The organism is Erythrobacter sp. (genome assembly GCF_024305245.1).
In the GTDB taxonomy this organism is placed as follows: domain Bacteria; phylum Pseudomonadota; class Alphaproteobacteria; order Sphingomonadales; family Sphingomonadaceae; genus Erythrobacter.
On the sequence record NZ_JAMWYX010000011.1, the window covers coordinates 1 to 115343 of the forward strand.

Annotated in this window: 106 protein-coding genes, 2 tRNA genes, 1 other RNA gene and 2 pseudogenes (1 of these 111 running past the window's edge); 54 read left to right on the forward strand and 57 right to left on the reverse strand. The window is 61.7% G+C overall.

Translation table 11 applies throughout. The features are described 5' to 3' along the window. The 5 genes and pseudogenes from rnpB to Q0L48_RS13840 form a co-directional block, all read right to left on the reverse strand. An RNA gene (gene rnpB, locus Q0L48_RS13820) (RNase P RNA component class A) lies at positions 1–321 on the reverse strand; the annotation flags it as partial. 47 nt (positions 322–368) lie between these two features. Continuing rightward, positions 369–1100, reverse strand: a complete 732-nt coding sequence (locus Q0L48_RS13825) for an N-acetylmuramoyl-L-alanine amidase (RefSeq protein WP_296721910.1) — start codon at positions 1098–1100, stop codon at positions 369–371. A 10-nt stretch (positions 1101–1110) separates the two neighbouring features. After that, the gene (locus Q0L48_RS13830) at positions 1111–1764 is read right to left on the reverse strand and encodes a histidine phosphotransferase family protein (RefSeq protein ID WP_296721912.1); all 654 of its coding nucleotides are present in this window, start codon (positions 1762–1764) and stop codon (positions 1111–1113) included. A 146-nt stretch (positions 1765–1910) separates the two neighbouring features. After that, entirely contained in the window at positions 1911–2288 is a 378-nt protein-coding gene (locus Q0L48_RS13835) for a M67 family metallopeptidase (RefSeq protein WP_367274046.1), read from the reverse strand. Positions 2289–2393: 105 nt separating this feature from the next. Continuing rightward, a pseudogene (locus Q0L48_RS13840) lies at positions 2394–2603 on the reverse strand (GIY-YIG nuclease family protein); the annotation flags it as partial. A 63-nt stretch (positions 2604–2666) separates the two neighbouring features. On the opposite strand from Q0L48_RS13840, the gene Q0L48_RS13845 reads away from it, so the two are divergent. Next, positions 2667–3620 carry an RluA family pseudouridine synthase gene (locus Q0L48_RS13845; protein WP_296721914.1) on the forward strand — a complete coding sequence of 318 codons (954 nt, stop codon included), beginning with the start codon at positions 2667–2669 and terminating at the stop codon, positions 3618–3620. Positions 3621–3733: 113 nt separating this feature from the next. Next, positions 3734–4639, forward strand: a complete 906-nt coding sequence (gene rpoH, locus Q0L48_RS13850) for an RNA polymerase sigma factor RpoH (protein WP_296721915.1) — start codon at positions 3734–3736, stop codon at positions 4637–4639. Between the two features lie 262 nt (positions 4640–4901). Here rpoH and Q0L48_RS13855 read toward each other — a convergent pair whose 3' ends face one another. Continuing rightward, positions 4902–6239 (reverse strand): M20 family metallopeptidase, encoded by a 1338-nt coding sequence (locus Q0L48_RS13855; protein ID WP_296721917.1) that lies wholly within the window; start codon positions 6237–6239, stop codon positions 4902–4904. A 105-nt stretch (positions 6240–6344) separates the two neighbouring features. Between Q0L48_RS13855 and mtgA the strand changes: the two genes are divergently transcribed. The 5 genes from mtgA to Q0L48_RS13880 all read left to right on the forward strand — a co-directional run bounded on the left by mtgA (position 6345) and on the right by Q0L48_RS13880 (position 10060). Further along, the gene (gene mtgA, locus Q0L48_RS13860) at positions 6345–7016 is read left to right on the forward strand and encodes a monofunctional biosynthetic peptidoglycan transglycosylase (protein ID WP_296721919.1); all 672 of its coding nucleotides are present in this window, start codon (positions 6345–6347) and stop codon (positions 7014–7016) included. 7 nt (positions 7017–7023) lie between these two features. Next, a complete protein-coding gene (locus Q0L48_RS13865; RefSeq protein WP_296721921.1) occupies positions 7024–7977 on the forward strand; it encodes a cation diffusion facilitator family transporter in 954 nt (317 codons plus the stop codon). Then, a complete protein-coding gene (locus Q0L48_RS13870; protein ID WP_296721922.1) occupies positions 7977–8564 on the forward strand; it encodes a sigma-70 family RNA polymerase sigma factor in 588 nt (195 codons plus the stop codon). The genes Q0L48_RS13865 and Q0L48_RS13870 overlap by 1 nt, the downstream gene beginning before the upstream one ends. Then, positions 8561–9361, forward strand: coding sequence for an anti-sigma factor (locus Q0L48_RS13875; protein ID WP_296721924.1), 801 nt, complete (start codon positions 8561–8563; stop codon positions 9359–9361). Before Q0L48_RS13870 ends, Q0L48_RS13875 begins: the two co-directional genes overlap by 4 nt. 144 nt (positions 9362–9505) lie before the next feature. After that, a complete protein-coding gene (locus tag Q0L48_RS13880) occupies positions 9506–10060 on the forward strand; it encodes a fasciclin domain-containing protein (RefSeq protein ID WP_296721926.1) in 555 nt (184 codons plus the stop codon). A 115-nt stretch (positions 10061–10175) separates the two neighbouring features. Here Q0L48_RS13880 and Q0L48_RS13885 read toward each other — a convergent pair whose 3' ends face one another. The 4 genes from Q0L48_RS13885 to Q0L48_RS13900 form a co-directional block, all read right to left on the reverse strand. Then, on the reverse strand, positions 10176–10400 hold the full coding sequence (locus Q0L48_RS13885; protein WP_296721928.1) for a hypothetical protein: 225 nt from the start codon (positions 10398–10400) through the stop codon (positions 10176–10178). Between the two features lie 116 nt (positions 10401–10516). Beyond that, positions 10517–11782, reverse strand: coding sequence for an ATP-dependent Clp protease ATP-binding subunit ClpX (gene clpX, locus Q0L48_RS13890; RefSeq protein WP_296721930.1), 1266 nt, complete (start codon positions 11780–11782; stop codon positions 10517–10519). Continuing rightward, positions 11779–12012: a hypothetical protein gene (locus Q0L48_RS13895; RefSeq protein WP_296722107.1), complete on the reverse strand. Its 234-nt coding sequence runs from the start codon at positions 12010–12012 to the stop codon at positions 11779–11781. Before Q0L48_RS13895 ends, clpX begins: the two co-directional genes overlap by 4 nt. Beyond that, on the reverse strand, positions 11981–12685 hold the full coding sequence (locus tag Q0L48_RS13900) for an ATP-dependent Clp protease proteolytic subunit (RefSeq protein ID WP_296721932.1): 705 nt from the start codon (positions 12683–12685) through the stop codon (positions 11981–11983). Before Q0L48_RS13900 ends, Q0L48_RS13895 begins: the two co-directional genes overlap by 32 nt. Positions 12686–12861: 176 nt before the next feature. On the opposite strand from Q0L48_RS13900, the gene Q0L48_RS13905 reads away from it, so the two are divergent. Then, positions 12862–14394 (forward strand): amidase, encoded by a 1533-nt coding sequence (locus tag Q0L48_RS13905; protein WP_296721934.1) that lies wholly within the window; start codon positions 12862–12864, stop codon positions 14392–14394. Positions 14395–14412: 18 nt separating this feature from the next. Here Q0L48_RS13905 and tig read toward each other — a convergent pair whose 3' ends face one another. Next, positions 14413–16020, reverse strand: a complete 1608-nt coding sequence (tig, locus tag Q0L48_RS13910; protein ID WP_296721935.1) for a trigger factor — start codon at positions 16018–16020, stop codon at positions 14413–14415. Positions 16021–16099: 79 nt separating this feature from the next. Next, a tRNA-Leu gene (locus Q0L48_RS13915) sits at positions 16100–16184 on the reverse strand. 141 nt (positions 16185–16325) lie between these two features. On the opposite strand from Q0L48_RS13915, the gene Q0L48_RS13920 reads away from it, so the two are divergent. The 3 genes from Q0L48_RS13920 (at position 16326) to Q0L48_RS13930 (ending at position 18617) form a co-directional block, all read left to right on the forward strand. After that, the gene (locus tag Q0L48_RS13920; protein WP_296721937.1) at positions 16326–16637 is read left to right on the forward strand and encodes a DUF3297 family protein; all 312 of its coding nucleotides are present in this window, start codon (positions 16326–16328) and stop codon (positions 16635–16637) included. Positions 16638–16713: 76 nt separating this feature from the next. After that, positions 16714–18126, forward strand: coding sequence for a ribosome biogenesis GTPase Der (der, locus tag Q0L48_RS13925; RefSeq protein ID WP_296721938.1), 1413 nt, complete (start codon positions 16714–16716; stop codon positions 18124–18126). Further along, complete coding sequence (locus tag Q0L48_RS13930; RefSeq protein ID WP_296721939.1) at positions 18126–18617, forward strand: DUF2721 domain-containing protein; 492 nt, start codon at positions 18126–18128, stop codon at positions 18615–18617. Before der ends, Q0L48_RS13930 begins: the two co-directional genes overlap by 1 nt. An 80-nt stretch (positions 18618–18697) precedes the next feature. Here the strand turns inward: Q0L48_RS13930 and bfr are convergent, their stop codons facing one another. From bfr to Q0L48_RS13950, 4 genes are all read right to left on the reverse strand, one after another. Next, positions 18698–19180, reverse strand: coding sequence for a bacterioferritin (bfr, locus tag Q0L48_RS13935; protein ID WP_296721940.1), 483 nt, complete (start codon positions 19178–19180; stop codon positions 18698–18700). Between the two features lie 147 nt (positions 19181–19327). Next, complete coding sequence (locus Q0L48_RS13940) at positions 19328–19519, reverse strand: ferredoxin (RefSeq protein WP_296721942.1); 192 nt, start codon at positions 19517–19519, stop codon at positions 19328–19330. A 214-nt stretch (positions 19520–19733) separates the two neighbouring features. Then, positions 19734–21029, reverse strand: a complete 1296-nt coding sequence (locus tag Q0L48_RS13945; RefSeq protein WP_296721944.1) for a DUF418 domain-containing protein — start codon at positions 21027–21029, stop codon at positions 19734–19736. Between the two features lie 63 nt (positions 21030–21092). Then, positions 21093–22112 (reverse strand): SPOR domain-containing protein, encoded by a 1020-nt coding sequence (locus tag Q0L48_RS13950; protein WP_296721946.1) that lies wholly within the window; start codon positions 22110–22112, stop codon positions 21093–21095. A 285-nt stretch (positions 22113–22397) separates the two neighbouring features. Here Q0L48_RS13950 and Q0L48_RS13955 point away from each other — a divergent pair, with 285 nt between their 5' ends. From Q0L48_RS13955 to Q0L48_RS13965, 3 genes are read left to right on the forward strand one after another with little or no spacing between them, the layout of a single operon-like run. Next, complete coding sequence (locus tag Q0L48_RS13955) at positions 22398–23117, forward strand: ParA family protein (protein ID WP_072673181.1); 720 nt, start codon at positions 22398–22400, stop codon at positions 23115–23117. Positions 23118–23141: 24 nt separating this feature from the next. Then, positions 23142–23900, forward strand: coding sequence for a hypothetical protein (locus Q0L48_RS13960; protein ID WP_296721949.1), 759 nt, complete (start codon positions 23142–23144; stop codon positions 23898–23900). 46 nt (positions 23901–23946) lie between these two features. Further along, positions 23947–25299, forward strand: coding sequence for a tetratricopeptide repeat protein (locus Q0L48_RS13965; protein WP_296721952.1), 1353 nt, complete (start codon positions 23947–23949; stop codon positions 25297–25299). Positions 25300–25391: 92 nt separating this feature from the next. On the opposite strand, the gene Q0L48_RS13970 is transcribed toward Q0L48_RS13965, so the two are convergent. Both Q0L48_RS13970 and Q0L48_RS13975 read right to left on the reverse strand, forming a co-directional pair. Next, positions 25392–26627 (reverse strand): dihydroorotase family protein, encoded by a 1236-nt coding sequence (locus Q0L48_RS13970; RefSeq protein ID WP_296721954.1) that lies wholly within the window; start codon positions 26625–26627, stop codon positions 25392–25394. Further along, positions 26624–27640, reverse strand: a complete 1017-nt coding sequence (locus Q0L48_RS13975; protein ID WP_296721957.1) for an aspartate carbamoyltransferase catalytic subunit — start codon at positions 27638–27640, stop codon at positions 26624–26626. Before Q0L48_RS13975 ends, Q0L48_RS13970 begins: the two co-directional genes overlap by 4 nt. A gap of 118 nt (positions 27641–27758) precedes the next feature. Here Q0L48_RS13975 and sppA point away from each other — a divergent pair, with 118 nt between their 5' ends. The 3 genes from sppA (at position 27759) to Q0L48_RS13990 (ending at position 30698) form a co-directional block, all read left to right on the forward strand. Further along, positions 27759–29654 carry a signal peptide peptidase SppA gene (gene sppA, locus Q0L48_RS13980; protein WP_296721958.1) on the forward strand — a complete coding sequence of 632 codons (1896 nt, stop codon included), beginning with the start codon at positions 27759–27761 and terminating at the stop codon, positions 29652–29654. A 104-nt stretch (positions 29655–29758) separates the two neighbouring features. Then, a tRNA-Val gene (locus Q0L48_RS13985) sits at positions 29759–29833 on the forward strand. A 214-nt stretch (positions 29834–30047) separates the two neighbouring features. Then, the gene (locus Q0L48_RS13990) at positions 30048–30698 is read left to right on the forward strand and encodes a hypothetical protein (protein WP_296721960.1); all 651 of its coding nucleotides are present in this window, start codon (positions 30048–30050) and stop codon (positions 30696–30698) included. A gap of 374 nt (positions 30699–31072) precedes the next feature. Here Q0L48_RS13990 and Q0L48_RS13995 read toward each other — a convergent pair whose 3' ends face one another. Next, a complete protein-coding gene (locus Q0L48_RS13995; protein ID WP_296721962.1) occupies positions 31073–33007 on the reverse strand; it encodes an AAA family ATPase in 1935 nt (644 codons plus the stop codon). 553 nt (positions 33008–33560) lie between these two features. Next, a complete protein-coding gene (locus Q0L48_RS14000; protein ID WP_296721964.1) occupies positions 33561–33917 on the reverse strand; it encodes a hypothetical protein in 357 nt (118 codons plus the stop codon). 102 nt (positions 33918–34019) lie between these two features. On the opposite strand from Q0L48_RS14000, the gene Q0L48_RS14005 reads away from it, so the two are divergent. From Q0L48_RS14005 to Q0L48_RS14015, 3 genes are all read left to right on the forward strand, one after another. After that, a complete protein-coding gene (locus tag Q0L48_RS14005; RefSeq protein WP_296721965.1) occupies positions 34020–34637 on the forward strand; it encodes a TetR/AcrR family transcriptional regulator in 618 nt (205 codons plus the stop codon). Positions 34638–35281: 644 nt separating this feature from the next. Further along, entirely contained in the window at positions 35282–37459 is a 2178-nt protein-coding gene (locus Q0L48_RS14010) for a PAS domain-containing protein (protein WP_296721967.1), read from the forward strand. Between the two features lie 29 nt (positions 37460–37488). Beyond that, on the forward strand, positions 37489–37899 hold the full coding sequence (locus tag Q0L48_RS14015) for a response regulator (protein ID WP_296721969.1): 411 nt from the start codon (positions 37489–37491) through the stop codon (positions 37897–37899). Between the two features lie 16 nt (positions 37900–37915). Here Q0L48_RS14015 and Q0L48_RS14020 read toward each other — a convergent pair whose 3' ends face one another. Beyond that, positions 37916–38665, reverse strand: a complete 750-nt coding sequence (locus Q0L48_RS14020; RefSeq protein WP_296721971.1) for a Crp/Fnr family transcriptional regulator — start codon at positions 38663–38665, stop codon at positions 37916–37918. Between the two features lie 499 nt (positions 38666–39164). Between Q0L48_RS14020 and Q0L48_RS14025 the strand changes: the two genes are divergently transcribed. The 8 genes from Q0L48_RS14025 to Q0L48_RS14060 all read left to right on the forward strand — a co-directional run bounded on the left by Q0L48_RS14025 (position 39165) and on the right by Q0L48_RS14060 (position 44891). Continuing rightward, positions 39165–39869, forward strand: a complete 705-nt coding sequence (locus tag Q0L48_RS14025; protein WP_296721973.1) for a hypothetical protein — start codon at positions 39165–39167, stop codon at positions 39867–39869. A gap of 163 nt (positions 39870–40032) precedes the next feature. Further along, positions 40033–40260: a hypothetical protein gene (locus tag Q0L48_RS14030; protein WP_296721975.1), complete on the forward strand. Its 228-nt coding sequence runs from the start codon at positions 40033–40035 to the stop codon at positions 40258–40260. Beyond that, the gene (locus tag Q0L48_RS14035; protein WP_296721977.1) at positions 40257–40658 is read left to right on the forward strand and encodes a hypothetical protein; all 402 of its coding nucleotides are present in this window, start codon (positions 40257–40259) and stop codon (positions 40656–40658) included. The genes Q0L48_RS14030 and Q0L48_RS14035 overlap by 4 nt, the downstream gene beginning before the upstream one ends. Positions 40659–40681: 23 nt before the next feature. Beyond that, positions 40682–41704, forward strand: a complete 1023-nt coding sequence (locus tag Q0L48_RS14040; protein WP_296721979.1) for an ATP-binding protein — start codon at positions 40682–40684, stop codon at positions 41702–41704. A gap of 72 nt (positions 41705–41776) precedes the next feature. After that, complete coding sequence (locus Q0L48_RS14045; protein ID WP_296721981.1) at positions 41777–42199, forward strand: hypothetical protein; 423 nt, start codon at positions 41777–41779, stop codon at positions 42197–42199. Beyond that, the gene (locus tag Q0L48_RS14050; protein WP_296721983.1) at positions 42199–42516 is read left to right on the forward strand and encodes a hypothetical protein; all 318 of its coding nucleotides are present in this window, start codon (positions 42199–42201) and stop codon (positions 42514–42516) included. The genes Q0L48_RS14045 and Q0L48_RS14050 overlap by 1 nt, the downstream gene beginning before the upstream one ends. Further along, entirely contained in the window at positions 42513–44561 is a 2049-nt protein-coding gene (locus Q0L48_RS14055; protein WP_296721985.1) for a relaxase/mobilization nuclease domain-containing protein, read from the forward strand. The genes Q0L48_RS14050 and Q0L48_RS14055 overlap by 4 nt, the downstream gene beginning before the upstream one ends. Positions 44562–44603: 42 nt before the next feature. Beyond that, a complete protein-coding gene (locus Q0L48_RS14060; protein WP_296721987.1) occupies positions 44604–44891 on the forward strand; it encodes a hypothetical protein in 288 nt (95 codons plus the stop codon). A gap of 22 nt (positions 44892–44913) precedes the next feature. Here Q0L48_RS14060 and Q0L48_RS14065 read toward each other — a convergent pair whose 3' ends face one another. The 11 genes from Q0L48_RS14065 to Q0L48_RS14115 form a co-directional block, all read right to left on the reverse strand. After that, positions 44914–46095 (reverse strand): GIY-YIG nuclease family protein, encoded by a 1182-nt coding sequence (locus Q0L48_RS14065; RefSeq protein WP_296721989.1) that lies wholly within the window; start codon positions 46093–46095, stop codon positions 44914–44916. Beyond that, entirely contained in the window at positions 46088–48160 is a 2073-nt protein-coding gene (locus Q0L48_RS14070; protein WP_296721991.1) for a DEAD/DEAH box helicase, read from the reverse strand. Before Q0L48_RS14070 ends, Q0L48_RS14065 begins: the two co-directional genes overlap by 8 nt. Beyond that, a complete protein-coding gene (locus Q0L48_RS14075) occupies positions 48157–49866 on the reverse strand; it encodes a DUF262 domain-containing protein (protein WP_296721994.1) in 1710 nt (569 codons plus the stop codon). The genes Q0L48_RS14070 and Q0L48_RS14075 overlap by 4 nt, the downstream gene beginning before the upstream one ends. Positions 49867–49890: 24 nt before the next feature. Next, the gene (locus Q0L48_RS14080) at positions 49891–50085 is read right to left on the reverse strand and encodes a hypothetical protein (protein ID WP_296721995.1); all 195 of its coding nucleotides are present in this window, start codon (positions 50083–50085) and stop codon (positions 49891–49893) included. A gap of 40 nt (positions 50086–50125) precedes the next feature. After that, positions 50126–51028: an SHOCT domain-containing protein gene (locus Q0L48_RS14085; protein WP_296721997.1), complete on the reverse strand. Its 903-nt coding sequence runs from the start codon at positions 51026–51028 to the stop codon at positions 50126–50128. 236 nt (positions 51029–51264) lie between these two features. Continuing rightward, the gene (locus tag Q0L48_RS14090; RefSeq protein ID WP_296721999.1) at positions 51265–52098 is read right to left on the reverse strand and encodes a hypothetical protein; all 834 of its coding nucleotides are present in this window, start codon (positions 52096–52098) and stop codon (positions 51265–51267) included. 25 nt (positions 52099–52123) lie between these two features. Continuing rightward, entirely contained in the window at positions 52124–54862 is a 2739-nt protein-coding gene (locus tag Q0L48_RS14095; protein ID WP_296722000.1) for a DNA methyltransferase, read from the reverse strand. Between the two features lie 201 nt (positions 54863–55063). Beyond that, entirely contained in the window at positions 55064–55294 is a 231-nt protein-coding gene (locus Q0L48_RS14100; protein ID WP_296722002.1) for a hypothetical protein, read from the reverse strand. 172 nt (positions 55295–55466) lie between these two features. Further along, positions 55467–56264 (reverse strand): hypothetical protein, encoded by a 798-nt coding sequence (locus Q0L48_RS14105; protein WP_296722003.1) that lies wholly within the window; start codon positions 56262–56264, stop codon positions 55467–55469. Between the two features lie 44 nt (positions 56265–56308). Beyond that, complete coding sequence (locus Q0L48_RS14110; protein ID WP_296722005.1) at positions 56309–56644, reverse strand: lysozyme inhibitor LprI family protein; 336 nt, start codon at positions 56642–56644, stop codon at positions 56309–56311. 155 nt (positions 56645–56799) lie between these two features. Beyond that, positions 56800–59184: a S8 family serine peptidase gene (locus Q0L48_RS14115; RefSeq protein WP_296722008.1), complete on the reverse strand. Its 2385-nt coding sequence runs from the start codon at positions 59182–59184 to the stop codon at positions 56800–56802. A gap of 243 nt (positions 59185–59427) precedes the next feature. On the opposite strand from Q0L48_RS14115, the gene Q0L48_RS14120 reads away from it, so the two are divergent. Both Q0L48_RS14120 and Q0L48_RS14125 read left to right on the forward strand, forming a co-directional pair. Then, positions 59428–60381, forward strand: coding sequence for a 3'-5' exonuclease (locus Q0L48_RS14120; protein WP_296722009.1), 954 nt, complete (start codon positions 59428–59430; stop codon positions 60379–60381). Positions 60382–60463: 82 nt separating this feature from the next. Next, positions 60464–61006, forward strand: coding sequence for a hypothetical protein (locus Q0L48_RS14125; RefSeq protein ID WP_296722011.1), 543 nt, complete (start codon positions 60464–60466; stop codon positions 61004–61006). Positions 61007–61262: 256 nt separating this feature from the next. Here Q0L48_RS14125 and Q0L48_RS14130 read toward each other — a convergent pair whose 3' ends face one another. Then, positions 61263–62360, reverse strand: coding sequence for a helix-turn-helix transcriptional regulator (locus tag Q0L48_RS14130; RefSeq protein ID WP_296722012.1), 1098 nt, complete (start codon positions 62358–62360; stop codon positions 61263–61265). Between the two features lie 169 nt (positions 62361–62529). Between Q0L48_RS14130 and Q0L48_RS14135 the strand changes: the two genes are divergently transcribed. Both Q0L48_RS14135 and Q0L48_RS14140 read left to right on the forward strand, forming a co-directional pair. Continuing rightward, the gene (locus Q0L48_RS14135) at positions 62530–63009 is read left to right on the forward strand and encodes a hypothetical protein (RefSeq protein ID WP_296722013.1); all 480 of its coding nucleotides are present in this window, start codon (positions 62530–62532) and stop codon (positions 63007–63009) included. A gap of 303 nt (positions 63010–63312) precedes the next feature. Continuing rightward, positions 63313–63954 (forward strand): PEPxxWA-CTERM sorting domain-containing protein, encoded by a 642-nt coding sequence (locus Q0L48_RS14140; protein WP_296722015.1) that lies wholly within the window; start codon positions 63313–63315, stop codon positions 63952–63954. A 251-nt stretch (positions 63955–64205) separates the two neighbouring features. Here Q0L48_RS14140 and Q0L48_RS14145 read toward each other — a convergent pair. Beyond that, positions 64206–64433: pseudogene (locus tag Q0L48_RS14145) on the reverse strand (IS5/IS1182 family transposase); the annotation flags it as partial. Between the two features lie 339 nt (positions 64434–64772). Here Q0L48_RS14145 and Q0L48_RS14150 point away from each other — a divergent pair. Both Q0L48_RS14150 and Q0L48_RS14155 read left to right on the forward strand, forming a co-directional pair. Continuing rightward, a complete protein-coding gene (locus Q0L48_RS14150; RefSeq protein ID WP_296722016.1) occupies positions 64773–65357 on the forward strand; it encodes a hypothetical protein in 585 nt (194 codons plus the stop codon). A gap of 91 nt (positions 65358–65448) precedes the next feature. After that, the gene (locus Q0L48_RS14155) at positions 65449–66255 is read left to right on the forward strand and encodes a hypothetical protein (RefSeq protein ID WP_296722018.1); all 807 of its coding nucleotides are present in this window, start codon (positions 65449–65451) and stop codon (positions 66253–66255) included. A 6-nt stretch (positions 66256–66261) separates the two neighbouring features. Here Q0L48_RS14155 and Q0L48_RS14160 read toward each other — a convergent pair whose 3' ends face one another. The 6 genes from Q0L48_RS14160 to Q0L48_RS14185 form a co-directional block, all read right to left on the reverse strand. Continuing rightward, positions 66262–68157 (reverse strand): AAA family ATPase, encoded by a 1896-nt coding sequence (locus tag Q0L48_RS14160; RefSeq protein WP_296722019.1) that lies wholly within the window; start codon positions 68155–68157, stop codon positions 66262–66264. Position 68158: 1 nt separating this feature from the next. Next, the gene (locus Q0L48_RS14165; RefSeq protein ID WP_296722021.1) at positions 68159–68722 is read right to left on the reverse strand and encodes a hypothetical protein; all 564 of its coding nucleotides are present in this window, start codon (positions 68720–68722) and stop codon (positions 68159–68161) included. Between the two features lie 934 nt (positions 68723–69656). After that, positions 69657–71513 carry a hypothetical protein gene (locus Q0L48_RS14170; RefSeq protein WP_296722022.1) on the reverse strand — a complete coding sequence of 619 codons (1857 nt, stop codon included), beginning with the start codon at positions 71511–71513 and terminating at the stop codon, positions 69657–69659. Positions 71514–71896: 383 nt separating this feature from the next. Next, positions 71897–73069 (reverse strand): tyrosine-type recombinase/integrase, encoded by a 1173-nt coding sequence (locus tag Q0L48_RS14175; RefSeq protein ID WP_296722023.1) that lies wholly within the window; start codon positions 73067–73069, stop codon positions 71897–71899. Positions 73070–73708: 639 nt separating this feature from the next. Continuing rightward, positions 73709–73969, reverse strand: a complete 261-nt coding sequence (locus Q0L48_RS14180; RefSeq protein ID WP_296722025.1) for a class I SAM-dependent methyltransferase — start codon at positions 73967–73969, stop codon at positions 73709–73711. Between the two features lie 214 nt (positions 73970–74183). Beyond that, entirely contained in the window at positions 74184–74579 is a 396-nt protein-coding gene (locus Q0L48_RS14185) for a hypothetical protein (RefSeq protein ID WP_296722027.1), read from the reverse strand. A gap of 315 nt (positions 74580–74894) precedes the next feature. On the opposite strand from Q0L48_RS14185, the gene Q0L48_RS14190 reads away from it, so the two are divergent. After that, positions 74895–77522 carry a M14 family metallopeptidase gene (locus Q0L48_RS14190; RefSeq protein WP_296722029.1) on the forward strand — a complete coding sequence of 876 codons (2628 nt, stop codon included), beginning with the start codon at positions 74895–74897 and terminating at the stop codon, positions 77520–77522. A gap of 62 nt (positions 77523–77584) precedes the next feature. Beyond that, positions 77585–78319: a SemiSWEET family transporter gene (locus tag Q0L48_RS14195; protein WP_296722030.1), complete on the forward strand. Its 735-nt coding sequence runs from the start codon at positions 77585–77587 to the stop codon at positions 78317–78319. Here the strand turns inward: Q0L48_RS14195 and Q0L48_RS14200 are convergent. The 4 genes from Q0L48_RS14200 to Q0L48_RS14215 all read right to left on the reverse strand — a co-directional run bounded on the left by Q0L48_RS14200 (position 78293) and on the right by Q0L48_RS14215 (position 83180). Further along, the gene (locus tag Q0L48_RS14200; protein ID WP_296722032.1) at positions 78293–78970 is read right to left on the reverse strand and encodes a Fe2+-dependent dioxygenase; all 678 of its coding nucleotides are present in this window, start codon (positions 78968–78970) and stop codon (positions 78293–78295) included. The genes Q0L48_RS14195 and Q0L48_RS14200 overlap by 27 nt on opposite strands. Positions 78971–79082: 112 nt before the next feature. Then, positions 79083–80102: a DUF6607 family protein gene (locus Q0L48_RS14205; protein WP_296722035.1), complete on the reverse strand. Its 1020-nt coding sequence runs from the start codon at positions 80100–80102 to the stop codon at positions 79083–79085. A gap of 21 nt (positions 80103–80123) precedes the next feature. Beyond that, complete coding sequence (locus Q0L48_RS14210) at positions 80124–82376, reverse strand: TonB-dependent hemoglobin/transferrin/lactoferrin family receptor (RefSeq protein ID WP_296722036.1); 2253 nt, start codon at positions 82374–82376, stop codon at positions 80124–80126. Between the two features lie 186 nt (positions 82377–82562). Further along, on the reverse strand, positions 82563–83180 hold the full coding sequence (locus tag Q0L48_RS14215) for a TetR/AcrR family transcriptional regulator (protein ID WP_296722105.1): 618 nt from the start codon (positions 83178–83180) through the stop codon (positions 82563–82565). A gap of 145 nt (positions 83181–83325) precedes the next feature. On the opposite strand from Q0L48_RS14215, the gene Q0L48_RS14220 reads away from it, so the two are divergent. The 4 genes from Q0L48_RS14220 (at position 83326) to Q0L48_RS14235 (ending at position 88987) form a co-directional block, all read left to right on the forward strand. Beyond that, positions 83326–85647, forward strand: a complete 2322-nt coding sequence (locus Q0L48_RS14220; RefSeq protein WP_296722038.1) for a TonB-dependent receptor — start codon at positions 83326–83328, stop codon at positions 85645–85647. Positions 85648–85768: 121 nt separating this feature from the next. Next, a complete protein-coding gene (gene serS / locus Q0L48_RS14225; RefSeq protein WP_296722039.1) occupies positions 85769–87055 on the forward strand; it encodes a serine--tRNA ligase in 1287 nt (428 codons plus the stop codon). A gap of 97 nt (positions 87056–87152) precedes the next feature. Further along, entirely contained in the window at positions 87153–87917 is a 765-nt protein-coding gene (gene surE / locus Q0L48_RS14230) for a 5'/3'-nucleotidase SurE (protein ID WP_296722041.1), read from the forward strand. After that, a complete protein-coding gene (locus Q0L48_RS14235; protein ID WP_296722043.1) occupies positions 87917–88987 on the forward strand; it encodes a TrkA family potassium uptake protein in 1071 nt (356 codons plus the stop codon). Before surE ends, Q0L48_RS14235 begins: the two co-directional genes overlap by 1 nt. A gap of 7 nt (positions 88988–88994) precedes the next feature. Here the strand turns inward: Q0L48_RS14235 and Q0L48_RS14240 are convergent, their stop codons facing one another. Next, complete coding sequence (locus tag Q0L48_RS14240) at positions 88995–89396, reverse strand: DUF1761 domain-containing protein (protein ID WP_296722045.1); 402 nt, start codon at positions 89394–89396, stop codon at positions 88995–88997. 77 nt (positions 89397–89473) lie between these two features. Here Q0L48_RS14240 and rimO point away from each other — a divergent pair, with 77 nt between their 5' ends. From rimO to Q0L48_RS14255, 3 genes are all read left to right on the forward strand, one after another. After that, on the forward strand, positions 89474–90865 hold the full coding sequence (gene rimO, locus Q0L48_RS14245) for a 30S ribosomal protein S12 methylthiotransferase RimO (RefSeq protein ID WP_296722046.1): 1392 nt from the start codon (positions 89474–89476) through the stop codon (positions 90863–90865). A 189-nt stretch (positions 90866–91054) separates the two neighbouring features. Next, positions 91055–91414: a hypothetical protein gene (locus Q0L48_RS14250; RefSeq protein WP_296722048.1), complete on the forward strand. Its 360-nt coding sequence runs from the start codon at positions 91055–91057 to the stop codon at positions 91412–91414. A gap of 191 nt (positions 91415–91605) precedes the next feature. Further along, positions 91606–92475 carry a L,D-transpeptidase family protein gene (locus Q0L48_RS14255; protein ID WP_296722050.1) on the forward strand — a complete coding sequence of 290 codons (870 nt, stop codon included), beginning with the start codon at positions 91606–91608 and terminating at the stop codon, positions 92473–92475. A gap of 9 nt (positions 92476–92484) precedes the next feature. Here Q0L48_RS14255 and tilS read toward each other — a convergent pair whose 3' ends face one another. From tilS to Q0L48_RS14280, 5 genes are all read right to left on the reverse strand, one after another. Continuing rightward, a complete protein-coding gene (gene tilS, locus Q0L48_RS14260; protein WP_296722052.1) occupies positions 92485–93504 on the reverse strand; it encodes a tRNA lysidine(34) synthetase TilS in 1020 nt (339 codons plus the stop codon). Next, positions 93495–94460, reverse strand: coding sequence for a tetratricopeptide repeat protein (locus Q0L48_RS14265; protein ID WP_296722054.1), 966 nt, complete (start codon positions 94458–94460; stop codon positions 93495–93497). Before Q0L48_RS14265 ends, tilS begins: the two co-directional genes overlap by 10 nt. Before the next feature lie 142 nt (positions 94461–94602). Next, positions 94603–95454 (reverse strand): RodZ domain-containing protein, encoded by an 852-nt coding sequence (locus Q0L48_RS14270; protein WP_296722056.1) that lies wholly within the window; start codon positions 95452–95454, stop codon positions 94603–94605. A gap of 167 nt (positions 95455–95621) precedes the next feature. Beyond that, the gene (ptsP, locus tag Q0L48_RS14275; protein ID WP_296722058.1) at positions 95622–97907 is read right to left on the reverse strand and encodes a phosphoenolpyruvate--protein phosphotransferase; all 2286 of its coding nucleotides are present in this window, start codon (positions 97905–97907) and stop codon (positions 95622–95624) included. Positions 97908–97967: 60 nt separating this feature from the next. Continuing rightward, positions 97968–98135 carry a YdcH family protein gene (locus Q0L48_RS14280; RefSeq protein ID WP_296722060.1) on the reverse strand — a complete coding sequence of 56 codons (168 nt, stop codon included), beginning with the start codon at positions 98133–98135 and terminating at the stop codon, positions 97968–97970. 295 nt (positions 98136–98430) lie between these two features. On the opposite strand from Q0L48_RS14280, the gene Q0L48_RS14285 reads away from it, so the two are divergent. Both Q0L48_RS14285 and Q0L48_RS14290 read left to right on the forward strand, forming a co-directional pair. After that, positions 98431–98640, forward strand: coding sequence for a DUF465 domain-containing protein (locus Q0L48_RS14285; RefSeq protein ID WP_296722062.1), 210 nt, complete (start codon positions 98431–98433; stop codon positions 98638–98640). Positions 98641–98819: 179 nt separating this feature from the next. Next, positions 98820–99290 (forward strand): DUF1465 family protein, encoded by a 471-nt coding sequence (locus Q0L48_RS14290; RefSeq protein ID WP_296722063.1) that lies wholly within the window; start codon positions 98820–98822, stop codon positions 99288–99290. A 6-nt stretch (positions 99291–99296) separates the two neighbouring features. On the opposite strand, the gene glpK is transcribed toward Q0L48_RS14290, so the two are convergent. After that, complete coding sequence (gene glpK / locus Q0L48_RS14295; protein ID WP_296722065.1) at positions 99297–100769, reverse strand: glycerol kinase GlpK; 1473 nt, start codon at positions 100767–100769, stop codon at positions 99297–99299. Positions 100770–101012: 243 nt separating this feature from the next. Between glpK and Q0L48_RS14300 the strand changes: the two genes are divergently transcribed. The 3 genes from Q0L48_RS14300 (at position 101013) to Q0L48_RS14310 (ending at position 103191) form a co-directional block, all read left to right on the forward strand. Beyond that, positions 101013–101891 (forward strand): MBL fold metallo-hydrolase, encoded by an 879-nt coding sequence (locus Q0L48_RS14300; protein WP_296722066.1) that lies wholly within the window; start codon positions 101013–101015, stop codon positions 101889–101891. Between the two features lie 51 nt (positions 101892–101942). Next, positions 101943–102944, forward strand: a complete 1002-nt coding sequence (nadA, locus tag Q0L48_RS14305) for a quinolinate synthase NadA (RefSeq protein ID WP_296722068.1) — start codon at positions 101943–101945, stop codon at positions 102942–102944. A 61-nt stretch (positions 102945–103005) separates the two neighbouring features. Next, a complete protein-coding gene (locus Q0L48_RS14310; RefSeq protein ID WP_296722070.1) occupies positions 103006–103191 on the forward strand; it encodes a hypothetical protein in 186 nt (61 codons plus the stop codon). Between the two features lie 34 nt (positions 103192–103225). On the opposite strand, the gene Q0L48_RS14315 is transcribed toward Q0L48_RS14310, so the two are convergent. Beyond that, the gene (locus tag Q0L48_RS14315) at positions 103226–103495 is read right to left on the reverse strand and encodes a GIY-YIG nuclease family protein (RefSeq protein ID WP_296722072.1); all 270 of its coding nucleotides are present in this window, start codon (positions 103493–103495) and stop codon (positions 103226–103228) included. 123 nt (positions 103496–103618) lie between these two features. Between Q0L48_RS14315 and Q0L48_RS14320 the strand changes: the two genes are divergently transcribed. Then, positions 103619–104968 (forward strand): DUF2254 domain-containing protein, encoded by a 1350-nt coding sequence (locus Q0L48_RS14320; protein WP_296722073.1) that lies wholly within the window; start codon positions 103619–103621, stop codon positions 104966–104968. Here Q0L48_RS14320 and Q0L48_RS14325 read toward each other — a convergent pair. Further along, positions 104965–105879, reverse strand: a complete 915-nt coding sequence (locus Q0L48_RS14325; protein ID WP_296722075.1) for a DMT family transporter — start codon at positions 105877–105879, stop codon at positions 104965–104967. The two genes, Q0L48_RS14320 and Q0L48_RS14325, sit on opposite strands and share 4 nt — an antisense overlap. A gap of 70 nt (positions 105880–105949) precedes the next feature. On the opposite strand from Q0L48_RS14325, the gene Q0L48_RS14330 reads away from it, so the two are divergent. Beyond that, a complete protein-coding gene (locus tag Q0L48_RS14330; RefSeq protein WP_296722076.1) occupies positions 105950–107062 on the forward strand; it encodes an alkene reductase in 1113 nt (370 codons plus the stop codon). Here Q0L48_RS14330 and Q0L48_RS14335 read toward each other — a convergent pair whose 3' ends face one another. After that, positions 107063–107374 carry a hypothetical protein gene (locus Q0L48_RS14335; protein ID WP_296722078.1) on the reverse strand — a complete coding sequence of 104 codons (312 nt, stop codon included), beginning with the start codon at positions 107372–107374 and terminating at the stop codon, positions 107063–107065. Then, complete coding sequence (gene lipB / locus Q0L48_RS14340; protein ID WP_296722079.1) at positions 107371–108060, reverse strand: lipoyl(octanoyl) transferase LipB; 690 nt, start codon at positions 108058–108060, stop codon at positions 107371–107373. Before lipB ends, Q0L48_RS14335 begins: the two co-directional genes overlap by 4 nt. 84 nt (positions 108061–108144) lie before the next feature. Here lipB and Q0L48_RS14345 point away from each other — a divergent pair, with 84 nt between their 5' ends. From Q0L48_RS14345 to Q0L48_RS14355, 3 genes are all read left to right on the forward strand, one after another. Further along, positions 108145–108996, forward strand: coding sequence for a glycerophosphoryl diester phosphodiesterase membrane domain-containing protein (locus Q0L48_RS14345; RefSeq protein WP_296722081.1), 852 nt, complete (start codon positions 108145–108147; stop codon positions 108994–108996). Positions 108997–109017: 21 nt separating this feature from the next. Further along, a complete protein-coding gene (locus Q0L48_RS14350; RefSeq protein WP_296722082.1) occupies positions 109018–110400 on the forward strand; it encodes an MFS transporter in 1383 nt (460 codons plus the stop codon). A gap of 169 nt (positions 110401–110569) precedes the next feature. Continuing rightward, complete coding sequence (locus Q0L48_RS14355) at positions 110570–112738, forward strand: TonB-dependent receptor (protein WP_296722083.1); 2169 nt, start codon at positions 110570–110572, stop codon at positions 112736–112738. A gap of 6 nt (positions 112739–112744) precedes the next feature. Here Q0L48_RS14355 and Q0L48_RS14360 read toward each other — a convergent pair whose 3' ends face one another. After that, positions 112745–113302: a (2Fe-2S)-binding protein gene (locus tag Q0L48_RS14360; protein WP_296722085.1), complete on the reverse strand. Its 558-nt coding sequence runs from the start codon at positions 113300–113302 to the stop codon at positions 112745–112747. A 215-nt stretch (positions 113303–113517) separates the two neighbouring features. Next, positions 113518–114282, reverse strand: a complete 765-nt coding sequence (locus Q0L48_RS14365) for a class II aldolase/adducin family protein (protein ID WP_296722086.1) — start codon at positions 114280–114282, stop codon at positions 113518–113520. A 101-nt stretch (positions 114283–114383) separates the two neighbouring features. On the opposite strand from Q0L48_RS14365, the gene Q0L48_RS14370 reads away from it, so the two are divergent. Beyond that, positions 114384–115343, forward strand: partial view of an MATE family efflux transporter gene (locus Q0L48_RS14370; protein WP_296722088.1) — the 5' portion only. 426 nt of this gene lie beyond the right edge of the window; 960 of the gene's 1386 nt are visible here — the first part of the coding sequence; the start codon lies at positions 114384–114386; its stop codon lies beyond the right edge, outside the window.

Consider the following 115343-nt stretch of genomic DNA (forward strand, 5'->3'; position numbering starts at 1 on the left):
CAGCCAACCCGGGCCTGCTCGGGGCGAAACACCCCTGCCCGCCTTGCGGCGAGCGCGCGGCCCCTATTCGGCCTTGCTCCGGGTGGGGTTTGCCATGCGGTTGCTGTTGCCAGCCCCCCGGTGCGCTTTTACCGCACCCTTTCACCCTTGCCTGTGCGCCTCTTGCGAGGAGCCATCGGCGGTTTGCTCTCTGTGGCACTTTCCCTTGCCTCCCCGAAGGGAGACCGGCGGGCGTTACCCGCCACCCTTGTTTCGTGGAGCCCGGACTTTCCTCGCGCACCCCGCTCTCGCAAGGATACACGCGGCTGCCTCAGGCCCCCTGATGCACGGGGATATAGGCGCTGTTCAGGTCGTAGGAAAGCCCCGCTTTACCGCGTCCGTCCCTGATCGCGGTCGAGCAGCAATTGCCACAGGATCGCGGCGATCTCGCCGTCGACCACACCGGTGATGCATTCGGGCCGCCAGCGCCGCTCGAATGCTTCGACTGCCTTGCGCTGATCGGTGATGTCGTACCCGAACCGTTCGAGCGCGAGGAAGAACACGCGTTCGTTGTGGAACGGATCGCCCGCCGCCAGGCTGGTGGGGCGCGGCAGGCACAGCTTGTATTCGGCCAGCCGCTCCCACGGGAACAGTTCGCCCGGATCGATCTTGCGCATCGGCGCGACGCAGGAATGGCCGACCACATTGGCGCGCGGGATGTTGTATTGCCGCACGATTCGCGCCAGCAGCGGGATCAGCGCCGAGATTTGCGGTTCGGCAAACGAACGGTAGCCGAGCGCATGGCCGGGATGGTCCAGCTCGATCCCGATGCTGGCCGAGTTCACATCCGGCAGTCCGCGCCAGAACGATTGGCCCGCGTGCCAGGCGCGGCGCTCTTCGGGCACCAGCCGGATCACTTCGCCTTCTTCGGTAATGCAGTAATGCGCGCTGACCGAGGCTTCGGGATCGCACATCCGTTCCAGCGCGGTCTCGACCGGCTTCATCTCGGTGTAGTGCAGCACCACCATGCTGATCGGCGCAGCGCGTTCATTGTGGTTTGGCGAGGGAACCTCGCGGTGAACCAGCTCCTCGTCGCCTCCCGGTCCTATGCCCCCCAGCATCGACCCGGCCCTAGCCGATCAAGCCATCGGGCTCGGGTAATACTGCGCCAAGCACCAGTACCCCCTCCCCGAGCTTGTATTGCAATCCGCCGTCCAGTTCCTCGGCCACCAGCGCGATCATATGTGCGGCGGCGGTGCGGCTGGTGATCTCGGCCTGCGCCAGATCGCCCTGCAACGCGCGGCCGATGGTTTCATCGAAGGCAATCCGGTCACCGCGTGCGCGTGCGACGATCTCCACCGCACCGTCGCGCCGCTCGGCTCCGATATCCAGCGTGCCCCCGCGCACCAGCGCATCCAATGCAATTTGCGCGAGGTTGAGCAGCACCTTGACCGCAGGCTTGGGCAGGCTGGGATCGTTGATCGCCCAGTTGATCTCGACCCGCTTGCCCCCGGCGGCGAGCGCATCGATCACCGACTTGGCTTCCTCGATCGGGATCGCTTCGCCGAAACCGCCCGCCGCACCGAAGGCGAGGCGGAAGAACTTCAGCTTGTCGGTGCTGACCCGCGCCGATTGTTCGAGCAATTCCATGCAGCGCGCGCGCATTTCGGGGTCCTGCTCCTCGGCGAGCAGTTCCAGCCCGTTGGCCAGCGCCCCGACAGGCGAAAGCATGTCGTGGCACAGTCGCGAACACAGCAGCGCGGCAAGATCGGTCTGCGAAGTCATAGAAAGGGGATGGCCCAACCTTGTAGGAGACACATGAGACACTGTCTAAGGCCAAAAAACCCGCCTTGCCAACCGCTCACCTGCACTGGGCCGACAGAATGCGCGGAAAAGAAGAGAAGATGCATGGGCATCGGCACGATTTAGGGTCAGATGACGAGGTAGGAAAGCGCTGCAAAGCCTTCGCCCGTATCCCGCCAGAACATGACTTCGTCCGCAGCGATGATCGCCCACACCCGCCCGTCACCCGCTGCCATCGCGCGGTCGGTGCTGCTGGGAACGGGTTCGCCGGTGGGATGCGAGTGGAAATAGCCGATCACCTGCGGCCCACCCGCCCGCGCGGCCCGGTGCGCGTCGATCAGGGCCTGCGGATCGATCTCGAAATGGGTGCCGGGCGCGGGGTGGATATTGGCGGCGGCGCGAGCCTCGTCGATGCGCGCGTCCTCGCCCAATAGCAGCCCGCAGACCTCATTCGGGAATGCCGCACGGGCGGCGGCCAGCATCGCGGCATGGGCCTTCCCCACCACCTCCAGATCCGTTCGCCCTGAGCTTGTCGAAGGGCTGCTTTTCTTTTTGGCAAGCCGCGAGATCGCATCCCAATCGCCCCGGATCAACGCGAGCTTTTTGGCCCGTGACCAGCCCTTGATCTGCATTTCGGCTGAAATGGCCTCATACCGGGTCGGAAACTCCTGCGACCAGACCAACTCAACCGGCAAGCGGTCTCTGGTGAAGCCTGGCACTAAACCTGACGAATGCTGGCCAATCCGCCGTTCCAGATCATCGGTATGACCTGTGTAGAATTTGCCGCCCCGGCAATGGAGCATGTAAGCCCAGAACGACATAGAAGACAGCTAAGTGAAAGACGGCCCTTCGACAAGCTCAGGGCGAACGGTTAGGGGCGTGATGTGAGCGAACCACAGATCATCACCGGCACCATCCCGGCTCCCGCCCGCATCGACAAGGCGCTGGCCGAGGCGACGGGCTTTACCCGCTCGCGTGTGCAGGGGTTGATCGATCAGGGGCGGGTCGATGTTGCGGGGAAGACTGCCACGGCGGCTTCGATGAAGGTCGCAGCCGGCACGCCGTTTCGCATCATCGTTTCCGCCGCCATGCCGGCCGAGGCTGCGCCCGAAGACATTCCGCTGGTGGTCGCCTACGAAGACGAACACCTGATCGTGATCGACAAGCCGGCGGGCATGGTGGTCCACCCGGCGGTGGGCAATATCACCGGAACGCTGGTCAATGCACTGCTGCACCACTGCCGGGGGCGGCTCTCCGGGATCAACGGCGTCGCCCGCCCCGGCATCGTCCACCGCATCGACAAGGACACCTCCGGGCTGCTGGTGGTCGCCAAATCCGATGCCGCGCACGAAGGGCTCGCCGTGCAGTTCGCCGCACACACAGTTCACCGCCGCTACATCGCCGTGTGCGCCGGGCACCCCTCGCCCGCTGCAGGGACGATCGATGCGCGCGTCGGGCGGTCGGATGCCGACCGAAAGAAAATGACCGTGCTGCCAAACAATTCCTCACGCGGGAAAACCGCGATCACCCATTACAAGGTGACTCAACGGCTGGATGAGGCTTCGCTGATCGAATGCCGCCTGGAAACCGGGCGGACCCACCAGATCCGCGTTCACTTTGCGTCAATCGGTCATCCGCTATTGGGAGACCCTGTCTATGGACGCACCCCCAAACCGCTCCGCCCGCTGCTCGATACGCTCGGCTTCGCCCGTCAGGCGCTGCACGCAGCGGAATTGGGGTTCGTTCACCCGAAAAGCGGCGAAACGCTCCGATTAGCGGCCGATCTGCCCCCCGACATGGCGGAACTCATCGACCAACTGGGACGTTCTAATCGATGAAATGCGCATACATCGGCCCGGTTTTGGCGTATATGTAACCACGTGGCCCAGTTCGCCGGATGCCCATCAGGGGTCCGGTGCAAGCGGTCGACATCAGAAAGGTTAGGAAACAAGTGCCCAAAGCAAAAACCCCTTCGGTCCCGGCCCTCAGCGGCGAGCAGAGCCTCAACCGCTATCTGTCGGAAATCAGGAAGTTCCCGGTTCTCACCGCCGAGCAGGAATACATGCTCGCCAAACGCTATCAGGAACACGAGGATTCAGAGGCCGCCGCGCAGCTGGTGACGAGCCACCTCCGTCTCGTCGCTAAGATCGCGATGGGATATCGCGGCTATGGCCTGCCGGTCGCCGATCTCATTTCCGAAGGCAATGTCGGCCTGATGCAGGGCGTCAAGAAATTCGAACCCGATCGCGGCTTCCGCCTCGCGACCTACGCGATGTGGTGGATCAAGGCGTCGATCCAGGAATTCATCCTGCGGTCGTGGAGCCTCGTGAAGATGGGCACCACCGCCGCGCAGAAGAAGCTGTTCTTCAACCTGCGCCGGATGAAAAAGCAGCTCGAAGCCTACGAAGACACCGATCTCAGCCCCGCGGACTTGACCAAGATCGCGACCGATCTGGGCGTGCCGGAGCAGGAAGTCGTCAACATGAACCGCCGGATGATGATGGGCGGCGACGGCTCGCTCAACACGCCGATGCGCGGTGGCGAGGAAGGCTCGGGCGAATGGCAGGACTGGCTGACCGATGATCGCCCGCTGCAGGACGAAACGGTCGCCGACGCCGAGGAATCGCAGATGCGCCACCAGATGCTGACCGAAGCGATGGACAGCCTCAACGAACGCGAACGCCACATTCTCACCGAACGTCGCTTGACCGAAAAGCCGCAGACGCTGGAGGAATTGTCGCAGGTCTACGAAGTCAGCCGCGAACGCATCCGCCAGATCGAAGTGCGCGCTTTCGAAAAGCTGCAAAAGGCAATGCAGCGGATCGCGGGTGAGCGGCTGCTGCCGGGGATCGCGTAATTTGTTTGGAGCGAGAGCGCGTCCGCGCTCTCGCTTCCTCGCTCACGCGGCCTAGAGGCCACGTCGCTGCGGGCGGCCTTGCAGGTATACTTTGCACGTCTGCGCCTTCGGCTCCGACTCCGGCCTTGCGGTTCGCCTTTGACGAACCGGTGAGTTCTTCAACGAAGACGAAAGAGGGCGCTGCGGGTGATCGTAGCGCCCTTTTTCATGTTGTAGCGGCAATGTTTCACGTGAAAAATTTATGGAACATCGCCGTCGCGCATTAATCCGCCGGCGCCAGATCCAGCACCGCCGCCACCATCGCCCGCGTGCCCAGCGTCACGCTCTCCTTGGGCGCGATCTTGAACAGCGGGGAGTGGTGGCCCGCCACCGCCGCGCCGCCGTTCGCCGCCGCGTCGAACGCCGCCTGCGGGGTCCCGCCGACCGCGAAGTAATAGCCCGGAACGCCGGTTTCCTCGGACACGAAATAGGTGAAATCCTCTGCCCCCATGGTCTGCTGCACGAACGGCACCACCGCTGCTTCGCCCAGTTCGCGCTGCATCACCGCGTTGAGCCGCCGGGCAAGTTCGGGGTTGTTGTAGGTGACGGGCGTGCCGGAAACCTTGGTGACCTCGACCGGCATCGTGTCGGGCAGGCCGTGGGCCTTGCCGATATTGACGGCGAGCCGCTCGATCGCCGCAAAAGCAGCCGCGCGGACGGTCTCGTCATTGGCGCGCACCGTCACCTGCAGCTTGGCCTCGTCGGAGATGATGTTGTGCTTGGATCCGGCGTGGAACGAACCGACCGTCACCACCACCGGATCCAATGGACCGACTTCGCGGCTGTCGATCGATTGCAGCGCGGTGACGATCTGCGCGGCGATATAGACCGGGTCCTTGCCCAGATGCGGCGACGCGCCGTGGGTGCCGATCCCCGGCACGCGGATATCGACCGCGTCCGAGCTGGAATACTGGATGCCTTCCGCAGCCGAGACCTTGCCGGTCGCAAGATTGGCGGCAACGTGGAACGCGAGCGCATGGTCGGGCTTGCCGAACCGTTCGTACAGCCCGTCGGCCAGCATCGCCTTGGCCCCGCGCACGCCTTCTTCGGCGGGCTGGACCACGAACATCAGCGTGCCGCGCCACTGGTCCTTCATCGCCGCCAGCCGCCGCGCGGTGCCGACCATGGCGGTGATGTGCACATCATGCCCGCAGGCGTGCATCACCGGATATTCCTTGCCGTCCTCGCCGATCTGCAGCGCCTTGGAAGCATAGGCGAGCCCGGATTTCTCCTGCACCGGCAAGCCGTCCATATCGGCGCGCAGCAGGATCAGCGGGCCATCGCCGTTCTTCATGATGCCGACCACGCCGGTCTTGCCGACCCCTGTCGTCACGTCCATCCCGACGGCGCGCAGTTCGGCAGCCATCCGCGCCGCGGTGGCGTTTTCGAGGAACGAGAGTTCCGGGTTCTGATGGAAATGGGTAAATAGCGGCGCGAGATAGCTGTCGTAATCCGTTTCGACCGCGCGCGCGGTTTCGGCATCTTCGGCCCAGGCCGGGCTTGCGGACATAGCGGCGGCAAGCACGGCCGCGCTGGCGGCGGCGGCATGGAACAGGCGCATCGGATAGTCTCCCCTGGTTGCTTTGCGCACAGGTAGCCCTGCCCTTGCCCGCGGTGCAAGCAGCGATGCTTCCCCGCTGCCGACGACTTCGCTAAGGCTGCGCGCATGGCCCTTCGCATCGCCCGCATTTTCGGCAAGATCATCCTGTGGTTCGTCGGCATCACCGTGCTGCTGGTGGTCGCCTTCAAATGGCTGCCCGTCCCCGTCACCGCGACCATGGTGATGGATGAAAACGGCATCACCAAGGATTGGGAAAGCCTCGACAATATCGACCGCAATCTGGTGTCGGCAGTGATCGCGGCGGAGGATTCGCGGTTTTGCGAGCATTCCGGTTTCGACGCCGAAGCGATCGAGCAGGCGCTGGAGGAACGGCTGGCAGGAACGCGCCAACGCGGCGGATCGACGATCAGCCAGCAGACCGCCAAGAACGTGTTCCTGTGGCAAGGCGGCGGGTGGTTCCGCAAAGGGGTAGAGGCGTGGTTCACCTTCTGGATCGAAGCGCTGTGGAGCAAGCGGCGGATCATGGAGGTTTACCTCAACGTCGCCGAAACCGGCATCGGCACCTATGGCGCGGAGGCCGGAGCACAGCGGTATTTCAACCATTCCGCCGCGCGTCTGACCGCCGACGAAGCGAGCCGCATGGCCGCTGCCCTGCCCAGCCCCAAGAAACGCAGCGTCAAGAACCCCGGCGGGTGGCTGGCCCGCCACGGCAACAGCATCGAACGCCGGATCGGCATCGTCAGGCGTGACGGCCTCGATTCCTGCGTCTACAATTAGACCCAGCATGGCCCACGCGCACGCCCATCATCATCACGATCACGCCGGCAATGGCGGTCCCCACGGCCATCAGCACGGCCATCAGCACGGGCACCACCACGCGCCGGCCGATTTCGGGCGGGCCTTCGCGATCGGGATCACACTCAATCTCGTGTTTGTCGTGGTCGAGGCGGCAGCCGGGTTCATCTACGGTTCGATGGCGCTGGTCGCCGATGCCGGGCACAACCTGTCGGACGTGCTGGCGCTGGCGCTCGCATGGGTCGCCGCGATTGCCGCGCGCCGGCCACCTGCCGGCCGGTTCACCTATGGCTACAAAAGCTCCACCATCCTCGCCGCGCTGGCCAATGCGCTGCTGCTGGCGATCGCGATCGGGGCGATATTGTTCGAGACCGTAAACCGCCTGATGGAGCCCGCCGAACCGCAGGGCATGGCGATGATCGTGGTTGCCGGGATCGGGATCGCGATCAACGCGTTGACGGCCATGCTGTTCGTGCGTGGTCAACAGGATCTCAATATCCGCGGAGCCTATCTCCACATGGTGGCCGATGCGCTGGTGTCGCTTGGCGTGGTGCTGGCGGGCGTGGCGATCCTGCTGACCGGCCTTGCATGGATCGATGCGGCGGTCAGTCTGGTGATCGTTGCGGTGATCGCGTGGAGCACCTGGGGGCTGGCGCGCGACAGCGTGGCAATGGGGATGCTGGCTGTCCCGGCAGGCATCGACCTTGGCGAAGTGCGCCGCCACCTTGCCGGGCTGGACGGCGTGGCGGCCGTACACGATCTTCACGTCTGGCCGATGTCGACCACCGGAACCGCGCTCACCGCACATCTGGTGATGCCGGTGCGCCCGGCCTCGGACGGCTTCCTGCACGATGTCGCGGCGGGCCTGCGGGAACGGTTCGGGGTGGATCACGCCACGCTCCAGATCGAAAGCGACGAACACCTGTGCGAGCAGGGTTGCTGATGGCCGCGCGCCCCCGCCCTGCCAGCGCCGAAGCGCGCGATGCCCTGCGCGATGCCATGGCGCGCCTCGCCGCGGGCGATCAGGCGGCGCTCGAAGAAATCTATCGCATGACGCGGGTGAAGCTGTTCGGCATTACCTTGCGTATATTGGGCGACAGGAAGGAAGCCGAGGACGCCTTGCAAGACGTCTACATCAATCTCTGGCAGCGGGCCGACCGCTATGATCCCGCGCGGGCTAGCCCGATTTCGTGGTTGGCGACCTTTGCCCGCAATCGCGCGATTGATCGGTTGCGCACCGGCAAGGTGCGCGGCGGATCGGTCGGGATCGAGGAAGCCGCCCCGCTTCCCGACGAATCCCCGCTTGCCGACGCACTGCTGGTTGATGCGGAGCAGGCAGCGCAGATCCACAAATGCATCGCCGGGCTGGACGAACGCACGCAGACCCACATCCGGGCGGCGTTCTTCGACGGGCAGACCTATGCCCAACTGGCCGAACAGGCGGATGTGCCGCTGGGCACGATGAAAAGCTGGATTCGCCGCGGGCTGCAACGCCTGCGCGCCTGCCTCGAAGCGAGTGAGAAGGCATGAGCGGCGCCGACGAAACCATCCCCGAAAACGCGGGGCCAAACGACGTGCCGCGCGATGATCCGATGATCGCGGCGGAATGGGCGCTGGGCCTGCTGGAGGGCGAGGAGCTGCTCGCTGCGCGCGGCAAATATGCGACCGATCCCGACTTTGCATGGCGCAAGGAATGGTGGGACAACTGGTTCGCCCCCTGGACCGACGACATGGCCGGGGCGGCGGAACCGGGCGCGCATGTGTGGGATGGCATCGCCGCACGGGTCGGCGGGCAACAGGGCGCAGGCAGCGGCCCGGTGGCCAACCCATCGGCACTTGGCAGCGAAGTGATCGAACTCAAGGCGCGGCTGCATCGCTGGCGCTGGATCGCCGGGCTCAGCTCGGCGGCTGCAGCGGTCGCGCTGGCTCTGCTCGCCTTCGCCCCCGGCAATGCGCCGGGCGAAGCGCCCCCGCAGATCGCTGCCGCCGAGCCGATGATCGCGACCGTGCCGATCGGCGACACCGGGCTGCGGCTCGATGTGACCTATATTCCCGAAAGCGAACGGATGCTGGTCGCCGCCATCGGCCTGACGGCTGACGGCGTGCACGATCACGAATTGTGGCTGGTGTCCGATGATGGCAGCGCGGCAAGATCGCTCGGGGTGGTCGCGCCGGGCGAAGTGCGCAGCATGACCTTGCCGCAGGATATCGCTGCGCAGATGCACGACGGCGCGCGCGTGCTGCTGACCCGCGAGCCGATCGGCGGCAAGCCCGAAGGCATCGACGCCGGGCCGGTGGTGGCCGAGGGCGCTTTTACCCGCGTCTGACGCGATCTCGCTTCGCCGCAGCAATGCGGCGCTTCATCCGTACCGACGATTTATCACGCATCCGCCGCATCCGCCGGGCCGTAGCTGGCTGTGCAAGCGGGAGGGGCTTGCAGACGAGATATTCCCCATAAGGAGAACCCTACTGTGACCCCCACGACCAAATTCACCGCCATCATCGCCGCCGCGCTCGCCGCCACCACCGGCGTGGTCGCCGCACCTGCGCTGGCCGATCATCACAAGGAAATGAAGGCCGAAGCCAACATCGTCGAAACCGCGATGGGCACCGGCATGCACAACACACTGGTCGCCGCCGTGAAGGCCGCCGATCTGGTCGATACGCTCGCCAGCCCCGGCCCGTTCACCGTGTTTGCGCCGACCGACGCCGCTTTTGCCAAGCTGCCCGCCGGCACCGTGGAAACGCTCGTGAAGCCCGAAAACAAGGGCACGCTGACATCGATCCTCACCTATCACGCCGTCGCCGGCAAGGTGACCGCCGGTGACCTGATCAAGCTGATCAACGATAACGGCGGCAAAGCCACGATCCCCACTGTTGCAGGAGGCACGCTGACCGCGATGCTTGAGGGCGGCAATGTTGTGATCACCGATGCCAAGGGCGGCAAGACCACCGTGGTCAAGGCCGACGTCATGACCTCGAACGGCGTGATTCACGTCACCGACGGCGTGTTCATGCCCGCCTGATCGCACAAGCGTCCAACCTTTGGCGTCGCCCTGATACCCCATCCCCCTCCCCCCTGAGGGGCGGCGCTGATCCCGACCCCGTCCGGCCTACCTCCATTGGCCGGGCGGGGTTTTGCTATCTGGGGAGCCAACGGCGCATTTTTGAATGAAGTAGAGCTACGAGCGGCGGATCCATGAAACCGTATTCGTCAGGGATGCCGAGCACCACGACCTGCTTGTCCTTGAGCGCGAGACGGTAATTGGTCTGCAGCTTGCGGCGATGCGCGCGCTCCATCACGAATATGATGTCGGCCCATGCAACCTGTTCTTCGGTCAGGTGTTCGTCCGCATCGCGGCTCATCCCCGCCGAGAGTGTTTCCACACCAGGTACGGCGGCGAAGACATGCTCCGCTGTAGGACTTCGCAGCCGGTTCTTGCCGCAGACGAAAAGGAAGCGCGAAGGTCGCTCCGAAGCGATTACGCCGCCTCTTCCTTCTTCTCTTCGCCGCCGATCACGCGGATCGGCTCTTTCTTGCCTTCGACCACTTCCTTGTCGATCACGATTTCGGTCACGCCGTCCATGTCGGGCAGGTCGAACATCGTGTCGAGCAGCAGGCCTTCGACGATAGAGCGCAGGCCGCGTGCGCCGGTCTTGCGCTTGATCGCGCGTTCGGCAATCGCCTGAAGCGCGTCGGGTGTGAAGGTCAGCTCCACGTCTTCCAGCTCGAACAGCTTCCGGTACTGCTTGACCAGCGCGTTCTTCGGCTCGCTCAGGATCGTCACCAGCGCAGCAATATCGAGATCGTGCAGCGTGGCGATCACCGGCAGACGACCGACGAATTCGGGGATCAGACCGAACTTGAGCAGATCCTCAGGCTCGCTCTTTTCGAGCAGTTCGCCCACGCGGCGCTTGTCCGGGTCGGCGACATGCGCGCCGAAGCCGATGCTGCGCTTCTGCAGACGGTCGCCGATGATCTTGTCCAGCCCGGCGAACGCGCCGCCGCAGATGAACAGGATGTTGGTGGTGTCGACCTGCAGAAACTCCTGCTGCGGATGCTTGCGCCCGCCCTGCGGCGGCACGCTGGCAGTGGTGCCTTCCATCAGCTTGAGCAGCGCCTGCTGCACGCCCTCGCCGCTCACGTCGCGGGTGATCGAGGGGTTTTCGGCCTTGCGGGTGATCTTGTCGATCTCGTCGATGTAGACGATGCCGTGCTGGGCTTTCTCGACATTGTAGTCGGACGCCTGCAGCAGCTTGAGGATGATGTTCTCCACATCCTCGCCCACATAACCCGCTTCGGTCAGCGTGGTCGCGTCGGCCATGGTGAAAGGCACATCGAAGGTGCGCGCCAGCGTCTGCGCCAGCAGCGTCTTGCCCGAACCGGTCGGGCCGACCAGCAGGATGTTGGACTTGGCCAGTTCGACATCGCTCGATTTGCTCGAATGCTTCAGCCGCTTGTAGTGGTTGTGCACCGCGACCGAGAGCACGCGCTTCGCCCGGTCCTGACCGATCACGTAATCGTTCAGGGTGGTGAAGATATCCATCGGCGTGGGGATCTCGCCTTCCTTCTTGCCGGCGATCCCTGCCTTGGTTTCCTCGCGGATGATGTCGTTGCACAGCTCGACGCATTCATCGCAGATGAACACGGTGGGGCCGGCGATAAGCTTGCGCACCTCGTGCTGCGACTTCCCGCAGAAGCTGCAATAGAGGGTGCTCTTGCTGTCGGATCCGCTCAATTTGGTCATTCCTGTGTCCTCAAATCCACACGCAAAAGCATAGCAATGCCGCGTGCGGATTCGGTAAATGTATCCATGGCACCAGATGAATCAACACATGGCGCGATATTTAATGCCGCCGGCATGGTGCCAGCGTCGATGAAAGGCCGGAAAATGGGCGGCGCTTCGGTGGCTGTCCCGGCCCGGGGCAGGTCAAGGGCGCGCTGCTTATTCAGGCGCGCCGCCCGATCCGCTTTCATCCCCGGTTTCTTCGTTTTCCGGGCGCGTTTCGAAGACCTTGTCCACGATTCCGAAGGCCTTGGCTTCCTCGGCTTCGAGGAAGGTGTCGCGGTCCATCGCCTTTTCGATTTCCTCGAGGCTGCGGCCGGTGAACTTCACGTAGAGGTCGTTCATGCGGCTGCGGATACGCAGGATCTCGCGCGCCTGGATTTCGATATCCGACGCCATCCCGCGCGCGCCGCCCGACGGCTGGTGCACCATGATTCGCGCATTCGGCAGCGCAATCCGCATCCCCGGCTCGCCCGCGGCCAGCAGGAAGCTGCCCATGCTGGCGGCCTGCCCCATGCAGACAGTCGATACGCGCGGCTTGATGTACTGCATCGTGTCGTAGATCTGCAGACCAGCGGTCACCACGCCGCCGGGCGAGTTGATGTACATGCTGATCGGCTTGGACGGGTTTTCGCTTTCGAGGAACAGCAGCTGCGCCGTCACCAGGCTGGCCATGCCGTCTTCGATCTGCCCGGTGACGAACACGATGCGTTCGCGCAGCAGGCGGCTGAAGATGTCGAAGCTGCGTTCGCCCCGGCTGGTCTGTTCGACCACCACCGGCACCAGCGCGCCCGTGTAGGGGTCGCGCGTGAACTGGCCCTGGGTGCCGTAGGTTTCGCCGGAATTGCCGAGCAGGTCGATCATGGGAGGTTGTTGTCCTTCGTCAGTGTCGAAATGGCTATGTCGGAGGCGAGTATACAATTTCAAGAGCGTTTACCTTGTCGGCTGTGAATTGCCACCCGTAGCGAACCAACGCTTGGCAATCGGCCCAGCATGGCCCGCACTTGCGTTCCGGCGAAGATCGGGCAAACCTGTGCGCCATGATCACTCTCACCTTCGCGCGCCGCGCGCTTCCGTTGCTGCTTGCCGGTTACTCCGTCGCGGCTTTCGCACAAAACGACCAGACGCCTCCCGATCGCGAAGCGATGGCGGAAATGCTGGCGGTGGACGAATATGTCCTGCGCATTCAGGCGCTCGACGACAACGGACCGCGGCTGAATGCGGTGATCGATTACGATCCCGCCGCCTCGGTCAAGGCGCGCCAGCAGGCGGGCGTCGGGCCGCTGCGCGGTCGCACCGTGCTGGTGAAGGACAATATCGAGACCGCCGGATTCCCGACCACTGCGGGCAGCCTGGCGCTGAAGGGCAACATGACCGGGCGCGATGCGCCGCTGATCGCCAACCTGCGCGCAGGCGGCGGCGTGGTGCTGGGCAAGACCAACCTGTCCGAATGGGCCAATATCCGCTCCGACGGGTCGAGCAGCGGGTGGAGCGCGGTGGGTGGCCTGACCAAGAATCCCTACGCCATCGACCGCAACACCTGCGGATCATCGTCCGGCAGCGGCGCGGCGGTGGCGGCGGGGTTTGCGTGGGGCGCGATCGGGACGGAAACCAATGGTTCGATCACCTGCCCGGCCAGCATCAACGGCATCGTCGGGTTCAAACCCAGCGTCGGGATCGTCAGCCGCACCCATGTCGTGCCGATTTCCAGCACGCAGGATACCGCCGGGCCGATGACCCGCACGGTGTATGATGCCGCGCTGCTGCTGACCGCGATGGCGGGCGAGGACCCGGCCGATGCGGTGACGCTGACTGCGCAGCGCGTAGCCGATTACACCGCCGGGCTCGACACCGCATCGCTTCAGGGCGTGCGGATCGGGGTGATGCGCGGACAGGTGGGCAACCGCGAAGACCTCAAAGGAGTATTCCAGAACGCGCTCGCCGATCTGGAGCGGGCGGGCGCGGTGCTGGTCGATATCGACTTCAAACCCGATGCGCAGATGTACGAGGACAGCTTCACCGTGCTGATGTTCGAACTGCGCGAGGAGATGGGCAAATACCTCGCCGCACTCCCTGCCTTTGCCGGAGAGCAGACCCCGCGCAGTCTGGCCGATCTGATCGCGTTCAACGTGGCCAATGCCGATTCCGAGATGCGCTGGTTCGGGCAGGAATTGTTCGAACAGGCCGAGACCACCACCGACCGCGCCGCCTACGAAACCGCGCGCGCCAATGCGTTGCGGATCGCCGGGCCGGAAACGCTCGATACGCTGCTGGCCGACAACGACGTGCAATTCCTCGTCGTCCCGACGCGCGGCCCGGCGTGGACCACCGATCTGGTCAACGGCGACAACTTCAACGGCTCGGTCGGCTTCGGCAGCCCCTCCGCCATCGCGGGTTATCCGCATCTGACGGTGCCGATGGGCGGGATCGAAGGGCTGCCGGTCGGCCTCAGCATTCTGGGCGCGAAGTGGGACGATCACGGCGTGCTGAAAGCGGGCGCCGGATACGAAAAGGCGCGGACAGCAACACTGCCCGCGCCCACGTTTCGCGCATGGCGACCGGCGGAGCGCTAAACGCTCCGCCTTTCGCGATTACTTCTTGGCAGCGGCCTTCTTGGCCGGAGCCTTCTTGGCTGCGGGCTTTTCCGCAGGCTCGGCATCAGCCGCCTTCTTGGCCGGGGCCTTCTTGGCCGCAGGCTTGGCTTCCGCTTCGTCGCCTGCCTTCTTGGCGGGAGCCTTCTTGGCCGGAGCCTTTTTCGCAGCAGGCTTTTCTTCGGCAGCCGGAGCTTCCTCAGCCGCAGCGGCTTCCTTCTTGGCGGGCGCCTTTTTCTTGGCAGCGGCCTTCTTGGGCGCAGGCGAGGCGTCGGCGGTTTCTTCCGCTTCGATCGCGGCCTGAAGCTCCTCGACGGTCACTTCGCGCTCGGTCACTTCAGCCTTGTCGAACAGGAAGTCGACGACCTTGTCCTCGTACAGCGGCGCGCGCAGCTGGGCGGCGGCCATCGGTTCGGACTGGATGTATTCGACGAACCGCTGGCGATCCTCGGGGCGATACTGCTGGGCACCCTGCTGGATCAGCATGGACATTTCCTGCTGCGTCACCTCGACACCATTGGCTTGGCCGATTTCGGACAGCAACAACCCCAGACGCACGCGGCGTTCCGCGATCGACTTGTATTCGTCCTTTTCGTCTTCGATCTGCTTCAGCGCAGCCGCAGGATCCTCGTCATTCGCGGCTTCCTGCTGGAGCTGCTGCCAGATCTGAGCGAATTCCGCCTCGACCATGGTGCCGGGCACTTCGAAGCTGTGACCTGCCGCCAGCTGATCGAGCAGCGCGCGCTTCATCTGCGTGCGGGTCAGGCCGGCGGTCTGCTGTTCCAGCTGCGCCTTCATGATGTCCTTGAGCTTTTCGAGGCTGTCGAGGCCGAGGCTCTTGGCGAATTCTTCGTCGATCTGGGTTTCGGTTTCGACCTTCACTGCCTTCACGGTGATATCGAAGGTCGCATCCTTGCCCGCCAGATGTTCGGCCTGATATTCCGCCGGGAAGGTAACCGTGATGGTCTTTTCCTGACCGGTCTTCACGCCCACCAGCTGTTCTTCGAAACCGGGGATGAAGGTGCCCGAACCGAGCACCAGCGCCGCGTCTTCGGCCTTGCCGCCTTCGAACTCGACCCCGTCCAGCTTGCCGACGAAATCGATGATCAGCTGATCGCCGTCCGCCGCCTTCTTGGTCTTGGCCGCGTCCTTGTAGCTCTTGTTCTGTCCGGCGATTCCCTGCAGCGCCTCTTCGACCTGCGCGTCGGTAACCGGCACGACCAGCTTTTCCAGCGTGATCCCGTCGATGCTCGGCGTGTCGATCGCGGGCAGCACTTCGAGGCTGACGGTGATTTCGGCGTCCTTGCCCTGCTGGTAATCTTCACCCAGCGCGATCTGCGGCTGCATCGCGGGGCGCAAGCCCTCGTCACGCATCAGCTTGTCGACCGATTCGCTGATGGTGTCGTTCACCACCTGCGCGTGCAGGGCTTCGCCGTGCATCTTCTTGACGAGGTTGGCGGGCACCTTGCCCGGACGGAAGCCGGGCATCCGCACTTGCGGCGCAACCTTCTTGATCTCGGCGTCGATCTTCGCGGTGAGATCGGCAGCGGGGATGGTGATCAGATAGGCGCGCTTGAGCCCTTCATTGACGGTCTGCTTGGTTTGCATAGGGACTGGTCTGAAGCCTTCTTGCCAAAAAATCCGTGGGTACGGCCCCATCCATGACAAATGCATTCCGGGGCGAATTTGGTGCGGGCGAAGGGACTCGAACCCCCACATCTTGCGATACCAGAACCTAAATCTGGCGCGTCTACCAATTTCGCCACGCCCGCATGCCCGAACGAAGCCGCGCGGGAAGCGATGGCCACCCGCGCGTATCAGTCGCCGCCCTTATCCCCCCAAACCCAAAAGGGCAAGCGCAACACGCCTGAAGTCGCTTGAAGCACGGGGGATTGGCGATTAAGGGCGCAGCGATGAGCGATCAACCTTCCGAAACCACACCCGCGGCGAACACCGGCGCGGATGTCCCGCCCGATCACCTCTCGGTCAATCCGCGCAGCGCGTTCTTCGACGCGGATAAACTGCAGCGCGGCATCGGTATCCGGTTCAAGGACCGGGTGCGCACCGATGTCGAGGAATATTCGATCTCCGAAGGCTGGGTGCGGGTGCAGGCGGGCAAGGCGGTCGATCGCAAGGGGCAGCCGCTGACGATCAAGCTGACCGGCCCGGTCGAGGCGTGGTTCGAGGATCTGGGCGACAGCCCGCCGGTCGCCCGCAAGGATTAGGTCGCAAAGGTAAGGGGGCGGGCCACACTTCCGCGCCGCTTGCCAAATCGGGGATTTGCGCCCACTTGGCGGCAATATGTCCTCCTTGAAGAAGCCCGAAGTCGTCATCATCGGCCGACCCAATGTCGGCAAGTCCACGCTGTTCAACCGGCTGGTGGGCAAGAAGCTCGCCCTCGTCGACGATCAGCCCGGCGTCACGCGTGACCGGCGGATGGGCGATGCCGACATTGCGGGCCTGCATTTCACCGTGGTCGATACCGCCGGGTGGGAAGACGAGGACGCGCACACCCTGCCCGGCCGGATGCGGATGCAGACCGAGGCCAGCCTCGAAGGCGCGGACGCCGCGCTGTTCGTGATCGACGCGCGTGCCGGCCTGACCCCGCTCGACACGGAAATCGCCCGCTACCTGCGCGAACAATCGGTGCCGGTGGTGGTGGTCGCCAACAAGGCCGAAGGGTCTGCGGGCGAACACGGGGTGATCGAATCCTACGCGCTCGGCCTCGGCGATCCGGTGCCGCTGTCTGCGGAGCATGGCGAAGGCATCGCCGACCTGTTCGGCGGGCTGTTCCCGATCATCGGCAACCAGGCCGATCTGTACGAGGAAGCGCAGGAAATCGAAGCGGCCTATGCCGCCGCGATGGACGAGGAAGAGCGCCCGTCCGGTCCGCTGAAGCTGGCCATCGTCGGGCGGCCCAATGCGGGCAAATCCACGCTCATCAACCGCCTGCTGGGCGAAGACCGGCTGCTGACCGGGCCTGAGGCAGGCATTACCCGCGATTCGATTGCGATCGACTGGAAGTGGACCGACCCGAAGACCGGCGAGGTCCGCGACATCCGCCTGATCGACACCGCCGGGATGCGCAAGAAGCGCAATGTGACCGAAAAGCTCGAAAAGCTCTCGGTTGCCGATGCCAAGCGCGCCGTCGATTTTGCCGAGGTCGTGGTGCTGCTGCTCGATGCGACGCAGGGGCTGGAACATCAGGATCTCAAGATCGCCAGCCACGTCCTCGAAGAAGGCCGCGCGCTGATGATCGCGATCAACAAGTGGGACGTGGCCGAGGGTGCGAGCGGCCTGTTCAACGGTATCCGCGGCGCGCTGGACGATGGGCTGGCGCAGGTGCGCGGGCTGCCGCTGTTCGCGGTGTCGGCCAAGACCGGCAAGGGGCTCGACCAGATGCTGTCGGGCGCGTTCGAACTGCGCGACAGCTGGTCGAAGCGCGTCTCCACCGCCGCGCTCAACCGCTGGTTCGACGATGCGCTGGAAGCCAATCCCCCGCCCGCACCCGGTGGCAAGCGGATCAAGCTGCGTTACATCACGCAGGCCGGCACGCGCCCGCCGCGTTTCGTGATCTTCGGCAGCCGGCTCGACCAATTGCCCACCAGTTACGAACGCTATCTGATCAACGGCATCCGTGCCAAGCTCGGTTTCGATGCGGTGCCGGTGCGGGTCACGCTCAAATCTTCCAAGAACCCCTACGCCAAAGACTGATGCTGCTCGATCTCCTCGCCGCCACCGCGCAATCGCCCTTCGCGTTCGAAATTCTCGAGCGCACCGCCTCCACCCCGCGCGTGCAGCAAGTGGTCCAGCTGAGCCTTGCGCCCGCGTTCCTGCTGTCGGGCATCGGGGCGATCATGAACGTCATCATGAGCCGGATGATCTGGATCGCCCAGCGGATCGACAAGATCGAGGACGCGACCGAGGGCCAGCGTACCGACCGGCAAGAGAGCGAGCTGGACTGGCTGATGGGCCGCCGCCGCTTGATGCAGGGCGCGATCATGTTCTCGACCGCGTCCGCCGTGATCATCAGCGCGGTGATCGGGCTGCTGTTCATATCGGCCTATATCACCGCGCAGATCGGCACGCTGATCGCGTTCCTGTGGGTGCTGACGATGGCGCTGCTGGTGACCGGGCTGGCGTTCTTCCTGCGCGAAACGCGGATCGCGGCGCGCGGGGCGAAGCCAATCCAGGACAAGCAGTGAAGCGTGTTGGGCACGCGTAAAAAAGGGAGCAGAACCGCGAACCGGCCCTGCTCCCCTGATTTCAGCCCTGACTGATCGTCTCAGCTGTCGCCCGCAGGCGCGCTTTGCAGCTGGACGTAATTGTGCAGACCCATGCGATCGATCATCTCGAACTGGGTTTCGAGGAAGTCGACATGCTCTTCCTCGTTCTTGAGGATTTCCTCGAACAGCCCGGCCGAGGTGTGGTCCTTGACGCTGCGGGCATATTCCGCCGCATCTTTCAGCAGCGGGATCGCTTCGTGTTCGAGCGCGAGGTCGGCCTTCAGCACTTCCTCGACATTCTCGCCGACCTTCAGCTTGTGGATCGCTTGAAAGTTCGGGAGCGCTTCCAGGAACAGGATGCGTTCGGCCAGCTTGTCGGCGTGCTCCATTTCCTCGATCGATTCGTGGCGTTCGTAGGCTGCCAGCTTCTTCAGGCCCCAGTTGTCGAGCACGCGGTAATGCAGCCAGTACTGGTTGATCGCGGTCAGCTCGTTGGTGAGCGCCGCGTTGAGATAGTCGATGACTTTGGGATCGCCCTTCATGGCGGTTCCTCCTTGCGATAGATCAAAGCGCCTTGTGGCGTTGCGCCCTAGATAGACGCTACCGGGCTATGTCCGCAAGGGGCGGAAAAGAATTTTTCTTTGTGAATCAGCGGGTTGCGAGAGGTTCGCAATCGCGGGTGGCGGCGCCTATAGTGCGAATTCCTTGCAGCAGACGGCTGCGCGCTCCGCGTCGATGATCTCCTGCGCTTCATCAAGACATTGGCCGCAATTGGGCCGCTTGCCCAGTGTGGCGTAAGTCGCTTCGGCGTCGCCTTCGCAACTGACGGCCGCCTGACGCAAGTCAGTCTCACGAATGGCATTGCAGATACAGATGTACATGGCCGCCGAATCACTCCTGCGAGGCGTTTGCAGGAGCAATGTATGCGAGTTATTCTCAATAACAACTCTTTTGTGCGCCGCATCGCATCCGCGATGCGAAATCCTCGCTCATGCGACCTGAAGGCCGCGTCGCTGCGGGCGCGCGGTCGCGCTTGCAGTCGCCTTCGGCGACTGTTCCAGTACCTTTCGGGGGGCTTCCTCGGGCGCTTGACCCTCACTTCTTCAGCGGAAACATCTGCCGGTAGGTCAGGCAACGCCACAGCCATTCGAGCGGGCCGTAGCGATAGCGGTCGAGCCACGGCTTCGACCAGGCCAGCATCAACACCCAGGTCAGTGCCACGACGATGTAAAGCTGCGGGCGGTTCAATTCGCCGAACAGCCCCAGCGCCCAGCCGTGGAACACGAACATCATCACAATCGACGTACCGAGGTAATTGGTGAACGCCGCGCGCCCGGCCGCGCGCACCCGGTCGCCCAGCCAGCCGGTCGCGCCCGGTGCATAGACCACCAGCAGCGCCGCCAGCCCCAGCACCATCCACAGCCGCGGCAGCGGGCTCCAGCCGACGAAAGCGGCGAGCGTGCCGTAGTAACTGAAGCCGTCGGCCTGCATCGCCAATCCGATCGCCAGATGCGCCAGCCCGCCGAAAATCACCCCAACCCAGCCCCACAGCAGCATTTTGCCGCGCGCGAATCCGCCACTGAAGAAGCCGAGGCGATAGAGCGCCATGCCCAGCAGCATCAGCGGCAAGGTTTCGAATCCGAACAGAAGGGCGTTGAGCAGCGGTTCGCTCCATTGCTCGGTCAGCCGATGCATCACCAGCGTGCCGTAATCGCCCGCAGCGATCGCGGCGTTCGGCACGTCGCCGCGAGCGAGCGTTTCCTGCATACCGCTCTCCAGCCCGGCGCGGGCATCCGCCATTTCGGGACTGTCCCCCAGCGCGCCCGACATGACCACCCACGGCATCGACATCGCGGCGGCATAGAACAAAACACCCCCCATGTAGCCCGCCAAGCCAAGCCCCAACTGGGCCTTGATGCTCCAGCGGATGCAGGCGAGCGCGACGAAGCCGAACAGCGCATAATAGAACAGGATGTCGCCCGGCCAGATGAAGAAGAAATGCACCATCCCGAAGATCATCAGGATGAACAGGCGCCAAGCCTGAAGCTTGCGAGTGGCCCCGCGCGCCCAGGCTTTCTCCATGAACAGATACAGGCCTGCGCCGAAAAGCAGGGTGAACAGCCCGCGCATCTTGCCGTCGATCAGGATGAATTGTGCGATCCACATCCAACCGCCCGGATCGCCCGCGTCGACCTTGAAGGCGGCCGGGTACATATAGGCGTCGAACGGCTGGCCAAAGGCGACGATATTGGCGGCAAGGATGCCCATTACCGCCAGCCCGCGAATGAAATCGAGCGTGTCGATCCGTTCGCCCGCCGCCACCGGCGCAATTACCGGTTCGGTGTTTGTGAAAATGCCCTGTGCTTCACCCGCGCTAACTGCGTCATCCATGGCCGATCCCCCGCCTTGATTGAGCGGGCAATCTAGCAAGTCAGGCGCTTATGGAAAGCCCGCTCAGCCCTGACTGACGACCAGACAGGCCTGCCCCTGCCGCTTGAGGCTCGCACAGGCCTGTTGGGCGGCGGTCTTGCTGGCGAACCCGGTGGCCAGCAGGCGGGTAACCTTGCCGCTGGGAATGAGGGTCTTCTGCGTCCCCGCGAGCGCAGGATTGCCGGACAGCTTGTTCCACATCCGGTCGGCATTGCCCGCCACACCGAACGCGCCAAGCTGCACCCGCCAGGTGCCGATCGAGCGGGCGGCGGGCGCAGGCGTTGGCGTTGGCGTTGGCGCTGCGGCAACACGCACCGGCGCAGGTGCGGCAGCAGCAGTCATCGCGACCGGCGGCGAAACGGGCGTGGGCGCCGGAACGGGCATTGCCGCCGGGCCTTGGGACACCGCAGTCAACACTGCCGGACGCGGCTGCGCGGCAAGCGGTGCCGCCTGGCCAGACCCGAGTTCGGCGGCGGCCAATTCGGCACTGCGCTGGGCCTGCGCCTCGGCTTCGAGCTGGCGCGCAAGCGACTGCGCCTGCTGGCGCTGCACCAGCGGGACGAATTGGTCCATCTGCGCCACGGCATCCTGCGCCTGCGGCAGGCCCTGCCCTTGCGCCAAAGTCATCAGCGCATAGGCACGCACCCAGTCGCGCGGGGCGAAATCAGCGTTGAAATGAGACAGACCCAGCACATACTGCGCGCGCGGATCGCCGCGATCGGATGCGGCGCGAATCAGCGGCATCGCCTTTTCCTGCTCGCCTTCCTGAAACAGCATCAGCCCGTAATTGTCGGCGGCTTTCAGATGGCCGCGTCTGGCGGCCTCTTCGTAAAGACTGCGCGCGCGGGCATTGTCGGCATCGACCCCGCGACCAAGACGATAGGCCTGCGCCAGATTGAACAGCGCATCGGCATCGCCCGAAGCCGCAGGGCCCTGCCATTCGCCCACCGCGCGGGTGTAGTCGCCCTCACTCCAGGCATCGACACCGGCCTTCACGTCGGCCAGCACAGGGGTAGCAGCCAGCGCCAGCAGGGCTGTTGCCATGATCGCTTTGGTTCCTGACACCTTCATAGTCATCGCGCTCCTCGCATCATCCTGCGTATTCGCTGGCGCTTTCTTAAGCACAATAGGGTTAGCAAATACTTGCAGGGCGGGTGGATGTCCCCCTGAGCGGAAGCAAAGTGCAACCTGCCCATCCCGATGCTTGCAGCAAAGCACGCGACCTTAACCCAAAATTAGGGGTATCCTGCGATCCCTTGGACATCCAGCCGCAAGTCGGGGTCGCAATCGGGCGGTCCGTAGCGGAGTTTATCCAGGGGGACCCAAGCGTTGCGTGTACTCGCTTTGGCATCGCAGAAAGGCGGATCGGGGAAGACCACCCTATCCGGACATCTCGCCGTCCAGGCACAGCGTGCGGGCGCAGGCCCGGTCGTGCTGATCGATATCGATCCGCAGGGCTCGCTGGCCGACTGGTGGAACGAGCGTGAGGCGGAATATCCCGCCTTCGCCCAAACCACCGTCTCGCGGCTTGCAAACGACCTTCAGGTGCTGCGTCAGCAGGGCTTCAAGCTGGCCGTGATCGATACCCCGCCCGCAATCACCATGGCGATCCAGTCGGTCATTCAGGTGGCCGAGCTGATCGTGGTGCCGACCCGGCCTTCGCCGCACGATCTGCGCGCCGTGGGTGCCACGGTCGACCTGTGCGAACGTGCGGGCAAGCCGCTGGTGTTCGTCGTCAACGCGGCGACGCCCAAGGCCAAGATCACATCGGAAGCCGCCGTCGCGCTGTCGCAGCACGGCACCGTGGCCCCGATCACGCTGCACCACCGCACCGATTTCGCCGCCTCGATGATTGATGGCCGCACAGTGATGGAAGTCGATCCCGAAGGCCGCAGCGCCGCCGAGATCGCCGCATTGTGGCGCTACATCGCCGATCGGCTGGAGAAGAATTTCCGCCGCACCGTGTTTGCGCCCGCCCCCAATGGCGCGGTGCAGATGGGCGGCGTCCCGCGTCCGGCCGGCGGCTTCGGTCGCCGGGTGGCGCAGTAAGCGCGGGAAAGAGGAACAAGGACAATGTCCGAAGCCGGTTTTGCCTCGCTCGGTCCGACCCTGCTGGCCCGCAAGGGCGGCGCCAAGCCCGCGATGCGTCCGCAGGTCGCGCCGCTGGTTGCGGACGAGGCGGAGATCGCCGCGCTCGCCGATGAACAGCTCGAGGATCTCGGCTGGAACGACATGGGCGACGGCGATAGCGACAGCGACAGCGATAATGTGAACGGCGCCGACGTGGTGCCGATCAATGCTGCAGTGGCCGCTTCCGAATCGGCCACTTCGGAAAGCCCGATCATCCGCCGTCAGCAACGCCGATTAGAAGAGCGCGTGCTGGCCGAAGCCGCGATGACCGGCCCCGAGGACGAATCGGAAGAAATATCCGATCTCTCGGCCACCAACGCCGGTTACGAATTCGATGACGCGGATGAAGAAGGCTACGAAGGGGCAGAGGAAGAGGGCGAGGATTACGGCGACGACTATAACGAAGCCGCCTATGCACCCATCGCTCCGGCTCCGGCACCCGCCCCAATTCCCGCTCCCGCTGCAACACCTGCCGCGCGCAAAGTGCCGGCCCAGCGTGTTCTGAACCGCAAGGCGCAGAGCAACAACGAGCGCCGCGCCGCTTTCACCTTGCGGCTCGACCCGGAACGCCACCTCAAGCTGCGTCTGGCTGCAACCATGCAGGGCGTCAGCGCGCAGGTACTGCTCACCGAGGCGCTCGATGCGATGCTCGCCGAATACGACGATCTCGACGTGATCGCCGCTCATCTCAAACGTCACTGACACCGACTGCAACCGACCCAGACGAATCAACAGGGGAAGCAAGACCATGGACCGCAGCATCAAGACCGGCCTCACCACGCCGCGCCTCGCGCTGGCCGTCACGACCGCGATCGCCGGGCTCGCGCTCGCCGGATGCAGCACTTCGGCTGCACCGCGTGCCGACGTGTCGTTTTCGAACGCCCAGATCGCGCTGCAGAAGGGCCAGACCAGCAAGGCAATCGCCCACGCAGAAGCCGCCGTTCTGGCCGAGCCCCGCAATCCCGGTTTCCGCGCCCTGCTGGGCGCTGCCTATCTCGAGGCAGGTCGCTTCCAATCGGCGGCAGTTAGCTTCGGCGATGCGCTCGATCTGGGTGACGAAGACCCGCGCACCGCGCTGAGCTTCGCGCTTGCCAACGCCGCTCTGGGCGAGAGCAAGGCCGCGGTTGCGGTGCTGGACGAATATGGCAACCTGATCGATCCTGCCGACCTTGGCCTTGCCTTCGCTCTCGCCGGGCATCCGGAACGCGGCGTGCACGTGCTGCTCAATGCCGTGCGCGGTGCCGAGGAGGTTACCCCCAAGCTGCGCCAGAACCTCGCCTACACCTACGCGCTGGCCGGCAACTGGCGCATGGCGCGGGTGATGGCGGCAGAAGACGTATCCGCCGACCAGCTCGATGCCCGCCTGACCCAGTGGGCAGAAGTGGCAGCTCCAGAACTTTACCAGCAGCGCGTCGCAGCGATGCTGGACGTGAAGCCGGCCATGGATGAAGGCCAGCCGCAGCAACTCGCGCTCGCCAATTTCCCGGCGCAGGCCGTGATGGTCGCCGAAGCCGCAGCGCAGGCCGATGTGCCGATGGTGCCGGAAGTGGCATCCGCGCCGCCGCCTGCCCTGGCCGTAAACGCCCCCAAGGCAGCGCCGCAGCCGAGCTTTGCCGAAGCTTTCTCTGCCCCGGCTCCTGCTGCCAATGCCCCTGCTGCTGCTGCTCCGGCACCGGCTGCCCGCGCATCGGGCATGCGCTTTGTCTCCAGCCCGGTGGTGCAGCAATTGCCCGCCGCTCGCGAGCGCACCGCACCGCGCGTCGCCGCATCATCGCAGCGCCGCATGGCCAACGACAAGGCTGCCGCCACGCACCTCGTCCAGCTCGGCTCCTATGACAACAAGGTCGAGGCGACCCGCGGCTGGACCGTTCTCAAGCGCAAGTTCCCGGAACTGAAGGATCACGATGTCGTCATCACCGAAGCGGTGGTGAACGGGCGCACCTTCTGGCGCGTTGCCGCAGCCGGGTTCGGCGCGATGAGCGCCAAGAGCATGTGCGGTTCGGTCAAGTCCGCCGGGCGCGGCTGCTTTGCCTATGCCAAGACCAACCCGCCCGCAGGCGCAGTGGATACCGGTGTGCGCCTGGCTTCGCGCAGCCGCTGAGTTCCCCCCTGCGATCACGCAGCGAAACGCCCCCGGCGAGCGATGGCTCACCGGGGGCGTTTTGGTATGGTGTAGGCGTGACTGCAGAAGGATCAGGCGGCGACCTTGACCCCGCCTTTCCACAAGCCCAGCACGCGGCCTTGCGCGCCCTGCCGGTCGAACGGGGTGTTGTCGGCGGTGGCTTCCATCTTGCGGCGGTCGATGATCCACGGCGCGTCCGGATCGATCAGCGCCAGATCGGCCTCGTGCCCTTCCGCCAGTTCGCCCGCCGCGACGCCGAGCAGGCGGGCGGGATTGCGGGCGAGCAGATCGAACACGCGGGGGAGGTCGATCACATCGTCGCGCACCAGATTGAGCGTCATCGCCAGCAACGTTTCGGCCCCGGCCATTCCCGGCGCGGCATCGGCGAAGGGCAGACGCTTGTCCTCCGGCCCGCGCGGATCGTGGCCGCTGGCGATCACATCCACTGTGCCATCGGCGATGGCGGCACGCGCCGCTTGCCGATCGGCCTCGCTGCGCAAGGGCGGCGCGATGCGCGCGAAGGTGCGGTAATCGGCGGTCGCCAAGTCGGACAGCATGAAATGCGCAGGCGTTATCCCGCAAGTGACGGGCAGCCCCCGCGCCTTGGCCGCGCGCACCAGATCGAACCCTTGCGCGGTGGTCACCTGCCGGAAATGCAGCTTTGCGCCTGCAAGGTCTGCCAGCGCAATATCGCGGGCGATCGCCAGCGCCTCGGCCTCGGCAGGTGCGGCGGGCAGGCCCAGCCGGGTCGCGATTTCGCCTGACGTCGCCACGGCGCTGCCCGCCAGCCCGGCATCCTCGGCATGGGCGACCACCACCAGATCGAGCATCGCGGCATATTGCAGCAGCCACAGCATCACGCCCGAATCCGCGATCCAGCGCCGCCCGGTCGCGATCCCGCGCGCGCCCGCCTGTTGCATCAGCGCCAGTTCGGCCAGTTCGGAGCCTTCCAACCCGCGCGTCGCGGCGGCCAGCGGGTGCACCCACAGATCGGGCTTGCCGCTCTTGGCGATGAAGCCCACCCGGCTCGGCAGATCGAGCGGGGGCGACTGGTCGGGCATCAGCGCGGCGCGCGTAATCCCGCCGAAATGGAACGCGGGTTTGTCGACCGCGAACACGCACAGATCGACCAGCCCCGGCGCGATCAGCTTGCCGCGCGCATCCAGCGCCGCGTCGCCATCCTGCGCGGAGACGTCCGCCCCCAGCGCCGCAATCACCCCCTCGGCGCAGCGGATCGCGCCGCGCACGATCCCCGCAGGCGTTACCAGCTGCGCGTTGGTGATGGTGAGCGGCGTCGCCTGTTTCATGACCAGCCCTCCACGCCCCGCGCCCCGCGCGTGAGGATGTCGAGACACGCCATGCGGATCGCCACGCCCATTTCCACCTGCCGCGTGATCAGCGAGCGGGTGTCCATGTCGGCAACCTCGCTATCGATCTCCACGCCGCGGTTCATCGGCCCGGGATGCATTACCAGCGCCTCGGCATCGGCGAGCGCCAGACGCGCTTTCGTCAGGCCGTAAAGGTGGCGGTATTCGCGCGCCGAGGGGATGAATTGCCCGCTCATCCGTTCCGCCTGCAGGCGCAGCATCATCACCACGTCCACGCCTTTGATGGCGGCGTCGAAGTTGTGAGACACGCTGACCCCCATCGCTTCAATCCCGCTCGGCATCAGCGCAGGCGGCGCGCAGACCCGCACATCGGCCCCCAGCGCGGTGAGGCACAGGATGTTCGATCGCGCCACCCGGCTATGCAGGATATCGCCGCAGATCACGACCTTGAGCCCGGTGAAATCCTCCGACGCCTCGCCGCGTTCGTCGAGCGCGTGGCGCAAGGTGAGCGCATCCAGCAGCGCCTGTGTCGGGTGTTCGTGGCTGCCGTCGCCCGCGTTCAGAACCGGACAATCGACCTTGTCGGCGATCAGCCCGGTCGCGCCGGACGAACCATGCCGGATCACAATCGCATCGGCGCGCATCGCGTTCAGCGTGATCGCGGTATCGATCAACGTCTCGCCCTTCTTCACGCTGGAAGTGGCGGCGTGCATGTTGACCACGTCCGCCCCCAACCTCTTGCCCGCGATTTCGAACGACAGCAGCGTGCGGGTCGAATTTTCGAAGAAGGCGTTGATGATGGTGAGGCCCGACAAAAGATCGGTGTGCTTGGCGCTCTGCCGGTTCAGTTCGACCCATTGTTCGGCCTGATCGAGCAGGTAGAGGATCTCGTGCCGTTCAAGCTGGCTGATGGCGGTTAGGTCGCGGTGCGGAAAGGCCATGCGCCCCGCCGGAAAGCGGCCCGAAGGCGCTGAAAGATCGTTCGCACTCATTAAAGCGATGTCCTTAGTCGAGGCTCATGCGTCGCTCAACCCATGCTGCACCGGTTTCTCATGGAAGTTGCGCCGCAAAGTCCCTAGATCGGCGCAGCATACGCAAAAGGGACAGTGGATGAGTTTTGTCGGCAAGGTGTGGAAACTGCTCGTCGGAGTGAAGGACGGGCTGGTCCTGCTGTTCATGCTGCTGTTCTTCGTGGCGCTGTTCGGCATCCTGTCCGCCCGCCCCAGCCCCGGACAGGTGCGCGAAGGCGCGCTGCTGATCGAGCTTTCGGGCGTCGTGGTCGAGGAAAAATCCGCGATCGATCCGATCACCGCGCTGCTCAGCGGTTCGGCTCCGATGGCCGAATACCAGGCCCGCGACATCATCCGCGCGCTCGATGCCGCAGCCACCGATGACCGGATCAAGGCGGTCGTGATCGATCTCACCACCTTCGTCGGCGGCGGTCAGGTGCACTTGACCGCTATCGGCGAGGCGATGGACCGCGTGCGCGCGGCGAAAAAGCCGGTGATGACCTTCGCGCTCGGCTATGCCGATGATCACATGTTGCTGGCCGCCCATGCCAGCGAAGTCTGGCTCGACCCGCAGGGCGCGGCGCTGATCACCGGGCCGGGCGGCAGCTACCTCTATTTTGCCGAGCTTCTGGAAAAGGTCGGAGTCACAGCGCGGGTCTATCGCGCAGGCGACTACAAATCGGCGACCGAGCCCTATTCCCGCAGCACGATGTCGCCCGAAGCGCGCGAGAATATCGGCGGGGTCTACGGCGCCTTGTGGGAAGAATGGCAGGCGAATGTGAAGAAGGCCCGCCCGAAGGCCGATCTGGCGCAGGTCACCGGCGACACGGCCAGCTGGATCGCGTCGGGCGGAGGCGATCTCGCCACTGCCGCGATCAACGCCGGGCTGGTCGACAAGCTGGGCGACCGGGTGGCCTTTGGCGCAAGGGTCGCCGACATTGCGGGTGAGGATCGTTTCGACAAGACGCCCGGCGCTTTTGCCGCGAGCGAATTCGACGCCTTTCTGGCCGCATCGCCGGAGAAGCGCGGCGGCAAGAAGATCGGCGTAATCACCATCGCAGGCGAGATCGTGGACGGCGAGGCCGGACCCGGAACGGCCGGGGGCACACGCATCGCCGATCTGCTCGACGACGCGCTCGACGATGATCTCGCCGCGCTGGTGGTCCGGGTCGATTCGCCCGGCGGATCGGCCATCGCTTCCGAAGAAATCCGCCGCGCGATCCAGCGCTTCCGCGATCGCAAGATTCCGGTTGCGGTATCCTTCGCCAATATCGCCGCGAGCGGCGGCTACTGGGTCGCCACCTCCAGCGACCGGATCTTTGCCCAGCCCGAAACGATCACCGGGTCGATCGGCGTGTTCGCGGTGATCCCGACCTTCGAACAGGCGGCAGCGCGGATCGGGGTCACTACCGACGGAGTTCGCACCACACCGCTTGCGGGCCAGCCGGATATCATCGGCGGCTTCTCGCCCGAGATCGATGCGGTTCTCCAGGCGGGTGTGGCCTCGACCTATCGCGATTTTCTCGCGCGGGTTTCCAAGTCGCGCAACATGCCGGTCGAACGGGTCGATGCGCTCGGCGGCGGCAGGTTGTGGGATGGCGGCGCAGCGCGTCAGGTCGGACTGGTCGACCAGTTCGGCGGGATCGAGGAAGCGCTGGAGTGGGCGGCGGCCAAGGCGGGCGCCGAAGGCAAGGATTGGCATCCGGTCTATCTCGGCGAGAATGCCGACAACTTCGATCCGCTGATCCGCCGGCTGCTCACCAGCGAGGCCGACAGCGCGCGCGCGATAAGCAGCGGCGGCCCCTTCGCGCTGGTGGCACGCCGCCAGAACGAACTGGCCGCTCGGCTGACCGGCGATGTCGAACGGCTGATGAACGCGCAAGGCGTGCAGGCGATCTGCCTAGAATGTCCGGGCCGTTCGCCGATGCGGGAAGGGTCAGGCGCTCCGTCCGGCGGTATCGCGGCGTTGCTCAGGCTGCTGATCGCGGCCGAGTGAGCTACGCGAGAAAAGTACCCCCACCCCGGGCTGGCAATGCTTGCCAAGCGCGCAGGACCACAGTAAAGGCGCGCCCCTGTCCCGGCCAAACGGCCGATCGGGACGGGCGCGTAGCTCAGCGGTAGAGCACACCCTTCACACGGGTGGGGTCACAGGTTCAATCCCTGTCGCGCCCACCATCTTTTCAATGACTTAGAAAAGATGGCGCCGGTTTCCATGAAAAAAACATGAAAAACTTAGGCAGGCATCTGCGAACATCAGCGGTGATCTCTGAGAGGTAAATAACCAGCCTCCTTTTGGCTGCGTGCCGGCAAAATTTTGGCTGCAAACCCTAAGGTTACTGCTTTTTCACTCTTTTCTGACAGATGTCGCGGCTTAGGAACGAGAAGAGCCATGCCAGCCCATCAACCTGTCCTTCCGGCCAGAGCCATCGATCTTGTAGAGGCAAGAGACCTTGACGCGGCCAAGTCGCTTTTGGCGGACTTCGCAGCCGCCGGGCTCATCAAAACCTATGCACTCGTGCGCGAAATTAGGCCCGCGGAAGGTCCGATCGAGATCTTTCGTGACTCGCAAATCCCGTCGGACGAATGGGATCGTATTGTTGCCTCTGGCAAGATCAGTGCGGCCTTCAATGGTGGAACAGTCCGGCTCGAAGGGTCGGCCCTCAAGGGAGGCGCTCCTGCGATCCTGATCACAGGCATCAGCTTTTCCGAAGCTTCGCTTATCAAGGTTCTTGATCGCTACTGTGCAGCACCCCCGATCGGCGCAGCAAAAAAAACCGTCAATCCGGGTAGGAAGGCCGAGGAGGCGGCTTCGTCCTCGTCATGTCAGAATGGCAAATTAAAGGGCAAGGTCGTCCCTCCAATTCGGCCAGGTGACCTCACGGCCTCAATAGCGCAAACGATGCAAGCAACGGGCCTAGGGCGCACAAAAGTAGACGAATTGATGCGAGAAAGGGTTCTTGTCAGGCATAAAGTCGGCAGTCGAACCTTGATTACCGTCGAGAGCATCGAGCGTTTGGTTGGCGCGAAAGTTTATGGATGACGAGACCAACCGCACGCCGTGATGAAAATCAACGCGTGGTTCGATTCTGGAAACAACATGGAGATTACGCCGCACTCTGCAGCAGCTTGACGTTCCTTTGCCTGGCCTCAGAATTCGCTGGCCCAACAGTTAAACAGAGCACGAGCACCAATTGGGTTGCCTCCGCCCGATCAGGCTGCATGGCCGATCCTGAGACAAATCCGCCGTTCCGAGGCCTGATTGCGAAGTTCCGCTTCGTCGGGGATCGGAGTTGCGGATTTAAACCGGCTTCCGCTCACAAATGAGCAAGTCTGACGTTCAGCAGATCGGCATTTGGGATCTACCCTGGTTTTGCGGCCCCTCAAAAGCGGCTCTCACTGCCGTAGCGTTAGAGCTCAGAGGCCTCGAATATAAGCACGTAGAGCCTGCAATTCTTCAGGGACTAGTTCAGGCTTCCTCTGCCACACTGCAGCGATAGCTCGCTCGGCGGCATCCTCATCGGTGAGCCCAAAATTTGGCAGAATAGATCTGAACACCTCCTTCCCCTCACATAATCGCCAGAGACCATCATCTTCGCGCCTGCGTGCATAGACTTTTGCGCGAGCGATCAAATGCGCCTTCAGGGCCGCGATCTCTTTGTCATTTAGATTTCCATGCGCATTCGCTATTTCATCACACTTGGTTTCTAAATCGCTGAAGTCCACCCACGTCAACCTGTGGACTAACTCCCGAACTACTTTGGAAGGTTCGGCATAGTCGCGAAACTTTCGATCAGTGCGCGCCGCATCGAAAATCCAAGTTCCTGCCCGACGGTCCGCAGAGGCAAGAATGGTCGAATAAATATTTTGTGCATCTCCTCCCATCATCGTGAGGAGTTCGACTAATGTTGGTGGATGCAAAAATAGGTTCTCCACCTCGTGGACCCCCAAGACAAATAGGCCTTGCGCTTCTAACTCACCTTGCTCGCACTTTGTTCTCCAATCTTTGTCGACTACTCCCCCAATTCGAATCCCCTGACCGGATGCCGCCGCCAGATCCTTTAAACCCTCGATCCTGCGAATGACCTCTTTGCATGATCCGGCCTCTAGAAAGCGCACGTGAGAAGGTATGTCGCAAAGCAACCTGAACCGCTCACGTTCGCCAATCTCCTCTTCGCCCTCGATCATGACGAACGCCAAGTTGGAAATTGAAAAGGCCGGAGATCCAATCGCACGCGATAAAGTTGCTATCACGGGCTGCTGGCTAAGTGGTGCGGCTCCCGTCACACGGCGAGTTTGATCATCGCGACTAAGAATGACAGTCGCATCCTGCCCTGTGACTTCCACTACCTCTAACGAATGGGTGGCGAGCCAAATTTGCCCCGCCTCCACGCTCTTTTTCAAAAATCCGATCCACGCCCGGAGCAAGTCGTAGTTAAGGTGCAACTCCGGTTCGTCGACTAGAAGCAACCCCCTTTTTAGCCCAAAGCGCTCGATCTGCCCTACTAGGAACGCAATTTCACGCTCTCCACCACTGAGTTGGTCGAACGTCAGAGGTATGCCGGTCGAGTCAAATCTAATTTGGCGCGTCTGGGGGTCGATACCCACAAAGAGTAGATGCGGAAGCACGTTTCTGACGGCGTTTTTGTAAGCCTCAAATTGATCGACAAATACGGGTTCCTGTGCGCCAGCGTTACGCGCGACCCGTATCGCCTGAACGTGCTTGTTATTATCTTGATTTTCCCGACCGATCAGAAATCTGAACCATTCGTCATAGAGATTTCTGGTGATTCTGAAGGAGCTCTGCTTATTCGTCGCGTCACCCCAATCCCGATCATAAACTTCGCTCAACTGGTGACTAGCGATCTGGATTTTGGGGTAAGCTCGATCTGCGTCTAGCGATAGGTAATGGATCGACGCGCTCTGCTGGATAATTTGAACGGTATGCCGAGCGAACTGGGCAGCCCTATCCGCAGGAATTCCGCCGGCAACTATGTCACTACCTTTGTCCATCCGACTGCGCACAAGCAGCGTTCTGTCCCATGCCGCGTAGTCTTGGCGAAGCGTGCCCTCCGGATAGGCATGTTCATCATCCAAGTTCGGAATGGTTTGAGGCGCCACAAAGAAATTTATTTCGAACGCGGCGTTCTCCGCAAATGGATCACCTCGTGGATTCTCAGAGCCCGGCGTAAGACCTATACGTTGAGCGCACGCTGCAATTAATTCGAGTATTTGGCTCTTACCAGTTCCGTTGCCGCCGACGATGCAAATAATTGGAGCCGATTCTGGAAGGGTGAAGGCGACCCCCTCGAAATGCCTCCATTGATCGATCTTGATATACTGAATGCGCAAGCGTTTTCCCCTAAACCCTTAATACTTAAGCATGTAGTTCGAGCCGGTGCAATGTTGTTGCTCATTCACAGACCCTTACTGTGGGCCGCAGCTTCCGTCCCGACCGGGCGCATCATGCCGCAAGGCCAAATGACCGCGTCTGGATCGGGTGCAGACGCCATTCAAATCGGGCGACAATGGCGGCTTTGCCTCGCTGCTGGAAAATTCCTGCCATTCGGGAAGCGACCCCGTTGCGGACACTTATGCATTGAGCCATTTTGTGCCAGTGAAATGGGGAAGCGATACCAATGGGAACTGAAGGTCCTTTCGCATGGTTCGCTCTATTCTTCCTCGGATTGGCCATAGTCATTCTCGTCGGAGTGCCTCTGTATGGCGCCGCACTGATCGTCAGAGATTGGCTAGACAAATAAGCTCTACGACTGTCTGCTAACCACCCATCTTCGGTCATAAGCGGTGCTGATGCGCAATCCCGAAAGCGGTATGGCAGCTTTGCTTCGCTTCTGGAAAAATCCTGCCATTCAGAAACCGACCCCGAAGTGGACGTTCAGCCTGCCTAGTTCTGCTGCCCGGAAGCGGTCACGGGTCGGTCGAGTTCGCCAAAAAATCCGATGACCTTGACGATCTTGCCGGCATCGGTGACTTCCGTGACATCGAAACCGGTCATGACCTCCTGATCACCACTGTGGATCGACCAGTGGTAGCGACAATGGTTGTTTTGCCATTGCGGCTCACAGGAACGAGAATAGCTCAAACCGGCATGTTCGGCCTGCGTCTGGCGGACCATGCTCAGAAACTGTTCGCGCCCGATGATGTTATGTCTCGGGTCGACAAAGTGAACGTTGTGCTCCAGCGCAGCTTCGGCGAGCGTGCGTTGCTCGCTTTCATCCGTGGTATTCCAGATGCCGAACATGCGGTCGATGCTTTCTAAATTTTTAGACATGCGGGACATCCTCAAAGAAACCGACTGCCGGTTTGTTTGTCACGTGGCTCGCGGCTTGTAAAGGGGCGGAGAATGGCCACGCAGAAAGAACGATCGGACGCCACGCGCGCTAGACTGCTGGAAGCGTTCCGCAGATCCATCCTTTCGCGCGGTCTCGAGGCCACCACAACGCAGCGCGTTCTCGACGAAACGGGGCTGAGCAAAGGCGCCTTGTATCATCACTTCCAGAGCAAGGACGAGATCATCGAGGCCCTTTACACGCGCGAATCCAAGGTGGCGATCGAGCGCGCCTTTGATCAAAGAGCCGAGGGCAAACCGCCGCTGGAGCAACTCAAGAACGGCTGCATGGCATGGCTCGATGTAGTGAAGGATCCTGATGTTGCAGCGATCCTTTTCAAGATCGGGCCATCCGCGCTCGGCCAGGAGCGGGCACGCGAGATCGAAAATTGCTACGGGATCGCCAGGCTTCGCGGCTTGCTCGAAGAAGCCCGGAAGCAGGGCGCGATTGCGGTGGATGACGCGCAATTGCTGGCAAGCTTCGTCAACGCGCTTGTGGCTGAAGCGACCCTTTACGGTTTGAAGACCGGAAAGGAGGTCAGAGCAGATCTGGAAATGGCTATCGACGCTGTGCTTGACCGTCTGACCCTCGCCCGCCCGAACACTGTTGGTGATGAGCAGCGCATGAGCTGATCGTGTCCGCGCATCGGACCGTTCGCTCACACCCACCTCCGGTCACCGATGGATACCAGGCGCGGCCTCTAAACCTGCCTGACAGCTTCACCGGGTTTCTCGCCGAAAGCCGGAATTCGCAATTCGAGCCCAGTTCCGTCGTTCCTGCATAACCTACGCCGCTTTCCGGGCACTGCCAAAAAGTGCCTGAAATTGGATCCCGCGGCTTGCGATGCCGCATGACGGCGCAGGCATCCGAGGTTCGCGAGGTTCGGAAATGCCCGCGATGCGCTGAGCGCAAAGCAACCTTCATCTGAAAAATTTGATAAAGCGCGTCACCACGCGCCGACATATTACAAATGACGCAGTCCTTGACCGGTTGCTTGGCGGCATTAACCTCTGTGGAGAGCGAAAGCCTTTGGGTGCCGCTTGGTTTCTGGTGTGGCTATGGGGACTGAATGCAACGGCTTCGTGTGGGAAACGGGCGCGGCTATAAAGAAAGCGGGCGCGTGACAGCATATTGTGAGTTCCGCATATCTGCAAAGAGCTACTAGAAGCATGTGCTCGTCAGCTGGCGAGAAATACGTATGCTAACGTTGGCCAACTTGCGTTGCTGCTTCACTCAACAGCGCGGGCCAGGAGACTGTAATGACCAGATCAGCCGCATGAAGGATATTCACCCGCACAACGCAATAGTAGCTGCGCTTCCCCAAGCGGCCTGCCTGCTGGAGCGAGTTTCCGCTGAGGGCGAAGGCGCAAAGGACTGGCGCTACCGGGCCAACAATACCGCCATGCAGGAAATGCTTGGCGTGGGCGATCTGACGGGACAGCTCCTTCGTGATCGCTTTCCGGATCGGGCCGATGAGTGGCACGACAACCTGCTACGCGCCGCGCAAGCGCAGCGCCCAGTTCTCTTGCGGCCCTACACCGATCAGAACGGAAACGTTTACGAGATGACCCTTTCGCCGGTGGGCGGCGGTGATACGCAGCTGGTGCTTGCCCTGATCCACGACGTGACCGAAGCTGAACGTAAACGAAAAGAAAGGGCGCAGGCAGAGGCGCGGTTCAAGACCTTGTTCGACGCGATCGACGAGGGGCTGTGCGTGGTGGAAATCAGGTTTGATGAAGCTGGCGAGGCGGCAGACTATAAGTTCGTCGATTGCAACCGCGCGTTTGAGGCGCAGTCTGGGTTGGCGGACGCCAAGGGGCGCTGGATGCGGGAATTCGAACCTGATCTCGAGCCTGAATGGTTCGCCATCTACGGCGAAGTCGCTGCCACAGGAAAGCCGATCCGATTCGAACTGGAGTCCCAAGCGATGGGGCGATGGTTCGACGTTTACGCCTTCTCGGCTGGTCCAGTCGGTTCCAATCTCGTCGCTATCCTGTTCGAAGATACCAGCGAGCGCAAAGCGACAGAGAACGCTTTGAGGGAAAGCGAAAGCCGGCTCACCTCCTTGATCAACGTCAGTTCCGACGTCGTATACCAGATGAGCGCCGACTGGACCGAGCTGCGTGAGCTTTACGGCAAGGGGCTACTCCTCCCTGGCGCGGATCCGACGAACTGGATTGACGATCACGTCCCGGCCGACGATCGACCGGCGCTGGAAGCCGCGGTCGCAGAGTGCCTCGCGAACAACACTCCCTTCGATGAGGAAATCCGAGTCAACAGGGCCGACGGCACGGTTGGTTGGCTGCGCTCGCGTGCTGTTCCGGTGCTCGATGACGCGGGTAAGGTCCGCGAGTGGTTTGGGATGGCTACCGACATCACCGAAAGCAAGGCCACCGAAGCGGAGCTTGCCAGCGGCGCCGAAATGCTTCGTGTGGCCACCGAGATCGGCGGCGTCGGGGTGTGGGACTGGGATGTCGTCACTGAGCAAATCAGATGGTCTGATGCCCATTTCGAACTGCTGGGTTACGAGGTCAACGAAATCGCCGCAAGCCTCTCGGCTTTTCGAGATCGGGTGCACAAAGATGATTTCGAAGCGGTCGAATCAGCGCTCGAGCACGCCCGCGAGACGCGGCAGGAATATGTCTGTGATTTCCGCGTCGTTCATCCCGGTGGGGAGGTGCACTGGATCTCGGCTCGAGGGCAGTATCTGTATAATGCTGATGGCAAGCCGGTCCGCATGCTGGGGGCGATGATCGACACGACGGAACGTCGCAGACAGGAAGAGTGGCAGAAGCTGTTGGTGGAAGAACTCCAGCACCGCGTCCGCAATCTCATCAGCATGATTCGTGGGATGGCGCGGCAATCGGCTTCCACGCACCGCACTCTCGAAAGCTATGTCGATCACCTGATCGGGCGGCTACAGGCCATGGGGCGGACGCAGGCAATGCTGACGCGCTCACCTGGGGCGAACGTCGATTTGTCATCGATTATGCGCGAGGAACTGCTTGCCTGTGCCGCGCCCGAAAAGGCTTACCGGATTGAGGGGCCTCCAGTGCAACTGTCGCCGCAGTTGGCCGAGGTTCTCACTCTGGCGATCCACGAACTTGCCACCAATTCAGTCAAATATGGAGCCTTGGGCGACAAGGGCTATATTAAAATAAGCTGGACAATCATTGCGAAAGAATCAACAAATCACCTCGCCTTGCGCTGGCAGGAAACCGGCGTGAGTGCAGTGACCAAGCCGTCGCGCGTGGGATTTGGGCGGCAGCTAATCGAAGAGCGCATACCATACGAATTGCAGGGAACCGGTTCACTTACGATCCACGATACAGGTGTGCTGGCAGAAATGTCGTTTCCGCTGGTCGACGGGTCAAGTGTGCTGGAAACCGGCATCGAAGGAATAGAAAGGCAGCGAGGAAACGCGAGCTTGGGGGCATCAGAGGAAGTCCGGTAAGGCGAACGTAATATAGAAGGAACGACGGCATGGTCGCCAAACTTCTTAAGGGCTGTCACATCCTCATCGTCGAGGACGATTTTTACCAAGCACAGGATATACGCGATACGCTCCAACAGGCGGGTGTGGAAATCGTTGGTTGCCGTGCCACCGTTCCTGATCTTGATGAAATCCTGGAACGCAGCAAAATCGATATTGCTCTTCTCGACATCAATCTGGGCGACACGCAGTCTTTCGATTTTGCCCGAGCGCTGGATGCCAAGGGTATTCCGTGCGTGTTCCTGACCGGATATGATGTCACAGTCGTCCCCAATGATCTGAACTATGCCAAGTTCATCTCCAAACCTGCTGAGGCATCGGCTGTGATCACCGCGCTACACCAGGTTCACAGCGAAGCCCCCAAGGCGAGCGGTGGCGGAGGTCAACAGGTCAAATCCTGATTGCTGCTGCTGACATTCACCCCGGCAATTGGCCTGCCGCGTCCGATATATCAATCGTTGCCAGGTCGCCAAGGTAGGCACTCTGGAAGCCGGCCATGTGTCGCAGGCGGGCAAGGTCGAGGATCTCGAGGTGCCGGCCTTTCAGTGCGATCAATCCCTCCTGCCGCAATTGCTGTATTTTGCGGTTCACATGAACCGGAGCAAGTCCCAGCACATCGGCCAGTTCGTGTTGCTTGAGCGGAAATAGAAACTCTGCCCCCTGAACGAGACCCACTCTGGAAAGCCGGTAGTGGATCTCGCAAATGAAGTGAGCCATGCGCTCGAACGCATCTCTTCTTCCAACGTTCACCAGCCAGGAAATAGCCATTGCGTATTCGAGCGCTGCGTAGCTTCGCAGGGCGATCCCGCAAACCGGGTGGGACGCGACAAGTTCTTCGACCACCAGCGCGGGAAGCCATGCGACTTTGCAGGTGCTGAGCGCCACAATTTCCTCGTCGATTACCTGCCCGGGCATGCGGCCGAGATAAGCAAGATCACCCGGAACGAGCAGCCCGGTGATCTGCCGGCCGCCATCCAGAACGAACTGACATCTTGCCGCCCATCCGGAAATGATGACGGGAAAACCAGTAACCTCACTGTCTCCGCGGCAAATCACCTGTCTGGCGGGAAAGCTCCTTGGCTCGCTGAGAGCTTCGCTCAGCAGAACGGGTCCGGTGTCGTCCGGTAAGCCAGGGCTACGCAGGCGAGAGATAAAATGGGTTTTCATGAGGCGCATCCCATGAATACACCAAAGGGAGCGCCTGCCAAGGTAAGGCAGCACTGCCACTATCCTTCCATGGCTTTATGGCGAGAGACGTTATGTGTCTGCGCGTGTGTTTTCCTCTCGATCCAGACGGTGGATGGTGCCCAGTTCTCGAGAAGCAGCCATTCAGATTTCCACCCACAAGCGGTCAAAACCGAGGTCGCGACACGATCCCGAAAGCGGCAAGGCGGCTTTGCCCTCCTCCTGGAAAATTCCTGCCATTTTGCAATCGGCCCCATTTAAGGCATTCGCTGGCACGGAGCCTAGGATGGACGTAGCTGTTGTTAACATTTAATTATAGATACTTAACCGAAAAGAGGGTCGCGTTGGAGCTATGGGGCGAGTTCCTCCGTGATTTGCGAGGCACCACCTTGGCGGGAGAGCCGAGCAGGAAATGGCTTTATGCAGATCAATTGAAGCGCTCGATCATAGCGGCGTGCTGATCGCCTAACTGAGGATTGCCATGCAGGATGACTTCTGGAGTCGCAATGGACGAACACAGTGGTATGAGCCGGAACCGAACAGCAAAATTTTTCTCGCTACTTTCTTCGTAGAAGTTGGCAAAATTCGGCACGGTCCCAAATGGGCTGGGGCGGTCAAGAAACCGAGCTCGAAATCTGCTTTGCCGATAAAAGAAGAGATTGCCCAAGCTGCGGCAAGTGGCCTGATCCAGACCTTTGTGCTCAACCCAAAGACTTACGAGTTCCAGCCTATCGCACGATCTGGTTGGCGGAATCCGAAAGCCTTGGCGGCTCGCTTCTCAAGATGCCGAATTGACGCGAACGATCCCGTTAGCGCGGCGGCAGAAGGCGGGCACCATGGCCCGATATATGTCGAACAAGAAAGCGCAACCGCCTACCTGGCGGCGATCAAGTCGGCATCGAACTCGCCGCTCAACAACAACACGCTTAACCACCTTTCGACCTACGCTCGATACATGATCTTTATTGCTCAAAAACATAAGATTGATGAGCGCGCTCCTCCCCCACTGCAGCCTCTGAGAACAATCATCATGAATGAATGGAAATCTTGGCGGCAAACTGAGTGCAAGACTAAGATTCTTCCGCCTGAGGCCGTCATGACGGAAGCAATGGCGCGTCATATTGCAACAATATTACGGGGCGAGGAGGCTCGCGCCGCAAAAGGAGGGGGCGTTAAATCGCTATAGCGTTACGATAATTAGTATATAGTTTAGTTACTTACTCGAACGCAATGCGATAAAAGGCTTTGAATTCAGCCAGATTGAAGCGCTCAAATACTAATGCGCTTTTTCGCAAAAAAAACGATCTCCCACAGCGCCGCAACGTCGCGGCGAATGTCGGAGAACGACCATGGAAATCGATTATAAGCAGTGGCCCACTGCCGAAGAATGGCTTACTACTACACAGCTTGCCGGGCTCACCAAAACGAGCAGAAGCTTTTGGGATAAAGCCCGGGTCAGGGGGGATGGCCCCCCCTGGATCTCCTTTGGTAATCGGCCGCGCTACCGGCGCGCTGATATCGAGGCGTGGATCATTGCCCGCACCATCAGCAGCACCAGCCAACGTCGGCGCGTATGAACCGGCTGCACTCGCATTTCGCTGAGCAAGCTTCGCAGACGCCAAAGAAGCGCCTGCAGCGTGAGATCGTCGAGGACTATCGCGACGATATCATTAGCTTGATTGCCGATTACGGCGCCAGGTTGCCAGAAGTTGCCGATGCCGTCCGCGCGCAGGGTGAACCCGTTTTAGAACCCGGGTTTAAGGCCGCGATCCTCAAAACGATCGGCTCAGTTAACGACATCCGGGCAGGGCGGATCAAGGCGACCGCATCCACACCCGGTGGTCTAGCACAGCAGCCGGAAACGCTGCTGACGCCGACGTTAGCACAGACCAACTCAACTGAGATCGCAACGTCACCCGACGATGACGGCGATGACGACGATGACGCGTTTGCCGCTCGTCGTCCGCGTCGCTGACAACCTCATTTAAGGACTCCATTATGACTGATCTGATATCGACCACCACGCTCGCTTCCACGTCGGCACCCACCCTTCCGCCCAAGCCTAAGAAAAAGCGAAAGCTGAAGGTCATAATCATAGGCCCAAACGGTGGCGGCGTGCGCAAAACCAAAACCGCGTTGGCTATCGGGAGTGTTGCCACTGCCGCCGGTCTGGTTGTCATCTATGTATGCGCCGACCGTGGCATTGGCAGCCTATCCACCAGCTTGAAGGTGGGTGGTCCCAACCGCGTCGAGCTTTTGCCGGACGAGGAAACCGGCAACTACGCTGATACCCTCATCGCTCTTGCAGACGAAGCTGGCGCCGATGTTATCATCATCGATCTCGGTGCGAATGAAATGCTGAATAGCAAGTCGCGGCGCACCGTCCGCGCGGCGCTGCGGCAAATGAGGGCGCTCGGTCACGACACATTCGCTGTGCTGTCGCTGGTTCCTGGCAAGGTCGGTCTGGAAGACGATGCCGCCAACTTTGCCCGCCAGATTTCAAAGGAGGCGGAAGTCCTCGTTGCGGTCCACGGCCAAGATGAGGGCTGCGATCTATCGAAGTTCGACGAACTGAGGCATGATTTCCCATCGATTGCGGTCCTCACCGATCAACTCGCCATCCTCAGCCTGATCACTGCCGCCGGGGTTACGCCGTTCGATTGGTGTGCCAAACCGGTAGCAGGCTTTGAACTCGCAGCGGCATGGACGGCGCATAATCTCATGGAGCTCGCCAAGCAGCCGGGCATGGTTTATCTAGTCCACGGAGACCTTGCGGTGCCAGTCCTTGCCGCCCTTGCTAGGGGGCGCCTCGTCCCATCCTACTCCGGTCGCAATCTCAAGTGGCAGGTAAGCAACGAATGCCTCGTCGCGGATGCCCGCGAGATCACATCGCAGCGCAACCTCCTGAGACTTGCCCCCGATGCGGACGACCCGGCGGTGCTGGTCGCGGCCCGCGCCTTCATCGTGGCAGCTAAAGAGGCGGCATTGGCAGCACACCGCGCAGCCGCTGCCGCGATGTGATCCCCCAGCGTCTTCGTCATGCGACCGGCGAAACGTGCCGGTCGCCATTCATCTCAACGATGGGGGTTTTCCATGATTGACCGCAACGAGATATCCCAGCCGCTCCCGAAGGAGTTCATCTGCGTTGCTCGCCTAGCTGAATACCACGGCTACGCCATAGGCTCCACTTTCGAACAGATAGTCGCAGCCCTGATCAACGGCCGCGCCAACTGGCTTCCGTCGAGCTATCCTGAGCCGCTTGGCGCGATCAAGCGGCTACATGCCGGCGGCGCCGATTGGTGGCATACGGCTCTTTATGTTCACGGGTGGACTGGCGTGAGTAGCTGCAGCGTCAAGCTGGCGCTCCAATCGCCCAAATCTTCCCGATCGGTCGACGACAAGTCGCGGATTATTCGGAAAATAGAAGCAGAAGGACACAGGATGGGGCGTGTTTACGCCCAGTTGCCGCTCTGCGCCCTTCGGGCTGGTCGCGGCATTATAGAGGATGCAAGCTGATGACTGGCGACACCAAGCGTGATTGTTCCGTTGCCGTCCGGCTAAATGCGGACGAAAAGCTACGGATTGCAGCGCGAGCTGCTTGCGAAGGGCTGGCGATTTCCCCGCATATCCGGCGCGTGTTGCTGGGCCAAACGAGTCGCCCACTCCCAACTCTTGCAGCCAGCGCCGAACTTCTAGCTATTTGCCAAGCCCTAGTGAGAGTTGCTGACGGGACCGAACCTGTTGCGGATGACATCCGGCAATTCGTTTTTGAACGTGCCGAAATGGTCTTCGAAATCCTGCGCCAACACGGCCACAGCGGGGCGTCAAAATGATCATTGCCAAGATCCGCCGTAAGACCCCTTCGAGGCGACAGACTGCTGGTTCTGAGTTTGCCTACGTCGCACGGCTCTCACGCTACATCGTGCGCGCAGACCTCGAAGATCTACGAAAGCTTCGGCTCCATGAAGACAATGCGCACATTCGCGACCTGCTCACATACACGGTCGAAGAGCAGGTTCTTGCGAGCGGTGCGATAGGCCTCATGGGTAAAAACCTTGAGGCTCAACAGGTCGAAATGATGGGCCTGATGCACCGCTGCGAGAATGGTGCCGGGGCACTCGACCACTGGGTAATGAGCTGGGCTGCCGACGATAAGCCCACGGTCGAACAAATTGAGAAATCGACCCATATTTTCTTGCATTGCCAGGACCTGGAGAATTGTCCTGTCATTTGGGGCGTGCATGGCGACACTGACAACCTCCACGTCCATATCGCCGTGCTGCGCATCGACTGCGTGACAGCAGAGCGCCGGACTGCTGGAAACGGCTGGGATATTGACACTGCTCAACGCGCGAAAGCCGTAATCGAAAATACATTCCCGCATTGGTCGCGGGAAGAAGGATCACTTTACGAGGTCGCCGCAGGCGTGCTTGTCCACAAAGCGGACAATGCTGAGATCGGGCCAGCCGACAACCCGCGTCTGTGGAAAAAATCGGGTGTCGGGCGAGTTGGTAGCCAAAGCAAAACGGCTTCTAAGTCGAGGGACGTCGCCGCCCGTATTGATGAGGCATCTCGCAGATACGAGGAAGAAAGCGGTTACAAATCCAGACAGCGCATTGCACTCGAAACTGCGGTGCCGATCGCGCTGAAGTCGAGCTGCTGGGATGAGTGCAACCGTCTTCTCGCTGCGGAAGGTATCTCTATAGAAAACGTCCGAAAAGGTGCGAACTTCATAATTGACGGGAAGCGAGTAAAAGCGTCCATCGATCGATCGACATCCTACGAGAAGCTCAAGACGCGCTATGGCAATGAAGAGTTCACCCCTTCAGCGCACCCCATCAAGCCCACACCCCAGCGGGAAATGTGGTCGCATGATCTGAAACGCCGCGAATACTATGCTTCAAAGCGTGACCACGAGAACCGCCTTAGCTCAATCGTCGACCGATTCCGCGAGGGCCACGGAAGGGCCGCCTCTGGAGGCGTCAGCGCAGATGCCGTCGCAACCGCCAAGGCATCTGCGAAATTTCCATCCTTCGATGATTGGGCTGGCGGCACCCAGCCTGCAGACCCCGTCGAAGCAGTTGCCAGCGCCTTAGGCTTCGGAATTATTGAGGTTTCGCCTCTGAATGGTAATGCCCCTCAGCAGGAACCGATTGAGACATTTACAGCGGTCAAGTTATCAGGTCGCGTTATCTACCGACGGGCCGATGACCCGGCAGGCAGACCCTCTTTCATCGACCTTGGAGATCGAGTGCTCGTCAACGCTGCGAAGGATCGCGGCGCTGTGAGGGCGGCTCTGCTTCTCGTAGCCAAGAACAACCCAGGCTGCGAAATTGCCGTGTTCGGAGACCGCGCATTCAAGAAGCTAGCCCTCGAACTTGCCATGCAGGAAGGCATAGCCTTGCATGGAGCCCTTGGTCGTCAGCAGGCGAAAATTCAGCGGACCGATGAGGCTCCCAAAGCTGAAGCGAATAGGCAGCGGCCCCCTACGCCTGTGCAACCACAGCAGCCTTTTGCGTCCCCTTCTGCGCGCCGGGCACCAATTCAATCCACGGTTCAACATCGACCTCATACAGCGCCGACGACTCCGCGCCCGTCGGGTCCGTCTATTGGCCGCGACGCACTGCAAGCCTTGGTGGCTCGCATATTCCATTCCAATGCGTGGGATCCAGCCGAATTCTGGCCGGACAGCATGCTCGGCAATCTGAACAGCGGTATTCCTTCGGCGATCCGAAGATTCAATCAGATCCGGAGTGTCACTCAACCTCTACCAGTCGATGACACCCCGCTTGGTGACACCACAGGCGAAGCTCAGAGAAAAGCTTCCGACGCGGCTTATCGCGCCGCCGCAATCGCCGCAGCAGCCAGAGGTTTTTGACCCCGCGTTCTTATTTCTACCGCTCAAGACAAGGAGAAAGTAATGAGCACCCCTACACCGCCACAGCCCGAAAAAGTTTCGGGTCGACATACTGAATTTACGCCGGAGGCATTTCGTCTCATGAAGGTTTCGCCGCAAGATCGACCGTTGACCGCATGCGCTTCGTGCCCGGCTTCAATTTGGTTTTATAAAGAGGAATGGCGGAGCTTCTGCAACATAATGAAATTTGCTTCATGGCAGGGCAAAGGGACACCAATTCTGGTGTGCAGTGCCCGGGAAGCCGCGGTTATGAATCTTCAGCAGGAATACGATCAGTTGGCGGGGCAATAGCAACGCCAAGGCGATTGTCAGCTCATTGGCCTGCGATCAATCGCCCAGCGGCTGGCGAGTATCGGTAGGATGTGATTGAGCGGTCGCGTATTCGTTCGACAGCCTCGTCGATCACTTGCAACGGGATCACAAACCATTCGCGCGGTTTTACCATATGGCCAAACCGATCAGGGATTGACAGGTCGAGCTGAGCGGCAGCGAATACCTTGTGCAATAAGGCTTCCAACCTTTGGCAGTTCACGCCGTAGACCTTGTATGTGGCGACGACGTCGACCCCGGCTAGTAAATATGTCGAGCTCTTCTCGGCACTGGAAATGCGAGCTTCGACTGATCCGCGCGTGACGCCGATTTTGTGCACAACCTCGCGGTGCTCCGTTACGAACGGATGGTCGGACTTGCTGCGCAGCACATAAATCGTGCCAGCTTCTGCCTCCCCATCCTCGGACCGATCCGCGAACAACGGACCCGGTGAAGGATCGGTGATCCGGCGTCCAGCATCATCGTCGTGCAGCTGGCGCTGGAGAGAGCGCATTAGCATGCCGCTTTCGGTGCCGTTGTCGAAGATCACGCGCAGCCGCGCGTCGGTGCGCCCCTGTGCGTTCGTAAAGATCTCGTCCATCTCGGCGACATAGGTGATAAGGCCGCCGACGATGAAAAAAGCTCCAGGCCGGATCTCAGCCTTTAGCTCGAATGCCCGAGTAACGCGAGCGCCGGAGGCCAGATCCTGTTTGACCTGCTCGAACAGCGGCTTGAACTTGTCGAAGTCGTCACATTTGTCCCGCCGGGCGATTTCCTCGGCAGCCCGCTTTTCCTCTGCCGAGCGAACGTGGCGAAGCTGGGTTATGTCCTCCCCCTCGCCCGCCCCGGCCAGCTCTGAGGCGAGGTCGTCTATGTCCAGATCCAGTTCGTCAGCCAACGCCGTTGCTGGTGCGTTCAGCAAGCCATGCTGATCGAAGGCCGCCAGCAACTCTCGGCAATCGTGCTGCGCGCGCATCCGATCCAAACGCACAGCATAGAGGCGCTCGAATATGTCACGATCCTCGCCGTGTTGCGGCGCGCGGCTATGTTCATCGAAAAACCGGACGATATCCTCAAACCCCGCGATGATCCGCTCTTCGCGAGGCGTGTAGGCGGCTTGCTTCTTCTTGGCGGGGGCGAAATCGGCCAACTCGTCAGCCAGATCGTCCAGATTGAATTCACTCATAACGGCCCTCTTCGCGGAAGCGCATAAAGGCTGCTGCGCCTTCCGCAAGTCGCTGCTCCCACGCATCCGCCGAGGTCACCGAGGGCAGACGCCCGCGCTCCTTCTTGAACCGGACGGCCGCAGCAGCCAGCTCCCGAGCTTCCTCAGGACTAATTTTCGTGCGCTTAGCCGCAATGGCAGCCTGCACCTGCTTGAGGGTGCCCTCGTTCATCGCTTTCGCCAGAACCGTATAAGCAGCCTGCCACGGGTTGATGCTATCGATCAGGTCAATATCGAGTTCGCGGACATCCATTGCGTATTGCCGCACGCCTTCCAGCAATGCGGTATTCGCACGCTGCTCTCCGTCACTCAGATCGGCCGCAGCCATCGCCAGCGATTTCGCCTTCTGGGTCAGGTTGAGGGCGGCAATCGCGTGCTGCCGCACCGCTTCTTGATCCTCAGCGCTCAGGTCGGGGTATCGATCGCGAACGATCGCGCTCATCGCCGCTTGGGTGAGTTCCTGCGGCGGCGTTTCCTCGTCGAACATTCCGCGCTCGGCAACGGACTTCTTCTGGACGAAGGCAGCGATGACCTCGTTCAGGTCCTCATCGCAAATCCGTGCGGCCTCAGGCGATTTTGGCGTGACGAGCCCGGCGATCTCGAAATGATACTGGCCGCGCTCCTCGTTGACGCCGACGTTCGCCTTACCCTCCTGATAGCCCTCCGGACCGTAGTCGAAATCGGGGAGCGGTCCGGCGCTTTTCGGGCTGAAAGTAAAGCGGGGCGCGAGCACCTGTTCCATCAGCAGGCTGGCTGCGATCGCCTTCAGCGTATCGTTGATCGCGTCAGCAACGGCCGCTTCCGATGCGTCGGGCTCGGCGATCAGGTTCGTGAAGGTTGCGACCGCCTTGCCCGGCGCATCGCGAGTGGCGCGACCGATGATTTGAATGATCTCGGTGAGGCTTGATCGATAGCCGACCGTGAGCGCATGCTCGCACCAGATCCAGTCGAAACCTTCCTTGGCCATGCCCAGCGCGACGATGATGTCAACGTGATCGCGGTCGTTCTTGTGCGCTGGGTCCTTCAGCGCGCTCAGCACCTTGGTGCGGCGAGCCGGATCACTGTCATCCACCAAGTCAGCAACCTTCAACACTCGGCCGTCAGGCAAGCCAACCAGTTCGAAACCGGTGATTGGATCAGCACCCTGCCACTTGCCGAGATAATGGAGGATCTCGTTGACCTCGCTCACCTTGTCCTTCGTGCTCTCCCGCGCATTCACCGAGGGAATGTGAACGATCGTCTTCAGCACGGGATTGAGACAATGTTCGATCGCCTCCAGATAGCGACCGGTGTAGAAGAAATAGCCGATATTGAGCGCCTTCAGGTGCTCGTAGCCGTTCAGCTGCTCGTAGTAGGTGTAGGTAACCGGCTCGAACTTCTCTTCGTCCTCCGGGCTCAGCACCGGCACTGCATCGCCGCGGAAATAGCTGCCGGTCATCGCAACTATATGGACCTTGTCGCGGGCTATGAATTCGGTGAGCTGGTTGCCGAGACGGTTGTCTTCGCCAGCCGAGACGTGGTGGAATTCATCCACCGCGATCAGGCGATCATCGAACGCCTCTACTCCGAAGCGGTCCACGGCGAAGCGGAACGTAGCGTGCGTGCAGACCAGCACCTGGTCGTCGCTATCGAGAAACTGGCCTAAAGCTTTAATCTTGGATGGATCCGCCTTCTCGTCATCCGCGCCCGGCGTGTTGCACAAGTTCCATTTCTGCTTGACCTTCCAGTCGGCCCAGAAGCCGAACTGTGACAGCGGTTCATCCCCGAAGCTTCCGCCGATCGATTTCTCCGGCACCACGATAATTGCTTGGCTCAGCCCCTGATTGTGGAGCTTGTCGAGCGCGATGAACATCAATGCGCGCGACTTGCCGGAGGCCGGCGGTGACTTGATCAGCAGGTATTGCTCGCCGCGCTTGTTATAAGCGCGCTCCTGCATCGGGCGCATGCCCATCTCGTTCGCATTGGTCGAGGCGCCGCTGCGTGCGGTCTGGAACGACACAGCGGGGATAGGTTTGGAAGTGGTCATTGTGGCGACGCCCCGTCACAAAGATTGATCATGTCCGCGTGCATCAGCTCCGCCCGTGCCATTAAAAATCCGTCATATTCGTCGCCAATCAGCGCATCGTAGGGGATCAGATGGCTCTCAAGCCGCTGGCGGACGACATTTTCGCCCAACGAGGCTTTCGCAGCTCGATTGGCGATATAGTGGGACGGCGTTTGTGCGCCTACCTTGCGATTGGTGGTCCAGCTAATCAGCGCGCAATTAAGCGCCCTGTTCACTTTTTCGTCGGCACGATCGCCGCTCAGCACACCGACCGGATAAAGGTGATGGAACTCGCGCCCATGAAAATTGTCGGGTGTGATCGAAGCTCCGTCCGCGAAATCGAGTGCGCTTCGGCGGAGACCGGTTGCCAACAAAGCTCGCGGCAAGCGGTCCCTGCGACCGGGCCATCCGGCCAAGACCATCTCTTCCTTCGCAGGCAGGGGGTTGAAAACTTCATCGAAGAGCTCGCATCCAGGATCGGCCTTGCCCGCAACCATGTCGCGCAAAATCCTGTAATCCGCATAGGCGCGGGTCGCAGAAGTCTTGCCGTAGCGATTTGTGTAGCAAGCGCGCCAAAGTGCCTTTCGGATGAGTGTTCTGGCGTTGCCGCCGTTATCGAAACCGTGCTCCGGCACATCAGCCCAAAGCGCGCAGGTCAGATATACCGCCACCTCGGTCGGCAGGCATTGTTCATTGAGGATGGCTTCGGACCGCAGGAACGCGATCCCGTGCTTAAAGCCGTGCTTCAGGCGATCCCAGACGGACCCGAACTCATCGCCGTATGATGTATCCAGATAGGTTTTCTTGAGCGGCGGGCGTTCCATAAGCAGTGCGGCAACCGACAGGATGATATCCTCGATGCGTCCGAAATCCCGCGCGGCTGGCACCGAGGCAACCAAATCCTCCACCATGTCATGAAGGCTATCGCCAGTCGCACTTTCAAGCTGGGCAACGACAATGTCGAAATCCTTCAAGGGCGTCGCCGACGTGTTCATCTTGATGAAGACGTCAAGAGCGGTGTCGCGGCCCGTCGTGGACGACAGCGACAAGAACGGTATGTTGTAGCTGCTAACCCTTTGGCGCAGTGCTGACACACGCTTCGTCAATGCCTTAGTGAGCAGCTTTGCGTCGTCCAATGCGTCTTCCCAGGCTTCCAGCGAGGCTTCCCCCTGTGCGCCGGGGCAAAGAAGTGCAACAGGCATATAGCCCTCTTCGAACATCGTGACCGGGTCGTTCGCCCAGACGGGCTGCAACACCCCTTTGCGATCCCATCGCTTCAGAATCTCGACCTTCGGCGCATCGATCGCCTCGTCATCGAGGGCGCCCTCGCCGTCTTCTTCATCCGGTATGAGTTTAACAACAACATCGATGCCGTCGCGGCGATAATCGCCCGTAAGGCTACGCCATAGCGCGGTCATGCGCTGCTGCCCGTCGAGCAGATGCAGCATCACCTTCCCGCCTGTTTCTGGCGCGCCGACGATCGGGCGTGAATGGAACAGTTCCTTGTCGCCTACCTCCAGAGTGAGCAGCGCCCCGATCGGCAAGGGGGGGTCGCGGAGAATGTTCTCGAGAGATCCTACGACCTGGGCCTGCCGCCATGCCTCGTGCCGCTGGAACCTTGGCAGCACGAGCTGGCCCTGCTTAATCATCGCGAACCAGTCGTCGATCTTCTTGTTACGTGCCTCCACGCGGTGCGCCCCCCTCGAGATAAATCAGTTAACGTCATGCTTGGCGACAAAGGCATCAATGCTGCCGTAGGTCTCCTTCACCCGGGTCTGCACCTTGCGCATCATGTCTGAGCCGCGCTCGGGCCATTCGTGCTTCTCGAACATGCCAGCGAAGCCGTCATAGTGGCGCGCGGCGATGTCACTGATGGCCTTGGCATCCCAGCCCGGCGTCTTGCTCATGCACTGCCTCCCCAAAATCCGGTCTGCCAAATCAGGATGCTCAACATCCGCCAAACTCACCTTGGACAACCCAAACGGTTTCGACCTTCAGCCGGGTTGCAAGCCGCTCCACGTTTTCTGGCGGATCTATCGCACAGTTGAAGGCATCGCTGTCGTCCGTCGGCGCGTATTCGTCCAGCCCCCGCTGTTGGCGCACCGCTTTTTCCCAAAGACTAAGTGCGTCGCTGGACTGGTCGTAGTCCGACGAGAAACTGATGCCGATGTCATTGTTGAGGCGTGTGGCGCGGTATCGCAGATCAATTGTCGGATCCGCTGCATTCCCGCAATTGGCGAGGCATGTTGCGGTCAAGGCGCCCCAATCGCTCCGACGGAGGATGTCGCCGAACGTAGTGTCGGGACCAACACGTGTTCCCCTCACGTTGACCCGACACGATCGGGCCACATCGAAGAAGAACGTGGTCACCTCATCGTCTTCGGACCAGTAGGTTATGGTGCAACCGCCGACATCATATACGAGCGAGGTCGGCCGCTTTTCCTTCGGGATGCCTAATTTCTGCTCGAGAAACGCGGGGGTCATCCCGATGATGCTTTCCGACGTGGCGAAGGCCAAGAGCTCGGCCGCTGAAGGCGCTGACACTTCGGCAGTCTGCGCGGGTTCCAGTTCGATCTCCGGGGCCGGCGCGGCAGCAACAAGCGCAGAGCCTTGGCTGGATGACGCAGCGGTTCCGGATGAGCGACTCCAAAGCGCTGCAGCTCCGACTAACGCAGCCAGCGCGACAATGCCGAAAGCCCAAGTAAGCCAGCGTGGCACGGCAGCCGGCGGTTCTTTAACGGCGAACAGGATTTCCCGCTTCTTTGCATCAAATTCCTCAGCCGTCAGTGCGCCTGTTTCGCGCAGACGGTTGAGGCGTTCCAGCCGGTCGAGGTCAGTATCATCACTCACGCCATTTTCTCTTTATCGGTCATTTTTATGTAGATATCGAATTGCTTATCGAGCGCGATGAACAAGCGCGCGGGACTTGTCCGAGGTTGGCGCCAGCTTGCTCAACGGTTATTGCTCGCCACGCTCGCTTCAGGTGCACTCCTGCATAGAGCGAACGCCCATCTGGCCCGCTTTCGCCGAGGCACGGCTTCACGCGGTCTGGACTGATTTGGCGGGCAAGGCTTCTGCATCTTTGTTCATTTCCTCTCCCCAGCGACGCTGGCTAGTGCCGCCTTTAGGACTTGCAGACATACCTTAGCGGTGTGCTCGTCTGGCGTGAAACCGGACAGCATCTGTTCGAAAGGATGGATGTAATTTCGAAAGTCCCGCAAGCCGTGGCTAAACTTTTTTACATCTGGCTTCAGCAGGTCAACTTCGCATGCAACGTCAATGAGCTGCGCCAGGTTCCAGTCATGGAGGCGCTTTACGGTCCCGTCCGACGCTTTCGGACTGGCTAGGGCACGATTGAAGCTTGCTGGAGCACGCTGAGCAGCCCCTAGAAGAACTGCCTCCAGAACACTTCCGCAGAGAAATATGGTCGAAAGGTATGCACCTGCACCCATCGCGATCCGTGCCTCAGCTAAACGGCTCTCGATTACCGGCACAACCTGCCCTTCGATCGGCAGCTTCTGAATGCTGGGCATCGCAAAATCACGAGCTAAAAAATCGTCCTCTGTTTGAACGGGCTTCGCGCGTGCGGGCACGCCTGAAAGCCTTGCAACGATTTCGCGCGCTTTCTCTAACGCAACAGTTTCGAGCTCGCGATTGTTCAAACTGCAGTCGGCTTCAAAGCCGTCCAGCATTTCGCCGAGCACCCTCCCGACCAGAACGTCCGGCTCTTGTTCCCAGAAGGAGCGCATCTTATTGGCCTTGGACGAGCCGTATGTCTGATATCTGTTACCATGGATGTCGACCCCAAAACCCCTGAAAAAGGACGCAAACTTCGGATCGCTATAGTCCAGCACATAGCCCTTGCCCATCGCGAGAACTTTCTCGAGGTAACGCTTTTCAACGTCCGTAAGGCTGCTCATGCGGCACCCCCATCCCGCATCCGCGTCACGCCGCTTTCCCCTTGCCGGTCATCTTGGTGTAAAGTTCAAACAGCTTTTCCAGCCGTTCGGTGTCGTTCTTGAAGCGGCGGCCGATGTAGATGCGTTCGAGAACCTCGTCGTTCTCCTCGTGGGCGTGGCGGAGGTTTTCGGGCATGGCTTCGGGATCGTAGAGATCGGCGATGGTGGAGGGGAAGTGCGCCTCGCGCGCGAGCAGGATGTTCTCGGCGCAAGCCGTGAGGTCAGCCTTGTTCTGCTCGGTCAGCTTGGGGAGCGGGAAGGTGTTCCAGCCGAGTGTGTTGGAGTAGCGGAAGTCGGTCTTAAGCTTGCCGCAGACAGTAGCAATCCAAACCAAATGGAGGCGGGACGCCACAAGTGAGAGGCACCAAGTAGGTGCGTCATAGATTACAAGGTTCGGAGCGACAATCACCGTGCCTTCATCAAAATAGCCACACGGTAGGACCTCACGGCGCTCTGAGGACACGCTCGGGACCAAAATCGAGTAGCCCGCTCGATGCGGCGCATAGACAAAACGATGCGGTGACTTCGCCGCATCGTTGGCCTGTTTACCTCGACTTTCCGAACGTGACGCCTTCACAGCATCCAACCGTCGAGCGATGTGACATAGTTCATCTGCTATCGCAGCGTCTTGATCGTCGATCCATAGGCACCAACGCGCCTCACCACGGATAAACTCTTTGGCACCCTCAAGCCTCCTGACGAACCTTCTTGCTTCCGGGTGGGCCGCCAAGAGATCGATCAGCTGCTCCTTTGATAGGATAAGGTTCCCAGCATCAGTTGCCTTGTTACCCGAAACCATCTCTGGCAGCCCCGCTAGGGAACGCGATTGTTTTTGCACGATAGTTGTCGAGTTCGGAGTCAGGTAAGGACCGATTTCGTCTACATTGCGAACTACATCGCCATCATAGAGAGCAGCGCATTGAGAAGGCTTGTTTGAAATTCCAATGACTATGCAAGTAACGCCTGCATTATTCGCAGCGTTGTTGCTCCACAAAAAAGAATGATGCGCGAATGAAATCCTGTGGCCTGTCTTAAATACAATAGGCCAAAGCATGCCGACCTGTTCGCCTTGGCAGATAGAGTTCGTGCATACGAAAGCGGTTCGCGCTTCAGATTGCAGGCCATATTCGCATGCCCGGACCAGCCAACTTGCGACATAGTCCAAGTCTTTGTAGGTTTTTAGGTATCGCTCGAATATTCTCGCCATATCCTCCTTTTGCTCGGCAGTCTGATTTACGCTGCCCTGATAAGGCGGGTTCCCGCAGATATAGGTCTCACCCCCAGCGTTCTCAAAGTCGATCTCCGACTGGTCGAGCGGCGTCTCGAACAGGTCATCGCCCCGCACCTTCACCCCCGTCCCGGTTGGCGGACAGATGCTCAGCCAGTCGAGCCTCAGGGCATTGCCGCAGGTGATCCAGTTCTGGCTGTCGAGCGGCAGGAACTCGGCCAGCGCCTCCTTCTGACCGCGATAGAGCACGTCGCACTGGTATTCGGCGATGATCAGCGCCAGCCGCGCGATCTCGGCCGGGAAATCGCGCAGTTCGATGCCACGGAAGTTGGTGAGCGGGATCTCGCTGCGGCGATCGGGCTCGCCGCGCCGCTTGTTGATCTCAGCCTCGATCGACCGCATCTCCTTGTAGGCGATCACGAGGAAGTTACCGCTGCCGCAAGCCGGGTCGAACACCCGGATCTTGGCCATGCGGCTGCGCAAGTTGAGCAGCTTGCGCGCGTTGTCGCCTGCCTCCTCCATATGGCTACGCAGATCGTCGAGAAACAGCGGGTTCAGCACCTTCAGGATGTTCGGCACGCTGGTGTAATGCATGCCGAGCGCGCCGCGCTCCTCATCATCGGCCACCGCCTGGATCATCGAGCCGAAAATGTCGGGGTTGATCTTGATCCAGTCGAGGTTGCCGATGTGAATGAGGTATCCGCGCGCGGTGCGGCTGAAGCGGGGGACGTCGATATTGCCGCTGAAAAGCTGGCCGTTGACGTAGGGAAAGCCGGTCGCCCAAGTCTTGATGCCCGCTCCCGCGCGTTCGGCGATGGGCGTGTTCATGGCGCGGAACAGTTCCTGGATCACCTCGGCGGTATTGTCCGCCCCGCCGCCGCTCATCCGCTCAACCGTTTCAGTAAACTTGTAGCCGGAAGCGAAGATGTCAGTATTCTCGGCGAAGAAGCAGAAAATCAGCCGGGCCATGAAATGATTCATGTCCGCGCGGCGTTCGGTCGCGGCCCACTCGGGATTGTCTTGGAGGAGGGTGACGTAGAGCTTGTTGAGCCGGCCGGTCGCGCGAATGTCGAACGAACTTTCGCGAAGCTGCGCGACGGTGGTGATGCCAGCCAGCGGCAAGAAGAAGCCGAAATGGTTGGCGAAGTCCGAATAATCGCAGGCGACCGTCTCGCCAGTGGTGAGATCCTCGGCATGGAACTCGGCGCCATCGGTGGCGAGGATGAATTTGGCCTTCTGGCTTGCGGTCTTGGGACTGGCGCGCAGTGCAGTGAGCGTATCGTTCACCGTGCTGGGGCCGCAGGCAGCGATATGGATGTGGCTGCGCTGAAGCACGCCCCCGGGAACGTCGGACTGGTTGGTGTTGCCGGCGCGCAGGCGATCGATCGCGGTCTTCTTGTTACCGAACGCTGCGAGGAACTGGAACGGAAACTCGGCAGCATCAAACGGCTGCTGGGCAAGTTCGGTTATGGCATCGCCGATTTCTACGGGGTTCATGGACGATGCATAGGGTAACAAGACGTTTTCAGCCAAGCGGTTCTAAGACTTTTTCGAGACGCCATTCGCAATAAGATGGCGCTGTCGTCCAAAGCCGTTTCTCGCCGCGAAGCCGAGAAAAGCTATAGCATTCGACGCTATGTCGGCAGTTTGAATTTCCGTAAGTCTAGATGGTTGGACGATCACGCCTTATCGCCCGCCTCACAGCTGTCGATGTGCCGATGATGTCGAACCATCAGCAAGCTCCGCCTCAGGAAATGCCTGCATGAAGGCTAGGGCCATATCGACATTTCGGAAGTAGAACACCGCCGTGCTGCAAGCGATGCCCGGCGCACTGTGGCAAGCAAAGCTTTGCACGGGCAGGTTTTCACGCAGCCACCCAAACATTTGATCAAGAACCTTGCCAAGGCCATGACCCGGGATGCGATCCATCACCCTCACCGTGAATGCGAGGCCGTCGCGCTTGGCTTGCCGAATCGAATGAGACACTATGAGCGGAACATCACAAGAACATCGATTTTTAACAAGAGCATTGGGTTGTTTTCACATTCACGGGCCGGGCGTAGCTCAAGGTCAAGCTGGTCCCGGCTGCTCATAACGGTGCCTACATTCCGAGCAGCCGGCGTTGCCGATCACTGGTTGGCGCATCGAACAGAGCAGTAATTTCAGCGTCACGCCGAGCATGAAGGCCCACGCTGTCGGTCAATTCGAGCCAGAAGCTAATCCCCTGCGGAACATATTTTAGCACTGGCGCCTCTTTAACAACATCAGGCTGACACATCCCGGAACGCTGGTAATCACACCAGCGCGAGCCGAGTGCACCGATCCATTTGCTGGTTGGCAGACCATATCGCTGGAAAATGTCGTTTTCCAAATTTCGGACATCATTCGTATTAGTGTCGAAATACAGAATCACGTTCGAAACGCTTGAACCACCTCTCTGCTGAATGAACGAGATAACAACTTTATTCCTACTACTATCTGTGCCGGAAATTTTGTCGGTTCCCTGCAACGAGGCTATGCTGGGGACGGGCTGGTTCAGGCGCTTGGCTTCACGGGCTGCGAGATCTGCAAAGGACCGCCAAGACTTCTCTTCCGAGAAGGTAAAGCCGTTGGTCTTCAAAATCGATCGAACTTGATCCGGTGTCATGCCGAGCTTGATACCAGCGACGTCAAACGAACTCACATCGTATCGGCGCTCACCCTGAAAGGGATTCGCTTCGTCTGCGACATTAGTGCTCGCTTCGCGGTGCGCCGTGCTCGGTGCCGGTTTTTTCGATAAGTTGCCCTCCAGTTCCTCAACCGTTTTTTTCAGACCTCTCAGACTGTCAAAAAGTGTTTGTGCTTGGGCCGAGGTAGACGAAATAAGCAGCGCGGCTGTGACGAGATAGACGAACTTCATGGGAATTTCCTTCTTTAACTTCGAGAACCGAAAAGGAGGCTTTTTCACTCCAAGAATTTCTCAACTTTCCACCAAAGTCCGGTCCTCATGAACTGGGTCCGCTGACGGGTCGCTGCTTCAAGGCACGCCAAACGTGCGGTGCCTTCACCGGAGTATCCGCGATATGGTTCGGCCTCGGCCTCACAAGCTTTGTCGCGGTAGGTAACCCACGCACGCTGTGCGGCTCGAAGGCTTGTCTTCTCCGCCTCGTCGAGTGCGCTCATGATGCGCCGATATGTTTCGTTCAATTCAGCGTCGGCGCGTTCATAAGAACCTGCGAGGCATATCTTCACGTCGACCTGCGACCCGGCTTCCATACAGGCAGCGGAAGGGTCGTTCATGTGCTGCGCCAAGACGGGAGTGCTGACCGTAAAAGGTAACCCAGCGGCAAGGCAGGCGAATGCCGCCTTCAACAGCGTAAGTGGATGCTCGCTATCGCTAGTGTTGGCGTGGCCTTCAAATCTAGCCCGTTCTGTAACGGTGGTTCCGGACGGCATCAGCGCGCCCCCCCGAACTTGATGTTCCAGCTTGCCACGCCGCGCACATCGCGCGCCTGAGCATCGCTGGCAGCACCGATCTGCAGGCTCGAATGTTCGCCAAACTTCTCATAGCCGATCGTGAACTGCGGCACGATCTCGCCGGCGAGGTAGACCCTGCGATCCTGGAACAACAGGCCGCGCGCATCGAGGCTGTAGCTGTCACCCACGGTGAAGGTCGCATTGCCGCCGAGCGTCGTCAGCTGCTGCGCAAGGCCGAAGCTGATCCGTCCATCCAGTGCAGGGCGGCTGGCGATGAAGCCGAACCGGCCGCTGGTGACCATCTGCGCATCGGTCAGCAGCATGTTATCCGACAGCCGCAGACGCGTGCCGCCTACGCTGGCGAAGCCGTCGAAGCTCCACTTGCCAAGATCAAAGCCGCTGGCTGCCTCGATAAAGTAGGTGCGAGCCCCATCGCCGAAGCGCAGCATGCCGACACCCACCGGGGTGCCGTATACCGAACCGACCTCGTCGATCATCCCCAGCTTGACCGAGCTTGCGCCCTGCTTGAACTGGAGCGTCGCACCGTTCACTTCGATATTGTCCTGACCACCCGTATAGGCGGACAGTGCCAGCTTGCCCTTGCCAAGCTTCTGGCTGACACCGACGCTGGTCTGCGCGAGCGGCGAGTAGGCGAACATCGCATCCGAGGTTGGCGCCAAGCCGAAGATATCAGCTGTGACGTTGTTGTCGGAATTGAACCCGCCGGTAACCGACAGGCCTTCGTTCACCCGAACCGCAATCTGGGCATTGGTCAGCTGGTTCTGCAGCACCGGAACACCGCCGGCATCGCGCAGTCCGGTATCGAAGGCGGTAACGCCGACGACTGCCGAGCCCTGCGGACTGACGAAGCCTGCCGTGCGGGCATTCATCTGCGCTTCGACCCGGCGGTTCATCCGCAGATTGTCGACAGCCGCTGGCTGAACCACCATGCTCGAGATATCGCCCTGGTAATCGCGGCCATAGTCATCGAGCACGGTCACATCGCTCAAGGCGCTCTTGACCGAGGCCGCCCCAAGGCCGCCGAAGGCATTGCCCATCACCATGACGGTGTTATTGACCGATGCGGTGGCAGTGCCATTCGAAAGCATGGGATTGACCGGCTTCAAGGCAGCTTCGGCATCGACCAGCCCGCGACCGTAGATTTCGTCCACGCCGGGAGCTCCGATATCGCGAGTGGAGTTGAGAATGATGTTGCCGGCATCCACGCCCGTCAGCTGCGGCCACTTCGACAGGATCATGGCAGCAACCGAGGTCACCACCGGAGCCGCTGAGCTGGTGCCCTGAAACGGCTGATCGTTGCCATCAACCATAACGGTGACATTGAAGCCCGGTGCAACGACGCAGCGGTTCATCATGGTTCCGCAACGCTCCGAATATCCGGCAATTTCGTAAGTCGGATTATCAGGGTTCGAAATCAGCGCGCCAACGAACAGCCAGCTTTCTGAAGAGATCGGATCCATATCGATGACGTTGATCGGATTGGCGCCTCCACTGTTTCCATTGGAATTGATGAGCAGCCCTTTCGCCGCTTGGTTGTAGTAAGTTACTGCATCCCGGAATTCGGTCGCTACGCTGACGCCGCTGTTCACCATCGACATATTGACCAACGGGATATTGTTGTCGGCAGCGTAACGAATTGCCTCGGCGCGCCCGATTCCGACAACCCTGTTACCATCAATTACGCCATCCATGCGTAAGGAGACGATCGTCGCACCTGGAGCAAGGCCTTGGACGCCTTGGCCATCATTGCGCGCAGCGATAATCGCGGCGACCGGAGTTCCGTGAACCGAGTTTTGATCGCCGAACCGGGCATCGCCGGTGCGAAAGGTCCGAACATCATCCTCGGAATCGTAACCAAAATCTCGGCTAAGATTCTTATCGACCTTTCCTTCCATTTCGCCCGTCGGCAAAACTCCGTCATCCAGCACCCCAACCAGAACGCCTCGTCCATCCCAGTTGTTGTTCAGGGCGAACAGGCCGTTGATCAATTCTGCCGAGGCATAGTTCCGGCGGTATTCCTGATCGTCATGCTCCGAGCGCTGCGGCTGCAGGTGCGACGGGGTGATAATGAAGCCTTCCGGCGGAGCAACCGGATCGCAGTTGGGGACGCACGACGTGGGAGTTGGAGTTGGAGTTGGAGTTGGAGTTGGAGTGGGAGTCGGCGATGGAGTAGGTGTCGGCGCAGGCCCAGAAACCGGGGCAGGCGTAGATGCCACCGTGGATCCGCCACCGCCGCATCCAGCAAGCGCGCACGCAGCGGCGCCAATCAAAAGCATCGCGCCATTCAACCGGCGTTTCAGATTTGCCACAGAGTCTTCCTCAACAATTTCGTTTGGCTTCAATGCACTGAATTGCCTGAAAGAAGATTGATTTTGCCGCCAGTTTCGATCGGTAGGTTTCTTAGGGTCGCGCTAATCCGAATTTTACGCATTGTTTGGGCAGCCACCCTGCCCCCTCTAAGATTCTTAGAAGCGCCACATATGCCGCTACATCAGGAAAAGCCTTCGCCCTGAATCTCGTGGAGCGAGGTTGGTAAAAGAAGGGAAAAGGCCCTTCGGCCAGCCTCGTTACAGACGAGGTAGATTATGAATGACGTAAATCAGAATAACGCTGCGACCGGGATCGACCCGGGCGGCCGCAAAGAAACACGAAGCCAGCAAGAGCAGCGCCTGCTCACACCGGTGCGGCAGCGCGAAGACTGGCCGCGGGAGGTGGCCGGCAGTCAGCCGCTGCGGCGAATTGCCGTCATCGATACCGAAACGTCGGGTCTCGATTGGAGCCGCCATCGGGTAATCGAGATTTGCGCGGCCGTCGTGCTGGTTGATGCGAACGGACGGATCGCAGCGATTGAAGGGATGGGCTCGGGCGTTGAGGATCCCGGCCATCCTCTGCCTCCGGAGATCGTCGAGCTGACCGGCCTCACCGACGCTATGGTGCAGGGCAAGGAGATCATGCGCGAGAAACTCACCGCGTTCATCGCCGGCTGCGAGGGGGTGATCGCATTCAATAGCGGCTTCGATCGGCCATTCGCCGAAGCCTTGCTGCGTGGTCTGCCGCTGATGCCGTGGGGGTGCGCCATGGCCGATGTCCCCTGGCGCAGTCTTGGGTTCGAGCCGGGGCCACAGAACTACCTGTTGATGCAGATGGGCCGCTTCAACGCCGACGCTCACCGGGCACGGGACGATGTGTTGTCGCTCATCGAATTGCTGGATCATGTGTGCCGCGACGGCGAAAGCGTCATCGCCAAAGTTTTGGCCGCAATGGACGGCAAGGCGTGGCGTTTCGAAGCTACCTATGCGCCCTATCATCTCCGGGATCTGCTCAAGGACAAACGCTATCGCTACCGGTCCGAAGGACGCAGCGGCGTCTGGCACAAGCATGTCCGCGAGGCTGATTTCGATGCCGAAATGCAGTGGTATGTCGATACCTTTGGCGAACAGCCGACGGTCGTCGAACTGCCTGCTACCGAACGCTATCGATACGAGCGAAGCTGGAAGCCGGTCGAACGCAAGGCGAGGTATTTGGCTGAAGTCCGGTGAAGTGAGCCTGCCTTAGAGAAGGAAAAAAGGGCTTAGGTCCGCCCGGCAATGGGCGGGCCGTCACTCCAATAAGGAAATAGGAATGATTGATTTGAACCTCGGCGGGGCCTGCCCCCGGCGACCACTGACTTATGCCTTCATTAGGGCGATGAAATATCCCAATGCACCAATCGACGTGCCGCTCGGCGAATGCAATGTCGGCGTAGTCGCCAGCAACGGCTCATCGGCAGAGGGGATCGAGGTGATTGGCGATGTTGCCCTGCGCTCAGGCCGCAACTGGCTGATGGCGAATTTCGCGGACAACATCACCACAGAGTGCCGCGATCTCGTTTTGCTTCGTCCTGTCGACGAGGGAATCCTGATCGGCACGGTTGAACCCTGCCTGCTCCGGCCCGGTGCACCGATGATTCTGGTCAGCGCCGATCGCACGCGTGCATTCGAAATGACCGCTGCTGGCCAGCTTGTCGATCGTCCAGTCCCTCGGACTGCGCGGGTGAAGGAAGGAATCGAGCGGGCCTGGGCTGAACTCATCCGCCGCATGCGTGCACTGACCACGGACAGCGGGGAATTCCGGCATGAAAGTTGGGAAATCCACATCATGGCGTTGGACGCTAACGCCCACTAACCAAGCGGCCATCAATCATTGCCTCACCACCAGACGGGCGGAGCTCCCCATCGGAGTGCCGCCCGCCTGCTTTTGCCCAAAGGAAATCTCATGCATCATTATTGCTCAGACCATCCCCCGACCGTGTCATCGCTGATCATCATCAGAACGCGTCCGGAATGCGAACCGCGTTCGCTGATCTCCAGCCTAGAGTTGGCTCCGGCAATTATCATACAAAAATGTGTTTCGGCGAAGGAAGGCGACCGTCCATCAATTGTTAAATCAAGCCCATCAGCAATACGCTGACCTCCAGCTGACTATTGGTGTCTGTTTTGGAGAAAACCCGCTTCAAATGAGAGCGAACGGTGCTCGGCATTATACCCATCAATTGAGCTATGGTATCGGGCTTACGGCCGCTGGCGATATGAGCAAGCACCAGTGCCTCTGTAGGAGTAAGATCGAACAGCTGCGCAGCCATGCGGGACAGGTCGGTTTTGCGGCCTTCTGCAACACAAGGTATTACCAATACCATTTTGGTCAGGCGGAACGGATCGGCATCAGGAAACCTGTGCATCCGCACGAGCAGAGGCGCACCATCAGCATCACGCAATACCATTGCATCATCACTCACGCCGGCAGTGCGGCGCCCCATACTTGAGTCAAACATTAACGCGGAGAATTGTCTCGCAAACCCCTGGTTTGTAGGAATGAGATATTGCCCTCGGGATGTGAGCCAACGGCTTTCGGATAGCAGGCGCTCGGCAGAGGCCGAGCTGGCTACGATTCGCCCATCTCGCCCACATACAAAAACCGCTCGCCCTATCTCGTCGAAGCTACCGGCGACGATCGCTGCCTGATCTCCCTCGATTATCATCTGCGTCATTACTGCATTGCGCATAGCGCCGCCTAGTTCGCTCAGAACGGTCAGCTGCAACGAGGAGAAACCATCCTGACTGGGATCCCTCACCACGCCAGCACCAACTAAGCCACCATCCTTCTTTACCAGATTTATCAGCCGACACTGGCCGAGCTGATTGCGGTTTATCCAGTCGGCGAAAGCGGGGGAGCGGGCAGCGTCCTGCTCTGGCGTTAGTAGGGCATCCCCAAACCAATCCATCTCAGGTGCCAACATACCTGCGCGAACACGCGAATTGACATAGGGATCTCCGCCACCGACTAAGTTGAACTCTTCGAGAGCAGCAGGGTCAACGCCGGTCATAATGTTGAACCGCAGATCACCTCGCATGCCGAGGGAAATTAGCTGACCGACTTGGCCACCTGTTGCTGCTGCGACGGCGCAAACCGCCTCTTCCCAAGACGCAAGTGAAAGAGCGGCACGCGAAACGAGTCGTTTTGCGTGATCCAGAGCGTCCATCGTCACAAAACCTCCATCACAGCGTGAACACTAAACCCATCAAGCATTTTGCACGCCTCAACATATTTCGCTCCCCCCCCCATTTGGGGGAAGCTGATCGGCCCTTTTCGAGAGTAGCTTAACTTTCTATTGAGCATGTGAGCTAGCGGTTGAAAAATTGGGGAACGCGATGTTGAAATCTTGGGGAAATCTAGCAGTTGCGGTGGTTCTTACAAGCGGATGGGCTTCTGTCGCTTTTGCTCAGTCATCGGTAGGAAGCAATGATAGTTTTTATACTCAAGCTATTGCAACAGGGTTCTTCAATGCGTCCTCGAACACCCCGCCAATAATTTCTGAAGATACCGGGCAAACAGTGAATGTGCGCGCCCAAGCAAATGTAGTAAACGCCACATCTGTAGGCACCGCTGCTGCAAATTCATATGCCGATCTAAGAACAGGCAAGCTCGGCGGATTCGTGAGTTCGGAAAGTAATAATCCTTTTTCGGCATCCGCTGCCAGCACTAGCTCATGCATGGGAATGCCTGATGTGGCCGAGTGGCTGCGTGAAAGCCTGCTCGAGGCCGAAATGTGGACTGCGCAACGTCTCCTGAGAGCCATAACCGCCGGGCGCATCAAGCCTACGTTATATTTGGCTGATCACAAAAAATGATATCGCTCGAAGATCCCCCGATCGCCGATCCGACCGATGCTATGTTATAGCTGACCGCGAGGCTCAACGACAAAGCTCAAATATCGAGGCACACCCTCAGTTCCGCTATCAAATTGATCACTTACCGTCAGCTCAAGAAATATGAAAAATTTAAGCCAATTTTATATATTTTTACGAATTCCCATTATGCAAATGTAGGCTTACACAAATTGTTTTGTTTATGAATGTAAGTCAGCAGTTTCTTTCGCTATTAAGATTTCAAATCTGTTCGGCCAGACCCCAAACTTGCTGAGGAACGACACTATGAATAAGCACTCACTGCTGACTCTCACTTGCGGCGCATTTGCTATATTTACGGCTACAGCAACAAACGCGGCTGAAATCGTTGCTGACGATTTCAACAATCCGACTTCTGTATCCTTTGGGCGCCCTTTTGGATTTGCATTCGTGCCCGAGCCCCAGGTATTTGGTCCCTTTACGGTCACCAGCCCTTCTGGATCTGGCCTGATCTCCTTTTCACCCCACCTGACCTCTCAAAATTGTCTGAAAGGCTGCATCACTTCAGGCACCAACAACGGTGAAGGGTTGATTTTGACCCTTGGTCAAGCCTTTGGCCAGGTCGGACTATTTGTGGGCCAAGTCAGACCTTACTCTTTGGACGTTTCTTTTTTTAATTCGACTAACGCGCTGTTGGGGACGGTCAACGTCGCTAATTCATCGTTGAACGGCGGGTTATCTTTTGCAGGCTTTCAAAGCAGCCAGGGCATTTCCTTTATCTCGGTATCTGGCACTAACAACGGCGCCGTTATTGCCGTTCAATCCGCTCTTATTTCAGCAGTGCCGGAACCGGCGACGTGGTCGATGATGATCGTTGGTTTTGGCGCGGTCGGCGGAGCTATTCGCTTGGCCAAGCGTAAACAGAAGGTAAAACTCCTTTACGCCTGATGCTTGCTCGCGAACGAAGCAAATACGCCGCTAATTGAAATTGGCGGCGTTTCGCCTACAAAGGAAGTTGAGTCGGCTGACAGATCGAGCACAGTCACGTGCAACGGTTGAATACCTCTAAGAACCCAATGTTTCAGCATGACGTGGTCGCGAGGTTGCTGATGTTCGCCTCGGCGCGGTGAGGGCGATCTTTTTGGCTTCGTATTCTTGCTTTTCCGCGCCGGAGCGCTGCTCAGTGTCTGGTTTGGGCGCTATGCAGGCGCACTTAGCCCCTCAAGCCGAGCGAGGTGCTGGAAGTTATGGACGAGGTTCGCCATCGGGATCATTATCCGCGCACGGACAATACAGATGGTGCGGATGAACAGCCTAATGCGGTGTTTTTGGCCGGTGAACACATGCTCGACCGCCGAGCGGACAGTGGAGCGCTTTCCATAGGCCCGCGAGATGTGCTCGGGGATCGGCCGACGCGGTATGGTCTGCCCGCTCATCGCCAGATAGGCGCACCGATTATTCTCGTAAGCACCGATCGCCAGCGGGCGTTTGAAATGACGGCCGCAGGTCAGCTTGTCGATCGTCCCGTGTCCCGGCCTTCACGGGTGAAGGAAGGCGTCGAGCGGGCCTGAGACGAACTCATTCGCCGCATGCGTTTGCTGACAACTGGCAGCGGCCACTTTCGACACGTAAGCTGGGAGATTCACCTCATGCCGTCTGACGCAACCTTTCACTGACCAAGCGGCGATCCATCATTGCCTCACCACCAGACGGGCGGTGCTCCCCATCGGAGTGCCGCCCGTCTGCTGTTGCCCAAAGGAAATTTCATGCATCATCATGGCTCAGGCCATCCGCCAATCCTGTCATCGCTAATCATTATCCGAACGCGTCCGGAATACGAACCGCGTTCGCTGATCTCCAGCCTCGCACTCTTCACGGCTATCAAGACGAGGCGGAGAGAGGCCACCTTCGATCTTATCCATGCCCGGTTTGATCCGACCGATACGCGTGCGGCCATCATCGAAGGTCTGGTCGAACGCATCCCACCCGGTGCGCAGCTATTGGTTCGCCAGCCTGTGGTTCCTGCACACAAAATGCTGGAGACGGCAGCACGTCATGACGTCATGCCGCCGTTGGACAACACAATCCTGTCCAAGCGCTTGCCGGGCGTAACGCTTCTACCGGTAACGCTGACCGATGAGCAGCTGCACGCCGTAGGCAAGGCGCATGGACTGGAAATGCCAGAACCCAACGCAACGCCGATCATGCGCAACCGCCGCGCCCCGGAGACGGCGATGGCCATGTGGTCGATCTACGTGAAATCGTTCTGCCGCAGCCCTGAAGCACGGTCGCTAATCGCCGCCTTCCAAGCTTGGCGAATCCTCGAGAAGGTCAGGCCACTCCCGTTCTAAACGCGACTCAGAAGCCAGCACCGGCCGTGGCACCCGCGCGGCTCGACATCACAAGTTACCAGAGAGGGAATGGGGTTGGCGGGTCCAACCCATGAAAGGAAAAATGATTTTGAAATACACATTTATAGACATCGAGGCAGCGTGGGACGAGCAACTCCATGAAGCCTATCGCCAGATCGATCCGGTCAGAGCCGGAGAGCTGATGCGCAATGGCCACCAGCGCAGGCGCTTACCCTGCAAACGCATCATGGCGGCGGCCGCGTTTGATCTTGAACTGCATGACGGCGGTGCGATCAGCATCGTCGGCCTCTCTTCGTGGACCACCCACGATCACGGGGACGAGCGTGAGGTGGTCGCCAACTTGTTCGAGCACCTTCGCGCTCGTCCGGACACGCATGTTGTCACCTACAGTGGCCTTGCTGCCGAACTTCCGCTGCTCAACCTGGCGGCCATGGAATACAGCTTGGTGTTGCCCCGCCAGCTACGGAGCGGCATTCCTGTCGCATTCCGCCCGGGCATGTGGCGCCCGCACATCGACCTTGCACTTGAACTGAAGGGCCAAGGCCGGGACTGGGCGCATCTCAGTGAGATCGGCCTGCGTCTTGGCCTTCCAACCGAGCTATTCATCGGCAAGGCGGACATCGAGCAACCCAAATCGGCTAAGGAATGGCGGTCGATGCGCGAACGGGTCAGCATGGACTGCGTGCTGACCGCCATTATCGCATTGTCGTTCTGGCGGGCCAATGGACGGATCGCGGTGGACCAAACGGCACTGCTACACAACATCTCCAATTGGTGTGTCGGCAATTTGCAAGTCGCAGAAACACATACTAAGCCTCTCGCAAAATTAAGAATGGATATGTTGGACCGTATGTATCACCAAACTGAGATGGTCTAATCGTCGTCAGTTTTGTTTTCTCGAAATGAATTCCGGAGCTAACGACGAACCCTCTGCCGAGGAGAGGATCTTGTGGACGTGGCTTCGGAATTCTTCTTCAGAAACCTCTGTATATGTCCAACAGCTAAAGGTGTTCCGTCCTGCATTTTCGATGTATTTAAGAGCTTTTGCTGCGGCGTCCTTCATTACCGGAATGTCACCGAGAACCGCATAGGTAAGAGCTTTGCACTGCTCGAAATTTGCTTCATCTACGTTCGCATGCTGTTGCTCAAATAATTTAGCAGTCCTTGCGAATCTATTCTTGTCAGGAGCTCCATTAGATCCCCAATCTGCCATAGCAGTGTTAAATGAAACATTCAGGTTTTCGATCGATTGGCCGGAAAGTTCGCCGATCTTGCAGGCGCTGCTGAAGTTACCAGTTTCAATTAAAACGAGTTGGATTGATGTGATATCGTCAATCACAAGGTCATCTTCGGGATCGTGCCGCTGCAAGGCGGCCTCTGCCACTGTCGCTGTCGTTTCTGATAGCCCAGGAACCCCAGCCAACTGCTCTGCGAACTCAAATAAACTTTCAGAACTAGCGTTATTAAATGCAGGGTAACCGAGCAATTTGGCCACATCAAAATCTGAGTTACCTGATACTAATGTCAACGCATCCAGCAGTATCGGATTAAGCATTGTAGCGCTCGATAGAATAGACTGCGCCTCTTGCCGTGCACTTTCGTCACTTCCAATATCCGCTAGATTTTTCATACGAACGAAGTGCACTCTCGCCCGTAAATCTTCCATATTCCGATTTTTTGTCTGCGTTTTCCCATCAGCAGCGAGTGCAAGATCGCAAGCCTCCAAGGATTTCTTTAAATTTCGAATCCGACGGTAGGCTCGAGCTAAAGCCCACTGAACCACAGCATCATCCGCGTGGATTCTACCGATGCTCTCCATTCGATTGGGATCGGGCCGCTCCGGCCTAGCCCCCAATCGAACCAACCCTTGAGGCGGCGCAATTAGATTCAGATAGTCGAATGCACCGATAGCATCCTCAGGATTTAACCGGGCCACACTAGATGCAATTTCCCGATACTGTCGGGCCAAGCCCGTCTTCGGCCGATCCAATACAAAGATGGCCTGATCGAGCAGCATCAGACTGTCATAATGCTCAATCTTCAGCAAACTGCTATCGTGGTTTTCGAGCTCCAAATTAGAGCGCCGGATCCAGTTCCGCAGATGGCCATGTTCGTCATCAAGCCGAGGTATGCGGGAGGCTGCAAACAAAAGCTTGATTGGCTGTGGACGAGCCCCATCCCGCCGGATGCTACGGACGATCTGCTTAAGTCCTGATAAGTTCTGTTCGTTCGGGAAAAACACAGCCACTACTGCGTCAGGCAACTGCCGCGTGCAAATTCCGCCAACATCGGTATGGCCCGTGCGGCTGTCGATTAACACATAATCGTAGCCAGCGTTTTGCCATTGCGCGCGCAAATCTTCCATCAGTAGAAAACCGTTATGCGTAGAGTAAAGTTGCCCCCAGTCGAGATTGCAAAGGCGGGTCGCATAACCCTCGTCAGCGTCCCGACCGGCTGGCATAACGTCTATCGAGATACTGCGTTCAAAAGTCTCGCCAGTATCCTCATCATTCTCTAAAAAAATGAGTTCGCAGGATTTGATGTAATCCTTCGCTTTGGGAGCTCGGCCACTGCGGAGATAGTCGCTCACATAATCGACGATCCCTGGGACTTCTTCCGCGGCTTTAAATGCCGGAAAAGAAGTCAGGCCTGGAGCCTCAAGGTCGAAATCAACGACAAGCACCCGCCGACCGTTACAGGCCAGTGACGCTGCAACATTAGCAAGAGCCAACGTCCGACCTACTCCGCCCTTGAACGAGTAGAATGTGACGCAGAACACGTTAGCCTATCGCTTGCAAGTTGAATGTCCGGCTCCGACGAAGCGCATCTTCCTGTTCAGAGACGGGGCGGAGAGACAGGGCGCCAAAGTTAACGTAGATTACGTTACCTTTAGCCGCAAAGTCCTCAACTTGCCTCCGGTCAAGCGCTGCCGCGACACCTGGAATTTGAAGACTTCTGAGGAGGGTGTCCATACTTCTGTTTTGCATCAGCTTGCCGTTTTCCCAGCGCTCCATCGATGCAGGCGGAATCCCAAACGCCTCCCCAAAAACCTTGCGCGTCATCCCGAGCCATTCACGTATTGCCTTCACCTCATTTGGGGCGAGAAGACCTTCGTGACGGCAAGCCGCAGCATGGCGCAAGGCCTCTGCACGGTGGTCTCTAAATTCGAAACCACACTCATCGCAACGCAAAATGGGCACTTCGACTTCGAAGAAGTCGTCTTCATTGAGCTTTACCCGCTCCGTAACGAAGCGCTCGCTGGTTGACCCGGAGCAAGAGCAGGCATTATCGCCTCCCAATCCAGATGGAGCTGGACCAAATAGTTCATCAAGAAGTTCGTGCATAGTGGAAGCTAAGTCCTATTATACGTCTAATTGGCGGCCTTATTGCAATCTTCATATAGATGCCCCGATTGCCATAGGGTGGAACAACAACCGCCTCGTATGCATGATCGGGATGTAGCGCCGACATTGGCTTGTATCGGATTGGACAATCGCCCTTGATACAGTCCGCAATAAACTCCCAAGCGCCAGCATCAGTGAACCGAGAGAGCGAAGAGAGATCGGTTACCGTATATGGCTCCCAATGATTGGCAATATCGATCTCAGGCGGATTGATCCTTCTCTCCGGCAATCGACAGGCCAACTCCAGAAGCTCACGCATTGATTCGATGTTACTGAAGTTTGGCATAGCGATCTTAGGTGGCCTTGTGAAGCGAAAAACCTCATATGAGGCGAATTCGCAGAACCTTTTCCTTTAACGTGAGGGTTAGAATGCGGTTCGATGGAAAAACTCTAGGCGGGCTCACGGCGGGTGACGTCGAGGAGTCGATATCATTACTCGAAAATTCAGGCCAGACTTATCCCGTGAAATTAGGGGATTGAGCCTTTAAGGCACGCCCGCTGACGTGATGGCGTGGACGGCCCCTGCACCAGCCTAGTTGTGCCATGATGCGGCCGCTGTAGGTCCACGCCTAGGAGTCGGCAGATGAAGCGTGCGATTGTTAACGTCGGATCGGATCTGGCAAAGAGTGTTTTTCAGGTGCATGCGATCGGGGGCGATGGGGCCGTCCACGCCATCACGTCAGTCGTAGCCTTGCCTCTCAAAGTGCGCCCATGGCTCCATTGCAGCAATCGCTGACCGTTAACTGCAAGGAATATTTCTCGGCCACCCAGTGCCGCCCGCAATGACCTGCGCGGCTAGTCGGGTAAATCACGGGCCGGAGTAGACTGACCATTCATACACCCTAGCAATGCTTCTCTTCAAATGAGCACCAAGCTACGAACTCAAGCAACTGTTGCTCTGTGAACTTGGGCATCGGAATTGGCGACGACCAGGAGGGGAGCTTAGGTTTAACTCCCGAATCCAATCGAAATGATGCGCCTCTCTGAATGGCAGATTTTCATTAGGATTTATTCCATAGCCACACCCAAAGATGGAGTAACCATTTTGGGTGCCTAGGGAACGAGAATTGCTGCAAACTTCCTTAAGATTGCTCTCCAAGCTGGAATAAAATGACGATGAATCCCGAGGCCCCCGACACCGCCATTTGCCGATGGTCGCTTGGTCGCAAATTGCGATCCCCTCCATCCAAGTGACCATTTGCGGACTGGACGACCCACCCCCTTGGTTGGGAATGTTGACGCTATTTCCGTATCGGTCTGGAGTGGTCGGACCCTGAATTTGGCTCCCAGTTGTTGAATTGCCAACAGGGGGGTTGGCCGCACCATTGCTAGCAATTTGTGCATTCCCAGAGTTGGGGGCCTTGGTCTTGTTGCAGTGAGCAAGTTCTGGTCGCGCAAAGTAGGAGACTGGCATATTCGGATCGATGCACACGCTAGCTGCTGCAGTATCATTAGGATATGGGGTGACAGGCTGCTGCGGCCTCGCGGCGGTATTGACCATTTGTTGTGGAAACGCCGCCTGGTTGGCTTCAGCGATCTTCCTAGCGGACTCTCGAACCTGATTTTCCAAACCAAATGATTGCACAGATTGCATCGCGGCGGCGGACTGTTGAGCAATATGGGTTTGACGCGCCACGTCGCCCGCTGCGATTGCTTTTTGCATCTCAACTGCTCGAAACGCCTCTGCTTCGGCGAAAACTCGCGTAATAACATCTCGATCAGCTTTGGCTTTTGACTCAACTGCTGATTGCGTGTGCGCCATTTGCTGCTGACGATAGAGGTCATCAGCGATCCTTGCTTGCGAAATTAACGCCGCCGTTTGAGCGTTCTGGGCGGCAGCATCTGCATAACCTTGAGCCATCCCATCGGTGACAGCTGTTGTCGCGGCAAGAGCGTCTTCCGGACTGATTTCACCACTTCCCACTAGAGCGCCGGCAGCGGCACTCGCGGCCGTAGCTATAATGCTTTCTGTCAGTCCTAGACCTTGGGTCAGTTCTGCTCCAGCAAGCATTCCGACCACGCCTCCAAAAACGCCGCCGAGACCCTTACGCACACTTCGCGCATGGCTGCCGTCGTCGCTTGCTTGGCTGCTGTTCGAACTGCGCGGCATGGCTTCTCGGCCGAGCAGAGCAACGAGGGTTTCACTTACCGCTCCAACGGGCCTGTATGGCGAGGAGATAGGGGGCGCGCCAGCCGCGCTGTGTATTCTAAAGAAATCTTTCGCATACCTTTTTGGGTGTCGAGATCTATCTACCCAAGGCTGCCTTCGCTGGACCTTGTTTTCTTCGACCACTGTAACGGTCGGAACCCCCTCCCACTCGCTATAAATGAAGGTCGAATCCTGGAACTTCAGAACCATTTCGTTCGAAGTGGAGGAGATTAACTGCAGCGGAGAAATTTCACCCCCGCTCATGATGAGCGGCTGTCCTGCCTGATCAGTGACGTAAATTGTAACACCGCTCTTCCCGTGGATTGCATACCCACCAGGAATCTCTCGAACAGCAACCGGAGCGCTATAAGTTTTTTCGCATTTAACACCCCCCCAAGTCTCGCAAGCGATATAGTCACGCCCCGCCAGCTTGGCTAAAAAGCCCCAGGTCTTTGCATCCCCATATTGGGATTGGGCAGCGATCTCGGGCTGCTGCGCCTCAGCAGGTATTGCGGCAACGGAAAGCACCGAAAGTGCAAGCGCAGAAAACCAGCTCCACCTCATTTTGATCTCACCCCCCATTGGGGCATCCGATTACCCCGCCAAAAGAGCTTACTCATCCGAAGGAGAATTGGGAATAGCATTTGACCAATCGCTGAGGTTGCTTGTGAACTCTTCACGAAACAGCCCCGTCACATAAGGCGACGGGGCTAAGAATCACCGCCCGCCCTACCTTAGAGTGCGACTGACCCCGAGGTGATTGCCATGTGATTGCTGATCCGCAGAAATGACCCGGTGCCATCTCCACTTTTCTCTGCTATATTACTGATATAATTGGTGAGCCCGACAGGATTCGAACCTGTGACCCGCTGATTAAAAGTTACTGGTGCCGAATGCTCGCAAATCGGACGGTCTTCCCGACGATTTTAGTTCGACGGTGGCTCTTTTTTCTTCACATGTCCGCTTCAGAGGGCAAGGGTTGCAAGAGCATCCTCGGCATCGTCTCGCACTAGATGCCCATAGTGCTTTTCGATCATGGCAACACTCGTGCCCGATAGCTGCGCAACCGTGAGGATCGGCAGGCGAGCGCGGATCAGGTCGGTGATGACGCTATGCCGTAAGGTGTAAGCGGCCGCGGCTCCGGGCAAGCCAGCCTCAGCCACTGCGTCTTTGATCGGGTGTTTCCAAGTGTCTTTGTTCCAAGCCGCGCCGCCGGTGCGGGAGAAGATCGACGCGGCTGGCAGTTTATCCTCCACCTGCAGTTCGAAGAAGTCGGCGGTCGTTTGCGGGATGGTAAGTTGGCGCGGGTTGCCGTTCTTGTCCTTGCCGATGGTAAGAGCGCGGGTGCGCTTGTCAAAATCACTCACCTTTAGGCCTGCCAACGCACCCGGGCGCAGCGGCAAGAGGCACAGCGCCCTTATGAAGGGGCGCGCCTCGTCGCACGTGGCTTTGATCAGCTTCTTGCGTTCATCGCGGTCCAGATACAGCTCCCGGCGCCTGTCTGCACCCTTGAAGGGGCGCAGCGCCTCTTGCCATGCTGCATCCGTATTCGGGGCGCCCGACTTCAGCACCAGCCCTAAGGCCGCGCGTAGCGGCACCATGTCGCGGTTCACGGTCGACTGAGATCGTTGCTTCATCCGCTTTTTCTCTGGATCCTTCGTGCGCGTCACCAGCGCCGGGGCTTGCTCCAGCCGCTTGCGCCACGCCTTCAGATGGTGTCGCCGGAGCTTGTCGAGCATCACCTTGGCAATGGGATCATCATAGACATGCCGCCGAAATACGCCCTCAGCAATCGAACCGGGCTTTTGCTCAAGATAAGCTTCGCAGGCATCCTTCACCGTCACCATGTCGCGGGCGCGCTCGCCTCCGCTTTCGACCGTATCGGCCCATGTTTCGGCATCAGCCTTGGCCTGCTTATATACCTCGTGGCCTGACAGAGTGCCGTAATCGCCCAGCCGCTTGCGAGCATTCCGGTTCGCGTCCGCATCATAAAAGCGGGCAAACCATGTGCCCCCGGCCTTCTTCTTGGAAGGCCGATAACCGAGGTAGACGCCTTGCCGAAGACGATGCCAATGCGGCTCGTCGCCCGCCTTCGGCTTCAACTTTTCACGCTCTCCAATACGGCTCAGATCTGGCATCCGGCGTCACTATCAAAAAATCCATGAAAAAAACATGAAAAAGATGGGCGGACAACGACGAACAACAACGGCCCTCTAAGATTGTTTTTATTATGTTTTCTGTTCAGCTCGAAACCGCAGTTTTCCGTTTTTCCCACCCTTCACACGGGTGGGGTCACAGGTTCAATCCCTGTCGCGCCCACCATCTTTTCAGTGACTTGGAAGAGATGGTGCCGGTTTCCACGAAAAACATTAGAGCGCGGTGCGGGGCGTCCATTTGCGGCCCATCAGATTAGGGAAACCTACAGCGTGATTGGCTCCAAAGAGGCTGACGTGCGGCGTGCTCCCCTGATTGTTAACAGTCAGAGGTGAATTCTGGCTCCTTCATGATGGGTGTTTGATCGGATGGGAACGTGTCTGGGGCATGCCCCAGACACGTTGGCCGGCGATCTCGGCGGGCGCCTTTCCGACCAGTTCGAGTGCGGGCTGACCGTGTTTCAATCGTGCCGCCAAACCGCGTAATGGTCAGCGATGTCGACGGCGAATAACTTCGCCTGATTGAAACGCAGGTCAGAGTGATCGGACGCCATGCCCGCCTCCCCCATCACGCGAAGATTGAACCACCAGCCCCCAATGACCCGATCATCACGACTGAAATCGTCAGGCCGGTTCACCGTAGAAAAGAAGCGAATCGCAGTAGGCCCATTTCCATTCAAATTTTTCGCGGATGTACTCCTCGAAGTGGGGCTGGATATCATCGCAAGCTAGCACGCCACCAGGCTGTAGCTTGTCCAGAAGCGCTGGGATGTTGCGGTCGATCTCCGCAAAGTTATGAGTCGCATCGCAGAAGATAAAAGCGAATTTTCCTTCCGGGCCAACCTCATGAAAATCCCCGCGATGGATCGTCGATCGGCACAGCACGAGGCGCGACCACCAGCCGGCGAATCTCTGCCAGTTCCTTCCTCACCTATTTTTTGGGGCCAAGACCTTCCTTGATGCGCTCGATGGACAGCGAAAGCTCGGAGAGACGCTCGTCAATGCTGGCCTCTGTGCCTTCACCTTCTACCATTTTATGGATCCTCACTCACGATCAGGATGCTATACGCAAACGTGCCCGGCGCCTATCATGGGGGTCTTACCGTGGCAATTGCGGACTAGGCTTCTTGTCCTGCGGTTGGCCACCTGTAGTGGCAAGGGCGTATTGGCCAAACCGTGCCACAGGTGAGCCGTGCGCATCAGTCACGCTGGCGCTTCCAATCCAGCACGGCATTCCATTAAGCACCCGCTTAACGCGGAAAAAACGTGAACCAAAGCAAGGTTGTGATGAGCCCACCAAACATTGCCCTGTAGCGTGGTCATCAACGACACTCGTCGCGCTGTTTTTGCCCATCTGGCGGCGGCCCTGTGCGCCCGGTTTCAGCGCCTGCGACAACCATTGTCCTGCTCGTGGCCAGGGGAAAATCCACCATTCAGCAGTGCGGAAGCTCAGGAGATCTGAAAGGTCCGAATAGCCTGCAAATTCGGCCGCCATCACGAATGCGCCTCGATAAGCTCAGCAAGCAGACCGACATCAAGATCGATCTGCAATTGCACTCCGGTTTCATCCAAACCATCCGGCTTTATCTAGGTAATCGCTACGTCGCACGGATCGCTCGTCGATATGCTGGCCATGCAGGTTTTGGCATAGTCGGCTGGTGCTAAATAGTCGGCTGGTGCTAAATCGGGCATGGTGCATACCTCACACATCGGCCTGATGGGCCAAATTCCCCACCATGCTTGACCGCGCAGCCGTGTTCGCGGCAAGGCTCGCTTTCATCGGGCTGACACAAACAAGCGGGAACACATAATGCGCAACACAATTTGGGGCCGGGGCCTCGTCGTGCTGGTTGCCATGTGGGCGATGATTCAACCGGCTGCGGCGCAATCCTTTATCGACGGCCGCTTCGATCCCGCGATCCCGACCCTTGCCGATACGGTCGGCCACGCGCCCGCCACACGCATCACCTCGCCCGATCAGACCTATGCCTATCTGAACGCGCTGGTCGCCGCCGCGCCGGACCGCACGCGGATGGTGCAATATGCGACCAGTTGGGAAGGCCGGCCCCTTTATTACGTGATCCTGTCCGCGCCCGAGAACATCGCGCGGCTCGATGCGGTTCAGGCCGATCTCGCCAATATCGCCGCAGGGCGCGTGTCCAACGGTGCGGCGTTGCCGGTGACGTGGCTGCAATATGGCGTCCACGGCAACGAAATCTCCTCCACCGATGCCGCGCTGATGACCGCGTATCACCTGCTCGCCGCGCAGGGCGACGCGCGGGCGGAACGGATCATGCGCGAAACTCTGGTGGTGATCGACCCGATGCAGAACCCGGATGGGCGCGCGCGGTTCGTGAACAATTTCCTCGCCGCCAGCGGGATCGCGCCTGCTGCCGACCGGCAAGCCGCCGAACATGACGAGCCGTGGCCGAGCGGGCGCGTCAATCACTACATGTTCGACCTCAACCGTGACTGGTTCACTCTGTCGCAGCCCGAAACCCGCGGCAAGGTCGCCGCGATACGGCAGTGGAACCCGGTGGTGGTGGTCGACCTGCACGAAATGGGCGGGGACGAGACCTATTTCTTCAGCCCCGCCGCCCAGCCGTTCAACCCCAATCTCACCCCGGCACAGGTGCGCGCCTACGAACTGATCGGGCGCGCCAATGCTGCCGTCTTTGATGCCCGGGGCGAGCCCTATTTCACCCGCGAGGTCTATGACCTGTTCTATCCCGGGTACGGCGACACGTGGAACGCGCATCAGGGCGCGATCGGCAGCACCTATGAACAAGGATCGGCGCGCGGGCTGGTGTTCGAACGGCGTGACGGGACGCAGCTGACCTATGAAGACGGGGTGCACAACCACTTCACCGCCAGTCTGGCGACTGCGGGCGCGGTGGCTGACAATCCGGAGCGATTTCTGTCGGACTTCGCGCAATATCGCGCGGCCAATGCCAGCGGAGCTGCCGGGCGCGGCACCTATCTCATCGATCTGGCCGAACGGCGCTGGAATGCCGAAAGCCTCGGGCGGCGCCTCGCCGCGCAGGGCATTACCGTGCTGCGCCGCGATGGTCCGGCCAGCGCCTGCGGAAAGAGCTATCCGCAAGGCTATCTCGCAGTGCCGCAGGCCCAGCCCGCCGCGCGGCTGGTGCGCAGCCTGCTCGACCGCGACACGCCGCTGCCGCCCGACTTCCTCGAAGAACAGGAACGCCGCCGTTCGCAGGACCTTCCGCACGAGCTGTATGATGTCACCGCATGGTCGGTCGGGCTGATGGCGGGGACGGACGTGACGCTGTGCAACAGCGCGGTTTCGGGCGCGCCGCTTGCACCCGATGCTCCGATTGCGCCGATGATCGAAGGCACCGGCGCTTTCGCCATTGCCGTGCCGTGGAACGACAGCGGACAGGCGCGCTTCGTCACGCTGGCGCTGCGCGAAGGGATGGATGCGCGCGTCACCGACAAGGCGTTCGCCAAGGCGGGGCGCGAATTTCCGCGCGGCACCGTGGTTTTCCCTGCAGGCAGCAACACGCCGGAGCAAATGGCGCGCCTCGCTGCCCTCGTCCGCGAGGTCGGCGCGCACACGGTTGCGCTCGATTCGGGCTGGGTCGACAGCGGCCCCAATCTCGGCAGCGAAAGCTTCGTCCGGTTGACCCTGCCCAAGGTAGCGATCGCATGGGATGACGGGATTTCGCAGTTGAGCGCAGGCGCGGCGCGCTATGTGCTCGAACGGCGCATCGGCCTGCCCGTGACACCGATCCGCACCCAGCGGCTCGCCCGCGCCGATCTGTCTGATTACGATGTCCTGCTGGTTCCGGAGGGCGATCCGTCGGCGGCTCTCGGCGATGCTGGCGAGCGCAACATCCGTGATTTCGTGCGCAAGGGCGGCGTGCTGGTGGCGATTGGCGATAGCCTCGAAACCTTCAGCGACGGCGACACCCCGATGCTCGCCGTCAAGCGTGAAGCCGCGTTGGGCCGCGAACCCGGCTCGGAGGATGGCGACAAGGACGCGTCGCTCGCCGAAGCGGTCGAAATCGCCAGCGACGCCGAATATCGCGAGGCGATCAAGGATGAGCGCGCCCTCCCCGATACGCTGCCCGGCGCGCTGCTCAACGTGGTGTCCGAACGCGACCATTTCCTTTCGGCAGGATATGACGGGGGTGCGGTTGTGCTGGCGACCGGCACGCAGATCTTCACCCCGCTCGACCGGGCGGACGGCGTCAACGTGCTGCGCTTTGCCGAGCCGGGGAACCTGATTGCAAGCGGCTATGTGTGGGATGAAAACCGGCGGCAGCTGGCGTACAAGCCCTATCTTATGGCCCAGCGGCAAGGCCGCGGGCTGGTGATCGGCTTTGCCCATGACCCATCGACCCGCGCCTATCTCGACGGGCTCGATCTGCTGATTGCCAATGCCGTGCTGGTTGCGCCGTCGCGGGTTCGGTGATGCTCAACCGGTGAGGAAATCTGACCTAGGATAGTCATCCCGATTATGTCATGCCTTGCGGCATGGAGCTGTTCGAAGCCCTTGTCGTTGCCCATGTGGTCACCGGAACGGTGGGGCTGGCGGCATTCTGGGGACCGGTTGTCACCCGCAAGGGCGCGTCCAATCATCGCAAATGGGGCAAGGCCGCGTGTTACGGCTTTCTCGGGGCAGGCTCGCTGGCGATCGCGATGGCACTGCTTTCGCTGTACGGACCGGAGTGGCGACACCCCGAGATCACCGACCGCGCGCTGTTTGACGGGTTGTTCGGCTGGATGATGCTGTATCTCGGCGTGCTGACCATCGGTTTTGTCGATTATGGCCTCGCCGTGGTGCGCCATTCGCGCGACCGGCGGGCGCTTCGCCGGCTTCGTTATCAGGCAGTGATCGCGGCGGTGGTGGTGTCAGGCGCATGGTGCGGCATTTACGGGTTCAAGGTCGGGCATCCGCTGATGATGCTGGTCGCCTTCATCGGCATCGTCGCCATGCTGATCCAGCAGGTCTACATCTGGCGGCCCGGCGATCCGCCGCGCGGCACTTATATCGGCGAGCATTTCCGGGCGCTGATCGGCATGGGGATATCGGCCTATACCGCGTTCATGTCGGTCGGCCTGATCCGTCTGGTGCCCGAACAGGTCTTCAATCCCGCGATCTGGGCCGGACCGAGCGTGATCGGGGTCAGCCTGATCCTGTATTTCACGATCCGGGCCCAACGGGCCAGCGCGCCCAAGGTTTCAGGCGTGCGCCCACATCCGCAATAGGTTGGCGATGGTCTTGTCGAGCGTCAGCAGTTCGGCCGATTGCAGTGGCAACTTCTGGCGCAGCGAAGTGCGCAGGTTTTCCAGTTCGAACAGCATCTCGCGCCGCCCCTGATCGGCGATCAGGCTTTCGATCCAGCCCACACACACGATCCGCTCACCGCGCGTGACGGGGCGCACTTCGTGGATGCTGGTGGAAGGATAGAGCACCAGATGTCCGGCCTCGCCTTTCATTTCCTGACTCATCCCGGCGGCATGAACCACCAGCTCGCCCCCGTCATATTCGTCCGGCGGCGTAAGGAACAGCGTGAACGAAATGTCGGTGCGCAGGCGGGCGGCACCCCTCCCCATCAGGGGATTATCGACATGCGCCCCGTATTGCCCGTCCACCCCGGTCTTGCTGATGATGAGCGGAGATATGCGGCGCGGCTGAGCAGCCGCCTTCACCACTGCATTCTCGGCGATCAGCGGCAGCAGTTCGTCTTGCATGCGTCGCCCGGCGGATGTGCCCATTGCCGCCTGCAGGTTACGCTTCACCTCGCGCGCGGTTGCGCCTGCGGTTGCGCGTCCGTCGCGCCATTCGAGCAGGTCGATCCGCTCGCGCAAGGCGGCAAGGTGATCGGCGTCGCCGAGCGCGTTGATGACCAGGATCATGGGCCAATGCTCTATCGCGCGCCGCGCCGGATGGGAAGCGCGGGCCGGAACGGCGTGTGTGTGAAGAGGGGCGAGAGGACACATCGCCCCTCTCCACAACCCGGCAAGCCGATCAGCCGCCGCCGCGTGCGGTCCCTTCGGCGATCATGGCGATCGCCTTTTCGCTGGCGGCTTCGGGCGTTTCCTTGCCCGCCTTGATCTTGTCGGCGAGGATCAGCAGTTCGTTGGCAATCGCCGTGCCTGCGCCCGCTTCCTGTTCGATGCGCACGCCGCCATTGGCCTCGGCGACCGCATCCCACTTGCCACGCACTGCGTCCCAGAAAGTTCTGGTCTTGTCCCAATAGGCTTCGGCTGCAGCGACATTGTAGCCGTCGAACCGTTCATAGGTGTTGAGCACATATTCCTGCACCACCGGCGTCGGCGCGGCACCCTCTGTCCGGCCCGCGCCGCCCTTGGGCGCGATCATCTTGGTGTTGTCCTGCCAGTGGATCCAGCCGGTCGGGGTCAGCTGATGGCGGTTGATGCCCATATAGTGATCATAGACGGGATTGCGGATCGCATCGCGGCGGGCGAGCGGGCGCGCTGTCCAGTTGGAACGCCAGCGCTTGACGCCCAGCGTCGTCTCCCACTGACCCCACCCGGCGTAGCGCGGGCTGTCGTCGACCTGATAGACCGTCTGCGACCAGCGCCCGGTGCGCATCTTTTCGGGCACTGCGCTCCATTCCCAGCTGTCCCCGCCCGCATAGGTCAGGATCTTTTCGGGCTCGTATTCCCAGTCCTGCCGCCAATGCTTGACGATGTAGGGGTTTGCGTCATCGCCCGTCACCAGCAGGTGCTGCAGCACGATCTTGGTGCCGGTATCCTCGATCACGCGGACGGATTCGTACCCGCCCGATACCTTGCGCTCGAGCGGTTCGTAGCCTTCCATCCACGCAGTGGACTCCTGCATGTCGAAGGTCACCTTGAAATCGCCCGCCATCGCGAGGATGGTTTCACGATCGGCTGCGAAGGCGGCGGCGGCGGCGTCCTCGCCGCGCACGATCGGCGCATCGGCCACCGCGGGAGCGGGCGCGGCGGCCAGTGCTGCGGCGGAAAGTCCGGCAGCGAGGAAAATTCGGGTCAAACGGTTCATCGGGGTGTCCTCCTTTCAGGTTCAGAAGCGGTAGCTGGCCGAAACGCTCAGGTTACGGCCCGGCCGGGTAAAGGCATCGAAAATCGCGGCATCATTGACCCCGAGGCCGCGCACGTCGGACCACAGGGCGTATTTCTCGTCGGTCAGATTGAAGAGGCCCGCGCGCAGTTTCAGCCGATCGGTCACGGCGACGAAGGCGGTCAGATCCAGAACGGTCGAAGCATCGGGCCGAACGAACAGGTCGGTGCCGTCGGCGGCCCGTTCCAGGTCGCCCTTCTCCTTGCGGCCATTATGGGTCAGGATCAGTTCGCCGCCGAACCGCCCGCCCGGATCGCGATATCCCAGTCCGGCGACAAGGTTGAACGGGTCAATCGTGTCGAGCGGCACCCGCGCGCCGCCCGGATTGACGATGTCGCCATTGGCATAGGCCATTGCGAAGCGTGCGTTCCACCCGCTGTCGAGCTTCATTTCGGCGCGCGCTTCAACCCCCTCGATTTCGACCGCGTTGAAGTTGACGAACTGGAAAATCGCCGGGTCCTGCGGGGTGAAAGATCCGCCGATGACCTGCTGGCTGATGAAATTGTCATAGTCGCCGCGAAACCCGGTGACCTGCAGCGAGAAGATTTCCCCGACATAACGCGCGCCCACTTCCCAGCTTTCGCTGGTTTCCGGTCCCAAATCGGGATTGGGGATCGAGGTGTAGCCCCCTGCGATGAATTCGAAGAAATTGTTCACCTGCGAAGGTGTCGGCGCGAGGAAACCCTGCGCGTAATTGCCGAACAGGATCACGTCCTCGGCCAGCTTCACCGTCGCGCCGAACTTGGGGCTGAGGCGGCTGTCGCTCTGGCCTTGCGGATCGAACGCCGTGAGCAGCGGATCGTCGGTCGGATTGAGATCGTAGAAGTCGAATCGCAGTGCCGGGAACAGCGTCAGCGCGCCATTAAGCAGCGTGATCTCGTCGGACAGGAACACGCCGCCCAAAGTGAAATCGGTAGCCGGGAACGCGCGGGTCGGGAAGCTTTCGCCGCGTCCGGGAAAGGTGCCATCGCGCAAGCCCTCCTGCCGGGTCCAGCTGATGTCTCCGCCGATGGCCACGCGGTGCTGCATTCCGCCAAGATCGAACGACGAACGCGCCTCGCCGACCGCGCCGTAGATCCGGTTTTCGAAGGTGTTGAGACGCTCGCGATCGGGTGCAGGCGTCGGCCCCAGCGGCGTGCGCTCCTCGAAGGCGAACTGGCGATCCGCGTTGTCCTGCCAGAAGGCAGACAGGAAGGCATATTCGACGACATCGCCGGCGCTGCCGTCATAGGTCCAGTCGAGCGAGGCACGCAGCCGTTCATTGGTGTCGCGGGCATTGAGCGCATCGACATTCCACACCGGCGCGGGGCCGAACAAGAAAGCGGGGCCGATGCCGGTCAGCACTTCGGTTTCGACGGCAGTATCAAGCCATTCGCCGGTCAGCCGGACGCGGTGCGGCCCATTGTCCCACACCAGCTTGGCCAGCACCGCGTCGCTGCGCCCGTCCTGCGGGTTGGGCGCGGTTCGCAGCGGGCCGGTGCCATCATTGGTCGCCCGGTTTTCAAGCTCCTCGAAGTCGCGCCTTGTATAGGCGATCATCGCGGAGACATTGCCGCTCTGTGCGGCGAGCGTCGCGGTTTGTGCGAATTCGTTGTCCTCGCTGGAATATTGCGAGGTGACGAAACCGCCGAAGCTGCCTGCCCCGATCAGATCAACCGGATCGGCGGTGACGAAGCTGACCGCGCCCGCTAGCCCGTCGCTGCCGTAGAGCGCCGAGGCTGGCCCGCGCAGGATCTCGACCCGCTTGACCAGACTGACATCGGCAAAGCCGCCGCGTCCGGCATCCTGCGGACCGAAGGCGAAGCCCTGCGGCGCGCGGATCCCGTCGACCTGGATCAGCACCCGGTTGCCGCCGATCCCGCGGATGGTGAAGCCTTCGTTGCGCGCGCGGCCGGTTGCACCGAAGGCGGCACCAAAGCGGGCCGGAGCGCGGCGCACAGTCACGCCGGGTTCGAACCGCACCAGATCCTTGATGTCGGTGGCGAGCTGATCGGCGATATCCTCATCGGTGATGATCGTGACCGTCGCGGGCGCTTCTTCCTGCAACACCGGCGTGCGGGTGGCGGTAACGGTGATGCGGCCGGTCTGCTGCTGGGCCTCGGCCCCGGTTTCCGCAGAGGCGACCTCGGCAGCGGCAGGCGCGGCGAGAATGGCTAGAGGGGCGGCGGAAAGAGCAAGTTTGGTGATCACAAACACGCGAAGGGCATCCTGCTGAAAACGAAGGGTTGCCGCGTCAATGACCTTGTTGCGAATGAGAGTCAATAGAGATGTGAATGAGAATCGATTGCAATTATACCTTTGCAGATGCAAAGGCTCGCGCATCCGAGCCACAGTCCGGAATGCCCATCAATCAGTGATGTAGGTGGTTGGCGCCAACGGCGCTCAGCGGCGCAGGACGCCTTCAGCCAGCAGGCGATTGACCCCGGCGGCAGCATCTTCAGCCGGCATTCCGGCATCACCCCACACGACATAGCGCAGACCGACGAAGACGTTCATGCCCATCACCGCCCAGGCTTCCAGTTCGCCCAGCCCGCCGCGAAACTCGCCGCTTTCCGCGCCCGCGCGCAAGCGGTCGGCAATGCGCAGGGCAATGGTTTCGTAATGCGTGCGGTAGCTATCGGGATCGACGAATTCCGCTTCGTCGATGATGCGGTAGATTTCCTTGTGCTCCGCAGCAAAGCGCAGGAACGCGGTGAGCGCCGCACGCTCGATCTCCAGCGCGCCCATGCTGTCGGACAGGGCCGAGCGCGCACTGGTCCTCACCTTCTCGCTCATGTCTGCGACCAGCGCCCGGAACAAGGCGTCCTTGCTATCGAAATAGGTGTAGAAGCTGCCCAACGCCACGCCTGCCCGCCGGGTGATCGAGCTGACCGAAGCTTCGTGGAAGCCCTTCTCGCCAAACTCCTCCGCCGCCGCATCGAGCAGCTTGCGCAAGGTCCGCCGTCCACGCTCGGTGCGAGGCACCTTGTCCTCGCCGCCAGCAGCCCGCGCGACGCTCATCCCGGTGCCCCGAGTGTTGCTCATCAGCTACTCCCTCCGCGCTTTCGGTAGGACGGGCAGGAGTCGGAGACAAGTCTAAACTTGAAAGGTGGTTCAACTTTCAATATTGGTGTCCCCACAAGAGGGCCAGGAGAGGAAACACCCCATGAAAAAAGCGTTTTGCCAACGTGCGCTGCTGCTTGCAGGATGCGCCGGAATTGCCACTTTCGCCGCGCCTGTCGCCGCGCAGGACGAAGTTGCGGACACCGCCAGCGCCAGCGAGCAGGCCGAGGAAGGCGTCATCATCGTCACCGCCCGGCGCCGCGAAGAACGCCTGATCGACGTGCCGCTGTCGGTCACGTCGTTGTCGGGTGACACCCTGATCAAGCAGGGCGTGCAGGATCTTACCCAGATCGCCCAGCAGGTGCCCAACGTCACGCTCGAAGTGAGCCGCGGCACCAACACCACGCTGTCGGCGTTCATCCGCGGCGTCGGCCAGCAGGATCCGGTCGCCGGGTTCGAAGCGGGCGTCGGCCTCTATGTCGACGACGTCTATCTCAACCGCCCGCAGGCCGCCGTGCTCGATGTCTACAATATCGAACGTATCGAAGTGCTGCGCGGACCGCAGGGCACGCTCTATGGTCGCAACACCATCGGCGGCGCGATCAAGTATGTCACCGCCGAGATGCCGGACGAAACCGCCGTGACGGTGCGCGGCGCCTATGGCTCTTACGATCAGGCCGATCTGATCGTCAGCGCTTCGACCCCGATCAGCGACAGTCTCAAGATCGGCGCCAGCGGCGCGCGCCTGTCGCGCGGCGGGTTTGGCGACAATCTCACGCTCGGCACCGAGAACTACAACAAGGACGTTTGGGCTGGGCGCGGCACGATCGAATTCGACAGCGGGCCGGTGTTCGTCCGCCTGTCGGGCGATTACGTCAAGGATGACAGCGAAGCCCGGCAGGGCCACCGCCTGATCCCCGGCCAGCTTTCGGGCGCGCCGGTGCTCGACGATGTGTTCGACACCCGCGCGGGGCTGAACATCGTCGATCAGGAAGTCGAAGCCTATGGCGGCGCGCTGAATGTCGCGATCGAGCTTAGCGACACGATGACCTTCAAGTCGATCACCGGCTACCGCGAGGACAGCTCCACCAGCCCGATCGATTTCGACAGCCTTCCCGCAGTCGATCTCGATGTGCCGGCGATCTACGAGAACGACCAGCTCAGTCAGGAATTGCAGCTGCTTTACGAAGGCGATCGCCTCTCGGGCGTGCTCGGCTTCTACTATCTCGATGCCAATGCCTTCACTGCCTTCGACGTGGCGCTGTTCACCACCGTGGCGGGCCTGAATGCGCAGACGCTGGGCGACGTCAACACCAAGACGTGGTCGGTCTTCGGTGACTTCACCTATGATCTCACCGACACGATCAGCCTCTCGGTCGGGGGCCGCTACACCAATGACAAGCGGTCGAGCCGGGTGCTGCGGACGACCTTCCTGGGCGGCTATTCCGACATCTTCGGCGGGACCGGGGTTCCGCTGGCCGTCACCAGCGATTTCGAGGGCAGCCGCACCTTCAAGGACTTCAACCCGCGCGCCTCGATCAGCTGGCAGCCCAACGCGGATCACAATGTCTACTTCACCTATTCGCAAGGCTTCAAGGGCGGCGGTTTCGACCCGCGCGGCGTGACCACGGCGTGCCGGGACAGTGCCGGGGGCGCCTGCGACGCGCAGGAAGTGTTCGACTTCATGAGCTTCGAGCCGGAAACGGTCGACAGCTTCGAACTGGGCTGGAAGGCATCGCTGCTCGACAACCGGCTCAACATCAGCCTTGCCGGGTTCCTCGGCCAGTATGACAATGTCCAGATCCCCGGATCGGTCGGGTTCGACAGCAATGGCGATGGCACCAATGATACCTTCATCGGCATCACCTCCAACGCGGCGAGCGCCGACGTCAACGGGATCGAGTTCGAAGGCACGGCACTGGTCGGCAAGGATTTCGCCGGTGACGGTAGCCGCTTCAGCGTCAACTGGTCACTGGGTGTGCTGGATGCCAAGTTCAACACCTTCATCGACAATTTCGGCAACGACGTGGCCGATCAGCGCGTGTTCCAGAACACGCCTGACATCACCGCGCACATGGGCTTCACCTTCGGCGTGCCGGTCGCCAGCGGGATGATGGATTTCATCGGCCTTGCCTCGCTGCGGTCGGATGCCAGCCAGTTCGAAGCGCCCAACCCGTTCCTCGATCAGGATGGCTTTGTGCTGGTCGATGCCAGCGTGGTCTACACTGTGGACAGCGGGCTGTTCTCGATCGGGCTGCACGGCAAGAACCTGTTCGACAAGGAGTATATCGTGTCGGGCTACAACTTCGTGGCGGGCGGCACGCCTGGCACGCCGTTCCGCCCGACGCTGGGCCGCGAAGGCACGCTGACCGGCTTCTACGGCGATCCGCGCCGGATCTTCGTGACCGCGCAGGTTAATTTCTGATCTGACCCTCCGAAGGGGCGGCGGCCTCTCGGACATCACCGCCGCCCCTTTCTCCTTGGCCCTTTTCTTCTTGGCCCTTCCCTCTTTCCTTGGCGCGCCCGAACAGGCATAGGCGCGGGCCATGCATGATATCCGTTCAATCCGCGAAAATCCCGAGGCTTTCGATGCAGCGCTGGCGCGGCGGGGACTGGCCCCGCAGGCTGCCGATCTGATCGCGCTCGACGAAGAACGCCGCGCGCTGACCACGCAGGTGCAACTCGCACAAAGCCGCCGCAACGAGGCGTCCAAGCTGATCGGCGCGGCGATGGGCAAGGGCGACAAGGACGCAGCCGAGGCGCTGAAGGCCGAAGTCGCCGCGCTCAAGGACGAAATGCCCGCACTGGAAGCCCGCGCCGACGAATTGGCGGCGAAGCTGAAGGCGGCGCTGGAAATCATCCCCAACCTCCCCGCTGAAGACGTGCCCGATGGCGCGGGCGAGGAAGAGAACGTCGAAGTTGCCCGCTGGGGCACGCCGCGCACCTTCGACTTCACGCCCAAGGAACACGCCGACCTCGCGCCCGCGCTGGGCATGGATTTCGAAACCGGCGCGCGATTGTCCGGCGCCCGCTTCACCTTCCTGCGCGGCGACATGGCGCGCCTGCACCGGGCGCTCGGGCAGTTCATGCTCGACGTGCAGACCCGTGAGCATGGGTATGAGGAATGCAACCCGCCGGTCCTGGTGGGCGATGATGCCATGTATGGCACCGACAAGCTGCCGAAGTTTGCCGAGGATAGTTTCAACACCACCAATGGCCGCTGGCTCATCCCCACCAGCGAAGTCAGCCTCACCGCCAGCGTCATGGGCGAACTGCTCGATGAAAGCGCCCTCCCCATGCGCCTCACCGCGCTGACCTTGTGCTTCCGCTCCGAAGCGGGCGCGGCGGGGCGCGATACGCGGGGGTTCATCCGCCAGCACCAGTTCGAAAAGTGCGAACTGGTTAGCATCGTAAAGCCGGAAGACTCCGAAGAAGAACACGACCGCATGACCCGCGCGGCGGAAACCGTGCTCGAACGCCTGGCCCTGCCCTATCGCAAGCTGCTGCTGTGCACCGGCGACATGGGGTTTGGCGCGCGCAAAACCTACGACCTCGAAGTGTGGCTGCCGGGCCAGGGCGCTTACCGCGAAATCTCCTCGTGTTCGAACACCGGCGAGTTTCAGGCGCGGCGGATGAACACCCGCTACCGCGTTGCGGGCGAGCAGAAGACCACGCAGTTCGTCCACACCCTCAACGGCTCCGGCCTCGCGGTCGGGCGAACGCTGGTTGCGGTGATCGAGAATTGCCAGAACGCCGACGGCAGCGTCAGCGTGCCTGACGCATTGCTGCCTTACATGGGCGGTGTCACAACCCTCAATCCCCGTTCGTCCTGAGCCTGTCGAAGGACTGCCTTTCGTCTTCCCTGCCCGCAATCAAAGGAAATACAGTGCTTCGACAAGCTCAGCACGAACGGATAGGGGTGGCGGCGCAATGAGAATCCTCCTCACCAATGACGACGGCATCCACGCCCCCGGCCTCAAGGTGCTGGAGGAAATCGCGCGGCAGTTTTCCGATGACATCTGGATCTGCGCACCGTCCGAGGAACAATCAGGCGCGGGCCATTCGCTTACGCTGACGCGGCCGGTGCGGCTCAACACGCTGGGCGAGCGGCGCTTCGCCGTCACCGGCACGCCGACCGACAGCGTGATGATGGCACTGCGCACGGTGATGCCCGATGCGCCCGATCTCATCCTGTCAGGCGTCAATCGCGGCGCAAACCTCGGCGACGACATAACCTATTCGGGCACCGTCTCCGCCGCGATCGAGGGCGCGCTGGCGGGCATCCGCTCGATCGCGTTCAGCCAGGTCTACGCTCGCGAAGGCATGGCCGATGATGTGCCCTTCAGCGCAGCGCGCGAATGGGGGCCGAAGGTGCTCAGCCGCCTGATCGACGCGCCGATGGCCGAGCGCACGCTGATCAATGTGAACTTCCCCGCGCTACCGCCCGAGGACGTGAAAGGCATCCGCGTGGTGCGGCAGGGCTTCCACGATTATTCGCGCGGCAGCATCGTCGAAGGCCGCGATCCACGCGGCTATCGCTATTTCTGGTTCGGGCTCGACCCGATCGAGCACACCCTCGACCACGGCACCGATCTGGAGGCGATCGACGACGGCTATGTCGCGGTCACCCCGCTGCAGCTCGATCTCACCCACTATTCCACCATCGGCATTCTTGCCGAACGGTTCGGCGACTGATGCCGCCCGAGACTGGCCGCAACCCGTTCAAACGCAAGCCGAAGCTGGCCGACCAGTTCACGCCGCTGCGGCGGCAGGTGAAGCTTCCGGTGTGGGGCGATATCGGTATCAGGGCCGGGTTCGCGCTGGGCCTGCTGTTCATGGTCATCATGATCCACTGGTGGGACCGCGACGGGCTGGTCGACAATGTCGATGGCAACATCAGCTTTCTCGACGTGGTCTATTTCACCATGATCTCCGTCACCACCACCGGATTTGGCGACATCGCCCCGGTGTCCGACCGCGCGCGGTTGATCGAGGCGGTGATCGTCACCCCGGTCCGCATCGCGGTATTGTTCATCTTCGTGGGCGCGGCCTATGATTTCGTTATCAAGCGCAGCTGGGAGAAGTTTCGCATGGCTCGTATCCAGGAACAGCTGAGCGATCACGTGGTGGTGCTGGGCTATGGTGTATCCGGCTCACAGAGCGTGGGCGAGTTGATCGAGCGCGGGGTCGATCCGCGCTGCATCGTGGTGGTCGACCCGGGCGAGGATCGGCTGGCCGAGGCGGAGAAGCTGGGCGTCAATGTCATGGCCGCCGATGCAACCCGCGACGAAACGCTCAAATCCGTGCGCATATCCTCGGCGCAGAGCGTGCTGGTATCCGCCGGGCGTGACGACACCTCGATCCTGATCGTTCTGACCGTGCGTCATCTCGCGCCCGATGTGCCGATCAGCGTGGTGGTGCGCGCCGAAGACAACGAATTACTCGCACGGCAGGCGGGCGCGAACAATGTCATCAATCCGGTGCGCTTCACCGGTCTGCTGCTGGCCGGCAGCGTCAAGGGCGCGCATATTGCCGATTATCTGGCCGATCTCGCCAGTGTCAGCGGCCGCGTGCAACTGGTGGAGCGGGTGGTGACCGAAGAAGAATGCGGGCGTCCGATCACTGACCTTACAACCGGCGGTCAGGGCCTGCGCATCTATCGCAACGGTCGCCCGATCGGCTTCTGGGAGGATGAGTGCAAGGCGCTTCAGCCCGGCGATGTGCTGGTCGAAATTGTGGCAACCGCGCCGAGCGAGACCGGTTGAGCGCGGCTCAGCCGCGGAACCACACGAACACGCCGCCCATCGCCGCCATGCCGAACAGGAAATGCCCCGCGTCGATCAGGAACAGCATGCCCGACTTTCTGAGGTAGAGGTAATTGATCCCGATCGCGGGGATCATCACCCCCACGGCGAAACCGACCGCCATCATCATCACCACGAATGCGGGCGGATCGGTGCGGGCCACAAGGTGCCATAGCACCATCGCGATCAGCATCTCGAAGGCAAAGGTAAGCGCGAAGATCAGCGCCATGTTCCCGGTTTGCAACTGCGAATTGCGCAGCCCCGCGGCCCGCTGCCACAGCTGACGGAAGATCACGCCGTACCACAATGCGCCCACGGCAAAGAACGCGGCGGTTCCGGCCAGCACCGGCCACAGGGCAAAATCGTTCATGAGCGCATCTCCTCGATCTTCTCGGTTCGCACACCCTGCTAGCGCAAAGCCGCGCTGTCGTGTAGGGGCGCGCCGCAATGAACACCGTCTCCCCCACAAAGCCCACCGTCGTGGCCGAACAGAAGCGCATCGGGATGGTCAGCCTCGGCTGCCCCAAGGCGCTGGTCGATTCCGAACGCATCCTCACCCGGCTGCGCGCCGATGGCTATGCCTTTGCCGAGGACTACGCGGGCGCGGATGTGGTGCTGGTCAACACCTGCGGGTTTCTCGATTCCGCCAAGGAAGAAAGCCTCGCCGCGATCGGTGAAGCCATTGCCGAGAACGGCCGCGTGATCGTGACCGGCTGCATGGGCGAGGAAGCCGAGGCGATCCGCGCTGCGCACCCGCAAGTGCTCGCGGTGACGGGCGCGCACCAATATGAGCAGGTGGTCGAGGCCGTGCACACCCACGCACCGCCAAGCCAAGGCCCGTTCATCGACCTGATCCCGCAGCCTGACATCAAGCTGACGCCGCGCCATTACAGCTACCTGAAGATTTCCGAGGGCTGCAATCATTCCTGCGCCTTCTGCATCATCCCGTCGCTGCGCGGCAAACTCGCCAGCCGCCGGATCGATGCCGTGCTGCGCGAGGCAGAAAAGCTGGTGGCGGCAGGCACCCGCGAACTACTTGTGATCTCGCAGGATACCAGCGCCTACGGGGTCGATACCCGCCACGAACCGCGCCAGTGGAAAGGCCGGGACGTGCGCGCGCACATGACCGATCTGGCGCGCGAGCTGGGCGGCCTGCGTACGCCCGAGGGCACCCCGCCGTGGGTGCGGCTGCATTACGTCTATCCCTACCCGCACGTCGATCAGGTCATCCCGCTGATGGCCGAAGGGTTGCTGACGCCTTATCTCGACATCCCGTTCCAGCATGCTTCGCCCAAGGTTTTGAAGCTGATGAAGCGTCCGGCGAATGAGGCCAAGGTTCTCGAACGGCTGAAATCGTGGCGCGCCATCTGCCCCGACATCGCGATCCGATCCTCCTTCGTGGTCGGCTTCCCTGGCGAGACCGAGGAAGATTTCCGCTACCTGCTCGATTGGCTGGAGGAAGCGCAGCTCGACCGGGTCGGTGCGTTCCGGTTCGAACAGGTCGAAGGCGCGGCGGCGAATGCCCTGCCCGATCATGTGCCGGAAGCGCTGAAGGAAGAACGCTATGCCCGGATCATGGAAGTGACCGAGCGTATCAGCGCCGCCAAGCTTGCCGCCAAGGTGGGCCGCACGCTCCCGATCATCATCGATGAGGTGGGCGAACCCGACGAGGACGGCGACATCGGTGCCACAGGCCGCAGCCAGGCCGACGCCCCGGAGATCGACGGCGCGGTGTATCTGCGCAACGTGCCCGAAACGGTCGTACCCGGCGATATTGTCAACGTCGTGATCGAGGATGCCGACGCGCATGACTTGTTCGGAGCGATTGGACCGGGCTAAGGTGTCGCGCATCTAGGTTGCGGAACCCATCATTGGATTATAATAATGTAATCCACTATTGTAATATTTTTTCAAGTAGCCATCTCTCTATCAAGAGTAGGCGCGAGCGATCTTCATCTGCATTTTGTTGATGTTCATCGGCCGCCAGTCCGGTCGGCACCCCGCCTGTCGGCAACCCGGAAAAATCCCATGAACAGATATCTGATCGGCGCGGCAACTGCCGCCCTCGTAGCGACCCTTGGCGCTTGCGCGGGTTACGGCAACCGCTCGATGAATGCGGGCGAAAGCATCCAGCAGCGCGGCAGCGAGATCGCGCAGTATGGGGCTGACTGGAAATCCGGCAACAAGGCCGTTCGCGATGGCCAGAAGCTGGATGCCGAAAGCACCGATCAGATCGACAAGGCCCGTCGGCAGTTGGCCGATGCCGAAGCCGATCGGAAGCGTGCGCGCCAGATGATCGCCGACGGTACGGTAGCGATGCAGCGCTCCGAAGCGGAATATGCCGCCACGCGCGCCGGTCCGCCCGCCACACCTGCTCCGCCGCAGTGAGCGAAACGGCCGAGTCAGGCGGAACGTTGAGGTGGCGACTGCCACCGATTAGCATCCCACCCGCCATCGTCCCCGCAAGGGTTGAGGTGGCGACTGCGACCGATTAACATCCCGCCCGCCATCGTCCCCGCAAGGGACGCGGCGCGGTTAGTCTCTGGCATTGACCCGGCTTACGGGGCATATGGAATGCCATGATCCGGTCCCTCGCCATACCCGTCGCCCTCATCGCGCTTGCCGCATCTTGCGCGCCTTTGCTGGCCCAGAACGATGCAGGCGCCAGCGTGCAGGACGCCGCCGAGGCTGCCCAACTGGTCGCCGCACGCGCGGACAGCGCGTTCGAGCGGGTTGATCCCGATGTCGAAATGCCACCGCGGATCGATCTGACGTTGCCGGCCGCGACCGCCGACACGGATTCCGCGATGATCCAAGCCAGTCTGCCACCGCTGCTCGCGAGTGACGATACGGTGACTGCGCCTGCGCCCGAATCCGATCCTATGGCGCCGCGCGGCCCGGCAGTGCGGATGATTTCCAGCGAAGTGGTGCAGCCGCTGCCCCTCGCCGCCCGCGCTGCGGCACCGGCGGCCCGCGCCAGCAATGATCCCTTCGTCATCAAATCGATCCTGCCGATCGAAGGCAGCATCCGTTACGGCGACTGGTTCTGGGACGAAAGCGGCGCGCCGAACGTCGGCAAGCTCGTCATCACCGTCGATCTGGAAGCGCGCGTCATCAGCGCCTTCCGCGACGGGCACGAAATCGGCACCGCGGTTGCGCTGCTCGGCACGCGCTCGCACCCCACGCCGCTCGGCACCTTCCCGATCCTGACCAAGGAGAAGGACAATATCTCCGAAAAATACAACAACGCGCCGATGCCCTGGACATTGCGGCTGACGTGGGACGGGATCGCGATCCATGGGTCGCCGGTGATGAACGGCTATGCCAGCCACGGCTGCGTTGCCGTGCCGGATGAATTCGCCGCCAAGCTGTTTGCCGCCGCCAAGCGCGGGGACAAGGTGATCATCACCCGCGGACAAATGGTCGGCGTTGGCGATAAGGTGCTTTAGGGCGCCGCCTTAGTTCGCCTTCCCGCGCGGGGGTTCGGGACGGAATCGCCAGACGCGCATCAGCACGCCCACTTTCTCTACCCGCTCGACCCCGGCCACTGCCAGCACGCCGCCCAGCGAAGCATTCTCGCCCTGCCACAGCCGGTCCCATGCGCGCGCGGCCTCTGCCCGCGTGGCGTGGCCGCCCAGTTCGGCGATGATCCGCATGATCGTCTCGATCGCAACCACCCGCGGCACATTGGCGTGATAGGCATAGCCCAGCCCGCCCGGTGCGCTGTCATCGGGCACCACCATCTCGTCCCAATCGAGCCCGGCATACCATGCGATTGCCTGCCAGCCTTCGGCGATATGCGCCGCGCTGGCGGCAAGCTGCGCCGGATCGAGCCAGGCGGATGCCGCAGCGATCCGTTCGCGCATCGCGACCCGCTCGAAATCGCGGTTGGCGTTGGATGGATCGCGCACCGGGACGATCCCGGCGGCCTCGACCACCGCTTCCAGCGCCGATTTGCGCCAGCCGAGCAAGGGGCGCAGCAGGGTGACATCACTTCCCTCGATTGTCGTACTTCCGCGCACTCCTGCGAGCCCGGCCAGCCCGCTGCCCCGGTTCAACCGCATCAGCAGCGTTTCGGCCTGATCATCGGCGTGGTGCGCGGTGGCGACAGCGCCCAGGCCCGCCGCGCGCGCCCAACCCGCCAACGCCGCATAACGTGCCGCGCGCGCCTGAGCCTGAAGATTGCCCGGTTGCGGTGTGAGGGTGAAGGCGGTGAAGGGAATGGAACGCTCCCCCGCCAGCCGCTCGACCAGCGCGACCTCGCCTGCCGCTTCGGGCCGCAAGCCGTGATCGATGCTGGCGACCGCGATCCGTCCGGGCAGCGCGGCATGCGCCAGCAGCATCAGCGCCAGACTGTCCGGCCCACCCGATACCGCGAGGCCGAGCGGCCCGGTGCGTTCGTCATCCGGCCACAATGCCGCCAGATCGGCGGCGAAGCGCCCCGCCGGATTATCGCCCGGATTACCGCTTAGCTGCACGTCACCTTGGCGCTGTTTGCCTGATATTCGTCGGCCAAGCGGCCGGAGGCGATGACGGGATAAGTCGCGCCGAATTCGGCCAGCGCGATGCAGGCGCGGCGGGTATCGCCCATCGCGATCATCGATTGCGCAAGATAGAGCAGGCTGTCCGCGCCGCGCGCGCCGTCCTTGTCGGCCTGATAATTGCGCAGGAACCAGCGCGCTGCCTCTTCAGGCATGTTGTCGTCAAGAAAGGCGCGGCCCAGCAGGTTGCGGCCGAAGCTGATGCGCGAGTGGTTGGGGTACTGCTCGACATAGCGGGTCAGCTGTTGGCGCGCTTCGGGATAAAGCTCGGCGTCCCACAGGCGGAAGCCATAGGTATATTCGTCATCCCCGGCATCGGCAGTCTGCGGCTTGGCGATGGCCTGCACTGCCGCCAGCCGCTCTGGGCTGGGCGCGGCAACGGCTGTGGACGGGGTCGGCGCGGGATCGGCGGCTGCGGGCGCCGCAGTCGGCAGCGTTGCTTCCGGCGCGATCACGCCCATCGTGCTGCCATTCGTGCCCATCGGCGCTGCGGTCTGACGGCTCTCAAGCACGGCGATGCGCTGTTCCAGCAGGCCGAACTGGTTGGCCTGCTCCTCGGACCGGGCAGTGAGGGTCTGCAACTGCGCCTCAAGCGTTTGCAGGCGTACGAGGATATCGGTCACCGGCGTCGTTGTGGGAGGAATCACTCCCATGACCTGCCCGGTATCGCTGCCCTGCGGACTCGCGGGGGCGATCTGCGGCTCGAAAAAGCGCCCGTCGCCGCCCGGAAAAACCTTGCGCTGGAGGGCGCGCACTTCGGCCTCAAGCTTGCGCAGGCGGACCTCGTCGCCGGTATCCTGCGCAAAAACAGGTGCAGGCAGCACCGCGATGGTGGCTGCAGCCAGCATCACCCGCAACAGGCGCGGGCGGAGGGTCGGAGATGCGGTTGTCATGTTCGGCGGGCTCCCTTGCGATGGCCGCCCCGGACCGCTGCGGGGCATATGAACACGGATAGTCACCCCTGCCGCCTTGCCGCTGCCAAGTCGAGAGCGCGCGACCCCTAATCAACGGGAAATCGTGCGCGCCTTCGCCCGATCAGCCGTCCGCGCCAGCACCGGATGCAGCTGGCGCAGCAGCTTCGGTTTCCGGCGTGGGCCGCGCCAGCAGCGCGGATGCCGAAATCGCCATGCCCGCCAGGGTGGTGGGGCGCTGCGCAAGTGGCGGCACGCTCTCGCCGTCAATCGTGATCGCCAGCAGATCGGGACGTCCGGTGTTGATCCGCGGATCGACGGCGTCGGTCGGCAATGTAAAGCTTTCGTCCATCGCCAGCTGCTTTTCGAGCAATCGCTCGCCGCCTTCCTCGTAGATCCGCACCCACACGCCGTCGCCCAGCGATGTCAGCACGACCTCTCCGTCGGCCGCAGGCGCTGCGGCGGCAGGGGCAGGTGCCGGATTGGCAGCGACCGGCATGGCAGCGGGCGGGGGCGGAGTTTCGATCGGTCCGGGTCCGTTTCCGGCGCCGAAGCGCGAGCTGAAAAAGGCGATCAGCCCCACCGCCAGCACCAGCGCGGCAAAGGCACCGAACCACGCCAGACCGGCAGAGGGCAGCTTGGCCGGATCGCCGGGCTCCATCCCCGATCCCATCGACGTGCGCCGGGTCTGGCCATCAGACAGCTCGCCTCGCACCGCATCCACGATCGCCGCGTCGTCAAGGCCGAGCAGGCGGGCATAGGTGCGCGAGAAACCGATCGCATAGGTGCGCGACGGCAAGGAACCGAAATCCCCCGCCTCGATTGCTTCGAGATGGCGCAGCGGAATGCGCGATTCCGCGGCAATGTGCGGCAGATCGAAACCGCGCGTCTCGCGCGCGGCACGCAGCCGGGCGCCCGCCCCGGCATAGGCCGTGCCATGCGCCTCTTCGACGCCGATATCCTGTTCGCTGTCCATGACCCGAATCCAATGCCTTCTGGTGAGGCTTTTGTTAGTATCTGCGTGAATTGCGCTTGAACGACACACAGCCTGTCGCGGGGGCTGCTGTCAAGCGCACCGAGCGCGGGACGACCCGTGCCGCGCACGGCGCGGCGCATCGGCAGCTCACGGGTTGGCGCGGACCCTCAATCGTATTCGATATCGCGCGCGTCCGCCCAGTCCGACAATTGCTGGCGCAGGTCGCGCTGCGGCTCGGCCAGCCAGCCTGTCATCGCAGCCGACAGCTCGGCCAGATCGACCTTGCGGACCAGTTCCTTGATCGGGCCGACCGCTGCCGGGGTGATCGACAACCGGCGATAACCGATCCCCATCAACGCCAGCGCCTCCAGCCGGCGCCCGCCCATTTCGCCGCACACACCGACATCGACTCCGCTTCCGACGCAGCCCTGCATCACCCGGCGCAGGAACCGGAGAATCGACGGGCTGAGCCAGTCATAGCGTTCGGCCAGCTTGGGATTGGCGCGGTCGGCAGCGAACAGGAACTGCGTGAGATCATTGGTGCCGATCGACAGGAAGCTCAGTTTGGGCAGCAGCATGTCCAGCACTTCGGCCAGCGCAGGCACTTCCAGCATCGCGCCGAAATGAATGCGTTCGGGCAGCAGCTTCTTCTGCGCGCGCAGGTAGACGAGCTGTTCGTCGAACACCGCCTTGGCCGCATCGAATTCCCACGGTTCGCTGACCATCGGGAACATCACGTAAAGCGATCGCCCCGCCGATGCCTCCATCAAGGATCGCGCCTGCACCTTCATCAGCCCTTCGCGCTCCAGCGCCAGCCGCAGCGCGCGCCAGCCCATCGCCGGGTTTTCATCCTGCGCCGCGATTTCGGACGCGAGGTAAGGCACCGCCTTGTCGCCGCCGATATCGACCGTGCGGAAGATCACCGGCTTGTCACCCGCCGCCTCCAGCACGTCGCGATACAGCCGGGTCTGGCGTTCGCGCTGCGGCAGGGTCGCGGAAACGAGGAATTGGAATTCGGTGCGGAACAGGCCCACGCCGTCCGCGCCGGTCATCGCCAGCGCGCTCATATCGTCGCGCAGGCCGGCGTTCATCATCACCTGAATGCGGGTGCCGCAACGGGTGAACGGCTCCACATCGCGCAAGCTGGCATAGGCCGCCTGCTTCTCGCGCGATTTGGCGAAGCGCGTCTGGAACGCATCGGCGACCTGCGGCAACGGGCGCACGATGGCATTGCCCGCCGTCGCATCGAGCAGGATCTCGTCGCCTTCGCGGATGGTGGTGCGCACACCCCCGCCCTTGCCATTATTGATCCGCCCGATCACCGGCACGTTCATGGCGCGGGCGACGATAACCACGTGCGCGGTGAGCGAGCCTTCTTCCAGAATCACGCCCTTCAGCCGCCGCCGATCATATTCGAGCAGTTCCGCCGGGCCGAGATTACGGGCGATCAGGATGGTATCGCGGCGCAGGCCCTGTGATGCGGCAGTGCCGATCTGCCCGGCGACGATCCTGAGCAGCCGATTGGCGAGATCTTCCAGATCATGCATCCGGTCGGCCAGCAGCGGATCGTCGATCTCGCGCATCCGCATCCGCGTGTGCTGCTGCACGCGCTCGATGGCGGCCTCTGCGGTCAGCCCGCTGTCGATCGCCTCGTTGATCCGGCGCGACCAGCCTTCGTCGTAAGCGAACATCTTGTAGGTCTCGAGCACCTCTTCATGCTCGCCGCCGACGCCGAATTCGGCCTGACTGGCGAGCGTGTCGATCTGCTCGCGCATCCGGTCGAAGGCGCGATAGACCCGCTGGCGCTCGGCCTCGGTATCGTCGGCCATGACCTGTGTGATCTCGACCCGCGGCTGGTGGTAGACAGCGTGCCCGGCCCCCAGCCCCTTGACCAGAGTCAGCCCCGAAAGCGTCTGCGGCCCGGTCTGATCGGCGGTCAGCCCGCGGGCTTCCTCCTCGTCGACCAGTTCGGCATTGGCGATGAGCTCGGACAAGACCATTGCAGTGGTCTGCAGCGCCTCGATCTCGACTTCCTCGTAGCGGCGCGGATCGATGTGCTGGACGGACAGCACCCCCACCGCGCGTTCGCGATAGACGATCGGCACGCCGGCAAAGGAGTGGAACTTGTCCTCACCGGTTTCCGGGCGGTACTGGAAGTCGGGGTGAGCCTTGGCCTCGGCGAGGTTGAGCGTTTCCACCTTCTGCGCGATTGCGCCGGTCAGCCCTTCGCCGATTGCCATGCGGGTGACGTGCACCGCGCTCTGGTTCAGCCCGCGCGTGGCGAACAGTTCCAGCATACCTTCGCGCAGAAGATAGATCGAGCACACCTCGCTCGACAGGCATTCGCCGATGATCTCCACCACCTGATCGAGTTTGCCCTGCGCGTGGAGGCGCGAGGCCATAACCTCGGTCAGGCGGGTGAGAATCTGGCGGGCGGCTGCGGCTGCGCTCATGGCCCTTCAGGCTTAGGGCCGACACCCGCAACCTGCAACCGTCGCGGCAAGTTGCGCCGGTCAGTAGCCGACGATTTCTTCCTTCAATCGCAATTTCTGCTTCTTGAGCGCCTGGATCGTCGCGGTGTCGGGTATGGGCCGGGCCATTTCCTGATGCAGCCGCTGATCGAGTTCGGCATGCTTGGCCTGAAGGGCGTGGATGTGGGAAGACACTGCGGTCGATGCCATTATGCGTTCTCCTGTCCTGCGGGGGGATGCCCCCGGAAAGGCGACTCGAACCAGTAGCGGCCGAGCCGCAGGTTTCATTGAAACCACAGCCACGCTAACTTTGAAAGCCCTACCTCTTCGTAAATCGCTATATCCGCATCAGGCTGCGACGGGCCGAAAGCCGCTGCAGATTACAAACGCGGCGCAAAAAAGGATGCGGCATCTTATCGAATCGCGCGGGAACGCGTAGCGCCGCCGGGCGTCTTGCGGACGCCGGGGGTCGTATGGGCCGAGACATCAGGGGAATGAGCCAGGCATGACCGAGCAGGAGCTCCGCAAAAACCTCGAACTGCTGCGGACCGAGCATCGCGATCTCGATGCCGCAATTGCCGCCCTGACCGAGGCCGCACGCGGCAGCGCGTCCGCCGACCAGTTGCAGATCGCCCGCCTCAAGAAGCGCAAGCTGCGCCTCAAGGACCAGATCGCGATCATCGAGGATACGCTGCTGCCGGATATCATCGCGTAGTTTGTCTCTAGTCGTGCTGGCGCACGACGCAGACCTTCCGCCACCGAAGGTGGCCGCCGACAAAGATGGTTAGCAAAAGCGCAATTCTGTGCCCGGGAGGGACAGAAGCAAAAATTACTTGGAAAGTAACCATAGGCGAGTGGCGGGCGCGGTGTGTGCAGCCTATCCTGCGCCCACGAATGTCCCGGACCACCAATCTATCCCGCCCGATTATCGAGGCGCTCTACACCGAAGCACTGGTGCTTGCCGACGAGGTGCGCGCGGTGTTCGCCGCCGGCACGCGCGGGCCGCAGATCGGCGAGGACACTTATGTCCGCCTTGCGCTGTCGACCGAGGGGCTGAAGACCACCACCCGCATGATGCATGTGCTGGCGTGGCTGCTGAACCAGCGCGCGCTGTTTCAGGGGGAACTGAGCGAAAATCAGGTGCGGTTGCACGGCGCGCTGCCGCCCGATCGCGGGTCGGACGAATGCCAGCTGGCTTTGCTGGAACCCGAAACCCGCGAGTTGATCGCCGATACCGAACGGCTGCACCAACGTATCGCCCGGCTGGACGAGGCGTGGCGCCAGCATTTCGCCATGACCTCCCCCGTCCGCGCGTTTCAGGATCGTATCGGGCGTGAATTCGGGCGCGTCAGGGATATCGGCTAGACCAGCCTAGGCGGCGGCAAGCGCTTTGCGCCAGCGCGCCAGCCGTTCCTCGCGAATATCGGCGGTCATGCCCGGCTCGAACCGGGCCAGTTCGCCGCGCATCGCGCGTGCTGCTTCATCCAGGCTGTCGTAAACCCCTGCGCCGGTTGCCGCCAGCATCGCCGCGCCCAATGCCGTGGTCTCGACAAACCCCGGCCGCTCGACCGTGATCCCCAGCATGTCGGCGAGATCCTGCGCCATCCAGTCATTCGCCGACATGCCGCCATCGATCCGCAGCGTCTTCCACGGCGCGCCGTCGGCAGAGAAAGCGGCGCACAGATCATGCGTCTGGTGCGCCATCGCCTCCAGCGCCGCGCGCGCCAGTTCGGCCTTGCCGCTGGCGAAGCTGAGCCCCGCAATCACCCCGCGCGCATCGGCCTGCCAGTGCGGCGCGCCCAGCCCCGCGAGTGCGGGCACGATCACCACCCCGCCGCTATCGGAGATCGAGCGGGCGAGCGCCTCGGTCTCCTCTGCGACATCGACGATGCCGAGCGAATCCCTCAGCCACTGCACCAGACTGCCTGCCACGAACACCGATCCTTCGATGGCATAGGTGCGGGCGCCGTCGATCTGGGTCAGCACCGTGCCGAGCAGCCGATTGGTCGAACGCGGAATGCGCGCGCCCTGACAGGTCAGAACGAACGCGCCGGTGCCATAGGTCGCCTTGGTCTGCCCCGGCGCAAGGCACCCCTGCCCGATGGTCGCCGCCTGCTGATCGCCCGCCATCCCGGTGATCGGGATCGCGCAGCCGAACAGCGAAGGATCGGTCATGGCGAGCGGCCCGGCCATGTCGGTCACGCCCGGCAGCGCGGACAGCGGCACGCCGAGCAGATCGCACAGCCCTTCATCGAACTGCGCATCCTCCAGCCCCATCAACAACGTGCGGCTGGCATTGCTGGCGTCCGAGATATGCGCCGCACCGCCGGTAAGCTTGAACACCAGCCAGCTTTCGACCGTGCCGAACGCAAGCGTGCCCTTGTCAGCCGCGCGGCGCACCTCCGGCACATTGTCGAGCATCCAGCGCATCTTGGTGCCGGCGAAATAGGGGTCGAGCAGCAGGCCGGTGCGTTGCTGCACCCCATCCTCGTGCCCCGCTTCGCGCATCGCAGCGCACAAAGGCTCGGTGCGGCGGTCCTGCCACACGATTGCCCGCGTCAACGGCTCGCCGGTGACACGGTCCCAAGCCACCACGGTTTCGCGCTGGTTGGTAATGCCGAGCCCGGCGATCATGGCCGCACCGCCCGCCTTGGGGATCACCTCCAGCGCGCAGGCCAGCGTCTTGTCCCAGATCTCGCGCGGGTCGTGTTCGACCCATCCGGCCTGCGGATAGTGCTGGGTCAGCGGTGCCTGCGCGCTGGCAACCAGCATCCCGTCGCTGGCGAACAGCATCGCGCGGGTGGAGGTGGTGCCTTCATCGAGGACGAGAATGTAGTCGGACATATTTGTGCGCTACCACTTCCTTGCTTGAGCGCGCGAAGACGTGCGCTACCACTTCCTTGCTTGAGCGCGCGAAGACGTGCGCTACCGCTTCCTTGCTTGAGCGCGCGAAGACGTGCGCTACCGCTTCCTTGCTTGAGCGCGCGGAGACTTGCGCTACCGCTTCGCTGCTTGAGCGCGGGGCGGGGCACCCCGGCTCCTCTCTCGGACGTGACTTCTGCCACGCTCATCTCCATATGCAAGGCCATGGTCACGATCCCTCCCCAACCCTGGCCCACCGGCCTTGCCGAAGCGGTAGAGCCGCTGGTGCGCCGCGTGCTCGCCCCCAATCCCTCGCCCTACACCTTCACCGGCACGCAGACCTATGTGGTCGGCCCGGACGACGGGCCGGACTGCGCGGTGATCGATCCCGGCCCCAATGATGCGGCGCATATCGATGCGATCATGGCGGCGGTAGACGGGCGCACAGTGGTGGCGATCATGTGCACCCACACCCACCGCGACCACTCGCCCGCCGCCGCGCCGCTATCCGATATCACCGGCGCGCCGATCGTCGGCTGCGCGCCGCTGGTGCTGTCCACCGACCTGCCGCGCTCGGACGAAAGCTTCGACACCACCTATGCCCCTGATCGCGTGCTGGAGGATGGCGAAGCGATGCGCGGCACCGGCTGGACGCTGACCGCGGTCGCCACACCGGGGCATACCTCGAACCACCTGTGCTTCGCGCTGGAGGAAAGCGGCGCGCTGTTCACCGGCGATCATGTGATGGGCTGGTCGACCAGTGTGGTCGTGCCGCCCGATGGCGACATGGGCGATTACATGGCGAGCCTGGAAAAGCTGATGGCGCGCGAGGATGTGCGCTATCATTCGGCCCACGGCGCGGCGATCGAGAAACCGCGCCAGCTGGTGCGCGGCATGATCGGCCACCGCCGCCAGCGCGAGAACCAGATCATTCGCCTGCTGGGCGAGCGCCCGCGGCCCGTCAGCGGCTTTATCCCGGACATGTACAAGGGGTTGGACCCGCGCCTGATCGGAGCGGCGGAAATGAGCGTGACGGCGCATCTGATCGATCTGGAGCGGCGCGGGATGGCGGCGCGTGACGCCGAGGTGTGGCGGGTGGCGTAACCGCTCGCCTGCACCTATATCGCCTGCAACGTTTACGACCGGGATCAGAACATGAGCACCATCACCAAAGTCCCCACCGGCACCGATTTGCTGGCCGAGATCGACCGTTTGCGCAAAGAGCGCAACGCGGTGATCCTCGCGCATTATTACCAGACGCCGGATATTCAGGACATTGCCGATTTCGTGGGCGACAGCCTCGAATTGTCGCGCAAGGCGGCGGCGACCGATGCCGATGTGATCGCGTTCTGCGGGGTCAAGTTCATGGCCGACACCGCCAAGATCCTCAGCCCTCAGAAAACCGTGATCCTGCCCGACATGGACGCCGGATGCAGCCTTGAGGATTCCTGCCCGCCGGAAAAATTCCGCGCCTTTCGCGAAGCCCATCCCGATCACATCGCGCTGACCTACATCAATTGTTCGACCGAGGTGAAGGCGCTCAGCGACGTGATCGTCACCAGTTCCAGCGCCGAAATCATTCTCGCCCAGATCCCGCCCGAACAGAAGATCATCTTTGGCCCCGACCGGCACCTTGGCGGATACCTCAGCCGCAAGTTCAACCGCGAAATGCTGCTGTGGCCGGGCGTGTGCATCGTCCACGAGGCGTTCAGCGAGACCGAGCTGCTGAAGCTGAAAGAGCAATACCCCGGCGCGCCCGTCGCCGCGCACCCGGAATGCCCGCCGACGATCATCGATCACGCCGATTTCGTCGGCTCGACCAGCGGCATCCTCGCCTTCGCCAAGGATTTCGAAGGCGACACCCTGATCGTCGCGACCGAGCCGCACATCATCCACCAGATGGAAAAGGCGCTGCCGAACAAGAACTTCATCGGCGCGCCCGGCGCGGACGGCAACTGTTCGTGCAACATCTGCCCCTACATGGCGCTCAACACGATGGAGAAGCTCTACGTCGCGCTGCGCGATCTGACCCCGCAGATCGAGATCGAGGAAGGCATGCGCCTGCGCGCGAAGCGCAGCCTCGACCGGATGCTCGACATGGCGAGCGGGACTGTAGGCATGGGGGACTTGGGGAAGGTCCACTTCAGCGGGGATTGAGGCTTCGCAGCCTTAGGGAAGGCAAAAAGTGCGTGCGGTTCTGACCCCGTAAAGCGGGGGCATGAACAAGCACGAAGCCGCAATCGCCCTCGCTCTGATCAAGGTAAACCGCCCATGGCTAGCGGTGCTTTTCGCCTTGATGGCGAAGCTGCCTTGGCGATCCTTCATCGGTTTTGGCTCAGTAACCGCCCTAGGTGCCAGCGTTAGCTGGCATGACGTGGAGCGGGTCTTGGCCTTGCTCTGCTAATTCGTCACCCCAGCGAAAGCTGGGGCCTCGGGCGTCAGGCGAGCAGTTTGAGGTAGAGATCATCCCAACCCGGATTCTGCGCCTCGATCGCCTCGATCTTCCACATTCGCCGCCAAGCCTTCATCGCCTTCTCGCGAGCAATTGCTTCTTCGATCGAGGGATAGTGTTCGACAAAGACGAGCCGCTTGCACTTGTAGCGAGAGGTGAAGGCCCCGCCCTTGCCCTCACGGTGCTGCGTAACCCGACGAGCGATGTCGCTGGTCACGCCGAGATAAAGCACGCCGTAGCGCTTGTTGGTCATCATGTAGACATGGCCGCCGCGTTCCCTTCAGGAGGTTTGGCACAATTCCGCCCCAAGCCCCAGCTTTGGTCGGGCCGATGATCGTCTAGGCTTGCCCCCTGCCTGCCATTCGCGCATTCCCTCCCCATGAACGCCAACCTTCGCTTCAACTGGGCGCGGCTGACCGCGAATTACTGGTTCTATCCGGCGCTGTTCTCGATCCTCGGGGCTGTGCTGGCGATGGCGATGATCGCGGTCGACAGCAGCGGCGTGGCGGGCGCGCTGGGCAAGGCCGAATGGTTCCTGCCTGCCCGGCCGCAGGGTGCGCTCACCATGCTGTCGATCATGGCCGGCAGCATGATCGCGGTCGCCGCCACGGTGTTTTCGATCACCATTGCCGCGGTCGCCTACGCCAGCGGCAATTACGGCCCGCGCCTGCTCACCAATTTCATGGAAGATCGCGGCAACCAGCTCAGCCTCGCGACGCTGATCGGCAGTTTCGTCTATGCCGTGGTGGTGCTGCGTGCAGTGCGCGGCGAGGACGAGACCGCCGCCTTCGTCGGAGCGGTCGTCGATAGTGCGGGCAGCGGCTCGGATGCGTTGCCGGGCTTTGTCCCGCAGGTCTCGCTCGCCGTCGCCTATGGCCTCACCGCGCTGTGCGTGGCGGTGCTGGTGTTCTTCCTGCATCACATCCCATCGTCGATCCGCATCAATATCGTGCTCGAAGGGATCGGGCGGCGGTTGCTGCGGCTCATCCGCGAAACCTATCCGCAGGAAGGCGAATTCCGCGAACCGCACGAACCGCGCGGCGGTCAGCCGGCCCACGCCTGGTCGGCGGGCTATGTGCAGCTCATCGATTTCGAAACGCTCATCAAGGCCGCGCGCAAGGCAGATTGCGTGTTTTCGCTGCGGGTGCGGACTGGCGATTTCGTCCATCGCGGGCTGGCGCTGATGGATATCTCCGGCCACGAGCCAGAGGCGCTCGATGAACTGTTGCACGACGCCTTCACCATCGGCCCGGTGCGAACGCCCGAACAGGACCCGCAATTCCTGATCGATGAACGGGTCGAGATCGCTTTGCGGGCACTATCGCCGGGCATCAATGATCCCTTCACTGCGATCAACGCGCTGCACTGGCTGAGCGCGGCGACTGCCGAGATTGCGCGGCGCAACCTGCGCAAACAGGTGCTGCGCGATGAAGACGATGGCGCCGATGGCGACCAGCCGGTGATCCCGCTCGCGGACACCTTTGCCCATTACGTCAATCGCGGCTTTGGCGGGATACGTGGCGCCGCCGCTACCAGCCCGATTGCCGCGCAGGTCATGCTGGAGTCACTGGAAAACGCCGCCGCGCCGATCACCGACATGACCCGGCGCGGGATCCTGCGCGAACATGGCCACCTGCTGGGCGAACAGGCGCGGCTGGCGCTGCAAGGCCCGGATCTGGCGCTGGTGGAAGACCGGCTGGCGGCGTTCGAGCGCTTCTTCGCGCCCTAACGCGCCCGCGCCCGGCTGACCGCCAGCGCAGCCGCCACCAGCACCATGCCGAGGATGTCGAGCGCGCTCAACACCTCGCCGAACGCCAGCCAGCCATAGAGCGAGGCGACCGCCGGCTGAGTCAGCAGCGCCAGCCCGATCACCAGCGGCGGGAAGTATTTGAGCGAATAGACCATCAGCCCCTGCCCGATCAGCTGACTGCCGATGAACAGACCCACTATCGGCCCCCAGTCGCCCGGCCATACCGGCTCCCCCAGCGCGAGCGCGATGGCGAGCAGCACCGGGCAGCCGAACAGGCTCACCCACGCCAGCAGGCTCCATGATCCGAATGCGCCGCGCGCGCCCTGCAGGGTCAGCAGATAGACCGCATAGAGCAGTCCGGCGGCGAGGCAGAACAGATCGCCGATCAGCGTCGCGGTGGAAATTTCCAGGCTGCGCCCCATCAGGATCGCCGCGCCCGTCAGTGCAAAGATGATCGCCAGCCATTCAAGCCGCTTGGGCAGCACCCGGTGCGCGATGAACACCCAGAACAACAGCACGATCGACCCGGCATTGCCGAACAATACCGCATTGCCGAGCCGGGTCATGCCGATGCCGATATGCCAGCTGGCGAGATCGAGCGCGAAGGTCACCGCGCCCAGCGCCACCAGCGCCAGCGTCTTGCCGCTCATTCCGGTTAGCCGCTGGCCGTTCGCCCGCGCCAATAACACCAAAAACGGCAGCGCCAGCAGCAGCCGCCAGAACCCGGCGGAAACCGGGCCGGTATCGGCCATCCGCACGAACCACGGCCCCAGCGCCAGCGCGACATTGCCGCCGAGCAAGCCCGCCAGCAGCAACCATGCCGCCGGGCGCCCAGATGGCTCCGGGGGCTTACGGACAAGTTCTGCTTGGGGCCCGCCCGCATTTTCCATCCTTGCGCCTTAGCCTTGGCGGGGCCAAGTGGATAGCCAATCGAAACTGGTTCGAAAGGATTACCCACACATGCACGATGTCTTGTTTCAACCGCTCAAAATGGGCGCGCTTCACGCAAAGAACCGCATTCACATGGCGCCGCTCACCCGCGGACGCGCTGCCGATCCGATGTTCACCCCCAACGAACTGATGGCGACTTATTACCGCCAGCGTGCGGGCGCAGGCATGATCCTGACCGAAGCGACCGGCATCAGCCGCGAAGGGTTGGGCTGGCCGTCGGCTCCCGGCATCTGGTCGGACGAGCAGACCGAAGCGTGGAAGGCCACCACCGCGGCCGTGCATGAAGAAGGCGGGCTGATCGTGATGCAGCTGTGGCACATGGGGCGGATCGTCCATCCGGTGTTCCTCGACGGCAACCCGCCGGTCTCCGCCAGCGCCACCACCGCGCCGGGCGAAGCGCACACCCCCACCGGCAAGCAACCCTATGCCGAAGCGCGGGCGATGACCCACGATGACATCCAGCGCACGATTGGCGACTACCGCCGGGCAGCCGAAAACGCCAAAAAGGCAGGCTTTGACGGGGTGCAGCTGCACGGCGCGAACGGCTATCTGATCGACCAGTTCCTGCGCGACAAGACCAACCTGCGCACCGACGAATATGGCGGCAGCCCCGAAAACCGCACCCGCTTCATGCGCGAAGTGCTCGAAGCATTGATCGACGTGTGGGGCGCGGACCGCGTCGGCATCCGCCTGTCGCCCAATGGCGATTCGCAAGGCACCGATGACAGCGATCCGGCAGCAACCTTCGGCGCGGCGGCCAAGGTGTGCGAGGAACTCGGCCTCGCCTTCGTCGAACTGCGCGAACCTGGCCCCGAGGGCACCTTCGGCCGGACCGATGTGCCCAAGCAGAGCCCGCTGATCCGCCAGATCTACACCGGCCCGCTGATCCTCAATTCGGATTATACAGCCGAAGAAGCCGTGGCCGATGTGACCAGCGGCAAGTGCGATGCGGTCAGCTTTGGCCGGCCGTATATCTCCAACCCCGACCTCGAAACGCGGATCGCGGCGGGCGCGCACTGGAACCCGAACAAGGACGTGCCCAAGAGCTGGTACTTCCCGATTCCCGAAGGCTACATCGATTACCCGACGCTGGCAGAAGAACAGGCCGTCGCCGCCGAATAACTACTCGGCGATTGCAGGCGCATCGGGGGTCGGGGCGGCGGGCGGCGCTGCTTCGGCCCCTTCGCTTGTGCCCGCGTCTTCACCATCCGCCGCGTCTGCCGCCGTATCGTCGGACGCACCCGGCGCGGCGCTTTGGCGCGGCATCAGCGGGGATTCCGAACCCAGTTGTTCGAGCGGGATCATGTCGTCGCTGATCGATCCGCCCAGCACTTCGCCCGCCGCCTCGCCGCCCTGTTCGGTGGCAGGCGCAGCGGCATCTTCGGTGCAGGCGGCGGCCAGCAGGGCCAGGCACAGGATTGTAGAGCGTTTCATCGGCACGCTCTTTTCGCTGCGGCGTCCAGCGCGTCAAGGAAATCATTGCTGGTGGCGATCAGGGCTTCGTCCCATTGCTCGGCCGAAACGCTCAGCCCCAGCCGCGCCATGCTGGTGACGCCGTATTCGGCGATGCCGCAAGGCACGATGCCGCCGAAATGCGCCAGATCGGGATCGAGATTGACCGAAAAGCCGTGCATCGTCACCCATCGCCGCACGCGCACACCGATTGCGCCGATCTTGGCCTCGGCGCCGTCGATATCGCGCGTCCAGATGCCCACCCGGCCCTCTGCCCTCCAGCTTTCGACCCCGAAGCGCGCGAGCGTGGCGATCACCCAGCCTTCAATCGCGTGGACGAAGCAGCGCACGTCCTTGCCGCGCCGGTTCAGATCGAGCACCAGATAGCCGACCCGCTGGCCCGGCCCGTGGTAGGTGTAGCGTCCGCCGCGTCCGGCTGCGACCACATCGAAGCGCGGATCGACCAGTTCGGCCGGATCGGCGCTGGTGCCGGCGGTGTAGACCGGCGGGTGTTCGAGCAGCCAGATCAGCTCGCTCTCCGCCCCCTCCGCCACCGCCTGATTGCGGGCCTCCATCGCGGCGAGCGCTTGCGCATACGGCACCGGCGCGCTGTCGCGGCGCCATTCGATGGCGGCGAGCGGTTCGGTGTGGGGAGCAGTGCTTGCCATGCCGCTTCGGTGGGGGCATTGAGCGCGCTTATCAAGAGGCGATTGCGCATCGCCGCCGCAGCTTCAGGGATCGAAAGCAGGACCATGGCAAAACGCAAGCTGGATATGGGCAAGGCATGGACGCAGACGACCGGCCTGATCGGGGCCAACCGCGACACCATTTCGGCACTGGCCGGGCTGTTCTTCTTCCTGCCATCCTTTGCTGCGGGGCTGCTTGCGCCCGAGATGATCAACCCGCCGCCGCCCGAAACCCCGGCGGGCGGTGATCCGCAGGCCGCGATGCAGGCGATGATGGACCAGATGACCGCGGTCTACGCCGACAACTGGCCGCTGTTCCTGATCATCACCATTGCCGGTTTCGTCGGATCGATGAGCCTGCTCGCGCTGCTCAGCGACCGTGGCAATCCGACGGTGGGCGAGGCGTTGAACAAGGGGTTGAGAAGCATCCCTTCCTATATCGCCGCGCAATTGCTCAGCGCGCTTGCGGCGGGCCTTGCAATCGGCCTTCCCTTCGGTCTGATCGCAGCCTTCACTCCGCCTGCCATTACCGTGCTGGCGACCTTGGTGCTGATTATCCTGATGGTCTATCTGATCATCAAGTTTTCGCTGATCGCGCCGGTGGTGGCGATCGACGAGGTGCGCAATCCCTTCAGCGCCATCGCCCGTTCGTGGCGGCTGACCAAGGGCAACAGCCTGCGCATCCTGCTGTTCCTGTTGCTGCTGCTGATTACCATCGCGATCATCGGCGGGCTGGTGGCGGCCGTGCTGACGCTGGTGCTGTCCGCTTTCGGCGGCGCGGTGGCGAGCATCGGCTCCGGGCTGGTGAACGCGCTGGTCAATACCGTGGTGAGCGTCATCTTCCTCGTCGTCATCGCCGCGATCCACCGCCAACTGGCAGGCGCTTCGCCCGAGCGGCTGGCCGAAACCTTCGAATAGCGCGCCTGCGCAAGCGTTGAGATGGCCGACACCGATCCCGATCTGAGTAGAGCGCCGGCAGCAGCCCCGGCCGGGCGGGCGATCCCGCCATCGCGCATGGCGCTGCTGTTCACGGTCATGCTGGTGACAGCGGCGGGCAACACCGCGATGCAATCGGTGATGCCTTCGATCGGCACCGCTTTGGGCGTTGCCGACGTGTGGATCAGCCTGGCCTATAGCTGGTCGGCGCTGCTGTGGGTCGTTTGCGCCCCGTTCTGGGCAAGACGCTCGGACAAGCGTGGGCGCAAGGCGATGATGGCGCTGGGGCTGGTCGGCTTCATCCTTTCGATGCTGCTATGCGGGCTGGCGCTGTATGCCGGATTGTCGGGCTGGCTTTCGGCCTTCTGGGCGCTGATCGCCTTTGCGGCGGCACGCAGTCTTTACGGCGGGTTCGGCAGCGCCGCGCCGCCCGCGGTGCAGGCCTATGTCGCATCACGCACCCCGCGTGCGACACGCACGCAGGCGCTTTCGCTGATCGCATCGAGCTTCGGACTGGGCACCGTGATCGGCCCCGCGCTGGCGCCGTTGATGGTGCTACCGTTTCTGGGGTTCGGCCTCACCGGACCGTTCATCTGCTTTGCCCTGATTGGCGTCGTGGCACTGGTGCTGCTGCGTCTGCGCCTGCCGAACGACGAGCCGCAATTCGCCGCGCGAGGTCAGGCAACGGCCTATGCGAGCGGATCGGGCGCGCCGAGCGATCCGCAGACCACCCTCGATCCGGAAGAAGGCGGAGAACCGAAGGAAGGCGCGGAACCGCCGCGCCTGGGCTGGTTCGATCCGCGACTGCGTCCTTGGGTGTTCGCCGGGTTCTTCGGCGGTCATGCACAGGCAATGGTGCTGGGGATTTCAGGCTTCCTCGTGCTCGACCGGCTGGGGCTGCGCGACACCCCGGCAGAAGGCGCCGGGCCGGTCGGGCTGGTGCTGATGAGCGGCGCGATCGCGACCCTGCTGGCACAATGGGGGCTGATCCCGCGCTTCGACCTCGGCCCGCGCGCTGCGACCTTGTGGGGGATTGCGACGGCGGCGCTCGGCACCGCAGTGCTGGCCGTGGCGGGCGATCTGCACCTGATCGCGCTAGGTTATGCCATCGCGTCGCTGGGCTTCGGCCTGTTCCGTCCCGGCACCACGGCGGGAACTTCGCTGGCGGTGACGCGCGCCGAGCAGGGGCAGGCGTCGGGCATTGTCGCCAGCCTTGCCGGGGCGAGTTACATCTACGCCCCGGCGCTGGGCGTGTGGCTGTACGGCCGTTCGGACTGGCTCGGCTTTGGCCTCATAATCGCGCTGTGTGCCGCAGTGCTGGCGCATGGCTGGTTCGCGCTGCAACCCGATGCGGCCCTGACTGCGGAGCGCGAAACCTTCGAGTAGCCGGGCGGCAACACCGCCCATTCGCCAGCGCTCCGTCGAGCACCGGCGGAGCAACGCCAAGCGGCACAAATGCCACAGTTTCATGATTATCAGCCTCGGCATCCGACAGGACTTGCAGATGCGAGTAAGTTGCAATAGCGCGCCGCAACCTACTGACGAAAGGCACTCCATGATTCTCCCGATCGCGCGCACCGCACTGCTGCTGGGCTGCGCCTCCATCGCTTTCCCCGCCTTCGCCGAAACCGCTGCCGAAGCGTCGGCCGCCGCAGACGCTGCTGAAGGGGCTACCGACGCAAGTGATGCTGCCGGGCCACAGATCGTGGTCACCGGCGGCGTGCTCTATTCCAATCGGCTCAACGCGCTCAAGACGCCCACGCCGGTCATCGACGTGCCGCAGTCGCTCAGCATCGTCACCGCCGATCAGATCGTGCGTCAGGGCTTCGACAGCATCGGCGATATCGTCGCCTACACTCCCGGTGTCACCAATTCGCAGGGCGAAGGCCACCGCGATTCCGTGGTGTTTCGCGGGGTCCGCTCGACCGCCGATTTCTTCGTCGACGGGGTGCGCGACGATGTGGAATATTACCGCGGGCTCTACAATCTCGAACAGGTCGAAATCCTGCGCGGGCCGAATGCCTTGCTGTTCGGGCGCGGCGGCACCGGAGGCATCCTCAACCGCGTGACCAAGAAGGGCGTCGTGGGCGAGACCTTCGTCGGGGTGCGCGCATCGGCCGGCAGCATCGGCGCCTACGACATCTGGGCCGACGTGAACCTCGCCACCGGCGACAACGCGGCGCTGCGGATCAATGCCGCTTACGAGCATCTGGACAACCACCGCGACCTGTTCGACGGCGAGCAGTTCAGCGTGAACCCCACCTTCCGCGCCGAACTGGGCAGCACCACCACGGTCGACCTGTCCTACGAATACCTCAACCACGAACGCTTCATCGATCGCGGCATTCCCAGCGACGATAATGGCGATCCGGCGCGGTTCCTGCAACGCATCACCTTCGGCGATCCGGCCAACAACTTCGCCACTTTCGAGGCGCACGTGCTGCGCGGGACGATCCAGCACAGCTTTGCCGAGAGCCTGAAGGGCAATTTCACCGCGTCCTACGGTGATTACGACAAGGTCTATTCGAACGTCTTCCCGGTCGGATACAACCCCGCCGACAACGAGGTATCGATCGATGGCTACATCGATTCGGGCAAGCGGCAGAACCTTGTCCTGTCGGGCAATCTGATCGGCGAACTCGACACCGGCGGGGTCGGGCACACGCTGATCCTCGGCGGCGAGTATATCGAAACCAGCAACGACAATACCCGCTTCAACGCGGTGTTCGATACCGCCGTCGCCGATGGGCGCCGTGCGGATGTCGAGATCTTCCCGGCGGTGCGTCCCTTCCCGCTGCGCGGCGGAGTCGGCACGCTGGCCGATGGGCGCACCACAAATTTCGGCTTCACCGCGCTCAACGACGATACCGAAGCCGACCTCACCGTTTTGTCGGCCTATATCCAGGACGAGATCAAGGTGGCCGAATGGCTGCGCGTGGTGCTCGGCGCGCGGTTCGACAGCTTCGAGATCACCGTACTCGACAACCGCACTGGCACAGTGCGCACCCGCAAGGACGAAGAGATCACCCCGCGCCTAGGCCTGATCGTCAAGCCGCAGGAGAACCTGTCGCTTTACACCAGCTATTCCGAAACCTTCCTGCCGCGCTCGGGCGATCAGTTCGCCGATATCAACCCGCCTGCCGATGCGCTGGATCCAGATACGTTCTCCAACCTCGAAGCCGGGGTGAAGTGGGATATCCGCCCCGGCCTCGCGCTGACTGGCGCGGTGTTCCAGATCGAGCAGTCGTCGCCGCAGGTGTCGGACGCCAATCCCGATACGCTCGACGTGGTCGATTCCAAGATCCGCGGGTTCGAAGCCCAGTTGCAGGGGCAGGTCACCGACAACTGGTTCCTGTCGGCAGGCTATTCCTATCTCGACGGCGAACAGCAAGGCCGCACCGGGCCGACCGGTCGGCGGCTTCGCGAACTGCCCGAGCATATGTTCTCGATCTGGAACAATTTCCAGGCGACCGACCAACTGGGCTTCGGCCTTGGCCTGACTGCGCAGGACGACAGTTTTGCCGATAATGGCAACACCGCAACGCTGCCCGCCTATGCGCGGGTCGACATGGCGGTGTTTTACGACGTCAGCGACAATCTGCGCGTGCAGGTCAATGTCGAGAACCTGCTTGACGAACTGTACTTCCCTACCGCCCATTCGGCCAACGAACTGACCGTAGCCCCGCCGCTCAACGCGCGGCTCACGATCAGCGGGCGGTTCTGACGAAGGCTAGCGGGCGTCGTCCATTTCGGATGGCGCCCGCAGCGCGGGGACAGCCTTGGCCGCGTCTTCGGCGCTGATGCCCGGCGCGGGCGCGGCGCTGATGCGCTCCTGTCGCTGCGCCACCCGGCCGGCCTGTTCGACCGCGCTTACCAGCCGGGGATAGACTCCGCAGCGGCACATGTTCGGGATTGCGCCTTCGATCTCCTCGCGGCTCGGCGAAGGGTTGCGCTGGATCAGCGCCGCCGCCGCGATGACGATGCCGGGGGTGCAGTACCCGCACTGGATCGCCTGCTGCGCCACCATCGCCTGCTGCACCGGATGCGACCGGTCGCGCGACAGCCCTTCGATGGTGGTGATGATCCGTCCCTCGGCCTCGGCCAAGGTGATCTTGCATGATCGCAGCGCGACCCCGTCGACCAGCACCATGCAGGCGCCGCCGCATTCGCCGCCGCCACACGCCTTGGTGCCGGTGAGGTTCATCGCCTCACGCAGCGCGTAAAGCAGCGGCATCCGGGGATCGAGATCGAACTCCACCGGCCGTTCGTTAACGGTCATGCGGGACATGATTGCCTCCCGTCCTGCCCCGTCTGGCGTTCAGCCGGCGGCCTGTAGGAGACACATGAGACACTGTCCAGGAACCGAAAACCGGCCCCCGCACTGGCCCCTGCATTATTGCGGCCACACGGGGGGTGAGTGATACAGGTCATACCGCCACGCCTGACAGCTTCATCGCCGGTAGGAAACAGGCCGCACGCGTCCGGCGCAAAGCGGGCACCGGCTTATTGCCGCCAGCTATCGTCGATTTTGTCGACCCGGCGCGTCCATGCCGCAAAGTCGAACATGCCGGCGCCGCCCTGCCCGCTCATCACCGACAGATCGCGTTGATGCACGTCGACCACTTCTTGCGGGACAAGGGTCGGATTGCCCATGCCCAGCGTCGCCACCTGAATCTCGCAGGCGCGCTGCAAGGCCCACATCTTGACGAACATCCCCTGGATGGTGCGGTCCATCACCACCGGGCCGTGGTTGCGCAGCATCAGGATGGTGTGATTGCCGAGGTTCTGCACCAGCCGCTCGCCTTCTTCCGCGCGCACGGTGATGCCTTCGAAATCGTGATAGCCGATCTGCCCCTGGAAATTGCAGGCGTAGAAATTGGTCGGCAGCAGCCCGTCCTTGTGGCTGCACACCGCCATCGTCGCGGTGGTGTGAACGTGGCAGATCGCATCCGCCTTTTCGCCCAGATGCTTGTGGAAATGGGCGTGCTGGGTGAAGCCCGCCTTGTTCACCATATAGGGCGACCCGCCGACATTATTGCCTTCGACATCGATCTTGACGAGATTGCTGGCGGTTACTTCCGAATACAGCAGGCCGAACGGGTTGATGAGGAAGGTATCCTCCTCCCCCGGCACCTTCAGCGAGATGTGGTTGTAGATCGATTCCGACCAGCCGAGATGATCGAAGATGCGGTAACAGGCGGCCAGATCCAGCCGTGCCTGCCATTCTTCCTTGCTGCATTCGATTGTCGGTTTGAGCTGGGTTGCCATGACGTGTTCTCTCCTCGCGTCGCGTCGCGCTTTGGTCGCATTATCGCGGCGCGGGGAATGCTTTGCAAGCGGTGCGCTGTCCCGCTACGCCTTGCAGTCAGATGAGCGCGTCCGATCAAAGCCTTCCCAGACTGGTCAACGGCAGCATTCCGGGGCACCTCGTCAGCCAGACGCTGCCGATGGTGATCGGCGTGGCGGCGATCATGTCGATCGGGCTGGTGGACGCCTATTTCATCGGCCAGCTGGGCAGCGATGCGCTGGCGGCGATATCCTTTATCTTCCCCGTCTCGGTAGCGATCACATCGCTGGGTGTCGGCATCATGGTCGGGATCAATTCGGTGGTCGCCCGCGCATTGGGCGAAGGTGATCACGAACGCGCGGCGCGGCGGGCCAATTTCGGGATCGTGTTCGCCGCCGCCTGCGGGATCGCCATGGCAACGATGCTGTGGTTCGGGATCGATCCGATCTTCACAGCGATGAACGCGCCGGCCGATCTGATGCCGGTGATCCGCACCTATATGCAGCCCTATGCCATCGGCTTTCCGCTGATCCTTGTCATCATGGGCTTCAACGGGGTGCTGCGCGGACAGGGCGAGGCGCGGCGCACCAGCACCATCAGCATCGCCTATGCGGCCGCCAACTGGGTGCTCGATCCGCTGCTTATCACCGGCGCTTTCGGCATCGAGGGTTACGGCATGGCAGGCGCGGCCTATGCCACGGTGATCGGCTGGGCCATCGGGGTAGCGGTGGCGATCTGGCTGACGCGGACGACGTCGCTGCCGCTCGATCTTTCGCTGCTGCGCAATTGCAGCCTGATCGATCCGGCCAAGGCGATCATCCGGGTCGGCCTGCCCGCCGCCTTCTCCAATGCCATCAACCCGCTCGGCCTCTCGATCCTCACCGCGCTGGTCGCGCTGGAAGGCGAGGCGGCGGTGGCGGGCTTCGGCGCGGCGGGCCGGTTGCAAAGCTTCGTGATCGTGCCGCTGCTCGGGTTGTCGGGCGCGATCGGGGCAATCGTCGGCCAGAACTGGGGCGCGCGCCGGTATGACCGTTCGCGTGAG

Coding starts and splice junctions, on each gene's coding strand:
- Q0L48_RS14105 (WP_296722003.1), bottom strand. CDS start 56,264: ATGAAGTTCGTCTATCTCGTCACAGCCGCGCTGCTTATTTCGTCTACC.
- Q0L48_RS14250 (WP_296722048.1), top strand. CDS start 91,055: ATGAACAGATATCTGATCGGCGCGGCAACTGCCGCCCTCGTAGCGACC.
- Q0L48_RS14355 (WP_296722083.1), top strand. CDS start 110,570: ATGATTCTCCCGATCGCGCGCACCGCACTGCTGCTGGGCTGCGCCTCC.
- Q0L48_RS13900 (WP_296721932.1), bottom strand. CDS start 12,685: ATGATCGACCTGCTCGGCAATTCCGGCGAAACCTACGGCACCCAGGGC.
- Q0L48_RS14030 (WP_296721975.1), top strand. CDS start 40,033: ATGGAAATCGATTATAAGCAGTGGCCCACTGCCGAAGAATGGCTTACT.
- Q0L48_RS14005 (WP_296721965.1), top strand. CDS start 34,020: ATGGCCACGCAGAAAGAACGATCGGACGCCACGCGCGCTAGACTGCTG.
- Q0L48_RS13975 (WP_296721957.1), bottom strand. CDS start 27,640: ATGAGTGCGAACGATCTTTCAGCGCCTTCGGGCCGCTTTCCGGCGGGG.
- Q0L48_RS14235 (WP_296722043.1), top strand. CDS start 87,917: ATGCCGCCCGAGACTGGCCGCAACCCGTTCAAACGCAAGCCGAAGCTG.
- Q0L48_RS14240 (WP_296722045.1), bottom strand. CDS start 89,396: ATGAACGATTTTGCCCTGTGGCCGGTGCTGGCCGGAACCGCCGCGTTC.
- Q0L48_RS14090 (WP_296721999.1), bottom strand. CDS start 52,098: ATGAGCAGCCTTACGGACGTTGAAAAGCGTTACCTCGAGAAAGTTCTC.
- Q0L48_RS14320 (WP_296722073.1), top strand. CDS start 103,619: ATGAACGCCAACCTTCGCTTCAACTGGGCGCGGCTGACCGCGAATTAC.
- Q0L48_RS14220 (WP_296722038.1), top strand. CDS start 83,326: ATGAAAAAAGCGTTTTGCCAACGTGCGCTGCTGCTTGCAGGATGCGCC.
- Q0L48_RS14300 (WP_296722066.1), top strand. CDS start 101,013: ATGGTCACGATCCCTCCCCAACCCTGGCCCACCGGCCTTGCCGAAGCG.
- Q0L48_RS14120 (WP_296722009.1), top strand. CDS start 59,428: ATGAATGACGTAAATCAGAATAACGCTGCGACCGGGATCGACCCGGGC.
- Q0L48_RS13965 (WP_296721952.1), top strand. CDS start 23,947: ATGGACCGCAGCATCAAGACCGGCCTCACCACGCCGCGCCTCGCGCTG.
- Q0L48_RS14255 (WP_296722050.1), top strand. CDS start 91,606: ATGATCCGGTCCCTCGCCATACCCGTCGCCCTCATCGCGCTTGCCGCA.
- Q0L48_RS14045 (WP_296721981.1), top strand. CDS start 41,777: ATGATTGACCGCAACGAGATATCCCAGCCGCTCCCGAAGGAGTTCATC.
- Q0L48_RS14035 (WP_296721977.1), top strand. CDS start 40,257: ATGAACCGGCTGCACTCGCATTTCGCTGAGCAAGCTTCGCAGACGCCA.
- Q0L48_RS13875 (WP_296721924.1), top strand. CDS start 8,561: ATGAGCGGCGCCGACGAAACCATCCCCGAAAACGCGGGGCCAAACGAC.
- Q0L48_RS14325 (WP_296722075.1), bottom strand. CDS start 105,879: ATGGAAAATGCGGGCGGGCCCCAAGCAGAACTTGTCCGTAAGCCCCCG.
- Q0L48_RS14215 (WP_296722105.1), bottom strand. CDS start 83,180: ATGAGCGTCGCGCGGGCTGCTGGCGGCGAGGACAAGGTGCCTCGCACC.
- Q0L48_RS14130 (WP_296722012.1), bottom strand. CDS start 62,360: ATGGACGCTCTGGATCACGCAAAACGACTCGTTTCGCGTGCCGCTCTT.
- Q0L48_RS14080 (WP_296721995.1), bottom strand. CDS start 50,085: ATGAGCAAGACGCCGGGCTGGGATGCCAAGGCCATCAGTGACATCGCC.
- glpK (WP_296722065.1), bottom strand. CDS start 100,769: ATGTCCGACTACATTCTCGTCCTCGATGAAGGCACCACCTCCACCCGC.
- Q0L48_RS14290 (WP_296722063.1), top strand. CDS start 98,820: ATGTCCCGGACCACCAATCTATCCCGCCCGATTATCGAGGCGCTCTAC.
- Q0L48_RS14140 (WP_296722015.1), top strand. CDS start 63,313: ATGAATAAGCACTCACTGCTGACTCTCACTTGCGGCGCATTTGCTATA.
- Q0L48_RS14040 (WP_296721979.1), top strand. CDS start 40,682: ATGACTGATCTGATATCGACCACCACGCTCGCTTCCACGTCGGCACCC.
- Q0L48_RS13930 (WP_296721939.1), top strand. CDS start 18,126: ATGCTGCTCGATCTCCTCGCCGCCACCGCGCAATCGCCCTTCGCGTTC.
- Q0L48_RS14155 (WP_296722018.1), top strand. CDS start 65,449: ATGAAAGGAAAAATGATTTTGAAATACACATTTATAGACATCGAGGCA.
- tig (WP_296721935.1), bottom strand. CDS start 16,020: ATGCAAACCAAGCAGACCGTCAATGAAGGGCTCAAGCGCGCCTATCTG.
- lipB (WP_296722079.1), bottom strand. CDS start 108,060: ATGGCAAGCACTGCTCCCCACACCGAACCGCTCGCCGCCATCGAATGG.
- ptsP (WP_296722058.1), bottom strand. CDS start 97,907: ATGAGCGCAGCCGCAGCCGCCCGCCAGATTCTCACCCGCCTGACCGAG.
- Q0L48_RS14330 (WP_296722076.1), top strand. CDS start 105,950: ATGCACGATGTCTTGTTTCAACCGCTCAAAATGGGCGCGCTTCACGCA.
- Q0L48_RS14020 (WP_296721971.1), bottom strand. CDS start 38,665: ATGAAAACCCATTTTATCTCTCGCCTGCGTAGCCCTGGCTTACCGGAC.
- Q0L48_RS14125 (WP_296722011.1), top strand. CDS start 60,464: ATGATTGATTTGAACCTCGGCGGGGCCTGCCCCCGGCGACCACTGACT.
- Q0L48_RS13830 (WP_296721912.1), bottom strand. CDS start 1,764: ATGACTTCGCAGACCGATCTTGCCGCGCTGCTGTGTTCGCGACTGTGC.
- Q0L48_RS14200 (WP_296722032.1), bottom strand. CDS start 78,970: ATGATCCTGGTCATCAACGCGCTCGGCGACGCCGATCACCTTGCCGCC.
- Q0L48_RS14015 (WP_296721969.1), top strand. CDS start 37,489: ATGGTCGCCAAACTTCTTAAGGGCTGTCACATCCTCATCGTCGAGGAC.
- Q0L48_RS14315 (WP_296722072.1), bottom strand. CDS start 103,495: ATGATGACCAACAAGCGCTACGGCGTGCTTTATCTCGGCGTGACCAGC.
- Q0L48_RS14280 (WP_296722060.1), bottom strand. CDS start 98,135: ATGGCATCGACCGCAGTGTCTTCCCACATCCACGCCCTTCAGGCCAAG.
- Q0L48_RS13970 (WP_296721954.1), bottom strand. CDS start 26,627: ATGAAACAGGCGACGCCGCTCACCATCACCAACGCGCAGCTGGTAACG.
- Q0L48_RS14000 (WP_296721964.1), bottom strand. CDS start 33,917: ATGTTCGGCATCTGGAATACCACGGATGAAAGCGAGCAACGCACGCTC.
- Q0L48_RS14360 (WP_296722085.1), bottom strand. CDS start 113,302: ATGTCCCGCATGACCGTTAACGAACGGCCGGTGGAGTTCGATCTCGAT.
- Q0L48_RS14060 (WP_296721987.1), top strand. CDS start 44,604: ATGAGCACCCCTACACCGCCACAGCCCGAAAAAGTTTCGGGTCGACAT.
- Q0L48_RS13855 (WP_296721917.1), bottom strand. CDS start 6,239: ATGCGCCTGTTCCATGCCGCCGCCGCCAGCGCGGCCGTGCTTGCCGCC.
- Q0L48_RS14065 (WP_296721989.1), bottom strand. CDS start 46,095: ATGAGTGAATTCAATCTGGACGATCTGGCTGACGAGTTGGCCGATTTC.
- Q0L48_RS13885 (WP_296721928.1), bottom strand. CDS start 10,400: ATGAGCCGCGATGCGGACGAACACCTGACCGAAGAACAGGTTGCATGG.
- Q0L48_RS14025 (WP_296721973.1), top strand. CDS start 39,165: ATGCAGGATGACTTCTGGAGTCGCAATGGACGAACACAGTGGTATGAG.
- Q0L48_RS14165 (WP_296722021.1), bottom strand. CDS start 68,722: ATGCACGAACTTCTTGATGAACTATTTGGTCCAGCTCCATCTGGATTG.
- Q0L48_RS14310 (WP_296722070.1), top strand. CDS start 103,006: ATGAACAAGCACGAAGCCGCAATCGCCCTCGCTCTGATCAAGGTAAAC.
- Q0L48_RS13945 (WP_296721944.1), bottom strand. CDS start 21,029: ATGGATGACGCAGTTAGCGCGGGTGAAGCACAGGGCATTTTCACAAAC.
- Q0L48_RS14350 (WP_296722082.1), top strand. CDS start 109,018: ATGGCCGACACCGATCCCGATCTGAGTAGAGCGCCGGCAGCAGCCCCG.
- Q0L48_RS14110 (WP_296722005.1), bottom strand. CDS start 56,644: ATGAACGACCCTTCCGCTGCCTGTATGGAAGCCGGGTCGCAGGTCGAC.
- Q0L48_RS13870 (WP_296721922.1), top strand. CDS start 7,977: ATGGCCGCGCGCCCCCGCCCTGCCAGCGCCGAAGCGCGCGATGCCCTG.
- Q0L48_RS14185 (WP_296722027.1), bottom strand. CDS start 74,579: ATGGCGGCCGAATTTGCAGGCTATTCGGACCTTTCAGATCTCCTGAGC.
- Q0L48_RS14050 (WP_296721983.1), top strand. CDS start 42,199: ATGACTGGCGACACCAAGCGTGATTGTTCCGTTGCCGTCCGGCTAAAT.
- der (WP_296721938.1), top strand. CDS start 16,714: ATGTCCTCCTTGAAGAAGCCCGAAGTCGTCATCATCGGCCGACCCAAT.
- Q0L48_RS14055 (WP_296721985.1), top strand. CDS start 42,513: ATGATCATTGCCAAGATCCGCCGTAAGACCCCTTCGAGGCGACAGACT.
- Q0L48_RS14205 (WP_296722035.1), bottom strand. CDS start 80,102: ATGAACCGTTTGACCCGAATTTTCCTCGCTGCCGGACTTTCCGCCGCA.
- nadA (WP_296722068.1), top strand. CDS start 101,943: ATGAGCACCATCACCAAAGTCCCCACCGGCACCGATTTGCTGGCCGAG.
- Q0L48_RS14150 (WP_296722016.1), top strand. CDS start 64,773: ATGCATCATCATGGCTCAGGCCATCCGCCAATCCTGTCATCGCTAATC.
- Q0L48_RS14010 (WP_296721967.1), top strand. CDS start 35,282: ATGAAGGATATTCACCCGCACAACGCAATAGTAGCTGCGCTTCCCCAA.
- Q0L48_RS14135 (WP_296722013.1), top strand. CDS start 62,530: ATGTTGAAATCTTGGGGAAATCTAGCAGTTGCGGTGGTTCTTACAAGC.
- Q0L48_RS13895 (WP_296722107.1), bottom strand. CDS start 12,012: ATGAAAGCGGATCGGGCGGCGCGCCTGAATAAGCAGCGCGCCCTTGAC.
- Q0L48_RS14270 (WP_296722056.1), bottom strand. CDS start 95,454: ATGGACAGCGAACAGGATATCGGCGTCGAAGAGGCGCATGGCACGGCC.
- Q0L48_RS13920 (WP_296721937.1), top strand. CDS start 16,326: ATGAGCGATCAACCTTCCGAAACCACACCCGCGGCGAACACCGGCGCG.
- Q0L48_RS14170 (WP_296722022.1), bottom strand. CDS start 71,513: ATGGGGGGTGAGATCAAAATGAGGTGGAGCTGGTTTTCTGCGCTTGCA.
- Q0L48_RS13950 (WP_296721946.1), bottom strand. CDS start 22,112: ATGGCAACAGCCCTGCTGGCGCTGGCTGCTACCCCTGTGCTGGCCGAC.
- Q0L48_RS13905 (WP_296721934.1), top strand. CDS start 12,862: ATGATCACTCTCACCTTCGCGCGCCGCGCGCTTCCGTTGCTGCTTGCC.
- Q0L48_RS14265 (WP_296722054.1), bottom strand. CDS start 94,460: ATGACAACCGCATCTCCGACCCTCCGCCCGCGCCTGTTGCGGGTGATG.
- Q0L48_RS14175 (WP_296722023.1), bottom strand. CDS start 73,069: ATGCCAGATCTGAGCCGTATTGGAGAGCGTGAAAAGTTGAAGCCGAAG.
- Q0L48_RS14100 (WP_296722002.1), bottom strand. CDS start 55,294: ATGGATCGCATCCCGGGTCATGGCCTTGGCAAGGTTCTTGATCAAATG.
- sppA (WP_296721958.1), top strand. CDS start 27,759: ATGAGTTTTGTCGGCAAGGTGTGGAAACTGCTCGTCGGAGTGAAGGAC.
- Q0L48_RS13940 (WP_296721942.1), bottom strand. CDS start 19,519: ATGTACATCTGTATCTGCAATGCCATTCGTGAGACTGACTTGCGTCAG.
- rimO (WP_296722046.1), top strand. CDS start 89,474: ATGAACACCGTCTCCCCCACAAAGCCCACCGTCGTGGCCGAACAGAAG.
- mtgA (WP_296721919.1), top strand. CDS start 6,345: ATGGCCCTTCGCATCGCCCGCATTTTCGGCAAGATCATCCTGTGGTTC.
- Q0L48_RS14190 (WP_296722029.1), top strand. CDS start 74,895: ATGCGCAACACAATTTGGGGCCGGGGCCTCGTCGTGCTGGTTGCCATG.
- Q0L48_RS14365 (WP_296722086.1), bottom strand. CDS start 114,282: ATGGCAACCCAGCTCAAACCGACAATCGAATGCAGCAAGGAAGAATGG.
- Q0L48_RS14335 (WP_296722078.1), bottom strand. CDS start 107,374: ATGAAACGCTCTACAATCCTGTGCCTGGCCCTGCTGGCCGCCGCCTGC.
- Q0L48_RS13865 (WP_296721921.1), top strand. CDS start 7,024: ATGGCCCACGCGCACGCCCATCATCATCACGATCACGCCGGCAATGGC.
- Q0L48_RS14195 (WP_296722030.1), top strand. CDS start 77,585: ATGGAGCTGTTCGAAGCCCTTGTCGTTGCCCATGTGGTCACCGGAACG.
- serS (WP_296722039.1), top strand. CDS start 85,769: ATGCATGATATCCGTTCAATCCGCGAAAATCCCGAGGCTTTCGATGCA.
- bfr (WP_296721940.1), bottom strand. CDS start 19,180: ATGAAGGGCGATCCCAAAGTCATCGACTATCTCAACGCGGCGCTCACC.
- surE (WP_296722041.1), top strand. CDS start 87,153: ATGAGAATCCTCCTCACCAATGACGACGGCATCCACGCCCCCGGCCTC.
- Q0L48_RS14070 (WP_296721991.1), bottom strand. CDS start 48,160: ATGACCACTTCCAAACCTATCCCCGCTGTGTCGTTCCAGACCGCACGC.
- Q0L48_RS13990 (WP_296721960.1), top strand. CDS start 30,048: ATGCCAGCCCATCAACCTGTCCTTCCGGCCAGAGCCATCGATCTTGTA.
- Q0L48_RS14345 (WP_296722081.1), top strand. CDS start 108,145: ATGGCAAAACGCAAGCTGGATATGGGCAAGGCATGGACGCAGACGACC.
- Q0L48_RS14285 (WP_296722062.1), top strand. CDS start 98,431: ATGACCGAGCAGGAGCTCCGCAAAAACCTCGAACTGCTGCGGACCGAG.
- clpX (WP_296721930.1), bottom strand. CDS start 11,782: ATGACCAAATTGAGCGGATCCGACAGCAAGAGCACCCTCTATTGCAGC.
- Q0L48_RS13825 (WP_296721910.1), bottom strand. CDS start 1,100: ATGCTGGGGGGCATAGGACCGGGAGGCGACGAGGAGCTGGTTCACCGC.
- Q0L48_RS13960 (WP_296721949.1), top strand. CDS start 23,142: ATGTCCGAAGCCGGTTTTGCCTCGCTCGGTCCGACCCTGCTGGCCCGC.
- Q0L48_RS14095 (WP_296722000.1), bottom strand. CDS start 54,862: ATGAACCCCGTAGAAATCGGCGATGCCATAACCGAACTTGCCCAGCAG.